Source organism: Bosea sp. (in: a-proteobacteria), from assembly GCF_023953965.1.
GTDB lineage: Bacteria > Pseudomonadota > Alphaproteobacteria > Rhizobiales > Beijerinckiaceae > Allobosea.
The window spans coordinates 2,492,491-2,605,683 of the sequence record NZ_JAMLIX010000001.1 but is presented as its reverse complement, the minus strand read 5'-3'; the positions used below and the strand labels follow the sequence as shown (position 1 = coordinate 2,605,683).

General features: G+C 66.0%; 103 protein-coding genes and 4 pseudogenes (2 of these 107 cut by a window edge). 41 read left to right on the top strand and 66 right to left on the bottom strand.

Going from position 1 to position 113,193, the window contains the following annotated elements:
• Positions 1-114 (bottom strand): annotated as a pseudogene (locus M9917_RS12115) (IS256 family transposase); its annotated part reaches 696 nt to the left of the window's first position; the annotation flags it as partial.
• On the opposite strand from M9917_RS12115, the pseudogene groL reads away from it, so the two are divergent.
• Positions 100-1,392: pseudogene (gene groL / locus M9917_RS12110) on the top strand (chaperonin GroEL); the annotation flags it as partial. The pseudogenes M9917_RS12115 and groL overlap by 15 nt on opposite strands.
• Positions 1,393-1,449: 57 nt before the next feature.
• Positions 1,450-1,680: a hypothetical protein gene (locus M9917_RS12105; protein WP_297253980.1), complete on the top strand. Its 231-nt coding sequence runs from the start codon at positions 1,450-1,452 to the stop codon at positions 1,678-1,680.
• Positions 1,681-1,979: 299 nt separating this feature from the next.
• Here M9917_RS12105 and M9917_RS12100 read toward each other — a convergent pair whose 3' ends face one another.
• Positions 1,980-3,191 carry an IS256 family transposase gene (locus M9917_RS12100; RefSeq protein WP_297254662.1) on the bottom strand — a complete coding sequence of 404 codons (1,212 nt, stop codon included), beginning with the start codon at positions 3,189-3,191 and terminating at the stop codon, positions 1,980-1,982.
• 326 nt (positions 3,192-3,517) lie between these two features.
• On the opposite strand from M9917_RS12100, the gene htpG reads away from it, so the two are divergent.
• Positions 3,518-5,401 (top strand): molecular chaperone HtpG, encoded by a 1,884-nt coding sequence (gene htpG / locus M9917_RS12095; RefSeq protein ID WP_297253978.1) that lies wholly within the window; start codon positions 3,518-3,520, stop codon positions 5,399-5,401.
• Positions 5,402-5,817: 416 nt separating this feature from the next.
• Here the strand turns inward: htpG and M9917_RS12090 are convergent, their stop codons facing one another.
• Complete coding sequence (locus M9917_RS12090) at positions 5,818-6,840, bottom strand: IS110 family RNA-guided transposase (protein WP_297253112.1); 1,023 nt, start codon at positions 6,838-6,840, stop codon at positions 5,818-5,820.
• Between the two features lie 119 nt (positions 6,841-6,959).
• On the opposite strand from M9917_RS12090, the gene M9917_RS12085 reads away from it, so the two are divergent.
• Positions 6,960-7,723 (top strand): IS5 family transposase gene (locus tag M9917_RS12085; RefSeq protein ID WP_297254854.1). Its coding sequence is split into 2 segments (ribosomal slippage): positions 6,960-7,269 and positions 7,269-7,723, totalling 765 coding nucleotides; the frame shifts between segments, so codons are not numbered across the junction.
• Between the two features lie 29 nt (positions 7,724-7,752).
• Here the strand turns inward: M9917_RS12085 and M9917_RS12080 are convergent.
• Positions 7,753-8,667: a LysR substrate-binding domain-containing protein gene (locus M9917_RS12080; protein ID WP_297253976.1), complete on the bottom strand. Its 915-nt coding sequence runs from the start codon at positions 8,665-8,667 to the stop codon at positions 7,753-7,755.
• 119 nt (positions 8,668-8,786) lie between these two features.
• On the opposite strand from M9917_RS12080, the gene M9917_RS12075 reads away from it, so the two are divergent.
• The 10 genes from M9917_RS12075 to M9917_RS12030 are packed head-to-tail and all read left to right on the top strand — an operon-like array spanning position 8,787 to position 18,165.
• Positions 8,787-9,821: an ABC transporter substrate-binding protein gene (locus M9917_RS12075; protein ID WP_297253974.1), complete on the top strand. Its 1,035-nt coding sequence runs from the start codon at positions 8,787-8,789 to the stop codon at positions 9,819-9,821.
• Between the two features lie 27 nt (positions 9,822-9,848).
• Positions 9,849-10,892 carry an ABC transporter ATP-binding protein gene (locus M9917_RS12070; protein ID WP_297253972.1) on the top strand — a complete coding sequence of 348 codons (1,044 nt, stop codon included), beginning with the start codon at positions 9,849-9,851 and terminating at the stop codon, positions 10,890-10,892.
• Complete coding sequence (locus M9917_RS12065; RefSeq protein WP_297253969.1) at positions 10,889-11,755, top strand: ABC transporter permease; 867 nt, start codon at positions 10,889-10,891, stop codon at positions 11,753-11,755. Before M9917_RS12070 ends, M9917_RS12065 begins: the two co-directional genes overlap by 4 nt.
• A complete protein-coding gene (locus M9917_RS12060; RefSeq protein ID WP_297253967.1) occupies positions 11,752-12,552 on the top strand; it encodes an ABC transporter permease in 801 nt (266 codons plus the stop codon). Before M9917_RS12065 ends, M9917_RS12060 begins: the two co-directional genes overlap by 4 nt.
• Before the next feature lie 3 nt (positions 12,553-12,555).
• Positions 12,556-13,689, top strand: coding sequence for an NAD(P)/FAD-dependent oxidoreductase (locus M9917_RS12055; protein WP_297253965.1), 1,134 nt, complete (start codon positions 12,556-12,558; stop codon positions 13,687-13,689).
• Positions 13,670-13,993, top strand: a complete 324-nt coding sequence (locus tag M9917_RS12050; protein ID WP_465246353.1) for a (2Fe-2S)-binding protein — start codon at positions 13,670-13,672, stop codon at positions 13,991-13,993. The genes M9917_RS12055 and M9917_RS12050 overlap by 20 nt, the downstream gene beginning before the upstream one ends.
• On the top strand, positions 13,993-15,453 hold the full coding sequence (locus M9917_RS12045) for an FAD-dependent oxidoreductase (RefSeq protein WP_297253963.1): 1,461 nt from the start codon (positions 13,993-13,995) through the stop codon (positions 15,451-15,453). Before M9917_RS12050 ends, M9917_RS12045 begins: the two co-directional genes overlap by 1 nt.
• Positions 15,450-16,580, top strand: a complete 1,131-nt coding sequence (locus M9917_RS12040) for an NAD(P)/FAD-dependent oxidoreductase (protein WP_297253961.1) — start codon at positions 15,450-15,452, stop codon at positions 16,578-16,580. The genes M9917_RS12045 and M9917_RS12040 overlap by 4 nt, the downstream gene beginning before the upstream one ends.
• A 24-nt stretch (positions 16,581-16,604) precedes the next feature.
• On the top strand, positions 16,605-16,952 hold the full coding sequence (locus M9917_RS12035; RefSeq protein WP_297253959.1) for a Rid family hydrolase: 348 nt from the start codon (positions 16,605-16,607) through the stop codon (positions 16,950-16,952).
• Positions 16,936-18,165, top strand: coding sequence for an HlyD family type I secretion periplasmic adaptor subunit (locus M9917_RS12030; RefSeq protein ID WP_297254851.1), 1,230 nt, complete (start codon positions 16,936-16,938; stop codon positions 18,163-18,165). The genes M9917_RS12035 and M9917_RS12030 overlap by 17 nt, the downstream gene beginning before the upstream one ends.
• A 104-nt stretch (positions 18,166-18,269) precedes the next feature.
• On the opposite strand, the gene M9917_RS12025 is transcribed toward M9917_RS12030, so the two are convergent.
• The 4 genes from M9917_RS12025 to M9917_RS12010 form a co-directional block, all read right to left on the bottom strand.
• The gene (locus M9917_RS12025; protein WP_297253956.1) at positions 18,270-19,826 is read right to left on the bottom strand and encodes a recombinase family protein; all 1,557 of its coding nucleotides are present in this window, start codon (positions 19,824-19,826) and stop codon (positions 18,270-18,272) included.
• On the bottom strand, positions 19,823-20,380 hold the full coding sequence (locus M9917_RS12020) for a DUF2924 domain-containing protein (RefSeq protein ID WP_297253954.1): 558 nt from the start codon (positions 20,378-20,380) through the stop codon (positions 19,823-19,825). The genes M9917_RS12025 and M9917_RS12020 overlap by 4 nt, the downstream gene beginning before the upstream one ends.
• Positions 20,380-20,901, bottom strand: a complete 522-nt coding sequence (locus M9917_RS12015) for a DUF3489 domain-containing protein (RefSeq protein WP_297253952.1) — start codon at positions 20,899-20,901, stop codon at positions 20,380-20,382. The genes M9917_RS12020 and M9917_RS12015 overlap by 1 nt, the downstream gene beginning before the upstream one ends.
• A gap of 157 nt (positions 20,902-21,058) precedes the next feature.
• Complete coding sequence (locus tag M9917_RS12010; RefSeq protein ID WP_297253949.1) at positions 21,059-21,487, bottom strand: hypothetical protein; 429 nt, start codon at positions 21,485-21,487, stop codon at positions 21,059-21,061.
• Positions 21,488-21,594: 107 nt separating this feature from the next.
• Here M9917_RS12010 and M9917_RS12005 point away from each other — a divergent pair, with 107 nt between their 5' ends.
• Positions 21,595-21,867, top strand: a complete 273-nt coding sequence (locus M9917_RS12005) for a helix-turn-helix domain-containing protein (protein ID WP_297253947.1) — start codon at positions 21,595-21,597, stop codon at positions 21,865-21,867.
• A gap of 1 nt (position 21,868) precedes the next feature.
• On the opposite strand, the gene terL is transcribed toward M9917_RS12005, so the two are convergent.
• The 6 genes from terL to M9917_RS11975 all read right to left on the bottom strand — a co-directional run bounded on the left by terL (position 21,869) and on the right by M9917_RS11975 (position 27,424).
• Entirely contained in the window at positions 21,869-23,314 is a 1,446-nt protein-coding gene (terL, locus tag M9917_RS12000) for a phage terminase large subunit (RefSeq protein WP_297253945.1), read from the bottom strand.
• Positions 23,301-23,684, bottom strand: coding sequence for a DUF5681 domain-containing protein (locus M9917_RS11995; protein WP_297253944.1), 384 nt, complete (start codon positions 23,682-23,684; stop codon positions 23,301-23,303). The genes terL and M9917_RS11995 overlap by 14 nt, the downstream gene beginning before the upstream one ends.
• A complete protein-coding gene (locus tag M9917_RS11990) occupies positions 23,681-25,105 on the bottom strand; it encodes a site-specific DNA-methyltransferase (RefSeq protein ID WP_297253942.1) in 1,425 nt (474 codons plus the stop codon). The genes M9917_RS11995 and M9917_RS11990 overlap by 4 nt, the downstream gene beginning before the upstream one ends.
• Positions 25,106-25,136: 31 nt before the next feature.
• The gene (locus M9917_RS11985; protein ID WP_297253940.1) at positions 25,137-25,910 is read right to left on the bottom strand and encodes a hypothetical protein; all 774 of its coding nucleotides are present in this window, start codon (positions 25,908-25,910) and stop codon (positions 25,137-25,139) included.
• A 291-nt stretch (positions 25,911-26,201) separates the two neighbouring features.
• On the bottom strand, positions 26,202-26,432 hold the full coding sequence (locus tag M9917_RS11980; protein WP_297253938.1) for a hypothetical protein: 231 nt from the start codon (positions 26,430-26,432) through the stop codon (positions 26,202-26,204).
• Between the two features lie 113 nt (positions 26,433-26,545).
• Positions 26,546-27,424, bottom strand: a complete 879-nt coding sequence (locus tag M9917_RS11975; RefSeq protein ID WP_297254848.1) for a DUF4424 family protein — start codon at positions 27,422-27,424, stop codon at positions 26,546-26,548.
• Here M9917_RS11975 and M9917_RS11970 point away from each other — a divergent pair.
• On the top strand, positions 27,386-27,643 hold the full coding sequence (locus M9917_RS11970) for a hypothetical protein (RefSeq protein ID WP_297254899.1): 258 nt from the start codon (positions 27,386-27,388) through the stop codon (positions 27,641-27,643). The genes M9917_RS11975 and M9917_RS11970 overlap by 39 nt on opposite strands.
• Before the next feature lie 51 nt (positions 27,644-27,694).
• Here M9917_RS11970 and M9917_RS11965 read toward each other — a convergent pair whose 3' ends face one another.
• The 10 genes from M9917_RS11965 to M9917_RS11920 form a co-directional block, all read right to left on the bottom strand.
• A complete protein-coding gene (locus tag M9917_RS11965) occupies positions 27,695-28,159 on the bottom strand; it encodes a hypothetical protein (protein ID WP_297253936.1) in 465 nt (154 codons plus the stop codon).
• 159 nt (positions 28,160-28,318) lie between these two features.
• Positions 28,319-29,182: an IS21-like element helper ATPase IstB gene (gene istB / locus M9917_RS11960; protein WP_465246306.1), complete on the bottom strand. Its 864-nt coding sequence runs from the start codon at positions 29,180-29,182 to the stop codon at positions 28,319-28,321.
• Entirely contained in the window at positions 29,179-30,678 is a 1,500-nt protein-coding gene (gene istA, locus M9917_RS11955; RefSeq protein ID WP_297250232.1) for an IS21 family transposase, read from the bottom strand. Before istA ends, istB begins: the two co-directional genes overlap by 4 nt.
• 78 nt (positions 30,679-30,756) lie before the next feature.
• Positions 30,757-34,620, bottom strand: coding sequence for an Eco57I restriction-modification methylase domain-containing protein (locus tag M9917_RS11950; RefSeq protein ID WP_297253934.1), 3,864 nt, complete (start codon positions 34,618-34,620; stop codon positions 30,757-30,759).
• Positions 34,621-34,643: 23 nt separating this feature from the next.
• Complete coding sequence (locus tag M9917_RS11945) at positions 34,644-37,190, bottom strand: DEAD/DEAH box helicase (protein ID WP_297254846.1); 2,547 nt, start codon at positions 37,188-37,190, stop codon at positions 34,644-34,646.
• Between the two features lie 237 nt (positions 37,191-37,427).
• Positions 37,428-42,644, bottom strand: coding sequence for a DEAD/DEAH box helicase (locus tag M9917_RS11940; protein ID WP_297253932.1), 5,217 nt, complete (start codon positions 42,642-42,644; stop codon positions 37,428-37,430).
• Positions 42,645-42,665: 21 nt separating this feature from the next.
• Positions 42,666-42,833, bottom strand: coding sequence for a hypothetical protein (locus M9917_RS11935; RefSeq protein WP_297253931.1), 168 nt, complete (start codon positions 42,831-42,833; stop codon positions 42,666-42,668).
• Positions 42,834-42,978: 145 nt separating this feature from the next.
• Positions 42,979-44,058, bottom strand: coding sequence for a CBASS cGAMP-activated phospholipase (locus tag M9917_RS11930; RefSeq protein ID WP_367273920.1), 1,080 nt, complete (start codon positions 44,056-44,058; stop codon positions 42,979-42,981).
• The gene (locus M9917_RS11925; RefSeq protein ID WP_297253929.1) at positions 44,001-44,471 is read right to left on the bottom strand and encodes a type II CBASS E2 protein; all 471 of its coding nucleotides are present in this window, start codon (positions 44,469-44,471) and stop codon (positions 44,001-44,003) included. The genes M9917_RS11930 and M9917_RS11925 overlap by 58 nt, the downstream gene beginning before the upstream one ends.
• Complete coding sequence (locus M9917_RS11920) at positions 44,471-45,733, bottom strand: nucleotidyltransferase domain-containing protein (protein ID WP_297253927.1); 1,263 nt, start codon at positions 45,731-45,733, stop codon at positions 44,471-44,473. Before M9917_RS11920 ends, M9917_RS11925 begins: the two co-directional genes overlap by 1 nt.
• 152 nt (positions 45,734-45,885) lie before the next feature.
• Here M9917_RS11920 and M9917_RS11915 point away from each other — a divergent pair, with 152 nt between their 5' ends.
• The 9 genes from M9917_RS11915 (at position 45,886) to M9917_RS11875 (ending at position 54,922) form a co-directional block, all read left to right on the top strand.
• Positions 45,886-46,503: a hypothetical protein gene (locus M9917_RS11915; protein ID WP_297253925.1), complete on the top strand. Its 618-nt coding sequence runs from the start codon at positions 45,886-45,888 to the stop codon at positions 46,501-46,503.
• Positions 46,500-46,919, top strand: coding sequence for a hypothetical protein (locus tag M9917_RS11910; RefSeq protein WP_297253923.1), 420 nt, complete (start codon positions 46,500-46,502; stop codon positions 46,917-46,919). The genes M9917_RS11915 and M9917_RS11910 overlap by 4 nt, the downstream gene beginning before the upstream one ends.
• A gap of 29 nt (positions 46,920-46,948) precedes the next feature.
• Positions 46,949-47,677 carry an ImmA/IrrE family metallo-endopeptidase gene (locus tag M9917_RS11905; protein ID WP_297253921.1) on the top strand — a complete coding sequence of 243 codons (729 nt, stop codon included), beginning with the start codon at positions 46,949-46,951 and terminating at the stop codon, positions 47,675-47,677.
• Between the two features lie 237 nt (positions 47,678-47,914).
• Complete coding sequence (locus tag M9917_RS11900) at positions 47,915-48,439, top strand: hypothetical protein (RefSeq protein ID WP_297253919.1); 525 nt, start codon at positions 47,915-47,917, stop codon at positions 48,437-48,439.
• Positions 48,440-48,801: 362 nt separating this feature from the next.
• Positions 48,802-50,721 (top strand): AAA family ATPase, encoded by a 1,920-nt coding sequence (locus tag M9917_RS11895; RefSeq protein ID WP_297253917.1) that lies wholly within the window; start codon positions 48,802-48,804, stop codon positions 50,719-50,721.
• Positions 50,714-50,956 carry a hypothetical protein gene (locus M9917_RS11890; protein WP_297253915.1) on the top strand — a complete coding sequence of 81 codons (243 nt, stop codon included), beginning with the start codon at positions 50,714-50,716 and terminating at the stop codon, positions 50,954-50,956. The genes M9917_RS11895 and M9917_RS11890 overlap by 8 nt, the downstream gene beginning before the upstream one ends.
• A 266-nt stretch (positions 50,957-51,222) precedes the next feature.
• Positions 51,223-51,528 carry a hypothetical protein gene (locus tag M9917_RS11885; protein ID WP_297253913.1) on the top strand — a complete coding sequence of 102 codons (306 nt, stop codon included), beginning with the start codon at positions 51,223-51,225 and terminating at the stop codon, positions 51,526-51,528.
• A 120-nt stretch (positions 51,529-51,648) separates the two neighbouring features.
• Entirely contained in the window at positions 51,649-53,355 is a 1,707-nt protein-coding gene (locus tag M9917_RS11880; protein WP_297253911.1) for a tyrosine-type recombinase/integrase, read from the top strand.
• Positions 53,356-53,836: 481 nt separating this feature from the next.
• On the top strand, positions 53,837-54,922 hold the full coding sequence (locus M9917_RS11875; protein ID WP_297253909.1) for an Abi family protein: 1,086 nt from the start codon (positions 53,837-53,839) through the stop codon (positions 54,920-54,922).
• Positions 54,923-55,271: 349 nt separating this feature from the next.
• Here M9917_RS11875 and M9917_RS11870 read toward each other — a convergent pair whose 3' ends face one another.
• The gene (locus M9917_RS11870) at positions 55,272-56,945 is read right to left on the bottom strand and encodes a recombinase family protein (protein ID WP_297254842.1); all 1,674 of its coding nucleotides are present in this window, start codon (positions 56,943-56,945) and stop codon (positions 55,272-55,274) included.
• Positions 56,946-56,996: 51 nt separating this feature from the next.
• Between M9917_RS11870 and M9917_RS11865 the strand changes: the two are divergent.
• The 8 genes and pseudogenes from M9917_RS11865 to M9917_RS11830 form a co-directional block, all read left to right on the top strand.
• Positions 56,997-57,410 (top strand): annotated as a pseudogene (locus tag M9917_RS11865) (thiolase C-terminal domain-containing protein); the annotation flags it as partial.
• Between the two features lie 3 nt (positions 57,411-57,413).
• Positions 57,414-57,815 (top strand): Zn-ribbon domain-containing OB-fold protein, encoded by a 402-nt coding sequence (locus tag M9917_RS11860; protein WP_297253907.1) that lies wholly within the window; start codon positions 57,414-57,416, stop codon positions 57,813-57,815.
• Between the two features lie 8 nt (positions 57,816-57,823).
• Entirely contained in the window at positions 57,824-58,756 is a 933-nt protein-coding gene (locus M9917_RS11855; protein WP_297253905.1) for a LysR family transcriptional regulator, read from the top strand.
• A gap of 97 nt (positions 58,757-58,853) precedes the next feature.
• Entirely contained in the window at positions 58,854-59,837 is a 984-nt protein-coding gene (locus tag M9917_RS11850) for an ABC transporter substrate-binding protein (RefSeq protein ID WP_297253903.1), read from the top strand.
• Positions 59,838-59,880: 43 nt separating this feature from the next.
• Entirely contained in the window at positions 59,881-60,747 is an 867-nt protein-coding gene (locus tag M9917_RS11845) for an ABC transporter permease (RefSeq protein WP_297253902.1), read from the top strand.
• A gap of 56 nt (positions 60,748-60,803) precedes the next feature.
• Positions 60,804-61,697: an ABC transporter permease gene (locus M9917_RS11840; protein WP_297253900.1), complete on the top strand. Its 894-nt coding sequence runs from the start codon at positions 60,804-60,806 to the stop codon at positions 61,695-61,697.
• A complete protein-coding gene (locus tag M9917_RS11835; protein ID WP_297253898.1) occupies positions 61,694-62,770 on the top strand; it encodes an ABC transporter ATP-binding protein in 1,077 nt (358 codons plus the stop codon). Before M9917_RS11840 ends, M9917_RS11835 begins: the two co-directional genes overlap by 4 nt.
• 91 nt (positions 62,771-62,861) lie before the next feature.
• Positions 62,862-63,827, top strand: a complete 966-nt coding sequence (locus M9917_RS11830; RefSeq protein WP_297253896.1) for a dipeptidase — start codon at positions 62,862-62,864, stop codon at positions 63,825-63,827.
• Positions 63,828-63,908: 81 nt separating this feature from the next.
• Here the strand turns inward: M9917_RS11830 and M9917_RS11825 are convergent, their stop codons facing one another.
• From M9917_RS11825 to M9917_RS11790, 8 genes are read right to left on the bottom strand one after another with little or no spacing between them, the layout of a single operon-like run.
• Entirely contained in the window at positions 63,909-64,616 is a 708-nt protein-coding gene (locus tag M9917_RS11825; protein ID WP_297253894.1) for an HpcH/HpaI aldolase family protein, read from the bottom strand.
• A gap of 29 nt (positions 64,617-64,645) precedes the next feature.
• A complete protein-coding gene (locus M9917_RS11820; protein ID WP_297253892.1) occupies positions 64,646-65,311 on the bottom strand; it encodes an aspartate/glutamate racemase family protein in 666 nt (221 codons plus the stop codon).
• On the bottom strand, positions 65,311-66,102 hold the full coding sequence (locus M9917_RS11815) for an SDR family NAD(P)-dependent oxidoreductase (protein ID WP_297253890.1): 792 nt from the start codon (positions 66,100-66,102) through the stop codon (positions 65,311-65,313). Before M9917_RS11815 ends, M9917_RS11820 begins: the two co-directional genes overlap by 1 nt.
• 15 nt (positions 66,103-66,117) lie before the next feature.
• Positions 66,118-67,611: a tripartite tricarboxylate transporter permease gene (locus tag M9917_RS11810; RefSeq protein ID WP_297253888.1), complete on the bottom strand. Its 1,494-nt coding sequence runs from the start codon at positions 67,609-67,611 to the stop codon at positions 66,118-66,120.
• Positions 67,612-67,645: 34 nt separating this feature from the next.
• Complete coding sequence (locus tag M9917_RS11805; protein ID WP_297253886.1) at positions 67,646-68,113, bottom strand: tripartite tricarboxylate transporter TctB family protein; 468 nt, start codon at positions 68,111-68,113, stop codon at positions 67,646-67,648.
• A gap of 50 nt (positions 68,114-68,163) precedes the next feature.
• A complete protein-coding gene (locus M9917_RS11800) occupies positions 68,164-69,132 on the bottom strand; it encodes a Bug family tripartite tricarboxylate transporter substrate binding protein (RefSeq protein ID WP_297253884.1) in 969 nt (322 codons plus the stop codon).
• Positions 69,129-69,314: a hypothetical protein gene (locus M9917_RS11795; RefSeq protein ID WP_297253882.1), complete on the bottom strand. Its 186-nt coding sequence runs from the start codon at positions 69,312-69,314 to the stop codon at positions 69,129-69,131. The genes M9917_RS11800 and M9917_RS11795 overlap by 4 nt, the downstream gene beginning before the upstream one ends.
• A 12-nt stretch (positions 69,315-69,326) precedes the next feature.
• The gene (locus tag M9917_RS11790; RefSeq protein WP_297253880.1) at positions 69,327-70,295 is read right to left on the bottom strand and encodes a peptidyl-alpha-hydroxyglycine alpha-amidating lyase family protein; all 969 of its coding nucleotides are present in this window, start codon (positions 70,293-70,295) and stop codon (positions 69,327-69,329) included.
• Between the two features lie 221 nt (positions 70,296-70,516).
• Between M9917_RS11790 and M9917_RS11785 the strand changes: the two genes are divergently transcribed.
• Entirely contained in the window at positions 70,517-71,263 is a 747-nt protein-coding gene (locus M9917_RS11785) for an IclR family transcriptional regulator (protein WP_297253878.1), read from the top strand.
• A gap of 20 nt (positions 71,264-71,283) precedes the next feature.
• On the opposite strand, the gene M9917_RS11780 is transcribed toward M9917_RS11785, so the two are convergent.
• Positions 71,284-72,441 carry an iron-containing alcohol dehydrogenase gene (locus M9917_RS11780; protein ID WP_297253876.1) on the bottom strand — a complete coding sequence of 386 codons (1,158 nt, stop codon included), beginning with the start codon at positions 72,439-72,441 and terminating at the stop codon, positions 71,284-71,286.
• A gap of 300 nt (positions 72,442-72,741) precedes the next feature.
• Between M9917_RS11780 and M9917_RS11775 the strand changes: the two genes are divergently transcribed.
• Positions 72,742-73,563, top strand: a complete 822-nt coding sequence (locus M9917_RS11775; protein ID WP_297253874.1) for an aldo/keto reductase — start codon at positions 72,742-72,744, stop codon at positions 73,561-73,563.
• Here the strand turns inward: M9917_RS11775 and M9917_RS11770 are convergent.
• From M9917_RS11770 to M9917_RS11720, 11 genes are read right to left on the bottom strand one after another with little or no spacing between them, the layout of a single operon-like run.
• Positions 73,520-74,278 carry an alpha/beta hydrolase gene (locus M9917_RS11770; RefSeq protein WP_297253872.1) on the bottom strand — a complete coding sequence of 253 codons (759 nt, stop codon included), beginning with the start codon at positions 74,276-74,278 and terminating at the stop codon, positions 73,520-73,522. The two genes, M9917_RS11775 and M9917_RS11770, sit on opposite strands and share 44 nt — an antisense overlap.
• 43 nt (positions 74,279-74,321) lie before the next feature.
• Entirely contained in the window at positions 74,322-75,080 is a 759-nt protein-coding gene (locus M9917_RS11765; RefSeq protein ID WP_297253870.1) for an SDR family NAD(P)-dependent oxidoreductase, read from the bottom strand.
• A gap of 24 nt (positions 75,081-75,104) precedes the next feature.
• Entirely contained in the window at positions 75,105-75,815 is a 711-nt protein-coding gene (locus M9917_RS11760; RefSeq protein ID WP_297253868.1) for an ABC transporter ATP-binding protein, read from the bottom strand.
• Positions 75,815-76,564, bottom strand: coding sequence for an ABC transporter ATP-binding protein (locus M9917_RS11755; RefSeq protein ID WP_465246352.1), 750 nt, complete (start codon positions 76,562-76,564; stop codon positions 75,815-75,817). Before M9917_RS11755 ends, M9917_RS11760 begins: the two co-directional genes overlap by 1 nt.
• On the bottom strand, positions 76,561-77,442 hold the full coding sequence (locus M9917_RS11750) for a branched-chain amino acid ABC transporter permease (protein WP_297253866.1): 882 nt from the start codon (positions 77,440-77,442) through the stop codon (positions 76,561-76,563). The genes M9917_RS11755 and M9917_RS11750 overlap by 4 nt, the downstream gene beginning before the upstream one ends.
• Positions 77,439-78,326 (bottom strand): branched-chain amino acid ABC transporter permease, encoded by an 888-nt coding sequence (locus tag M9917_RS11745; protein ID WP_297253864.1) that lies wholly within the window; start codon positions 78,324-78,326, stop codon positions 77,439-77,441. The genes M9917_RS11750 and M9917_RS11745 overlap by 4 nt, the downstream gene beginning before the upstream one ends.
• A gap of 53 nt (positions 78,327-78,379) precedes the next feature.
• Positions 78,380-79,624, bottom strand: coding sequence for an ABC transporter substrate-binding protein (locus M9917_RS11740; protein WP_297253863.1), 1,245 nt, complete (start codon positions 79,622-79,624; stop codon positions 78,380-78,382).
• Between the two features lie 4 nt (positions 79,625-79,628).
• Positions 79,629-80,339 carry a cysteine hydrolase family protein gene (locus tag M9917_RS11735; RefSeq protein WP_297253861.1) on the bottom strand — a complete coding sequence of 237 codons (711 nt, stop codon included), beginning with the start codon at positions 80,337-80,339 and terminating at the stop codon, positions 79,629-79,631.
• Positions 80,336-81,277 carry an allantoinase PuuE gene (locus tag M9917_RS11730; RefSeq protein WP_297253860.1) on the bottom strand — a complete coding sequence of 314 codons (942 nt, stop codon included), beginning with the start codon at positions 81,275-81,277 and terminating at the stop codon, positions 80,336-80,338. Before M9917_RS11730 ends, M9917_RS11735 begins: the two co-directional genes overlap by 4 nt.
• Positions 81,274-82,500: a CaiB/BaiF CoA transferase family protein gene (locus M9917_RS11725; RefSeq protein ID WP_297253858.1), complete on the bottom strand. Its 1,227-nt coding sequence runs from the start codon at positions 82,498-82,500 to the stop codon at positions 81,274-81,276. The genes M9917_RS11730 and M9917_RS11725 overlap by 4 nt, the downstream gene beginning before the upstream one ends.
• The gene (locus M9917_RS11720) at positions 82,493-83,374 is read right to left on the bottom strand and encodes an HpcH/HpaI aldolase/citrate lyase family protein (RefSeq protein WP_297253857.1); all 882 of its coding nucleotides are present in this window, start codon (positions 83,372-83,374) and stop codon (positions 82,493-82,495) included. The genes M9917_RS11725 and M9917_RS11720 overlap by 8 nt, the downstream gene beginning before the upstream one ends.
• A gap of 169 nt (positions 83,375-83,543) precedes the next feature.
• Here M9917_RS11720 and M9917_RS11715 point away from each other — a divergent pair, with 169 nt between their 5' ends.
• On the top strand, positions 83,544-84,509 hold the full coding sequence (locus M9917_RS11715; protein WP_297253855.1) for a LysR family transcriptional regulator: 966 nt from the start codon (positions 83,544-83,546) through the stop codon (positions 84,507-84,509).
• Positions 84,510-84,516: 7 nt separating this feature from the next.
• Here M9917_RS11715 and M9917_RS11710 read toward each other — a convergent pair whose 3' ends face one another.
• From M9917_RS11710 to M9917_RS11690, 5 genes are read right to left on the bottom strand one after another with little or no spacing between them, the layout of a single operon-like run.
• The gene (locus tag M9917_RS11710) at positions 84,517-85,611 is read right to left on the bottom strand and encodes a mandelate racemase/muconate lactonizing enzyme family protein (RefSeq protein WP_297253854.1); all 1,095 of its coding nucleotides are present in this window, start codon (positions 85,609-85,611) and stop codon (positions 84,517-84,519) included.
• A 7-nt stretch (positions 85,612-85,618) separates the two neighbouring features.
• On the bottom strand, positions 85,619-87,055 hold the full coding sequence (locus M9917_RS11705) for an NAD-dependent succinate-semialdehyde dehydrogenase (protein ID WP_297253852.1): 1,437 nt from the start codon (positions 87,053-87,055) through the stop codon (positions 85,619-85,621).
• 53 nt (positions 87,056-87,108) lie between these two features.
• Positions 87,109-88,866, bottom strand: a complete 1,758-nt coding sequence (locus M9917_RS11700; RefSeq protein ID WP_297253850.1) for a GMC family oxidoreductase — start codon at positions 88,864-88,866, stop codon at positions 87,109-87,111.
• Entirely contained in the window at positions 88,863-89,333 is a 471-nt protein-coding gene (locus M9917_RS11695) for a nuclear transport factor 2 family protein (protein ID WP_297253848.1), read from the bottom strand. Before M9917_RS11695 ends, M9917_RS11700 begins: the two co-directional genes overlap by 4 nt.
• Positions 89,334-89,341: 8 nt before the next feature.
• A complete protein-coding gene (locus tag M9917_RS11690; RefSeq protein ID WP_297253846.1) occupies positions 89,342-90,322 on the bottom strand; it encodes a fumarylacetoacetate hydrolase family protein in 981 nt (326 codons plus the stop codon).
• A gap of 52 nt (positions 90,323-90,374) precedes the next feature.
• On the opposite strand from M9917_RS11690, the gene M9917_RS11685 reads away from it, so the two are divergent.
• From M9917_RS11685 to M9917_RS11675, 3 genes are read left to right on the top strand one after another with little or no spacing between them, the layout of a single operon-like run.
• Positions 90,375-90,533 carry a hypothetical protein gene (locus M9917_RS11685; protein WP_297253844.1) on the top strand — a complete coding sequence of 53 codons (159 nt, stop codon included), beginning with the start codon at positions 90,375-90,377 and terminating at the stop codon, positions 90,531-90,533.
• A 35-nt stretch (positions 90,534-90,568) separates the two neighbouring features.
• Complete coding sequence (locus M9917_RS11680; RefSeq protein WP_297253842.1) at positions 90,569-91,654, top strand: mandelate racemase/muconate lactonizing enzyme family protein; 1,086 nt, start codon at positions 90,569-90,571, stop codon at positions 91,652-91,654.
• A 10-nt stretch (positions 91,655-91,664) separates the two neighbouring features.
• Positions 91,665-92,495: an IclR family transcriptional regulator domain-containing protein gene (locus tag M9917_RS11675; protein WP_297253840.1), complete on the top strand. Its 831-nt coding sequence runs from the start codon at positions 91,665-91,667 to the stop codon at positions 92,493-92,495.
• 13 nt (positions 92,496-92,508) lie between these two features.
• Here the strand turns inward: M9917_RS11675 and M9917_RS11670 are convergent, their stop codons facing one another.
• The 15 genes and pseudogenes from M9917_RS11670 to M9917_RS11605 all read right to left on the bottom strand — a co-directional run bounded on the left by M9917_RS11670 (position 92,509) and on the right by M9917_RS11605 (position 110,063).
• Entirely contained in the window at positions 92,509-92,934 is a 426-nt protein-coding gene (locus tag M9917_RS11670; protein ID WP_297253838.1) for a nuclear transport factor 2 family protein, read from the bottom strand.
• Positions 92,935-92,990: 56 nt separating this feature from the next.
• Positions 92,991-93,881: a branched-chain amino acid ABC transporter permease gene (locus M9917_RS21770; protein ID WP_367273923.1), complete on the bottom strand. Its 891-nt coding sequence runs from the start codon at positions 93,879-93,881 to the stop codon at positions 92,991-92,993.
• A 150-nt stretch (positions 93,882-94,031) separates the two neighbouring features.
• Positions 94,032-94,892, bottom strand: a pseudogene (locus M9917_RS21765) (branched-chain amino acid ABC transporter permease); the annotation flags it as partial.
• Positions 94,893-95,167: 275 nt separating this feature from the next.
• Positions 95,168-96,370, bottom strand: coding sequence for an ABC transporter substrate-binding protein (locus M9917_RS11660; protein WP_297253835.1), 1,203 nt, complete (start codon positions 96,368-96,370; stop codon positions 95,168-95,170).
• Positions 96,371-96,446: 76 nt separating this feature from the next.
• A complete protein-coding gene (locus M9917_RS11655) occupies positions 96,447-97,184 on the bottom strand; it encodes an ABC transporter ATP-binding protein (protein WP_297253833.1) in 738 nt (245 codons plus the stop codon).
• A complete protein-coding gene (locus tag M9917_RS11650) occupies positions 97,177-97,932 on the bottom strand; it encodes an ABC transporter ATP-binding protein (protein ID WP_297253831.1) in 756 nt (251 codons plus the stop codon). The genes M9917_RS11655 and M9917_RS11650 overlap by 8 nt, the downstream gene beginning before the upstream one ends.
• Positions 97,933-98,390: 458 nt before the next feature.
• Positions 98,391-100,016, bottom strand: coding sequence for a thiamine pyrophosphate-requiring protein (locus M9917_RS11645; protein ID WP_297253829.1), 1,626 nt, complete (start codon positions 100,014-100,016; stop codon positions 98,391-98,393).
• A gap of 91 nt (positions 100,017-100,107) precedes the next feature.
• Positions 100,108-100,881 carry an IclR family transcriptional regulator gene (locus M9917_RS11640; protein ID WP_297253827.1) on the bottom strand — a complete coding sequence of 258 codons (774 nt, stop codon included), beginning with the start codon at positions 100,879-100,881 and terminating at the stop codon, positions 100,108-100,110.
• Positions 100,882-100,964: 83 nt separating this feature from the next.
• Positions 100,965-101,825 carry an ABC transporter permease gene (locus tag M9917_RS11635; RefSeq protein ID WP_297253825.1) on the bottom strand — a complete coding sequence of 287 codons (861 nt, stop codon included), beginning with the start codon at positions 101,823-101,825 and terminating at the stop codon, positions 100,965-100,967.
• A 4-nt stretch (positions 101,826-101,829) separates the two neighbouring features.
• A complete protein-coding gene (locus M9917_RS11630; protein WP_297253823.1) occupies positions 101,830-102,753 on the bottom strand; it encodes an ABC transporter permease in 924 nt (307 codons plus the stop codon).
• A gap of 45 nt (positions 102,754-102,798) precedes the next feature.
• Complete coding sequence (locus M9917_RS11625) at positions 102,799-104,601, bottom strand: hydantoinase B/oxoprolinase family protein (RefSeq protein ID WP_297253821.1); 1,803 nt, start codon at positions 104,599-104,601, stop codon at positions 102,799-102,801.
• Complete coding sequence (locus M9917_RS11620) at positions 104,585-106,621, bottom strand: hydantoinase/oxoprolinase family protein (RefSeq protein WP_297253819.1); 2,037 nt, start codon at positions 106,619-106,621, stop codon at positions 104,585-104,587. Before M9917_RS11620 ends, M9917_RS11625 begins: the two co-directional genes overlap by 17 nt.
• 37 nt (positions 106,622-106,658) lie before the next feature.
• The gene (locus M9917_RS11615) at positions 106,659-108,221 is read right to left on the bottom strand and encodes an ABC transporter substrate-binding protein (RefSeq protein ID WP_297254838.1); all 1,563 of its coding nucleotides are present in this window, start codon (positions 108,219-108,221) and stop codon (positions 106,659-106,661) included.
• A gap of 295 nt (positions 108,222-108,516) precedes the next feature.
• Positions 108,517-109,125, bottom strand: a complete 609-nt coding sequence (locus M9917_RS11610) for a helix-turn-helix transcriptional regulator (protein WP_297253817.1) — start codon at positions 109,123-109,125, stop codon at positions 108,517-108,519.
• Positions 109,126-109,289: 164 nt separating this feature from the next.
• Positions 109,290-110,063, bottom strand: coding sequence for a GntR family transcriptional regulator (locus tag M9917_RS11605; RefSeq protein WP_297253815.1), 774 nt, complete (start codon positions 110,061-110,063; stop codon positions 109,290-109,292).
• A 59-nt stretch (positions 110,064-110,122) separates the two neighbouring features.
• On the opposite strand from M9917_RS11605, the gene M9917_RS11600 reads away from it, so the two are divergent.
• Complete coding sequence (locus M9917_RS11600) at positions 110,123-111,064, top strand: PfkB family carbohydrate kinase (protein ID WP_297253813.1); 942 nt, start codon at positions 110,123-110,125, stop codon at positions 111,062-111,064.
• Between the two features lie 119 nt (positions 111,065-111,183).
• Complete coding sequence (locus M9917_RS11595) at positions 111,184-112,323, top strand: helix-turn-helix transcriptional regulator (RefSeq protein WP_297253811.1); 1,140 nt, start codon at positions 111,184-111,186, stop codon at positions 112,321-112,323.
• Between the two features lie 85 nt (positions 112,324-112,408).
• Here M9917_RS11595 and M9917_RS11590 read toward each other — a convergent pair whose 3' ends face one another.
• Positions 112,409-113,193, bottom strand: the 3' portion of a protein-coding gene (locus tag M9917_RS11590) for an anhydro-N-acetylmuramic acid kinase (RefSeq protein ID WP_297253809.1). The gene runs 346 nt beyond the window's last position; 785 of the gene's 1,131 nt are visible here — the last part of the coding sequence; its start codon lies beyond the right edge, outside the window; the stop codon is at positions 112,409-112,411.

Below are 113,193 nucleotides of genomic sequence, written 5' to 3'. Positions count from 1 at the left end.
GCGCACCTTCACATAGGTGGCGTCGATCCAGAGATAGGGCCAGTCGCCCTCGATCGGCCGGTCGAGGAAGGCCTGCACCCGCTCGTCGATCTCCTCGCAAACCCGATGGACCTGAAGCGCGGCATCGATCTCGCCGTCGAAGCGGTGACCAAATCGCTGGAGCAGCACTCCAAGAAGGTCACCAATTCCGACGAGATCGCCCAGGTGGGGACCATCTCCGCTAATGGCGACCGCACCATCGGCGCGATGATCGCCGAGGCGATGCAGAAGGTCGGCAACGAGGGCGTGATCACGGTCGAGGAGGCCAAAACCGCCGAGACCGAGCTCGACGTCGTCGAGGGCATGCAGTTCGACCGCGGCTATCTCTCACCCTATTTCGTGACCAACTCCGAGAAGATGATCGCGGAGCTGGAAGATCCTTACATCCTGATCCACGAGAAGAAGCTCTCGGGGTTGCAGACGATGCTTCCACTGCTGGAAGCCGTCGTGCAGACCGGCAAGCCGCTGCTGATTGTCGCGGAAGATGTCGAAGGCGAAGCTCTCGCCACCCTCGTCGTCAACAAACTGCGCGGCGGTCTTAAGGTCGCGGCCGTCAAGGCTCCGGGCTTCGGCGACCGCCGCAAGGCCATGCTCGAGGATATCGCCATCCTCACCGGCGGCACGGCGGTCAGCGAGGATCTCGGCATCAAGGCGGAGAATGTCACGCTCAACATGCTCGGCCGCGCCAAGAAGGTGCGTATCGAGAAGGAGAATACCACGATTGTGGATGGCGCCGGTTCCAAGACCGAGATCGAGGCCCGCGTCGCGCAGATCAAGGCGCAGATCGAGGAGACGACCTCGGACTACGACCGTGAGAAGCTCCAGGAGCGTCTGGCCAAGCTCGCCGGCGGCGTCGCGGTGATCCGCGTCGGCGGCGCGACCGAGGTCGAGGTCAAGGAGAAGAAGGACCGCGTCGACGATGCCCTGAACGCCACCCGCGCCGCGGTGGAAGAAGGCATCCTGCCGGGCGGCGGCATCGCTCTGTTGAGGGCGATCAAGACGCTGGAAGGCTTGACGCCAGCGAATGACGACCAGAAGACCGGCGTCGAGATCGTCCGGAAGGCGATTGCCGCTCCGGCCAAGCAGATCGTCGAGAACGCCGGCGATGACGGCGCCGTGATCGTCGGCAGGCTGCTGGAGGCGAGCGATTACAACCAGGGCTATGACGCCCAGACCGGAACCTATGGCGATCTGGTCAAGGCTGGCATCATCGACCCGACCAAGGTCGTGCGCACGGCGATCCAGGACGCGGCTTCGGTCGCCGGCCTGCTGATCACCACCGAGGCGATGATTGCCGAGTCGCCGAAGAAGGAAGCGGCTCCCGCCATGCCCGCCGGTGGCATGGACTATTGAACTTCGAGGGCGCCGTGGTTTTCGCGGCGCCCTTTCTCGACGCCGCAATCTCCAGGCATGCCGAGGGAAGCCATGCCATTTTCATCGCTGACCGATCCCATCGACCTGGCCCGTGCCGAGGCCGCTCTTGAAAGGGCCTGGGCGGAACTCAAGCCGTCTTCTCCGGAAGGCTCGAACCAGCAGGAGAGAAACAACCTCGCCTATATCATTGCGTCGCTGGTTCCTCTGGCGCTCGACGAGGACGATCTTGCACAGCGAGCGATCGATCGGTTTCGCGAGAAAGCCTAGGCGAGAGAGCTCGGAAAGCTTCTACATTCGTCTCAATCATATTTGGCATCCGACATGACCGATGGCCCACAGGACCCCAAGCAAATCTCCCCTTCCGACCGCTTCAAAGCCATGATTACGAGCGCCGAGAGCGCAACATACGGGCTCAAGGATAATCTCTTGGCCGTCATGACTCGGGATGGATCGGCAACCTGGCAGACCGTCTCCGCTCACATCGAGGCTCAATTGCCTGGCGCGGGCGAGTTCGATAGCGTCCGTCAATGTGGTGTAATTTCGGGTGTGGGACCGGGCCGTCATGATCAGGCGGCCTTTGGTGTAATCTGAAGGGGCCTTTCGTCCTCGATCGCCGGTGTGTTGAGGTCCGCCATGGCCTCGACCTGCATGTATCGATGCTGAAGCTGCCACTCGTCGTTGGCTTCGAGCAGGACGGCTCCGATCAGGCGGACGATGCTGTCCTCGTTCGGGAAGATGCCGACGACATCGGCCCGGCGCTTCACCTCCTTGTTGAGCCGCTCCAGCGGATTCGTGCTGTGCAGCTTCGAGCGGTGCTGGGCGGGGAAGGCCATGTAGGCGAGCACATCGGCTTCCGCATCATCCATGAAGCTTCCCAGCTTCGGCCATCTGGCGCGGAGTTGGTCGGCGACATGCCGCCAGGTCTGCACGGCACTGTCGTGGTCGGGCTGGATGAACGCCTGCCGGATCGCGGCGGCGACCATGGTGTGCTGGCCCTTGGGAACGTAGGCCAGCGCATTGCGCATCGCATGAACCCGGCACCGTTGCCATGTCGCGCCGAGCACGCGGACAAGGGCCGCCTTCAGCCCTTCATGGGCATCCGAGATGACCAGCTTGACCCCGGTCAGTCCCCTGCGCACCAGATCGCGCAGGAACGAGGTCCAGAACGGCTCGGCTTCGGACGGGCCGATGTGAAGGCCGACGATCTCCCTCTTTCCGTCGGTATCGACGGCGACCGCGATTATCGCCGCCACGGAGACAATACGCCCACCCTCGCGCATCTTCAGATAGGTGGCGTCGAGCCACAGATAGGGCCAGTCGCCGGACAACGGGCGCTTGAGGAAGGCGTTCACCCGCTCGTCGATGTCCTTGCACAGCTTCGACACCGACGATTTCGAGATGCCCGTCATCCCCATGGCCTGCACCAGTTCATCGACCTTGCGGGTCGAGACGCCGTTGATCCAGGCTTCCTGGATGACGGCGACCAGCGCCTTCTCCACCGTCTTCCTCGGCTCCAGGAAGCCGGGGAAGTAGGCTCCGCTGCGCATCTTCGGGATTTTCAGGTTCAGCGTGCCCAGCCGGGTGTCGAGCGTCCGGTCACGGTAGCCATTGCGCCAGGTCTGCCGGGCTTCGCCGCGCTCGTATCGCCCAGCCCCGATCAGGCCATCGACATCGGCCTCCATGATCAGTTGCAGCACGCTCTCGGCGATCGCGCGCAGAAAATCAGGGTCGCCGCTCTTCGCGGAAAGCTCGGCAAGCGCTAATCTGTCCTCGGTCATCGGGTTCTCCGTTTCGGTCAGGTCGAAGTCTTGCAACTCCACCTTCTCAAACGGACCCGGTGCCCACACCGGTTTTGGCCAAAAACGCAGCGGATTCTCCACCGCTGTTTCCACCGAAAGCGCTCCCCGAAATTACACCACGTCCTCGGACGCTACCGCGAGTTCGCGACCGCGCGTTTGAACGCCATAATCGCTTTGATCAGAACACTATCCAACGGACGAATGGCGGAGAGTAGATGATCGGCATCGGCAGAGTTCGGCACGCCGCCGCAAGATGCCGCCGTTCGCCCGAAACGCCTTTCTGTCTCATCTAATCGAGAATTCGAATGACAACGACCGCCACAGCCGAGCACCGCAGCTTCGAAGCCGACGTCTCCCGCCTCCTGCACATGATGGTGCACTCGGTCTATTCCGACCGGGACGTCTTCCTGCGCGAGCTGATATCGAACGCCGCCGACGCCTGCGAGAAGCTGCGCTACGAGGCGATCGCCCAGCCTGCGCTGCTCGGGGAGGAGCCGAAGCTCGCGATCACCATCGCGGCGGACGCCGAGGCAGGCCGGCTCGTCATCGCCGATAACGGCATCGGCATGAGCCGCGACGAGATGGTCGAGGCGCTCGGCACCATCGCCCGTTCCGGCACGCGCAGCTTCATGGAGCGGATCACAGCCGCCGAAGGCAAGGACGGCGCACAGCTCATCGGCCAGTTCGGCGTCGGCTTCTACTCCGCCTTCATGGTCGCCGCCGAGGTCGAAGTCGTCAGCCGCCGCGCCGGCAGCGACGAGGCCTGGGCGTGGTCCTCGGACGGCAAGGGCGAATTCACGGTGGCGCCGGTTGCCTTGGCAGACGCGCCCGCACGCGGCACGCGAGTGACGCTGCGCCTGATGGACGACGCCAAGACCTATGCCGAGCGCTGGACGCTGGAGCGCATCGTCAAGGAGCAATCCGGCCATGTGCCGGTGCCGATCGTGCTGGTCGAGAAGCCGGGGGCGGAGCCGGCCACGCTCGCTGACGGCGCTGCGCTCTGGACCAGGCCGAAGAGCGAGATCTCGACGGAGGAATACACCGATTTCTATCGCAGCGTCGCCGGGCAGTATGACGAGCCGGCTGCGACGATCCATTTCCGCGCCGAGGGCCGGCATGAATACACCGCGCTCGCCTTCGTGCCGGGTGCGCGCCCGTTCGACCTTTTCGACGCCGACCGCAAGGGGCGGATCAAGCTCTATGTGAAGCGCGTCTTCATCACCGACGAAGCCGAATTGATGCCGCGCTATCTGCGCTTTGTCCGCGGCATCGTCGACACCGCCGACCTCCCGCTCAACGTCTCCCGCGAGATGATCCAGGACAGCCCGCTGCTCGGCGCGATCAAGAAAGGCCTCACCAACCGGATTCTGTCCGAGCTCCCGAAGCTCGCCCAGCAGGATGCCGGGGCCTTCGCGACGATCTGGGAGAATTTCGGCGCGGTCATCAAGGAAGGGCTCTATGAGGATTTCGAGCGCCGCGCGCAGCTTCTCGATCTCGCCCGCTTCCGGACGACCGCATCCGGCGAAGGCTGGAGGAGCCTGAAGGACTACGCCGCCGCCCTGAAAGAAAACCAGACCGCGATCTATTATATCGTCGGCGACGATGCCGGGCGGATCGCCAACTCGCCGCAACTCGAAGGCTTTCGCGCACGCGGCATCGAGGTGCTGCTGCTGTCCGATCCGGTCGACAGCTTCTGGGTCTCGGCCGCGCCGGATTTCGAGGGCAAGCCTTTCAAGTCGGTGACGCAAGGCGCAGCCGATCTCGGGCTTATCCCGCTCCTCGACGGCGCGGCGTCTCCTTCCGCTGAGACGAGCAAGGAGATCAGCGTTCTGCTCGCATCGATGAAGGAAACCTTGGCGGCCGAGGTCGCGGATGTCAGGGCCTCGGATCGCCTCACCGAGAGCGCTGTATGCCTCGTGGCGTCCGACAAGGGGCCGGATCGCCAGTTCGAGCGCCTGCTCAGTGCTGCCGGACGCATCGACAGCGCGGCCAAGCCGATCCTGGAGGTGAACCCGCGCCATGCGGTGGTCACGGCCCTTGCCGCTGTCGAGGACGGTGCGTTGCGCAGCGACGTCGCACACCTCCTCCTCGACACTGCCCGCGTCCTGGACGGGGAGCGCCCGCCAGATGCGAACGCATTCGCCGAAAGGCTGAATCGGCTGGTGACAAGAAGCTTCGGCGGTGGATGAGAGGCGAAGTAAGGAAACGCGTTGCCCATGCGCTTACCGTGAAGCGTCCAATCCCGTTCGCTGAGCTTTAAATGTCTGGTTCTAGGCCACTTCCGAATGTCCGGTTGTGGCGCGTTTAGCTAGGTCGTGTGGACAAAGCGGATTCCCAAATCGGTTGAGGCGTGATTCATATGTGGACGCCCCCTATGGCAAGGCTTTTTGTCGGGATGTTTTGATCGGTTGCTTTCATATGTCCGGCCTGTTTGTGCGGCGTGATGGTTGCCGCTGGCCCTGATGGAAATCCGCCGACGAGGTCCCTATCAAACTGGCGCGCTGCTGGGGCGCATTGAATCACGCGGGTTGGCCTCGTCATTGGCTCGATCGTCACTCATCATCGACTGCCGTCACCAATTCGGGTTGTCTCTTCGGTCGGCCGCTCAGGCGGCGTGCTGTTGGGGTCTGTAGCTCTCCTTGCGCGTCATCAGGACCCATGCGATCCGGGCGAGCTTGTTGGCGAGCGCGATCGAGACGAGCCTGAAAGGCTTCTTCTCCAAGAGCTTCCTGATCCAGGCGGCCATGGGCGTCGGCTTGTCCTTCGTGTGCCGGATGACGGCGGTGGCGCCGACGACGAGCAATCGACGGAGGTAGCGGTCTCCCTGCTTCGAGATTCCGCCCAGCCTGGTCTTGCCGCCGGTCGACTGCTGCTGTGGCGTCAGGCCCAGCCACGCGGCAAACTGCCGGCCGGAGCGGAACTGATCGGGATCGGTGACGGTGGCGGCGACCGCGGTCGCCGTGATCACACCAAGGCCCGGAATAGCGGCGAGCCTGCGGCTTGCTTCGCTCTCGACATGCCAGGAGGCGATCTGCCGATCGAGTTCCGCGATCTCCTGGCCGAGGGCCACGATCTGGCGAAGCATGATCTCCAGCGCTGCGCGGGCGAAGGAAGGAAGCGCGTCCCTGTCCGAGAGCGCCTGCTCGGCGAGCCTCGCCAAATTGGCGACGCCGGGATTGGCGACAAGCCCCAGCTCGGCCAGATGCGATCGCAAGGCGTTGGCGGCTTGCGTGCGCTGGCGAACAAGCAACGAGCGGGCGCGATGGGTCATGAGGATGCCCTGCTGGTCGACCGTCTTCACCGGTACGAACTGCATTGTCCGCCGCTGGACCGCTTCGCAGATCGCCTCTGCGTCGAGGGCGTCGCTTTTGCCGCGCTTGACGAAGGCCTTGACGTAGGACGGCGGGATCAGGCGAACCTCATGTCCCATCGCCGAGAGCGTTCGCGCCCAATGGTGCGCCGTTCCGCATGCCTCCACGCCGATCAGGCAGGGCGGAAGCTTTGAGAAGAACGGCAGCATCTGCTTGCGATGCAGCTTCCTGACCAATGCCGTCGCGCCGTTCTCATCAATCCCATGCGCCTGAAAGACGCTCTTCGCCAGGTCCAGTCCAATCGTCGTGATCGTCATCGCGCACGCTCCTCTCGCTGCTTCGGCAGCCGGATCGGCACCATAGCGCCGCCGGTGGGCAGGGGCGTCCACATCATCAAAGCTGGTCTTTGGGGAGAGCAGCGGTGCTTCGCGGGCTGATGACGGACGAGGAATGGGCGTTCTTCGCGCCTTTTCTGCTTGAGAGCGGCGCACAGGGCGGCCGCCCTCCCAGCGATCATCGCAGGGTGCTCGACGCGGTCCTTTGGGTCACGCGCACCGGCTCGCCCTGGCGCGATCTGCCCGACGAACTGGGCAAGTGGAATTCGGTCCACCGACAATATCGCCGCTGGACCGAGGCGGGCGTCTGGGACGTGATGTTGAGCGCCTTGGCCGAAAGCGAAGCCTCTGACAACACAATGCAGATGATCGATTCCACCATCGTCCGGGCGCACCAGCACGCTGCCGGAGGAAGGGGGGGATTCAGAGAAACGGTATTGGCCGTTCGCGCGGTGGGCTCACGACCAAAGTTCATACCAGAGCGAATGCGGAGGGTCTTGCGGTCGGCTTCCGCCTGACGCCCGGCCAGGCCTCGGACATGACAGCCTATGGCGACCTCATGGACGAGGACGCACCCGATCCCGTCGCCATGCTCGCCGACAAAGGCTATGACAGCGACGCCATTCGGGACGACCTTGAAGGCCGCGGCATCGAGCCTGTCATCCCGACCAAAACGAACCGTAGGGTCCAGCGCCCCGTCTGCCGGAAGACCTACGCCCACCGCAACCGCATCGAGCGCTTCTTCAACAAGATCAAGCACTCACGCCGCGTTGCGACGCGCTACGACAAGCTCGCGTCCAGCTTCCTCGGCTTCGTCCAACTTGCGACGATCCGCATCTGGATCAGGTTCGTCCACACGACCTAGTTCGAATAAGTACCTTCCTTTCACGACAATCAGATTGAAGGCGCGGATGTGTCGTCTGCTCGCTGTGCGACGGCCGCACGCACTTCATTGGCAAAGTCGAGTGCGAGGGCGGATCGGAACCGGTCGCTCGCCCAGACGACGCCGATCTCGTAGAGGACGGCGGGCCGGAACGGCCGCACGACGACGCCGCGGCCGCTGAACTCGAAAGCGGTGAACGGGTCGACGATCGACACCCCGGCGCCGGCGGCGACGAGACCGCAGGCGATCATCGAGAGCGGCGTCTCCACGCGCGTGTGCCGCGAGATGCCGGCTGTCGCGAAGATCGCATCGATGCGATAGCGCATCGGCGTGGTCTGCTCGAGCGAAACGAAGGGCTCGCCTATGAAATCCTCCGGCTCCAGCACGGATTTTTCCGCCAAGCGATGGCCTTCCGGCAGGACCGCGGCCCCTGCTACGGGCGCCAGCATGTCGACCTCGATATTGGGGAAGTCGAGCGGACCTTGCGCGAAGCCGACATCGCAGAAGCCGCTCGCGACCCACTCCACCACCTGCGAGGAGATGCTGCCGTAGATGGCGGTCTCCAGCCCCGGCCTGTCCAGCATGAACCGGCCGAGGATACGCGGCAGAAAGCCGACATTGAAGGTCGGTAGCGCGGCGATCCTCAGCCGGCCGGACTGTCCCTCCCGCAGGTTTTTCGCAGCCCTTTCGATGCGCTCCAGCCCGACGAACTGCCGTTCGACCTCGCGATAAAGCGACAGGGCCTCATTGGTCGGCACGAGCCGCGTGCCGCGCTTGGCGAAAAGCTTCAGGCCGAGAGCATATTGCAGGTCGTGGATCAGGCGCGTCACCGCCGGCTGGCTGATGTGCAGCGCATGGGCCGCAGCGGTCACGCCGCCAGTCACGATCACGGTGCGAAAAGCCTCGATCTGACGTGGATTCAGCATCGTCCCGGTCTCCGCCAGAATCATAATATTTCGGTATGGATTGCGCGAATCATTCGATTTGACCAGTTCGAAACTTGCCCCGACCTTGGCGCATCATTCGAAAACGAGGAGGGGAAGCCATGAAACCAGCCATCACATTTATGCTCGCCGCCAGCACTGCGCTCGCTGGTTCCGCTGCATTCGCGCAGCAGAAGACGCTTTATGTCGCCGGCTATGGCGGCTCCTACGAGCAGACCATGCGCAAGGAGGTCATCCCGGCCTTCGAGAAGCAGGCGAACGTCAAGATCGAATATGTTGCCGGAAATTCGACCGACACGCTTGCCAAGCTGCAGGCGCAGAAGGGCAATCAGCAGATCGACGTGATCATCGTCGACGACGGCCCGGCTTATCAGGCTGTCTCGCTCGGCTTCTGCGGCACGCTCACCGATGCACCGATCTATGCCGATGTCGCGCCGGTGATGAAGTTCAAGTCGAACAAGGCCGTCGGCCTCGGCATGGTTGCGACCGGGCTGTTCTACAACAAGAAGGCCTTCGACGAGAACAAATGGCCGGCTCCGACCTCATGGGCCGATCTCAAGGATCCGAAATACCGCAAGAAGCTGGTGATCCCGCCGATCAACAACACCTATGGCCTGCACGCGCTGATTGCCTTCGCTCAACTCGGCGGCGGCGGGGAAAGCAAGATCGAGCCCGGTTTCAAGACGATCAAGGACGAGATCAACACGAACGTCCTGGCCTATGAGCCGTCGCCGGCGAAGATGACCGAGCTCTTCCAGAACGGCCAGGCGGTGATCGGCGTCTGGGGTTCGGGCCGCGTCAAGGCCTTCGCCGATACCGGTTTTCCCGCCGAGTTCGTCTATCCGAAGGAGGGCGGCTATGCGCTCGGCATCGCCGGCTGCCCGGTCGAAGGCTCGAAGAATGCCGCAGAGGCCAACGCGTTCCTGCAATACATGCTGACGCCGCCGGTGCAGGTGATCATGGCGGTGGGCGGCGGCTCCGGCCCGGCCAACACCAAGGTCACCCTGACGCCGGAGCAGCAGAAGGGCCTGCCCTATGGCGAGCAGGTCAAGGCGCTGAAGGCGGTCGACTGGGACGTCGCCAACGACAAGCGCGAGGAATGGACGCGGCGCTGGAACCGCGAGATCGAGCGCTGAGCGCCTCGGTCGATCGGATCAGACCCCATGTCGCATCTCGTCCTCGAAGGGCTGGGCAAGTCCTATGGCGCCGTCACGGCGGTGGAGGCGCTCGAACTCGCCGTGGAGCGTGGCGAGTTCGTCTCCCTGCTCGGCCCCTCCGGCTGTGGCAAGACCACGACGCTGCAGATGATCGCCGGTTTCGTGCCGGTCGATCGCGGGCGCATCCTGCTCGACGGTAGCGATCTCGCCGCCGTCGCACCCAACAGGCGCGGCCTCGGCATCGTCTTCCAGAGCTACGCGCTGTTCCCGCACATGACGGTGGCGGAGAACATCGCCTTCGGCCTCGAGATGCGCGGCGTCGCGCGGGCCGAGCGCGAGAAGCGCACGCTGGAGGCCATGGCGCTCGTCGGGCTGAAAGGCTTCGCCGACCGCTATCCGCGCCGCATGTCGGGCGGCCAGCAGCAGCGCGTCGCGCTGGCACGGGCGCTGGTCATCAAGCCGGCACTGCTGCTGCTCGACGAGCCGCTCTCCAATCTCGACGCCAAGCTGCGCGAGGAGATGCAGGGCGAGCTGCGCCAGATCCAGCGCACGATCGGCACGACGACCATCCTCGTGACGCACGACCAGCATGAGGCGATGGCCCTGTCCGACCGCATCGTGCTGATGAACCAGGGGCGGGTCGAGCAGATCGGTGCGCCGGATACTGTCTATGGGAACCCTCGCAGCGCCTTCGTCGCCAACTTCCTCGGCAAGACCAATATGTTGAAGGGCAGGGGCGACGGGTCCGGTCAGGTCACGATCGACCAGTTCACCGTCGCGATCGAGGGCGCTGGCATCGGTCCGGTGACGCTGGCCGTGAGGCCGGAGCGCCTCGTGGTCGCGCCAGCCGCCAGCGCGGGTTTCGGTGGACGCGTCACCGCCCGTGTCTTCCAGGGCTCGTACTGGCTGCTCAACATCGAGAGCACGGCGGGGCCGCTGATCGTGATGCGCGGCAATGACGGCACGGCGGTGCCGGTCGAGGGGGAGGCGGTGAGCCTGTCCTTCGCGCCGGCCGACGCGGCGCTGCTCACGGACGGGGCTTCGTCATGAGCCTCGCCGTCAGCGAACGCAGCGCACCCTATTGGCTGACGGCGCCGGGACTGCTCGTCTTCCTCGGTCTCGTCATCGTCCCGCTCGGCATGACGGCGCTGCTCTCCTTCTACGACTGGGGACAATACAAGGGCATCGTGCCGACGTTCACCCTGAAGAACTGGGTCGAGATCGCGACCGATTCCTATTTCTTCGAAGTCTTCCTGCGCACCTTCCGCATCGCGATCCTGGTAACGCTCGCGACGATCCTGATCGGCGTGCCTGAGGCCTATATCCTGAATCGGATGTCGCCTTCCTGGCGCAGCGTCTGCATGCTCGTGGTCATCGGTCCGCTGCTGGTCTCGGTCGTGGCGCGCACGCTCGGCTGGGCGTTGCTGCTCGGCTCGACCGGCCTCGTCAACCAGGGGCTGATGGCGCTCGGGCTGATCGGTTCACCGCTCGAATTCATGTTCACCGAGACCGGCGTCGTCATCGCGCTGACCCATGTCCTGATCCCGTTCATGATCCTTGCGGTCTGGGCCTCGCTGCAGCGCCTCGATCCGCAGATCGAGAATGCGGCGATGTCGCTCGGCGCCGGCTGGTGGACGATCTGGCGGCGCGTGATCCTGCCGCAGATCGTGCCGGGCATCCTCTCGGGCGCGATCATCGTCTTCGCTCTCGCCGCGAGCGCCTTCGCCTCGCCGGCGATCATCGGCGGGCGCCGGCTCAAGGTCGCGGCGACGCTGGCCTATGACGAGTTCCTCAACACGCTGAACTGGCCGCTCGGCGCCGCAGTGGCGACGCTGCTGCTCATCGCGCTGGTCGCGATCATCGTCGGCTCGAACCGGCTGATCGAGCGCCGCTACGCACAGGTGTTCGAATGAGACGCAACGGCTCCCTCGCCCTCGTCTTCCACCTCCTGTTCGTGGTCTTCATGCTGGCGCCGCTCGCCATCGTCTGCGTCGTCGCCTTCACCCCGGAGGGCTATCTCTCGCTGCCGACACGCGGTCCGAGCCTGCGCTGGTTCAGGGCGATCTTCGACTACCCGGAGTTCCTGCGTGCCTTCTACACCTCGCTCTGGCTCGCGGCGCTGTCCTCGACCGTGGCGATCACCCTCGCAGTGCCGGCGGCACTCGCGATCGCGCGTTACCGCTTCCCCGGCAGGGAGGCCATCACGGCGCTGTTCATGTCGCCGCTGATGGTGCCGCATGTCGTGCTCGGCATCGCTTTCCTGCGCTTCTTCTCGCAGATCGGCCTGTCCGGCACCTTCACCGGCCTGGTGCTGAGCCATGTCATCGTCATCCTGCCCTTCGCGCTGAGGCTCGTGCTCGCCGCCTCCTACGGCATCGACCGCCGGATCGAGCATGCAGCGATCTCGCTCGGCGCCGACAGCATGACCGTGTTCCGGCGGGTGACGCTGCCGCTGATCCTGCCGGGCGTCGTCTCGGGCTGGCTGCTCGCGGCGATCAACTCCTTCGACGAGGTCACGATGACCGTGTTCATCGCCTCGCCGGCCACCACCACGCTTCCCGTGCGGATGTTCCTCTACATCCAGGACAATATCGATCCGCTGATCGCGGCCGTCTCCGCCTGCCTCATCGCGCTGACCGCGGGGCTGCTGTTCGCTCTCGACAGGCTCTACGGGCTCGACCGCCTTTTCGTCGGATCCGGAAAGGGCTGATTCATGACCAGCAATGGCAACCGGAACGAAGGCGACGTCGTCGTCATCGGTGGCGGAGTGGTCGGCGGTGCGATCGCACTCGGCCTTGCCCGCTCCGGTGCGCGGGTCGTCGTGCTCGACGAGGGCGATGTCGCCCTTCGCGCCTCGCGCGGCAATTTCGCGCTGGTCTGGGTGCAGTCCAAGGGGCTCGGCATGCCGGAATACGCCCTCTGGACGCGCCGCTCGGCGCAGGACTGGCACGGTCTGGCGGATGTTCTCCGAGAGGAGGCGGGCATCGATGTCGCCCACAGCCAGCCGGGGGGCTTCGTGCCCTGCCTGTCCGAGGCGGAGATGGAGAAGCGTGTGACGGCGATGCGCCGCCTTCACAATCAGGAGGGTCTGGCCGACTTCCCCTGTGAGGTGCTTGGTCGCGCCGAAACGAAGCGGCGGCTGCCGGATGTCGGCCAGGAGGTCGTCGGTGCGCTCTACAGCCCGCTCGACGGCCATGTGAATTCGCTCAGGCTGTTCCGGGCCCTGCGCGAGGCCAGCGCCCGGCATGATGTCGACTACCGCCCGAACCGGGCGGTCGCGTCGATCGACCACCGGGATGGAGCTTTTCGCGTCCGCGGGCCCTGGGGCGAGATCGCCGCGGCCAAGCTCGTGCTCGCCGCCGGGCTCGGCAATGCCAGGCTGGCGCCGATGGTCGGGCTCGAGGCGCCGGTGAAGCCGAGCAAGGGCCAGATCATCGTCACCGAGAAGACCACATCCTTCCTGCACCATCCGATGGGGACGATCCGCCAGACCGACGAGGGCGGCGTCATGATCGGCGACAGCCAGGAGGATCGCGGTTTCGACACCGTCGTCGGCCAGCCGGTGATCTCGGTCATGGCCGAGCGAGCGGTACGCACCTTTCCGAGGCTCGCCGGCCTCAACGTGGTGCGTACCTGGTCGGCGCTGCGCGTGATGAGTCCGGACGGCTTCCCGATCTACGAGCAGTCGCGGAGCCATCCCGGCGCCTTCCTCGCCACCTGCCATTCCGGCGTGACGCTCGCCGCCAACCATGTCCTGACGCTCGCCCCCGCCATCCTCGCCGGCACATTGCCGGAAGCGGTCGCGAGCTTTTCCGCACGGAGGTTCCATGTTCCGGCCCATGTCTGATGCGGGCAGGAGCCGTAGCGCCGGAAGTGGCGCCCGGCTCAATTTCACCTTCGACGGGCGGCCATTGACCGGCCGCGCGGGTGATACGGTGGCGGCTTCGCTGTTGGCCAACGGCATCGTGGCCTGTCGCGAGACGCCGGTCTCCGATACGCCGCGCGCGCCCTACTGCCTGATGGGCGTCTGCTTCGACTGCCTCGTCGTTATCGACGGCGTCGGCAACCGCCAGGGCTGCCTGGTGCCGCTGCGCGACGGCATGCGCATCGAGACCCAGCACGGGCGTCGCCAGCCAGAGGAATTGCGCTGATGCGGGCCGTGACGGCAATCGATGAACTCGTCGAGCGCTATGATCTCGTCGTGGTCGGCGCCGGTCCGGCCGGGCTTTCCGCCGCCGCGCGAGCCGTGGAACTCGGCATCGACGTGCTGCTCGTCGACGAGAACCCGGCGCCGGGCGGCCAGATCTACCGCGCCATCACCACGACGCCGGTCGATGACCGTGACGTGCTCGGCGCGGACTACTGGCGCGGGGCGGAGATCGTCGCGCGCTTCGAGCGCTCGCAGGCCTGCTACGCCGCCCGCTGCACGCTCTGGTCCCTCGGGCCGGATGAAACGGCTCCGGAGGGCGAAGCCTTCGAGATCGGCCTGTCGCTCGATGGCCGCGCCCGGCTGATCGGCGCGAGGCAGCTCATCCTGGCGACCGGCGCGCAGGAGCGGCCCTTTCCGATCCCCGGCTGGACCTTGCCCGGCGTGATGACGGCGGGCGCGGCGCAGATCGCATTGAAGAGCGCCGCGATCGTTCCGGCCGGACGGACCGTGATCGCCGGTTGCGGACCGCTGCTCTATCTGCTCGCCGGTCAGCTCGCTGCCGCGGGTGCCGAGATCGTCGCGGTTCTGGACACGACGCCGCGCGGGAATTGGCTCAAGGCCGCCGCCCATCTGCCGGATTTCCTGCGCTCGCCCTATCTCGCCAAGGGCCTGAAGCTGCTGGCGAAGGCCCGGCGCTCGCTGCGCTTCGTCGATGGCGTCACCGGGCTCGCTGCCGAGGGTGGAAGTCAGCTGACGGGCATCCGTGTCGAGCGCGGCGGCGCGGCCGAGACCATCGTCTGCGATACGCTGTTGCTGCATCAGGGCGTGATCCCGAGCGTGAACCTGTCCAACGCCGCCGGCTGCGCCCATGATTTCGACGAGGCGCAGCATTGCTGGGTTCCACGCCTCGATACCTGGCTCGGCTCGTCTGTGCCCGGGATTGCCATTGCTGGGGATGGCGCGGGCATCGGCGGAGCCGAAAGCGCGGAGTTGCGCGGCGAGCTTGCGGCGCTCGGCTCGGCCGGACGGCTGGGCCGCATCGACGCCGGCGAATGCGACCGGCAGGCGGGCCCGCTTCGCGCCGAACTGGCGCGCGCCCTGCGCGGCCGTCGCTTCCTCGACCTGCTCTACAGGCCGGCGCCGCAATTTCTCGCCCCGCCGCAGGATGCGACGATCGTCTGCCGCTGCGAGGAAGTCACCGCTGGCCAGGTGCGCGACACTGCAGCACGCCTTGGCGTCACCGGTCCCAACCAGATGAAGGCTTTTCTGCGCTGTGGCATGGGCCCCTGCCAGGGACGCCTGTGCGGGCCGACGGTGGTCGAGCTGATCGCAGAGACGAATGGCACGACACCGGCCGAGGTCGGCTACTATCGCCTGCGCCCACCTGTGAAACCGGTCACGCTCGCCGAGCTCGCGGCCCTGCCGCAGAGCGAAGCTGCGGTGAAGGCGGTGGTTCGGTGAACGCAGCGCCGACCAGCGCCGACGTCATCGTCGTCGGCGGCGGCATCCATGGCTGCTCGACGGCACTGCACTGCACGCTGCGCGGGATGTCGGTCATCCTGCTGGAGAAGGACCATGCCGGCCGGCACGCCTCCGGCGTCAATGCCGGCGGTGTCCGCCAGCTCGCTCGTCACGTCGCCGAGATTCCGCTTTCGAACGTCTCGATGGCGCTCTGGCATCGGATCGCCGATCTGGTGGACGACGATTGCGGCTTCACCTCGGATGGGCAGGTGCTCGTCGCCGAGACCGAGGAGGATCTGGCGAACTGCAAGACCCGTGTCGACGACCTGACGCTGCGCGGCTTCCAGCATGAGGAGCTGATCGACGGCAAGGAGCTGCGCCGGCTTGTGCCAGCCGTGTCCGAGAGCTGCCCCGGCGGCGTGGTCTCCCGCCGCGATGGCGCGGCGATCCCGCTGCGTGCGACGCAGGCTTTCAAGCGCAAGGCGCAGGAGCAGGGCGCTAGCATCCGGGAGGGTGTGCGCGTCGAGGCGGTGTCGCGTCAGGGAGCAGCCTGGCAGGTAAGGACTGATGCCGGCAGTTTCACCGCGCCGCGCCTTGTCAACGCGGCGGGCGCCTGGGCCGACCGCATCGCCGCCGATCTCGGCGAGCCGGTGCCGCTGGAGGTGATCGCGCCGATGCTGATGATCACCGCTCCGATGCCGGCTTTCATCAAGCCGGTGGTGATCATGGTCAGGCGCAAGCTCTCCTTCAAGCAGTTCGGCAACGGCACCGTGCTGATCGGCGGCGGCTATAGCGGCCGGGCGTTGCGCGAGGAGAACCGCACCATCCTCGACTGGCGCAAGCTCGCCACCAATGCCGGGACGGTCTGGGACTTGTTCCCGCTCATGCGCGGCGTTCCGATCGTCAGGGCCTGGGCCGGCATCGAGGCGCGCATGCCGGACGATCTGCCGGTATTCGGGCCGAGCGCGAGGCATGAGGGCCTCTACCACCAGTTCGGCTTCTCGGCCCATGGCTTCCAACTCGGCCCCGGCGCCGGCGCGGTCATGGCCGAGATCATCGCGACCGGCCGTAGCAACGTGCCGATCGACGGGCTCGGCATCACCCGTTTCATGCAACAGGCGCATTAGCCGCCTTCGACCCAGGAGAACATCATGGCCATCAAGCGTTCCATCCGCACGCCGATCCAGAACCGCATCGTCGAGACCGGCAATCTGGTCTTCGTAGGCGGCGTCATCGCCGACGACACGACACAGCCGATGGGTCCGCAGACCCGGAACATCCTCAGCAAGATCGAGGGTTACCTCGGCGAGGTCGGACTCGACCGCAAGGCGATCGTGGCTGCGCAGATCTTCGTCACCGATCTCTCGCAGAAGAAGGAGATGGACGTCGCCTGGACAGGCTTCTTCGGCGACGACATGCCGACGCGCGCTACCGTCGGCGTGGCCGATCTCGGGGGCGGGGCCATGATCGAAGTGGTCGTCACTGCGGCCCGCGCGTAACGTCAGCTTTCCGGCGACGCTGTCCGGCGCGGTCATCGCCAGCGGCCAGTTCGTCGTCGACGGCAATGTCAAGAAGGTCCAGCACTCCACCGGCGGCATCGTCGGCGAGCTCAAGGTTCGCGAGGGCGACAAGGTCGAGCAGGGAGAGGTGCTGATCCGCCTCGACGATACCGTGACCCGCGCCAACCTCCAGGTCGTGGTCAAGCAGCTCGACGAACTCGGCATCCGACGCGGACGGGTGGAGGCCGAGCGCGCCGGCAAGGACGCGGTCAGCTTCGCGGCCGAGCTTACCGCCCGCCGGCACGAGCCGGAGATCGCCGAGCTGATATCGGCCGAGATGAGCCTGTTCGAAGCCAGGCGCGCCGCCCGTGACGGCCAGAAGGCGCAGCTCTCTGCGCGCATCGCGCAGCTTGGCGACGAGATCGTCGGCCTCAAGGCCCAGCAGAAGGCGCGCGATGCTCAAGCCGTGCTGATCGACGAGGAACTGACCGGGATCCGTTGGCTCTACAAGAAGAACCTAGTTGCGCTCAACCGCCGGACGGCGCTTGAGCGCGAGGCTGCCAGTCTCGAGGGCCAGAAGGGCCAGCTCGTCGCCGGCCTGGCTCAAGCCGAGGGCAAGATCGCCGAGACACGCCTGCAGATCATCCAGATCGATGTCGCCTTGCGCGAGGAGGTGATGAAGGAGTTGCGCGAAATCCAGGGCAAGAGCGCCGAGCTGGTCGAGCGCCGCATCGCCGCCGAGGATCAGATGAAGCGCGTCGAGATCCGCAGTCCGAGCTCAGGCTTCGTGCACCAGCTTGCCGTCCATACGGTCGGCGGCGTCATCACTCCGGCGGAACCCGCCATGCTGATCGTGCCGGCCGAAGACTCATTGCAGGTCGAGGCCAGGATCAACCCGCCCGACATTGACCAGATTGCGCTCGGCCAGGAGGCGCGGGTCAAGATCCACGCCTTCAACCAGCGCACCACGCCCGAGCTTGCCGGCAAGGTCACCCGCATCTCGGCCGACACCAGCCGCGACCAGCAGACCGGTGCGACCTTCTATACCATCCGCGTCTCGATGCCGGCCGCCGAATATACCCGCCTCGGTGCCAACCGCGTCAGCGCCGGCATGCAGGCCGAGGTGTTCGTGCGCACCGAGGACCGAACCCCGCTCGAATACATCGTCAAGCCTCTCAAGGACCAGATCGCAAAAGCATTTCGGGAACGGTGAGGCCAAAGTAGCCGGAGAGCCACCGCAATGTCCGGTTCTGGGCGACTATCCAATGTCCGCAGTTGGCGCATTTCGCACGTGCGCGTCTTCATCAGTTCGCAGTGCTACGTCCTGTGGAGATCGGTGTGCCCTCTCGGCCAATCGAGATCGGGCTCGGCAAGCCGCGTCACTGCCTGTCCGCGCGCCAATGTCCCTTCGATCGCTGCCTGAATGATGACCGGGGGCAGGAAGGCGAGAGATAGCGTCATCCTGGCTGAGCGCTCGGAGACCCCCTCCTCTTGGGCAATATTGATGAGCGCTGCCGCTTCGCCGGATACCAGCCGCCACAGCCAGCCACGCGCCTTGACGATGCCACTCAGCAACCGAGCACGCTCAGTCGAACGTATATATTGTGCTCCAGCCTTTTCATGAGGCTCTGCGATCGCCCGGCGCTGGCGGTGGCGCGGCGCGCTCCACGGGATCGAGATAGGCTCGACATCCCCCTCAGTTCTGCGAACATGCAGCTCGATGCCGGCCGTCGACAGGATGACACGGTCGAGCCAGCTGGCGATCAGTTCTTTGTCATCGGCAACATCGTGTCCGTCCCCCAGTGCACCTCTCAGTTCCGCGATGACCTTCGTTTCGATATCGTGCGCCGGCACGCGGGGAACCGAACCGGCATCGCTATGACGGCCCTGCGTCGTTGCATGCGACGCGTAATATCGGTAGCGAACCGGCCCTTTCCGACCGACGACTGGCGTCATTCTGTTGCCTCGGTCGTCGAACAGCTTTCGCAGCAGCAGCGCCTCGGACCGATTGCACGGGCCGCGCTGACCCAGCTGATTTGTCGCCAATCTCGCCTGCACGGCAGCGAACAGCTCGCAGGAGATGATCGCCTGGTGCTCGCCAGGGTGTGCGCTGCCCTTGTGGTTGATCTCGCCGAGATAGACCCGGTTGCGAAGCAGATGGCTGAGCGGTCCGTTCGTGAACGGCGTTCCGCCGATTTCCCGGCCGCTAGATAAGGTGCGGCGCCGGGAAGCGATGCCCTCTGATCGCAACGCGCGTTGAAGCGCGGGCACAGATCCGGCCTCCAGGTACCGCTCGAATATCGAGCGCACCAGCTCCGCCTCCTGCGGCTCGACGACAAGCTTGCGCGCTGCGACGCGATAGCCGAGCGGCACGACACCGCCCATCCAGAGCCCCTTCTTCTTGCTGGCCGCGATCTTGTCGCGAATGCGCTCGCCCGTGACCTCGCGCTCGAATTGCGCAAACGACAGCAGGACATTGAGGGTCAGCCGCCCCATGCTGGTCGTCGTGTTGAACGCCTGCGTCACCGACACGAACGAGACGCCGTGCGCGTCGAACAGCTCGACGAGCTTGGCGAAGTCCGCCAGCGACCTCGTCAGCCGGTCGACCTTGTAGACGACGATGATGTCGAAGCGCCGATCGCGAACATCGGCCAGCAGCCGCTGCAATCCGGGCCGATCGAGCGAGCCGCCCGAGAAGCCGCCATCATCGTAGCGCTCAGGCTGGCAGCGCCAGCCTTCATGTGCCTGGCTCTTGATATAGGCTTCGGCTGCCTCGCGCTGGTTGTCGAGCGAACTGAACTCCTGATCCAAGCCATGATCTGAGGAAACGCGCGTATAGATCGCGCAGCGCAGCGCCCTTAGAGGTGGCTTCATAGCCCGGCCTCCGCGCCGACGGAGCCGCGATCGCCATCGGAAGCCGACGGTACTCGACGAGGGCCTTTGCGGGCTGGGGAGTCTTTGTCGCGCAGCCCGAAGAAGCGCGGGCCATTCCAGTTTGTCCCGGTGATGGCTCGGGCGACTTCGGACAGGCTCTGATAGGTCCTGCCCTGCCAACTGAACCCTGCCTCGATCACCGAGACGCGATGCAATGTTCCGCCGTGTTCGCGCTCGAGTAGCGTTCCTGGTCGCAACCGCCCGCGTCGTGGATCCGGCACCGGTGGAACCGGATTGGGATCTCCCGCCGCCAGTCGCTCGGCGATCCTATCAAGATAGCGCACGCTCTCACGGTCGAGCCCGCCATAGGCGAGCTCCTGGACCTTGTAGGCGAGGATGCGCAGCAGGAGTGAGCGCGTCAGGTGGGCGGGCGCCTCGTTACGCATGAGCTTGCGCCATTGCACGCGAAGCTGATGGAGGTCGCTGCTCGTCAGAGCCGCCAGCTGAGCTGACACGTTGTCCGGCAGCGTGTCGGGAAGGCGCGTCGCAGTCATCAGCGAAGACCGGCGTGATAGGCGGCACGGTTGCCCTCGCCACGGCGCAGCTCGACAACATGGCCGCGCTTGCGCAGCCCGGTCAGCACGGCCCGGATCGTGTGCGGCAGCCACTGCGTCGCCGCGATGATTTCGTCGATCGACGCGCCCTCAGGCCGTTGCAGCAGCTCCAGCACGATTGAGATCTTCGAGCCGGAACGCGGTGCTACCGCCGCGGACGGACTATTCGCTGCGGCCGGCGGCGACTCCGGTTCTGCCGTGCTTACATCTGAGCCCAAACCGATCGCGGCGAGGCCAGCAGCCGAGATCATCAACCCGATCCGCCCCCGCTCGTCGGATTGCTGCCAGATGGGATCGTGCGGGCCGACAGCGCATTCGGTCGCGAGCTGAAGCTCCATCAGCTTGTTGCCAAAGCGATGGAGGGCGGCGCCGCGCAGCCGCTCGGGCGGAACCAACAGGCCATCAGCGTGCTGGGATGCTGCTGAGAGGACCAGCAGCTGGGTATCGTTGAGATGGGTCATGGTGAGGTCTCGTGGCAACGGCACCTGCCGTCACTGCCGCGAGCCCCGACGACGCTGTATCGCCAGAGATCCTGGGCTCGCCCCGAGCCCGCTGTCACCACACATGCTCGCTTCGGCAGCGAAGTCGAGCACAATGTGAGGCGGTTAGCTCAACTGGTCAGCCCTCGTTATCGAGGAGGTCCCAGCGGCTCTTGAATGGGTTCAGGGTCTTGAACGGGATGCGGCCTCTGACCCCGCAGGGGCTGCGATAATAGATCCGGTCGAGTTCGGGCCCGGGGACGACATAGTAGCTGGCCCCCTCGGCATGCAGATCGACGATGATGTAGAAAATGTGCGCTGCGAACTTGGCCTGGGCGAGTGAAGTGTCGCCCTTCGCGCCCTCATGCCGTGTCTTGACCTGAATCTGGATGGTGCGCGCGCCCTTCGAAGCCAGGATATCGATCAGCGGCGAGTTGCCGTTGACCATGGCGGCGAGCCAACCGCGGCGCAAAAGCTCGCCGGTGACAAAGTGCTCGCCGGACATCCCAGTCTGCCCGGTTCCGATCGCCACGGCATTCGCAGGCACAATCTCGACGTCTTCGCTCATTGCGGGCCCCCGCCTGGCGCTGCGTCCGCAGCTCACCCGCAGATAATTCAGAAATAGGAGATTACCAGTCCGTCGATAGACGGACGCCGATAGCGTCTCTGACGGGCATGGATGCCCGCGCGATCCTCGGATGGAATTTGCGCCGATTGAGGGTCGCAAAGGGCCTGTCGCAGGAGCGACTGGCCTTGGCTGCCGGCATCGACCGCGCCTATGTCGGCCGGGTCGAGCGCGGCGAAGAAAACGTCACGATCAATGTCGTCGCAGCCGTGGCCCAGGCTCTGGAGGTCAAGGTCGCCGACCTCTTCGTTGAGCCCCCGGCTGGCGCAGGACTGCCTGCCGCCCTCCCGCCTGGCCGCAAGCCAAAGAACGAGCGCGCTTGAACTATCCGATATTCTCGGCGGTGAGCTGATAGCCGGACGTTCCGTGTTTCAAGGCCTGTGAGATGCTATCCACCTGATCGTCGTGGCGCGAGCCCGGGAAGGCGAAGAGTTCATCCTCGAGCGCGGCAAGCCAGGCGGCCCGCTCCGGCAGGTGGACGAAGCCGTTCTCGAACTTGGTCGAGACTTCCGCCATCCGAAATTGCTTGTCTCGATCGACCTTGATCGCGCGAACCGGCACGCCCGCCTTCTTCAGCTCCTGGTGCAGAGCCGTGCCGGCGCCGATATCCTCGATCAGAATGCGGCTGGGCTTATAGCGGTCGGCGAGTTCGATCGCCTTGCGGCGCAGGTCGGGATAGTCATGTCGGCCACGGTGCACATGCAAGAGATAGTAGTTGGGCCGGGCGAACAGCCAGGTGGTGCAGACACTAAAGTCGTTTCCCGGGCCGCCCTTCGCCGCGGTGTCCCAGCTCTGAATGATCGATTGGCCAGGCTTGCGGCTAGGTGCCACGGCATAGCGGCTGATCCAGGCGCGTTTGATCATGGCGCCGCCTGGCGGCACCGGCTCCTGGAGATATTGGGCGGAGAAGGCATCAGAGCCGAGATTGGCCCTGAGATCGTCGAGGATCTGCTGCGGCTCTCGCTCTGGGTGCAGCAGGTCGCCTTCGGCGAAGAGGTGCGCACGCCCGTACCCGATCGGGATGAGCTGATCGGCGGGCGAGATCGCCGGCAGGTTCAATATGGTCCAGTCGCTGCCGGTCTGCCGCGATACATAGCCGACCAGATCGTCCATGTGCACGCGCTGCATGACGATGACCACGGCACCTTCGACCTTGTTGTCGAGGCGCGACAGCAAGGTGTTTGAGTACCATTTGTTGCAAGCATCGCGCGTGGTCGCTGACATGGCATCATCGGGTTTGATCGGATCATCGATGATGATCAGCGAACCGCCGCGGCCGGTCAGTGTGCCGCCGACCGAGGTGGCGAGGCGCATGCCGCCACCGGTCGTCTGAATCTCGGCTTCAGTATTTTTGCGGGCCGAGGGCTTCGTTCCAGGAAAGAGGCTTCGGTACCAGCCGCTGCCGATAAGGGCCCGAAAGTCGTTGCTGTGCTTGTTCGCTAGGTCCTGCGCATAGCTGACGCAGATGATGCGCTTGCTCGGATCGTGGCCCAGCGCGAACGCAGGAAAGGCGACCGACGCGATCACGGATTTCAGCGACCGCGGCGGCAGGTTGATGATCAGCCGCCGTGTCTTGCCCAGTCGGACCTGCTCAAGAGCGTGACAGATCGCGTCCAGATGCCAATTCCAGGCGAGATCGCCCGGAACGAGCGAGGTCGCTGCCTTGCCGACGAAGCTGGCGAAATCTCGGCGCAGAATGATTTCGAAGACCCGCCTGCGTTCCGCCTCCCTGACAGGCATTGCCAGCCTAGTCATCTCACGCAGCGCCATCGTCCGACCATCCGTTCTTCTCCAGGAATCTCTGGAAGATCAGATCGTCCTCGGCGCTGGAAACCGCCGGCTGCTCTTCGGCGCCCCCCTGCATCTGCTTAAGGCGAAGAACAAGTTCTACGTACTTCAACTCGCCATTAGCGGCCTTCTGGCATATGCGCCTGATCATTACCTCTTCCATGGTCATGCTCCGACGATTTCGGCCCTCGCCGACCGCAACCTTGCGCGACAGGAGTTCATCGAGGATCGTCGCCGAGCTCTTTCGGCCTTTCGGCCGACCGCGCGGATTGCCGCTTTTGCCGGGCGCGAACCGCGAATGCAGCGGTGGGCGGCCGCGCCCGACGAGATAGGCTTCACCTCCGTCGCTCATCGCGCACCTCCGCACAGATCGACCCAGCTGGAATCTTCTTCTGCGAGCGCCGGCTCCGGGCTGAGCTCTGGCGGCGCTGAAGCTGTCGGATGACTTTCGCGGACGGCCTGCCGACGCCGTGCTACCTCAGCATAGGTCTCACCGGTCTCAGCGAGGACTGCGTCAGCCTTGGTGACACTCAGCCAGCGGCGGATGGCAACGTCGACATAAACAGGATCGATTTCGACGCCGAAGGCTCGACGCCCGAGGCGCTCGGCCGCCATCATCGTCGTGCCCGAGCCCATGAAGGTGTCGAGGACGATGTCACCGCGGCGCGAGCAATCGCGAATTGCGTCAGCGACGAGCGCGACCGGCTTCACGGTCGGGTGCATCTTCAGCTCGTCGAGCCGCCCAGCCCGGAAGCTGTTGATGCCGGCATAGTGCCAGACATTGCTGCGGCTACGCCCGCTCTGGCCCAGCCCGAAATTGTTGACATGCGCGTCCTCGCCCTTCTTGAACACGAAAACGAGCTCGTGCTGCGAGCGGTAGAAACTCCCCTGCCCCGCGTTCGACTTCACCCACACGCAGAGATTCTTCAGCTCCGAGAATACGGCGGTTCCGGCTGTCATCAGCTCACCGACATGGCGCCAGTCCATGCAGACGAAATGGATCGAGCCGTCGACCGCATTGCGCTCGCAGACGGCAAGGCTCTCGGTCAGAAAGGTCGTGAAGGCCTCGGCGCTCATCTCCCCCGAGGCGAAGGCGAACTCTCGGTGCTTGATCGCACCGCGGCCCTGGACATGGCCGAGGACGGGCACGTTGTAGGGCGGATCGATAAAGACCATCTGCGCCTGTGCCCCATCCATCAATCGGGCGACAGCAACCTCATCGCGAGCGTCGGCGCAGATCAGCCTATGACGACCGAGCAGCCAGTGATCGCCCTTCTCGACAGCCGGGTCGCCTGCTGCTGGCACCTGATCGTCGGGTTCGGCCTGATCATCGAGATCGGCCGCCAGAGCATCGATCTCAGCCGCATCGAAGCCCGTCAGCGTGATATCCAATCCCTCTGCGTCGAGGAGGCCAGTGAGTTCGCCAAGTTCGACTGCGAGCAAGTCCCGGTCCCAGCCAGCATTCTCGGCAATCTTGTTGTCGGCCAGCATCAGCGCCCGCCGCTGAGCCGCACTGAGCCCGGCAATGCAGAGCGTCGGGATTTCGTCGAGCCGAAGTTCTGCAGCAGCGCGCAGGCGACCATGGCCGGCGAGCACCCCGCCCTTCTCATCGATCAGCACAGGATTGGTGAAGCCGAATTGCTCGATGCTCCGCGCGATCTGGGCGACCTGAGCCTTCGAATGCGTCCTGGCGTTCCGTGCTGACGGACGAAGCGACGCGATCGGGCGAAGTTCGATCTGTCGTGAGATTTGAATGCTATGGTTAGGTTTCAAATCGATACACTCCGCGCTTGCGATCTTGGATTCAGGCCCCGCGTCTGCGACCGCGGCGCGCCGGCTGGGTCTTCGACAACAGGTGATTGAGCTGGATGAATGGGTTCATGAGTTCGACGATGAGCGTGGGACTATTCGAATAGCCATCCAGCTTCACCCGCTTTTCAAGCTCTTCCCATCCTCGGCAGATAATATCGGGCCGGGGTCCATCCTTGCCCGCGATCATGCGTGTAACTTCCCCGACAGCTTCGAGATCCGCATGCACGCAGAAGAAGACCATTTTTCCAGAGTCCTCGACCACATTGCCCTTCGCGATGAGCTTCTCCCTGCTGAGTGCAGTTGCACCTGCGATAACCGTGCCTTCGATATTGAGCAGCGAAGCGATGTCCACCTCACTCATTCGACGATGCTCTTGCTCCAGTGACTCACGGAAGCGGCGGAGCGCGGAGACCGCCCTGCCCTGCGGCAAGCCGCAGTTCATCAGCCGCAACGCAAGAAATAAGGCGAGCACGGAATAGGCGGAGAAGGTGACATCGCGTCCAGAGCCAGCCGCATCGTCGTCATGAAAGGCGAAACTAGAACGCGTGTCGCCACTCGACGGCAGTCTGCTCTTTCGATCAGAATCGAGCAGGCGCTTGATCCGCGTGAGAATGACCTCATCCGGCTGGCTCGAATAGGTCGACCGGATCGCCTTAACCAGGACCTCGTTGATCTGATTCCGCTTGTACATTGAAACCTCTATCGAGGCTCCAATCTGCTCCGACGGAATTGCGGTGTCAAGTTGGGCTTTTATTTTGACGCGCAACGCCCTGCTCCTGGCGGCAACTCCGACTAGCGGTCGCTGATCTGCGGTCGAAGCTTCCCTGTTCTCGCTCTAGGGAAAGCTCGGGCTAACTGACTGACTTGTTTGGGGAAGTGCCGCGGCTTCGCGACTGAGAAACGCAGATTTTCCGCGCTTTCGCTGTTTCTTTCCGTGTTAGCAGGGAAAGCCGCCGCAGAGACGGATGCACCTCGGACTGCCAGCGGCACCAGCCATTTCTCGGATAACCGACGATTTTCCAACGGCGCGGAAGACCCGCGGTTTCGGCGCCACTTATCAACTGCGCGACCGATAGAATGCGGTGATCAGCCGGCGGTCACGCGCCAAATTCTCGGGCAGCCCGGCGCCTGTTGCGATGGCGGATCGCCGCTCCGCATCGTTGGCTTTGAGAGCCGCCGCCAGTTGCTGCAATTCCTGCTCGCTGCTTGCGATCTGCGCCGATGCCGGCCCGGCAACCAGGACGGCGGAAAGGATGAGCGCGACAAAAAACGCCGTCATTCGTATCATGGTGCAGGTCTCCCGCCCATCACGGGCCTCGTGTCGTTTTGCAGCAGGAGCCGCCGTGAAGACGGCCGCGCGCTTGGCGACCTCCCCCGGCCTCGGCGCGAGGAGCGGGCGCCTCATGGTGGTTTCCGCTCGCTGGAGGATGCCGCATCGGGGCGGGCGAAGAACATGACGCCGGTTTCGCCGCCGGGGGTATGGTTCCGCGCCGTCCATTCGAACCTGGTCGGCGAAATCTTTTTCGCATCCTGCGGGCAGAATGCGACCAGATCGGTGGGCGCGCCCTTGTCGACCACCAGCCGGTAGAGCCTCGCCGGCCCGCGCCATCCGTCCGGCGGTGCCAGATGGGTAACGGTGTAGAGTTCATAGCGAGGCTTGCCGGAAAGGAACGCCCGGCGCACGGCACGGTCGATGCAATAGGCCCGCGTCGCCGAGCCGTCGGCCGCCATCTCGGGGAACAGGTCGAGATTGATGTCGCTCCAGTACCTGAAAACCGGAGCATAGCTGACCTCGACACGGGTTTCGCCCAGTGCGAGGACCGTGTCCCACGTGAAATCGGCCTGATAGCTCCATTGCGCCGAGTCGCCGCTCATCAGGCCGTCCGCTTCGAGGCCCGCCTGCTTTTCCGGCGGCAGCTGCCGCCACATCGGCTCGCCGTCCGGTCCGGAGAGCAACGGCACGCCGGCATCTTGCAATCGACGGGTGACGTCCTTTCCTTCCAGCAGGGCCCGGCCTCGGCCTGCGAGCGTCGGCTTCCGGCCGTTCACGCTGACGGAAAGGCGCAGGTAGTTGGCCGGCTGCGTATCGGCGGCAAGCCCCGCGGCCTTCGAGTTTTCGTCGAGCGCGGCAAGGTCCTCGCCGGCATCCACCGGCATTGCGGGCATGGCGAAGCTGAAATGCAAGGTCTGCCGCGTGGCGGATTTGAAGACATAGGCCAGTCGGACGGAATAGATCGCGATATGGACCTCCTGCCGCTCGACGCTGACGCCGGCCGGCAGATGGAAAGCCGGCCCGCTCGCGGCATGGCCGATGCCGGGTTTTTCGCCGGCGGCAACGGCCGGGGCGACCGCGAGGGTGAGCGGGGCGACAAGCGCGGCAACACCTGCGGCAAGCCGGATGCGCATCATGTGCCTACCTCCGGCATCGTCGGGCGCGCGAGACCAGGATGCGCCGGCTGGCCGTCCTGCGTGGCCGGGGTTGCCTCGCCGCCACCGTGAACGCGATCGCGCCGATCCGATGCGCTTCATGCTGGCCCTCGCTTGCGTTCGTCAGCCGCCGATCGGCCGGAAGAAGGTGATGACCGGCCTGAAGTTCCAGCCGGCATGACGGACGATCTCGATGATCGGCTGCTTCAGCTCGCTGAGATCGAAGGTATAGGCGTAGCTGAGATCGAAGCTCGGCTTGCCGTCCTTGAATTGCAGCCCGAAGACCCGCTCGTGCCGGTATTCGTAGAAGGTGATGCCGAGGGAGGCGCTCCAATTCAGCGAGAGGAGATCGGACCCGTGCCCCGCCGACCAGTCGAACGAGGCGTAGCGGTCCTGCGCTCTGACATTGTGCGCGCCCTCGTCGAAACGCAGCACCAGCCGGTAGCCCTTGCTCATGCCGTGCAGGCGCATCAGGTCGAGCCATCTGGCGTCGGCATAGCGCCAGTCGACGACGATCTCGTTGTCGCGCCTGCCGCGTTTGACCGCGAAGGGAATGTTCTGCTCGTTGAGTGCCAGGAGCCGCGCCATCAACACCTCCCGCGCGGCCGGCGGCACGCCGGCGAGTGTCAACGGCGGTCGGATTCCAGGCCAGCGTGGCGGAGTAAAAGCAGGCCACTGGCGTTGAGGGTGGCGGATATGGCAGGGGCCCCGATCGGGGCCCCTGCCATATCGCGCTGTCGGGATTGATCAGGGGATGATCTCGCCGGTTTCTGGATCGGCTTCGTTGGCGGTGGTCTGTTTTTGCCCCGCCGCGGCGGAGGCGCGCCGGCGGCCGGCCGATTGTTTGAGGCGGTAGCTGTCGCCGTTCATGGCGAGGATGCTGACGTGGTGGGTCAGGCGATCGAGCAGCGCGCCGGTGAGGCGCTCCGATCCCAGGACGGACGTCCAGTCCTCGAAGGGCAGGTTCGAGGTGACGATGGTTGAGCCGCGCTCGTAGCGTTGCGAGAAGATCTCGAACAGGAGCTCGGCGCCGGTCGGCGACAGCGGCACATAGCCGAGCTCGTCGACGATCAGCAGCTTGACCGCCTGCAACTCGCGCTGGAGCCTGAGCAGGCGCTTCTCGTCGCGGGCTTCGAGGAGCTGGTTGACCAGCGAAGCCGCCGTCGTGAAGGCGACGGAGAAGCCCTTCTGGCAAGCGGCCAGCCCGAGCGCGAGGGCGACATGGGTCTTGCCGGTGCCGCTGTTGCCGAGCGCGATGATGTTCTCCCGGCGCAGGATGTAGCCGCAGCGCGCCAGCTCCAGCACGAGCATCTTGTTCAGGCTCGGGATCGCCGTGAAGTCGAAGGTGTCGAAGCTCTTCACCGCTGGGAAGCGCGCCGCCCGGATCCGCCGCTCGACCGTGCGCCGCTCCCGGTCGATCAGTTCGAGCTCGACCAACCGTAGCAGGTAGCGGGGATGATCGACGCCGTCGCGGGAGCATTCCCGTGCCACCTTGTCGTACTCGCGCAGGACGGTTGGCAGCTTCAGTTGCTTGAGGTGGTGCGCCAGCAGGACCTGCGGCGTTCCAGCGGTCGTGCCCGCCGGCATCGTCTCTTTCCCCGAGCCCGTCATGCCGCGGCTCCCGGCAGGAGCACGGCGTAATCGGCCGCCGAGGTCGTCTTCACCGTAGTCCTCGGCAGATACGGATAGGCCGCCAGATCCAGACGGGCCGGGCGCCGTTCCAGCCGCGCCAGCGCGATCAGCTTCACCGCATCGAAGCCGATCGCGCCCAGCCGGATCGCCTCGCCGACGGCGAAGCTCACGACCTCGCGCGGCAAGGCCTCCAGCAGCCGCAGCACCTGGATGAACTCGCGCTTGCCGCGATTGCCCATGCGCGCTTCCAGGAGATGGCGCAGGTGCTGGAAGGCCTCGGGCAGGTCCCAGCCCTGCAAGGCCGCGGCCTGGTCGAGGGCGTTCGGCTTCTCCTCGATTAGCGCCAGATAGTGCAGCGGATCGGAGACGAACACGCCCGTCCCGTAATTGCGGGGATGGCGGGCAATCTCCTCGCCCCGGCACAGGATCACGACCTCCTCGACGAAGCCCTTCACCACCACGTCCTGGAAGCCATAGGCCGTCGGGACCGAGTAGTCGTTCGACCGATATCGGACCAGCGCCGTCGACGAGACCCGCGCACCACGCTTCTCGCACGGCTCCAGCGGCACTGCCGGCAAAGGGCGCAAGACCCCGAGATCGGCAACAAGCCGCTCTCCGATCGTCTGGGCATGCCGGCCGGCCCGCTCGTCCTGTCGCCGGCGGCAGCGCTCGGCCAACATCGCGTTCAGTTCGGCGAAGCTCGCCGCCAAAGGGATCGGCGTCATGAAGTTCGAGCGGGCATACTTCACCAGCCCCTCGACCTTGCCCTTGTCATTGCCCTTGCCCGGGCGCCCGAACCGATCCCGGAACAGATAGTGGCTCACCAGCTCCGTGAAGGCCCGCGTCCGCTCGCGCCGGCCATCGCCGCAGATCTTCGCCACCGCAATGCGGGTGTTGTCATAGAGGATCGACAGCGGCACACCGCCGAAGAAGCCAAAAGCCGAGACGTGACCGTCCAGGAACGCTTCCGTCGTCTCGCGCGGATACGCCTTCACGAAGCAGGCATCCGACTGTGGCAGGTCCAGGCAGAAGAAGTGGATCTTCTGCCGCACGCCGCCGATCACCGCCAGCGCCTCGCCAAAATCCACCTGGGCGTGACCGGGCGGATGGGCCAGCGGAACGAAGGTCTCGCGGCCCCGCGCCCGGCAGAGCCGCACATGGTCCTTCACCACCGTGTAGCCGCCGGCAAAGCCGTGCTCGTCCCGCAGCCGCTCGAAGATCCGCTTCGCCGTATGGCGCTGCTTCACCGGAGACGCCCGGTCTCCGTCCAGGATCGCCTCAATCACCGGCAGCAGCGGACCGAGCTTCGGCTTCTCGACCGGCTTCGTGCGCGTGTAGCCCGGAGGGATCGAGAACCGGCACATCTTGGCGATCGTTTCGCGGCTCAGCCCGAACACGCGAGCCGCTTCCCGTCGGCTCTGCTTCTGATTGAAAACGAAATCGCGAACCGCCGCGTAGACCTCCACAGCGAACATCCCCGCCGACCCCGAAAGGGATCAGCCTATCCAGTGGACGACTTTTACGCCGCCCGCGCCCGCACAAACGCAGGCGCTTCACTGGATGGTTTTCTCACCGCCCTGCACAACATAGCGGAGCTCGTCCTTGGACAGCCCATACTTGATGGCGAAGAAGGCATCGAGTTCGGCCCTCATCATGCGCCGCTCGTCTTCCCCAACCCGTCGGACTTGCACGCCGAGGTCCTTCGCCAGCGCTGCCATCGACCCAGACGAGGCTGCGAGTTCCCCCACACGCTCGCAAACGAACTGTTCCTGCGACGGAGGCAAGTCCGGACCAAGCAAGGGCAGTTGGCTCATGTGCATGTAGTTGAGGTGCGTCCCACCAACCTTCTGGCGAGCGACGAAGTCCAACACGAGCGCAGATAGATTTCCCACCAGGCAACTGATCTGGCGGGCAGAAGCCTCCGGCAGCATGATCGGCATGGTGTTGCCCACCCCGACCTTCGGCATGAAGCCGCCAATCACGGTCCTTTCGTCCGTAGCGCGGCAAATATCCCTCCAGCCAACCAGCCATTCGAAGCGCCATCCAGCGGCCGCAAGGCGTCGCTCCACCTCAATCGCCGGGACCCAATATCGGGGCTCCGGCTCGAACAGCAGATCGCTCTTTTCACCCTCGGTGACGTCTCTAGGCTTCAATTCAACGGTTGAATTCCCATCATCGTCAACGACAACCTCCGTTTCGGATGCCCCCTCATACGTTGCCCAGCGGTGGTCGTAATGATGAACCATCTTGGCTTCATATAACGGCACCCGTCGATCCTCGGTTGCATCGCTTCTTACGACGAAATCCACTCCATCTCTTACGAACCCCTCGCTCAAAAGTTGCTGCTTCGTCTTAAAGAACGGGGTCGCGTCGTTCGTCATATCAAAAAAGCGAGCGTATTTGATTTTCCAGGGGTTCCACTTGTTGGAATCATCAACTCTAATTAGAACGTCGACGCGATCATGAATTCGCGCAGTTAAATCAGCATCGGTCCGCGTTCTAAATAATGGTATTGTCTTTGTATTTGGATTGACGCGCTCTATTTGAGACGGGGAGAGTTGGTATTTCCTATCATCGTCAGTCAAATCTGTTGGTGATGTTGCATATGAGATAAATTCGATTGCGCCTTTATTTTTTCCGATCGTAAGCAGGCAAAATTTAAAACTCCGATGAACGCCCTTAAAAAGGGCTTTCCTGTTCTCGAAATCAAATAGGCTCACAATCGATCTATCATCGACGATTTTACCAAAGAATATACTCGTATTCTTTTCGGTTGCTATACCTGTTGGGCAGATCAAGCCAGAGCGACCCACATTGTTCACTATAGAACAGAAGTGCTCAGCAAAAAGCGGATACAGATTGATATCGCCTTGCCCCGTTAGCGGGAACCGGCCCGATTTCCTCGCGAAATTGCTTCCCGCTTCTGCGACGCCCTTCGCCGCGACAAACTTGTCAAACAGCACGCGCTCTGCGGAATCTCGGTCGGAATCGGCCAAGAGCTTGATGAAACGCGCACGGTCGGTTTTGCCAGCTTCTGCGATCTGTGGCGCAAGGGTCGCAAAGAACTCCTTCTCGACCAGCTTAAGTTTCTCCCATGGCGGGTTTCCAACCACGATGTCGAACCCGCCCCGTCCCATGACCGCTGGGAACTGAAGCGGCCAGTGGAAAAAGTTGATCAGCTTGTCCAGCCGCTCGGCCTCACTGATCACGGACGCAGGAACGGTGCCCGCTTCGCCCTTGATCAACTGAAAGACATCAAGGGAAACGGGGACCGACCGGTGCGAACGATCGAACCCTTTCTTCACCTCTGCCTTCGGAGCAAAGAACGCGGCAGAGAAGACGTTGGCTGCCATGGTGAAGCGCATTAGCTCCTCATGGCTGTGCAGCGCCTGATACTCTGCGGCCTTCGCCTCGACGTCCGCGCGCGTCTCCTCAGGCTTGCGGTCAAACAACCGGTCGAGCTCAACGATCGCGCCATATCCCGTGCTGAAGTCGATCTCAAACTGGTTCGGGTTCTTCTTTCGAGCGGCGAAGAACTCGGCGTTGAGGTCGCGATAGTATCGGGCAGCCGTCCTGTCGTCGCCACTCAGCGGCGCATAGGCATCGTCTGGGATGCCGCCCTTCAACAGCGTGAGGTCATGGACACCGAACAGGCTGTTGCCCAACTTGACGCGGTTATCGAGGAAAGTCAGCGGCTTGCCTGGCTCGATAGACTCCAGCCACAGCGCGGCCTTGCACAATTCGATGGCCAGCGGATTGGCATCGACGCCATGGATGCACGACCGAACGACATCACGCATCGCATGACGCCAATCGTTCGGCGTGGGCGCTCCTTCGCATCGGATACGGACCAACCGTTCAGCCAGCCGGCGCGCGGCGCCAAGCAGGAAGTGCCCTGAGCCGCATGCCGGATCGATGATCTTGAGGTCCAGGATCGCCGCCTCGGCATCATCGTTTTCCTTCAACGCCTGATCGACGACCGGGTCGAGCGTAGAATCCAGCAATGCCTGCACGAGGCTATCGGGCGTGTAGTAGCTGCCGGTCGTCTTCCTCTTGTTGCCACCTGCCTTCTTGCCCTTTCCGGGCGGCTTACCGCGAACCTCGTCAGCATCGCCGGGATAGTTCATCGCGTTGTTCTCGGGCGAGATGAGTGGAACAAGCTCCAGCAAACCCTCGTAGACGGAACCGAATTCCTCGGTCTCCATGTCCCGCCAGTTCACCTTGACCACGCCGGTGCCGGTCTGCATCCAGAACAGATGCCGGATGGCCGAGATCAGGCGCCGGTTCGAGACGACGGCATCGTCGAAGCAGAGACGTCCATCGAACAGGCCGCCAAGGGCGGGCAGCCCGATCGCCGCGTCGCCGGTCGACAACTTGGCAAGCGTCAACCTCAGCCCCAGCCAGAGGTCATGGTGCCGGCTATCACCGGCCCGCTTCAGCGCCTTGTCGCGGAGACGGGCCAGGGAATAGCCGGTGCGATAGAGCTCCGATGCCGCGGTCTCCGTGTGAGGCGGATGCAAGACGTCCCGATCCTCGATCGTGATGAGGAAGATCACGCGGTAGGCGAACCGCAGCAGATCGCCCTGGAACTGCATGGCATCCAGCTTGCGCTCCCGCAGCGCCAACCGAAGCTTATCGTTGCGCGGGTTCTCCAGAAGCCCATTGCCGAGATCGAGGAGCATCGCCCGGAAATTGCCCTGGAGCCGATCCCTCGCAACGACGCCGTCGTCCTTCGCTGCCTGCTTCCAACCCTCAATGATGATCTCGTCCAATGCCCCTCGGAATCGGGTCGCATGGCAAAGCAGCCAGAGGATCGAGAACTCGGCGAAGAGCGTCTCGTTGATGATGCGCGCGATGTCGAACTCGACATAGGCCGGCCGTGTCATGCTGGCGTTGTCGCGCATTAGCCGAAGGACATGACCATCGAACGCGAAGCCCCACATGCGGGCCTCGTTCGCATTGAGAAGCTCCTGAAGGGTTCCCGCCGCCGAACGCTTGCGCTTGCCGTCCGCGAACGCTGCCTGAGGGATGTCGAGGCCGGCCTTCTCGGTGTCCTGGCCGGGAGATGTGAGAATGATCGGGACGTGCCCCGACAGGAAGGCCACCTTGAACTCGCGGCCCTCATACAGCACGGGCAGCGTCTGGAATTCGAGATCGAATCCCAGCACCTTCGCGAAGAGGTGCTCCGCCAAGGCGCGGACCTGGAGGGGGCTTTTGGTGGTCTTGTCGAAATCGCTGAAGCGCGCGCTCAGGATCTTGAACGCCCGGTTGATCTCGTCCCGCAGGTCGAGGCCCTTGTCGACGTCGTAGTCCTCCGGCTTCTGCCGGGCCGCTTCCAGCTTCTGGACCTTCTGGATCGTCGCCGCGTGCAGAATTCCGCCTTCAAGGACGGTGGCCTGGAGTTCGAGGTCGTTCACTCTACGGGTCATGTGTCCACTCGCTACTGCAACGCCGGAAGGACAACGAACAACCCGATGATATCGACCGGGTGGATAGGCTCGACGCGTGCCTGGCCGATATCGATCTGCGCGGCGCGGCCGGCGCCCGCGCGGGCGACGCGTCGGTGGTCCTCCGCAAGCGTACCCGCCCGTTGCGCGCTCCAGATCTCGACGCTGTCCTTGCGCCGATCGAGGCGGGCCAGAGCATCGACAACCATGCGCTGCGCGACCCCGGTCGGCACGTCCTGCGCCACGGGTGCCGCCAGGATGTCGAGTGCTCCCTTGTCGAGCAGCGTCTGGCCGTCCGGCCCGACGAGCCGAAAGGCCCCGACCTGCTCGGCGATCCGCATCGTCTCGCCGGATCGCGTCTTCAGGAAGATCCGGAAGCGCGCCCGAGCCAGGACGACCGTCTGGATGTCGGTGGTCTCCGATGTCCGCCAGACCGCCGCTCTCGCCAGGCGCTGGTCGTCAGCCCCCTCCAGCGCTGCTTCGACGATGTGCTCGGCCAGCGTCGCCACCAACGGATGCGAACGGGATGGTGCCCTGACCCCGCGCGTCTCGATCTTGATGCTGTCGGTGAACCCGAGGATATCGAGCCGCTCCCTGATCGAATCGGGTAACGGCTCAAGGGGCACCGTGACGATCGCCTTCTCCACCTGGAACGGCACGCCATAGGCGTTCAACGATGACTGCGCGAACCGCAGGACGTCCTCCGCCGTGCCGAGGATCTCGCTGGCACGCTGCCATTCGTCGACGACGTCCTGCGGCTTCAGCACGGACTGGGCGAAGATGGTCCGGGTTCGCTTTTCCCGGTCCTCGGCATTGCGCCAATAGGTGGCGATCTCCTTGTCGGCATCGGCCAGGAAGTCGAAACTCATCTGGGTTCGCCCGGCGCCTTTCGAGCGCAGCATCGTGGCCTTCATCAAGGCGCGGGAAACGGCGCGCTCGTCCTCGGGAAGCGACACGACGACCCCGAGCTGCTTCTGGATGGCCTGGGCGCCCCGGATGATCACCTCAAGGACGGCGCCATCCACGGGGTTGTCCTCGCCATACATGAGCACGGACCGGACGGTTGCCGAGGGCTGCTGGAAGCGATCGACGCGGCCTTCGCGCTGCTGGTGCTTCGTCGGGTTCCAAGAGAGATCGTAATGCACCACGGCGTCGAATCCGTCCTGCAGGTTGATGCCCTCCGAGAGACAGTCGGTCGCCACGAGGATGCGGTCTTCGTGATCCATGAGGTCCAGCACGGCCTGCTTTCGCTCGGCAGGCGGGAACTCGCCCGTGACGATACCGACCTCGACGCCCTTGAAGACCTTCCGGAGATACTCGCCCACCAACCGGGCCGTGCTGATGTATCGGCAGAAGATCACGGGCATGTGCCCGAAGCCGCGGAGTTCCTCCACGGCCTTGCGCAAGCAGGTGAGCTTGGGGTCCTTGCCGGGCGACGCGGCCAAGCCGATGGCCTGGGCGATCAGCCGCTCAAGCTTGGGATTGATCTCTAGGTGCGACAAGGCGTTCGGCTCGACGTCGCTGCCTTCGACATCCTCGTCGTCGCGATCCAGCACGCCGTCGAAGACGACCTCCGAGTTCTCGAACTCGGAAAGGGCACGCGCCCGCAACGCGCTGACCGCCGCCGCCGGGCTCGACGCCACGCACCGCATCAGCGCGAGGGTGCCCCAGAACGCCAGGCGCTGACGGCGCTCGTCGGAGCCGGCCTTGCTGACGACCGAGTGGCAGTAATCGAGCACGTCCTCAATGAAGGCCCCGTGCTCACGGCCCAGTGAATATTTGCGCTCGTCCTTCCTATGGATGGGGAAGGCATTGCCGTCCGGAAAGACCTTGAGGTCGACACGCCGGCGCTGGATGAAGTGGTCGCCCAGTCGGTCGCGCAGCTCGCGGCGTTCCTGCCCATCAGCTTCGCCGAGCTTGAGGAACTCCGGATCGATCAGGCCGAGCAGCCGGAAGAAGGCATTCTCGATCCCGCTATGGGGCGTCGCCGTTAGCAGCAGGAGATGGCTGTTCGGCCTGGCCGCGATCTTCGAGACCACCTCGAATCGACGATGCCTGCTCTCGTTGCCGGTGACGCAGGAGTGGGCCTCGTCAACGACCACGAGCTCGGGCGCCTCGCGCACGAAATCGTCGATGCGCTTCGCGCCCTTGATGAAGTCCAGGCTGACGACCGTGAAGTTGTAATGCCGGAACAGGCTTTCCGTTTCCGGAAGCCCTCGCTCCAACTTCGCGGCCGTGGCGGTCGTCACCGCAACGGCGTCGATCTCGAACTTGGTCTTGAGTTCGTCCACCCATTGGCTGACCAGATGGGCCGGGCACACGACCGCGAACTTGCGAATGGCCGCCCGGTCGAGCATCTCGCGCACGATCAAGCCGGCCTCGATCGTCTTGCCTATGCCGACGTCGTCGGCGATCAGGAGTCGGACCGGGTCGAGCTTCAGCGCCATCAGGAGCGGCGCGATCTGGTAGGAGCGTGGCGTGAAGGTGATCGAGGCCGCCGACCGGAAGGGGCCAGCGCCGCGTCGGATGGACAGCGACATCGCGTCCTTGAGAAGCAGCGCCTGCTCGCGGTTGCCGAGATCGCTCGGCGATGGCCGCCTGAACTCGGCGGACTGGATCGCATCCGGGCCCTCGACGGCTAGGGAAATGACCTGCACGTCCTCCTCGCTGCCGGCGAGGGGCCGCAACGAGACCGATTGATCCTCGACACCGGTGACCACCCACTCGCGGTCACGCGCCTTCACGATGTCGCCCGGGCGATGTTGGAACGTCATGGCTTACCCGATCAGCGACTTGAGTTCGGAGAAGGCTGCCGGCCATTCCGCGGCGTCCGCTGCGAACGGCACGATGACCACGCCGTTGTTCGCAACCTTGCTGGCTTCGGCGGTTTCACCGTCGCGTAACGCGATGACGCCGGCATGCCGCCAGGAGGCTGGGAAGGTAACGCCGCCGAGCGAGATCAGGTTGTCGGGCGCCACCACGATGCCTCTGGCGGCAGCAGCCGCTTCCCAGCTTTGCCCTTCCGCCGAGACGGGCTCACGAGATCCACCGAAGTCGCGAGCTGAGGGCCGCGGGGGGCCATCATGCGTCAGGGACAGCGACGAGCGTGCCAGCGAGACCAGGAATGCCAGCGCCTCCGGGTTCTGGCGGTCGATGTGCTCGTGCTCCGGCTGATTGAAGTAGGACAGGAGGCACCGATAGCAGCCGGCCACGCAGGTCGGATCGTCGTTCTCCAGGCCGTCGACCGTCAGCTGCGAAAGCTCTGCGTCCGTCGCATCCGCGAGCGCCTTGCCGTTGAACTTCCAATGCATGATGTCGAGCGCCCGGCGTGCCACCCGCGCGAACGCGTCAGATTCTCGCGACAGGCGCGATAGGACGCCGGCACCGCCCTCGACGGCCTCGTAGATCAGGAATGCGCGGCGATCGTCACGGGACGGCATGTTCTCCGTGAGGACCTCGCCTTCCTCGATCGTGAACTCGGCCTCGATCCCGCGGACTAGCGCGTAAAGGATGGTTGATGCTGTGGCATAACCGCCCGCCGCCATCACCGACCGCTGTGGAATGAACAACATGACGTTCTTGGTGTCGCTGACCAGCGGGACGACGAAGGCATAGCGCTGGTTGGGATCGCCGCTGTCGTCGTCCCGCTTCCAGAGACCGTTCGCCACGTTGATCGAGAACCCGGCGCCCCCAGTTGCGGCGCGCTTTAGACCCTTGTTGACGCGGGTGATCGTAGCGCCCGTAGCGAACTGGACCCTGGCCAAGGTCGAGCCGTCCGCTTCTATCTCGGCATTCCTGAACTGCGGGCCCTGATCGCGCGTCGGCCAGTTGAAGGTCGTCTGGATATCGAAGCCCTGGCGGCGGCGCTCCTCGTCGTTGGCGGTGATCCTCTGCGTGGGGCGCGCGTCGACGGCCTCGATCGGCAGGATGTTCGTGATGAGATCCGAATTGCCGGTCAACTCGGTGCCGCACGCATGGCATCGGTTGAGGCTATCGTCGCTGTGAGACGCGCCGCACGACTTGCAGATCCGAATCCGGCGCAGCCGAAGGTGGCCATCCTCGGACGAGTTGACAGGCAGCTTGGCGCGATGGACGCGGAATGTGCGCCCCTCGTGGTAGATGATGCTGTTGGGGCCGAACTCGGAGATGGCCAGGAAGCGAGCCCTCTGGACGAACGTGCGGCGTGATCCCACCGCCGGGATAAACGCGCGGAGCGGTAGGCGCGGGAAATTGTAGCCGGGCAGGAAACCTTCCGTGGCCAAGTATCGATAGAGGTAGAAGTCGCCTGATGCGCCGGAATTTCCATCCGCCTTAAGTGCTTCGATCTGGCTCCCGGCGACGGAGTAATCACGCATCGCCTGCTTGCGCTTGTCGCTCGGCTGGCTCAGGTCCTGATTGATCACATGCGCTCGCTCACGGAGCTGCTCGGCATCCGCGAGTAGGTTGCGCCACCGGTCGAAGGCGTGATCCAGCATCGTCGGCGCATCGCGGACCAGTTCGTCGACGAAGGCGGGACGGTCGCTGATCCACGGAGCGTCCGCAGGGGTAAGGTGCTGCATGAGGTCGGTATCGAGGACGCGCTCGATCCGACGCTTGGCCTCGATCGCCACGGCCGGGCTCGTGATCGCATCAGCGATCTCGGTCCGGATCGGACGCTTCGCCATCTCGATGTCCAGCACGTGCGGAATCGAGGGATTGAACTCTTGCTTGACGCAAGACAGCCACGTGGAATGTAGGTGGCTCTCGATCAGCTCGCGATTGACCAAATCCAGGCTCGGCGGCTCGACTACGCCGTAGACGAGCTCTTCCTTGTTCCGGAAGTAATAATTGTCGTGCGGGCTCATCGCCGAGCAATAGGTCAGCACGAGCGCCGCCTGGCCTGACCGGCCGGCGCGACCGCTGCGCTGGGCGTAGTTCGCCGGCGTCGGCGGCGCGTTCCTAAGGTAAACGACGTTCAGGTCCGCGATGTCGACGCCGAGTTCCATCGTCGGCGAGCAGAACAGGGTCGGCAGGAAGCGCACCGGCTCCGGTGGCGTATCGAACTCCTGGTCGGCCATCACCTGGCGGATGGCTTCCTGGTCGGCAGTCCGGAAGCGCGCTTCCCTCACCTGGCGCAGTTCGTTGGTGACCTGCGCGGTGTGTTCGCGACCCTCGAACCCAAAGATGGCCGATGATCCAGAGAGCGCGGCGGCCGTCATGCGGTAGAGATTGGCGAAGAACGTATTCTTTGGCGTCGCATTGGGGACGGCCTTGAACAACACCCGTCCGACATCGATCTGGAAACCGTTGCCGGAAGGCCGAAGCATGTGGGTATCGACCGCTGCCTGGAAGACGGCCTCGATGACCTCTTGAGTCTGCGGCTCCGTCAGGCGCTTAGGCCAGTGAAACTCTGTCTTGGACCTCAGCCGCCGGCCCAAGAGACTCTTCGCGCCGCTACGGATTTCGATGTCGTCGTCCGGGCTCTTGCCGCTTGGGCGCTGGCCGATAATCGCCGCGCGAGAGGTGGTGATCCTCTCGCTGTCACCCAATCCCCAAGGCGCCCGCAAGCGCGAAGCGGATTGCTGCCGAAGCTCGTCGATCTTCGAGCTTCTCAGGACGATAGAGTTGACCGCTACAACCCGGCGCACGTGATCAAGCACCGCCCGGACCACTTCCTCACGCTTCTTATCCGACAGGGCAGCCAGGAGGTGGTGCCTGGCAACGGCCTCATGCTCCACGACCTCCTGAAGGCCGCGATAATCCACCTCGATCAGCTTGAGGTCTTCCAGGTTGGGATTGGTGTAGCGCCACCCCCTCTGCTGGTCGATCCATCCCCTGAGGGCGAGCATCTCGCCCATCGTCTCCTCGGCATCCTCGATCGCGGTAAGCGACAGCTTTTTCCCCTGGCCAGCATCCAGTATCCAATCGTCGAAGCGGTCCGGATCGGTCTGGGTGAAGCGGAGCGCATCCTGGATCGCCTTGCCGAGCTTGTCCCCGCGAAGCCCCGATGAGCCGGCCGATGTCACCGCGCTGAGGAATCCCGCACGCAGTATCGTGACGAAGACGCTGTCGTTGAAATGGCCCGCCTGGAGGGCGGCGTCCTGCCGATTGTCCGTGAAGGCCAGAACCTTGCGCCGCGACTGTTCGAGACCGCTATGTTCGTTCAGCCATTCCAGCAGTGAGGTCACCAAAACGGTCGTTGCCGAGGACCGGCCTTCGGACGTGATGCCAGCGAGATGGGTCATGTCTCGACCCTGGCCGTTGTTTGCCGTCCCGCAGCATGCGCAGAAGCGGTGCTTGCCTGGAAAGAACCAAAGCGAGGTGCCGCTGGCAGACTGCGAACCGAGTGGGGTCAGCGAGACGGCTTCGCCGGCCCGCTTCCGGTAGGTAGGGATGAGCTTGCTCCCCTTGTCGTTCTGCCAGTTCTCCGGGTAGTCGGCGACCTCGCCCTTGAAGGTCCATTCCTCTTCCGCCGGCGGCACTGGGACGAGAAAGCCAGCGACCTGCGCAGCCTCGGGATCGAATGCCTCGTCCTCATCGGGCATGTCGTCGATCTCGCGCGCGCGAAAAACCGCCTCGTCGCCGCGGATCTTATAGACCGGATGATGTTCGTGACCGCATCGCCGGCAAAAATAGGTTCCGAAAAGGCGCGCCTCGTCTCCTTCGTCTCGCTCTGGCGCGAACACCTGCCCGTCGAAGAAGAACTGGCGACGACCACGGGGCTCCAGCGTCGCATGCAGGACGCCGGCGCCGGAAAGGAAACGATGTAGTCGGAACGGGAAAAACGGGGCCTCGCCTGTCGAGGCTCCGCCACGTTCCTTTTCGCCCTTGCTCGCCAACAACAGGAAATCGCTGAGTGCCGCGCGACAGCGATCAAGCGGCTCGCCGCAATCCTCGTGCAAGCGAGCGGCAGCAACCTGGAGATCAACCGGCTTCTGCCGTTCTGGGTCACCGGTGTCGAGCTTGTTCAACCCCAGGCGCGTCTCGATCCAGACCGCCATCGGGTCCAGTGCCATCGCGGCGTCGGTCATCACCGCCGGTGTTTCGCGTGTCACCATCTCGACGAGCGTCGATCGTGAGATCGTCGACGGCAATTGTGTTCGGCGTTCCAGCGCCTCGACCAGGACGTTCTCGGGTGGGATTTTGGTAGCGAACAAGGTGGAGGCGACGTTGGCCACGGTCTGCCGGCGCTCCATAGAGTCGCCCTTGCTCGACATCGTTGCCGAAGTGCCGATGCAGATGAGGTTGTCGTCCGTGACGAGCCGCTCGCGCACGCGGCGCACGAGCATTGCCACGTCGGCGCCTTGCCGACCGCGATAGGTGTGGAGCTCGTCGAGGACCAGGAATCGGAGGCCCTCGCAGTTGCTGATGACCTGCTCGTCCTGGCTCGCGCGTCGGGTGAGCAGGTATTCGAGCATCATGAAGTTGGTCAGGAGGACGTCTGGCGGATTGCGGGCGATCTCGGCGCGGTCTTCGGTCTTTTCCTGTCCTGTGAAGCGTTTGACGCGAGGCTTGTTGGGTCCGTCGAACTGACGGAGGAACTTCTCCGCCTCCTCGATCTGGCTGTTGGCCAAGGCATTCATCGGATAGATGACGATCGCGCAGGTGCTCTTCTTCGCGCCCTCCGACTTTGTCCGGAGAATGTGGTCTACGATCGGCACCAGATAGCAGAGTGACTTGCCCGAGCCCGTGCCGGTCGTAACGACAAAGCTCTGGCTGTTACGGGCCCTAGAGATAGCCTGCTTCTGGTGAAGGTGAAGCCGGAGGGGCTTTCCTTCCTTCCGGAAGATGTGCCCGGCATCGGGGTGGAGGAGCCCGTCGTTGACGATGTCCGAGATCAGGCCGCCAGACTTGAACTGCGGATTGATCTGGATGAGCGGCTCGGGCCAGAAGCGCCCGCTGTCATACTCGGCGTCGACGTAGGAGCGAACGTCCGGGGAGCGGATTGGTGTGAACGAGCGCGAGAAGGCGCTGTAGTCCTCGACGATTTGATCGCTTAGCGCAAAGACGTCCATAAGAGCGACCCGCTTCCCTAACTAAGACTTCTTGCGCTTGGCCAACCAGCTCTGGATGGCTTCCTCGACGATCTCGTAGCTATGCCGCTCTTCATCGAGGGCGGCCTTCTTCAGCGCCTTGATCACCTCGGGGTCGAGGTAAACGAGGAGCTGACGTCGACCATCGGCCCTGGCTCGCGGCTCGCTCATGACATCTCTCAATCCCAACGATGGGATAGATAGTTAGATAGCTAGAACGTTTCCCGTCAAGTTCCCATGCGAATCGCCCGACTGCAACAGGCGTCAGATCACCGGGGTCTTTGTGATGTTCGAACCGCCGCGTCGGGGTCCATCCTTACATCGGCACTGGTCGGAATTCGTCTGCCTCGCTCGCGAAGAAGGTCCGGGCGATCTCCCGACCAGCCCCCTCGACCAGGGAGCGCGCCATTGCCGGCAATTCCTCGCGGGCCCGCTTGTGATCGTCCAGCGCGATCGGGGTCGGGCTCTCCGGTGCGTCGATCCGCATCACCTTGTCTTTGCCGACCAGAAGGTAGGCCTGGCCCAGCGCGTTCAGGGATTGGGCCCGCATCGCTGCGCTGATGACGCCGCGCCACTGGAACAAGCCGCCGCCGGCCTTGCGTTCGTCGACCCGGAAGGCGGTCTCGCCGCAGCCCAGGCTCAGGATCTCGATCTGCGCTCGGTCGAGCTCGTAGCAGGCCAGCGCGTCGACGAGGGCGTTCATGACGGGATTGTTCGCCCACAGCCCGCCGTCGACCATGACGTAGCCGTTGTTCGGCAGCGCCTCGAAGTAGGTCGGCGCAGCGGCGGTCGAGAGGCCAACCTTCACCATGCGCTCGACCCGGTCGCGCTTGTAGTCGGGATGGTGCGGCGTCTTGAAGATCCACGGCTCGCCGTGTCGGCCCTCGAAGGCGGGGATGCAGAGCCGGGTCGTCGCCTCGCCCAGGGGCGCGTCACCGAAGATGCGCAGCAGTTCGTTCTCAAGGGGCTCGCGCTTGTAGACGTAGCGATGGCTTCGCCGCAGCAGGCGCACGAACCGTCCGATGCGCGACGGCGGCGGGAAGATCCGATCGCCGCGCTCGACGTAGATGTCCCGGATCTCGGCGGCCGTGCGACCATGCGCCAGGCCGAGCGCGATGATGCCGCCCGTGGAGGTGCCGGCGATCATGTCGAAATGGCGGGCGATCGACTGGCCGCCGAGGAATCGAAGCTCAAGCTCGGCAAGCACGGACGCGGGCAGGATGCCGCAGATGCCGCCGCCGTCGATCGAGAGGATGCGGAAGGGCCGGTCGGCGGGCCAGGGCTGACGAACCCGGCGGGTCTGGATGGTGCCGTCCGAACGGCGCGGTGGCACGTAGGTCATGGGGTCGCTCCTTCGCTCGCGGGAGGGGAAGGATGCCGCCCGCCGCCGGTCCATTCCCCGGTGGCGCGCCAACCCTCGTAGCAAGTCAGCCAATCGATGGTGAAGAGCACGGTGGTGTCGGCCAGGAGATCGGCGGGCGACCATTCGCGCGTGTCGGGGTCGAACAGGCAGAGCGAGGCCGAGCCGTCGTCGCCCCAGTAGACGTGCGGCAGCTTGCCCTCGGCGCTGCGGGCCATCGGCTTCAGGCGCGGCGAGAGCACGGTGACGTCCGGCTGCATCCGCATCGCGTCGATGCGCTCGAAGATCAGCGGTGCGCGGTAGACGATGCGGACCTCGTAGGTCCGCATCAAGGGGCGCAGGGGGCCGCGCCAAGCCGCAGTGCGGTCGTCGAGGCGGCGGGCCGCGAATGCCGGCCACCTCGATGCCATGGCGGCGAGCTGGTCCTTGATCGTCGGCAGGCCGATCATCACTTGCGCCCACCCATGAACGTATGCGGGCGCGCCAGGGCCGGCGCGGAGGCCGCAGCCGCGGCGCCCACGCCGGCGAGGCGCGGCGCGCTCGGCACGTAGAGGCCGCCCTTGGGCGTATAGGACTGCGACGCCGCCTGGATCGCCCGACCCCGACGGTCGTTGAGCTTGCGCATCGAGCGCTCGACGACGCGCTGGCCGAAGCGATCGCGCAGCCACTCGGCCAGATCCTCCTGATCGATCTCGGCGGTCTTGAGCCAAGTCAGGTCGTTGGCGAGCCGCGTCAGCATGCCCGCGTATTCGCGCTGTTGCGCAAGGTTCTCGGGCCAGCGATCCGTGAAACACTCGGTGTGCAGGGCCGGGTTCGTGACCCTCACGCGCTCGCCGCGGTCATCGGCGCGGCGGATCTCCTCGGCGGTCATGCGCGCCTGGCGGATTACCATGTCCGACAGCGTCGACGCGCCGCCGGCGGAGTGCCCGGCGAAGCACGACAGCATGATGGAGGGCGGGATGCGCCCCGTCGCGTTCGCGTAGGCGACGTTACGATGCCGCTTCAGCAGCTGGAGCGCGACGGTGGCCGTGTTCTTGACGACCAGCGGCGTCTGCTCCGGAACCTCGTCGAACTCGGCGTCGGCCCGCATCGAGAGCCCGTGGGCGTCATAGAACCTGCGGCTGAACTCCTCGGCGAACCGAAGCTCGATCGGGGTGCGGCCGCGATACCATTCCGCGAAGCCGTAGGCGTTCATGCGAACGTGATAATGCTCGCTCGCCGGCTTGTCCGGGTTGGCGTGGAAGATCTGGCTCTCGCGATCCGGCGTGCTAGCGAACCTGACGGACGGCGTGACGTCGAGGTGCATGCCGTCCTTGTAGCGGATGGTGACGCAGCGGGTCTGCCGCTCCACCTTCTGGCTGACGGGGTAATCCTTCAGCGCTTCGTAGAGCAGGTCGAGGACGGCGTCCGGATCGGCCCATGCGTCGAGGTCGAGCTCGGCGACGATGTCGAGGTCATATTCCTCGTCCGTCCCACGCATCGAGATGGTGGCGTCGATCGCCATCGACCCCTGGGGATAGAAGCGCACGATCCGTCCGTGCAGGGGGCTGCCCTCGCGCTCGGCGTAGCGGCGAACGGCTTCGTAGCGATCGCCGACCTGCGAATGCAGACCGGGCGGAAGCTGGAGATTGACCGCGACCTCAGCCAACGCGGCGTCGATCGGGGAATGGAAGGGGTCTTCGTCCCCCGGCAGGCGCAGCATGCGGTTCATGACCGGCTCCGTGGAAGGCCAGCCTCGCATTGGAGAATCGTCCTGCGAGTGGCATCCTACAACCTTGCCGGGCGGTCGGAGCTTTCGGACAAACTTTCAGAAAATTGTCCGGAACGCTTGCGACGCCGGCATACAGGGAGGGGCAACGACGAATGAAGCTGGTCGATGATGGAACCGCCGAAGCGTCGCTTGATCCACCCGTCGGCCTCTATGAGCCAGACGAGATATTCCGGCTGCTCACGACTTTATCGGACGACGACCTCGCCGTGGTCCTGGGCATGGAGCGCAGGTTCCTTCACGGGACGAGCTTCGAGCCAGGCGAGCTTTTTCGAGAAGCCCTGGTCAGGGCCGCCGGAGGCGATCGGCGCTGCCCGCGGGACGTCACGCCTCGGCAGTTCGTCGTCGGGACGATGAGGAGCATCGCTTCTCACGATCGGCCAAAACGGGCCGCCGTTCGCGAGTTCGACGAGGCGGCTCTCGATCCGGCGAACCCGACGGCGCAGGAGGTGTTGCCGACCGCACCGGTCGATCCGGAGGCCGCGCTGCTGGCCAAGGAGGACGTCGACGACGATGATGTGGTCGTCGCCGAGATCAAGGCGGCAGTGGCGGGCGACGCCGAATGCGAACTTTTGCTGCTCGGCTGGTCGATGGGCGATCGAGGCAAGGAACTGCGGGACGCGATCGGCTGCGATCAGGAGCGTCTCAGCTATCTGGCCAAGAAAATCCGGCGTGCAGCCGATAAACTATACCCTGGAAGGCGGATCCTATGAGCACGGTCAAGAAGGATCGATCCGAGCACGAACTCCGCAGGATCGACGACGCTCTCGTCGACAGCGCATTATCCGTCCCGTCGAGCGAATACCGCGCCGAGCTGGAGGACAACGGTGAGGATACCGCGGCTTACGTCGCGCTTGGACGCGCCATGATCGCGGACGCGCAACGGATCGCGGGCCGCGAGCGCATGGCCGCAGCCAAGGCCCAGGTCGTCGCGTTGAAGTCTCGTCCCGCGCCTAGATCTCAAGGATCGGACGCCGCAGCCCGTCTGGCCGCGTTCAAGGCGCGGCCCGAGTCGCCCTTCATGATGGCGGCCAGAAAAGGCACCAAGCTTTCGGCGAGTGACGAGGATGCCGTGGCGGATGCGCTCGCCGAGTTGGAGCGGCTCGAACGCGAGAACGGCGAAGGATGAAACCGCCTTCGCCCGCGGAGCGAACGCTCATGGAGCTCGGGATCGCCGAGCCTGCCGACATCGACTTGGAGGCGATCGCCTACTGCCAGCGAGCTGTCGTTCGGTTTCGGCCGCTCTGCGGGTGCGAGGCCATGATCGTCGGTCGCGGAAAGAACGCGGTCATCACCGTCAACAGCGACGCAGGGCCCGAACGGCAACGGTTCTCGATCGCCCATGAACTGGGACATTGGCACCACCACCGAGGGCGACAGCTGTTCTGTTCCGCCGGCGACATCGGAGACCGCCGCCGGGACGCCCTGGACCCCGAGCGGCAGGCCGACGATTTCGCCTCGGACCTCATCCTCCCCGACTTCATGGTGCGGCCCAGAGCCATGAAGATCCGGAAGGTGACGATCGCGGCGGCGGAGGAGCTTGCCGGGGAGTTCACGGCGAGCAGGACCGCGACGTTGATCAAGCTGGCGCAGCTCGATCGCTTTCCCATCATGCTCGTTTGCCACGATAGGAACGGCCTGCGGTGGTGGTCGCCTCACAACCGGTTTGCGAGCTGGTGGCGGCCCTCGCGGCAGCTCGACGCCCAGACCTATGCCTACGAGATGCTTTTCAACGACGCCGGCGACCCCCATCCACACAAGATGCCCGGCGACGCTTGGTTCGACTTCAAGGGCGCCGATCGGGACGAGGTTATCGAGCAGTCGTTCAGGCTTCCCGGCGACCAGATCCTGACGATCCTGACACTTCCCGAGCGCGCAGTCCCCTAATAGCGGCAAACCTTGACCAGCTCTGCCTAGTGTCCAACGTTCAGTGACGATGATCCGAGCCGCCCACACGATCTTCGACGACCGCTGGCCCAAGGCCGGCGTCGGACTTGCGCGCGCCATCGCTCGGTTGCGCCGAATAGCGGGCTGAACCTCGCGCCGCCGGCGCACCCTCACACATCCCCGCATTCCCGATCGCCGCGCGACGTTGCACGCGATCCCGTTTCTATGGAGGCGCCCATGTCGCGCCCGAAGACGCCTGCCGACTGGCAGGCCCAGATCTATGCCCGGCATTCCGACTGGATCGCCGGTTCCCATATCCATATGGCCGTTGGAGATGGCTGGTCGGATGTCGTCGCCCGCCTGTTCGACCGTATCGCCGAAGCCTTGGCCGGCGAGCCCGTCCCGACCAAGGCCGCGATCATTGATATCAAGGAGAAGTATGCGGAACTTCGCGCGGATCTCATCTGCCCGGTCGGACCCGACACCCAAGCCGCCATCGACCACGCGATCCTGCTCGCCGAGATGAGGTCCGAATGCACCTGCGATGAGTGCGGGCGAGAGGGCCGCCTGAGGTCCACGCTCGGCGAATCCGGTTGGCTTGCCGTCAAGTGCGATGACCATCGCTCGGGCTATCCCCGCACGGTCGCGAAGGGGCTGCCGAGGCGACGCGTCCGGGATCGCCGCGGGACGTTCGAGGTCGTCTACGACCGGGCGACAGACACGGTGGTCGAGACCCCGGTCGACGATGTGGATTCCCGTTAACCATGATCCAAGACGTGTCAGGAGTAGCATTAGGCCTCCTTGACCGGCGCGGCGTTTGTTCCCTATCTGTTTCGCGATGAGCATGACGCTATCCATATCCGACCGGCCCGCGACGAAATCGCGCCCGTGTCTCCCGGCTTCCTCCGCCAGCGACTGATCTCGCCGGCGAGCGGGAGGCCATTCCCTAGCCGAGGCCTCCCGAGATGATCCTTCCAACACGATCCATATCCACCGCCGCGCCGACCAAACGCCCGTTACAGGGCGGCGTCGACGCGCGGCCCGAGGAGATCTCCATGCACTTCCATTCCATTTGGAGGACGGACGACCGCTAACCCGGCGACGGCCTCCTGTGAGAGGCCATCATGCCCACCGAAATCACCCCCGATTGTTCTGAAATTGAGGGCGACGAGCCCACCACCGCCCCCGCCCACCAGACCCTGGCCGAGTGCGCCCTCTATGCGGCGATCCCTCCCGACATCATGGAGCGTATCGACGACGAAAGCAGCCTTGCAATGGTCGTCTCGGTGCCGTCCGCCGACTGGGTCGAGCCCGTCATTGACGCCCTGGGGTCGCTCCGCGAATGGAATGACGTCGTCGCGCCGATCCCGGGCAGCAAGAAGCGCCCGTCGTCGGCTCTCTGCGCCGCGAAGCTTGCCAACGGCCTGTCGGTCGTGGGCGTCGCGGTCGCGCCGGAGCGGCAGCTTCCCACCGCGCTGGTCACGGCTGCCGACGTCCGCATCGCTATCGGGACGCCCGACAACTCCGTGATCGCGCGCGTCATCGCGACGGCCACGGGTGATCGGACTATGACGATGCCTCCGCGTGTGGCAACGGGGCTCGACTATTACGACATCGTCTCGGCGATCCGCACGGGTTCCACCGCGCAAGAGTGCGTCGGTCGCCTGGAGGCCGCCGCCGCGAGCCAGACCGTCGTCGACGCGACGGTGGCGGACGTGCCCCGACTTGAGGAGATGCACGGCTACGGAGCGGCGGGAGAGTGGGGCCTGCGCCTGGTCAACGACCTGTGCGCGTGGCGGAGGGGGGACCTGCCGTTCGAGGCGATCGACCGTCATGTCGTATTGGCGAGCGATCCCGGGTTGGGAAAGAGCACCTACGTCCGCGCCCTCGCCAAGAGTGTCGGCCTGCCCCTATTCGTGACCAGCGTAGCGAGCTGGTTCTCGTCAACGGACGGATATCTCAACAGCGTGATCAAGGAGGTCGACAGGGTGTTCGGCGCCGCAGCGGCCTGCGCGCCGGCGATCCTTTTCCTCGATGAGCTCGATGCGTTGCCGGACCGCGGAACGGTCGGGGAGCGGAATCGGGACTATTGGGTCCCAGTGATCACGAACGTTCTCATGTCGCTGGATAGCGCTACCTCCGGCGTGGCGAGCAAGCTCATCGTGATCGGGGCAACTAACCACGCCGGCAGGGTCGATCCCGCGTTGGTTCGGCCCGGGCGGCTGAACAAGATCATCCACATTCATCCCCCGGGTCCCGCGGACATGGCTGCGATCCTTCGCCAGCACCTCGGCGGTGACCTGCCCGGTGAGGACTTGCTGCCGATCGCCGAGCTCGCTGGCACCGCCACCGGCGCCATGGCGATGGGCTGGGTGAAGCAGGCCAGGTCGGCAGCGCGCGTCGCCGGCAGGAGCCTGGTCATCGACGACCTCGTAGACGCGGTCGCACCGCCGGACCGAAGCCCGCCCGAGGAGCAGCGCCGGCTCGCGATCCACGAAGCCGGGCATGCCGTGCTTTCCCATCGCATCGCGCCCGGCTCCGTCCGTGCGGTCTCGATCGTCAGCCAGGGAGACGCCGCTGCTCACACGATGACCCTGCGGCGGCTCGGGCGATCGCCGACGCGCGCTGAGATCGAACTCGACGTCGTCGGCACCCTCGCCGGCCGCGCCGCGGAGGTCGAGATCCTGGGCGAAGCGAGCGTCGGCTCCGGCGGCGCGCTCGACAGCGACCTGGGGATCGCGACCATCCAGATCGCGTCGATGCTCACTTCCTACGGGCTGGGGCCGAACCTCATTTACTCGGGCGCCCCCGGCGACGCGCTGGAGATGATGCAGCTCGACCACGGGCTGAGGGCGACCGTGTCGCGCACGCTGGCCACGCTGCATGAGCGTGCCATCCTCGCCGTTCGCCAGAACCGCCGTGCCATCGAGGCGGTCGCTGACGGGCTCCTGCGTCGCCGTCATCTTGGGGGCGAGGTCTTCGCCGCGATCGTCGAGGCCGCGGACGCCGCGCCCCGACGGCGGAAGGGGGTGCGCCATGGATAGCATGGTCGTTTCCCTCGTCGCGCGTCTGATCTCGGTCCAGGCCGAACTCGGGCCCGGCGCCTATCGGCGAGCGGTCTCAGCCGCGTATCAGGCCGTCGCCCGCGTCGCGATGGAGGAAGCCGAGAGCCAGGCCGGTGTCGTCCGGCTGGGTTCGTCGCCGGCGAAGGTCGTGACGTTCCCGTTGGCAGTGGCCTGCGATCCGGCCCGTCGCAGGCCATCGGGGGATGGGCGATGACCAGTAAGGAGCAGAAGACGCGATGTGGCGCGAGAGCCACGGTGCCCGACTGCCTTTCGATGACGACGGACGCGATCCTCGAAGTTTGTCCCCCCAGCTATGGCCCGGCCGCTTGTGGGGGGACAAACGGGCGGCCCGGCTCCGTTAACCCTATGGGTTATTTGCTATTCCCCCCTCTGGACCCCGTTGACTCGCGGCCGCGGGTCAGCTCGGATCCGCATCAAGCGGTTCGCGTCGGGCCGCCTCGCGTCGCCGAGAGGCCTCGCGTGGAGGATTGGAAGGAGGACGAGCTACTCACGCTGACGGAGGCCGTCGCGCTGTTCTGGCCCCGAGGTCCGTTGACGGTGACGTCGCTTCGGACAGCGGGACACGAAGGCACCCTTGAGATCACCGTCGTTGCCGGCAAGCACTTCGTGACGCCTGCCGCGATCCGATCGATGGGGAGGAAGGCCGTCCCGAGGACGGAGATCGAGATGGTGCCACCCGGCATCGACCCGGCTGCGGCCCTGCTGCGCAGGATCGCGGAAGAGCGTTCGCCTGTCCGGCGCCCGCGAAACAAGACGTCCCGCTAGGGGCGTCGACATCCTGAGAAGACCCCGGGGAGGGGCGGTCACTTTCTTGGCGGAAACATCCGCCGCCTCCCCGGTCACCCGGCGCGCGAATCCTCGCGCGCCAAAGGAGAACTGCATCCTATGACCGGTAAGCGAACCACGCAACCCACCCCGCCCGACGTCTCGTTCCAGGCATTGCACGTGGCGATGATGAGGGCCGCAGTCGCGCAGCCCGAACCGGAGCGCAAGCGCGGTAGTCGCAAGAAGCCGCCACGTCTGATCATCGAGAAGCCGAAGACGAAGGGCGGCCAGTGGATCTACTACATCCGCGACGGCAAGCATGAGGAGACGACGCGCTGCGTAGTGGGCCGCGACGACGAGGAGGCGAAGACCCGCCTCGCCTTTTACAAGCTCCGGCAGGAGGGCAAGGCGCGGGCCATGATCGAGCCCCGCAAGGCCTCCGTGGCGCTCGCGCTCGAACTGCTTTACGACGAGGAGAAGCCGGCGAACGATGCCACCAAGAAGCGGCGGGACGCCTATCAGGAGCTTGGATCGCGCCTGTCGACCCTGGTGACCTTCTTCGGCGCCCTGACGTTCGGAGACGTCGACAAGGCCGCGACCACGCCCTTCATCGAGTGGCGCAGTTGTCAGCCCGACGCGCGCTTCCGTTCGGACGACCCGGATCGTCCGCCGCCGACCGTGTCGCCCGCCACCGCTCGGTTCGAACTCAAGACCTTGCGGAAGGCTATCAAGCTCTACGCCGAGCGCAACGAGCTGTCTTGGTATCCAGAGGTCGAACTGCCCAAGGAGGGCGAGGGCCGGAAGCGGTTCCTGACGCGGGACGAGCTCGGCCGCCTGCTTTGGGCAGCGCGCGGTCGCGTCTGGGACGCCGCCAAGGGCGGCTGGGCGACGGAGACGGTCGTGGACGAGAACGGGCGCATGGTGGAGCGCCGCATCCTGCGTCCGATCGAGACCCGGCAGGCGAGGCGGGCCATCTACCGCTTCGTCGTGATCGGCTACCACACCGGCACGCGGCACAAGGCGCTGCGGGAGCTCTCCTGGTCGGCGCGCGGCGAAGGCGGTTGCATCGACGTCGACGGCTGCGTGATCCATCGGCAGGGCTTCGGGCAGGATCCCGCCAAGGGCAAGCCCCAGCATTCGTCGACGATCTCGCCGAAGCTGGCGGCGATGCTGCGGCGTTGGCGCGACGCGGACTTGGCGGCGGGGATCGAGCACGTGATCCATCAGCCGGAAGGCACGCCGTATAAGGGACGCCTGAAGACGATCTGGGCAAGCGTCGTCGCCGATGCCGGGCTCGACGAGGAGGTGGTGCCGCACACGCTCCGGCACACCGCCGCGACGCACCTGCGGATCATGAAGGTCGATGTCAGGGCCTGCGCCGACCTGCTCGGCATGAGCGTCCAGACCGCGCAGCGCTACTATGCCCACTGGACCCTGGAGGGCAACGCGGGCGCCGCGAACGCGCTCGCCTACGGGCTCGGCCTCAAGGGCAATGTGCTGCTGGAGGGACCGCGGAAGAGCAAGCCGCAAGCGCCCCAGCCGGTGAAGACACCGGAGCCCGACGTGGACGGCTTCCAGCTCGAACTGCCTTTCGACATGCCGGCGATCGTCGTGCCGGTCGAGCGAGCGCCGTTGCCGATCCCGCTCGGGTCATTCCGTCCCGAGACGCTGATCGGGCCGCCACCGCCCAGGCAGCATCCCACCGAGACGAAGCGGGAGCAGCGCGAACGCCGACAGCGACTGGGCACGGCCATCAGGGGTGTGATCGGGCGTCCCGCGGTTCGCGCCATGCCGGCGCGCGAGATGATGGCGCCCGCGGCCGGGTGACCTCGATCCGGCCATGGGCCGTCTCCTCCCATGGTGGGCGGCCTCATCGGGCGCTCCGCCATGGGAGCTTCCGCTGACGCTTGGCTCCTAGGCGCCGCCTTCATCAAGCCGCCGCCCGCGCGCTCACGTCGCGGGCGGCCTGCCTTTGGCGATCGCCCGGTCTCAACGACCACTGATCTGGCCGCTGCTCCGGCCCAGGCTTGCTTGGAACCCCTTTCTGTCGAATCTTGGGGAAAGCGCCGGCTTGTCGGGCGCGGCGACCCTTGCGGACCGCCATGCGATGGCCAAGGGTCGATCGCAGGTTGTGCCGAGTGCCCGCGCGTGGCCCAGGCGAAGGGCTCGGGGGCGAGGCTGATGCAAGGTCCGGAAATTAGGAAGCCCCGGGAGAGGCGTTACCTGTCCCAGGGCTTCAAGATGTCGGGGGCGCGTGGCGAACCAGAGGGACCGCACCGACTGCTCTGTCGGGATTTGTGATCGCGACATGGCCGAAAGTCAAGTTCCATTCGCCTATACCGCCGCCGATTTGGCGGCGCTGAGGGCCGGCCTTTCGGAGGACCGGTTCGCGACGTACCTGACATTGGCGAAGGGCAACCAAGCCCACGCCTTCGACCTGTATCTTTACAACGCGCGCCTCGCCAAGGCGTTCCTCTATCCCCTCAGCGTCGCCGAGATCACGCTCCGGAATGCGATCGACGAACTCCTGGTCGGTCAGTATGGCGCGACCTGGCATACCGACCCCGGCTTGCGCGCTGTCCTCACGGTCGAGAGCGAGCGTTCGCTCGACAAGGCCATAGACCGCACCCGCATCGCCCACCCCACCATCCCACGGGGCCAAGTGGTGGCGACGTTGAGCTTCGACTTCTGGTCGAACCTGTTCCGCGACGAATACGATCGCCCTCTCTGGCAGCGTCATCTCCACGCGGTCCTGCCGCATTGCCCGCCAGGGCATACGCGTCCCAACGTCCAAACGCTGGTTCGCGATATCAACCGCCTGCGTAACAGGATCGCGCACCACGAACCGATCCTGAAGCTCGACGTCTCGGCGCTATACGCCGACATCCGCCGGCTCGTCGGTTACCGCTGTCCCGTGGCGGCGAGCTGGGTCCGGCACTATTCCACCATCGGCGCGGTGATGCGGACCAGGCCGAGGGCGGGCGCGGGCCACCGGTTCGTGGATCGTTGCGACGCCCGCTTCCAGCCCGTCTGGGCGGAGCAGAGCCTGCACGACGTCATGCAGGCCTATCGCGCCGCCGTCCCGGCCATCGTCTGCCTCGACCCCGCGGGCGGCGCGAGCGCCCTGTTCTGCGCCTCCGACATCGTGGCCTTCGCGGCGGCGCGGGCGGCGGAGGTCGAGGGGCTCGTCTCGTTCGCCGACCACACCGTCGCCGACCTGCTCAGGTCGGGGCTGGTCGGGCGCTGGGAGGCCATGGACGGCGACGAGCCGGTCGCGCGCATTGTCGATCGCTTCACGGACGCGCTCGACCTGAGGGGGATCGTGGCCACCCAGACCGTCGCCGGCGCCGTCGTGGTCCGGGGCGCCGTCCTCAGGGCCCACCGCCGCTATTGAGGTCCGGTCTTACCCCAGCGGGTAACGCTACCCGTTGCCCGCTACCGCGCGGCGGGTGCGGAGGCCGCCGGCGACGGCGGGAAGCGCGCGGGAAGTCGCGTGACGCGGAGCCGCGAATCGGCGAGTCTTCCTCAAGCGTCGGGCCGCGCGGGATCGCCGGCGGCGGTCGGCGAGGGGCATTGCTGGCGAACGGGAGCCCCATCCCTCGGGAAGACGTCGGGAGCGACGGCGTTTCCAAGGCGCGTCCTCCTTCCGACTAGGAAGGGGAGTGATCGTTTCCCCTGCGGAGCGGTCTCAACTGATGCTGTTTCGTGGCGTCTTAAACGGCCTTTTTCGGTCTGATTTCGCGCTAACTTCGGGAGTTCCTCGGGAGTGATTTCGGCTTCCAACGCTGGGGAATGGCGCTCTCGGTAGCCCGCCTTTCTTCTACCGCCTCCGCGTGAAGCTCCATCTCCCGAATATGGTCCGGGCTGTCATTGAAGACCTCGACCGAGCGTGACGGCGCCCTCCTGCCGCCAAGGACCTTCGGGGTGCGCCGCGTCATCGTGATCGAATGAAGACCGAGATGCACCACCTCGACGATGCCTCGGACCTCCGCGGCGAGGCGCGTGCGAAGTTCGCGGCTCTCCTCGCCTGTCTCGTCCAATGCGGCCATGATGGCAGCGAAGGCCGCCTGTCGCTGAGCCCAGGTGGGCTCAGAAGCACTCCGCCGATCATCACGCCTCAGTTCGGAGATTTGCTGGCGAAGTTCCTTGATCCGTTCGCCGCGCTGGCGATAGCGGGCCTTCGCTTCCTCGTCCTCCTCCTCGACCAGATCCAGCAAGTTCTTGCGAGCCGCCGTCTCGCGAGCGATCTGGGCCTCCAGATCTTGCTCGGTCGGACCTTCAGCGACCGGTTCCGGCTCCACCACCTTCGCGAGTTCACCGCTGCCGATCGCCTTCAGTGCAAGCTCCTCGACGCTCTCCAGATCCCAGTTTCGGTCGTTGAGGCATTCGAGCCCGCGCCTGCGGTCCGAGCAGGAGAGATACCGCCCGCCTCTCGGGCTCGGCCCTTTGTTGACGTGCAGCATCCGAGCGCCGCACACTTTGCAGCGAACCAACCCGCGCAGGATGGGCACGCGGGTATCTCCGTGACGTCCACCGCTGAATGAACGCCTCTCCCTGGCCGTGTTCGCGCGCTGCCACGTCAGCTCGTCCACCACGGCCGGATAGTAGCCGGGAACGGCATCGCCGATCGGCCGGCGCTTACCGTCCTGGCCGAACGACCAAGCCTGTAGCTCGCCGACCACCGCGCGGTTCGAGATGACTTTCGAGACGTAGGAAGGCTGCCACTTCTTGGCTCGGAACGCCGGGACCTTTTCCTGGTTGAGATCGCGGCAAATCGCGTACTTCCCCTGTCCGGCGATGCTCTTCGCGAAGATCCTCCGGATGATCTCAACCCGCTCCGGGATAATGACGATGCGCTTGCCGTCCTTGTCGGATACGACCTTCAACCATGCCGGGACGCGGCTCGTCACCACCGCCCGCGTGGCAGCCGCCTGGGCGCGCTTGTTTGTCCATGCCTCCGCAAGCCGCTTTGCTTTCGTTCGGCTTTCTTCGTGCGCGCGCGTCATGATGACGAGCGAGATGAATAGCGGGCTCGTGTCCTCGGTGAGGCGCTTGGCGGAATACTCCTGTCCATCCATCAGCGTGACGACGACGATGCCGCTCTTGATCAGCGCGAGGAAGCGGGGAAGGACATCGATAACCGCTTCGCGGCTGAGGCGATCGAGGCTCTCGACGAGCAAAAACGACCCCTTCGACACTCTTCCGCTCTCAACGAGTGCCAGGAAGCCGGCCAGAGCCCCCTCGGTGCGGTTTTGGCCGCGGTAGGCGCTGATGCCAAGGTCTCTCAGGCTGTCGTCGAGCACGACCCCGCGTTTCTCCGCCCAGTCGCGGGCATTCTTCAGTTGTCGACGAAGGCTATCGCCACGAAGCTGCTCGGGTCGGGAAAATCGGATGTAGGAATACGCGGTGGCCTGCATGGTCACGACTTTCAACCGCCGCTGAGCCTACGTCAATGAATAGGGCACAACCTGCTGGAGACGGGTGTCCGCGCCGCCGGGAAGACCGCGTTCGACGAAGCCGGCATCACCGCGAAGGATGTGCGCTACGCCTCGATCTATGACAGCTTCACCATCACCGTCCTGCTGCAGCTCGAGGCGCTCGGCTTCTGCGCCAGGGGGCGGGGGGGCGGCTTCGTGGAAGGGGGCGCGCTGGCGGCCGGGAGCGGGGTCATCACCGTCAATACCGACGGCGGCGGGTTGTGCAGCAATCACCCGGCGTTCCGCGGCGGCATGATCAAGCTGATCGAGGCCGTCCGCCAGATCCGCGGCGAGGCGCACCCCGAGCTGCAGGTGCCCGATTGCGACATCGCCATCGCGACCGGCATCGGCGGGATGCTGGGCTCGCGCCATTCTGGTGCCGTCGTCGTGCTGGAAAGAGGCTAGGCCATGAGCGGCAGGAGCCGGAATCCGGCGGACAGGGCACCGGAAAACGCCCCTTTCCGGAAGGCGGCCGCGGAGGGCCGACTGGTGCTGCCCTATTGCGGGACGTGCCGGCGCTTTCACTGGCTGCCGCGCGGTGAATGCCCGCATTGCGGCGATCTGCACTGGGAATGGCGCGCCGCCAGCGGGCGCGGGACCGTGCATAGTCTCGCCACGATGCATCGCGAAACGCCCCCGGTCACGCACGCGATCGTGGAGCTGGAGGAGGGCGTCGCGATGATGAGCCATCTGCTCGCCGACGATCCCGCCGCCCTGCGGATCGGCATGGCGGTGACCTGCCGCTTCCAGCCCCTGAACGGCATCGAGCACGCGGTGCTGTTCGAAGCCGCCCCGCGAGCAGGAGGCTGACATCGCCAATGGACGTGACGATCCGGCAGCTGAAGGCATTCCTGGAGATCGCGAACGTGCGGAACTTCCGCATCGCCTCGACCAATCTTGGCATGTCGCAGCCGTCGCTCTCCGCCCTGCTGAAGGATCTCGAAAGGAAGCTGGGCACGGCCTTGTTCACGCGCACCACCCGTCATGTCAGCCTGACCAACGAGGGCGCGCATTTCGTCCCGATCGCAGAAGGGCTCGTCAGGAACTTCGATCTGGTGATCAAGAACGCCTGGCGCGACATCAAGGACCGCGGAAACCGCGTCTCGATCGCGATCTCGGTGACGTCGATCATTCCGCTGATCTTTCCGAAGCTGCTGAAGGAATTGTCGCAGACCCACCCGGACATCAAGCTGCGCCTCGTCTCCGGGTTGACGCGCGATATGCTCGAAAGGGTCACGCTGGGCGATGCGCATCTCGGCATCATCAGCGCGATGCCCACCCCGAAGCTGTTCACCTCGCGAAAGCTGCTGAGCGACCGGCTGGTCGTGATCGGCCGGCGCGACGATCCGGTGATGCAGGATGGCTCTCCCATGGATTGGGAGCTGCTGCGTCGGCAGAGCTTCGTCGCCTGGAATTCCGGCGGCGGCATGCGCAACGTCATCGATATGACGCCGCAACTGGCCGAGCTGATGGAGCGTTCGCATTACGAGGCGTCGAACTGGGAGGCGCTCAAGGGCATGGTCGCCGTGGGGCTGGGCCTGACGGTCGTTCCCTGGATCATCGCGCATCAGGAGCGCGGCGGAAACCTGATCTATCGCGAGATCGCGGAGCTGCCCGGGGGCGCCGTCTCCGGCCGCGAGGTTTTCATGGCCGAGCGGCGGGATGCGCCCCGCTCCGCCGTGACCCAGATCGTGGTCGATCTGATCGACCGGCATATCAAGGAAAGCACCGCCTACGCCGAGAAAACATAATGGGGAGAAAGAGAGGACCTACGCAGACAAGCTTAGCCGCCGCTCCGTCCTGAAAAGCCTGACCGCCACCGCGACCGGCCTGGCGCTGCCGGCCGCCATGACAGGGCACGCCTTCGGCCAGGCGAGCAAACTTCTCTACGTCAACACCTGGGGCGGCCCCTGGACCGAGACCGAGCAGCGCGCCTTCTTCACCCCCTTCACCGCGCGCACGGGCGTCACCATCCGTACGGTCTCGCCGGTTTCCTTCGCCGCTCTGAAGGCGCAGGCGCAGTCCGGCCGCTACGAATGGGACATCACCGCGATCAACGAGCCGGCCTGGATCCGCGCTGCCACCGACAAGCTGGTCGAGCCGCTCGACTGGTCGATCATCGACCGCACCCGCCTGCCGCAGGACGCGATCACGCATGACGGCGTCGCGGTTTGCGTGCTCAGCACCAACCTCTGCTACCGCACCGACAAGTTCCGGGACAATGCGCCGCGGACCTGGGCCGATTTCTGGGACGTGAAGCGCTTTCCCGGCGCACGCGCCCTGTATCAGGACGGCCGCACCTGCATCCGCCAGGCCCTGCTGGCCGACGGCGTGCCGCGCGACAAGCTCTATCCGATGGACATCAACCGCGGGCTCGCCAAGCTTTCCGAGATCAAGCCGCATGTAAAGGTCTGGTGGCGTCAATCCGCGCAGGCCCAGCAACTGATCCGCGACGGCGAGGTCGACATTCAGCCAATCTGGAATTCCGGCGCGACGGCGCTGAAACGGCAAAACGTCCCGGTCGAGGTCTCGTGGGACGAGGCGATGCCGGTCCGCACCATCCTCGGCGTGGTCAAGGGCGCGCCCAATCGCGAAAACGCCTTCCGCTACATCCAGCTCTGCCTGGAGGCCGATCGCCAGGCGGAATTCGCGCAAGGCGTCGGCTACGGCCCCGCGAACGTCGCGGCCTTCGACCATATTCCGGCGAGTGTCGCGCGCGACATGCCCACGCATCCGGACAATGCCTCCCGGGCAGCGGTCATCGACGCGGCCTGGGAAGCCGAACACTCCAGCGAGATCGAGGAGCGCTTCCTGCAATGGCTGGTCAAATAATCCTTGGCCGGCTCCACGCGCCCGTCTGAAGGAGAGGATGACGATGTCGTCAGGAACGATGATGCGGCGAGCCTACGGCAAGCCGGCATGGCGGCGCAATCTGGCCGGCTATGGCCTGGTGGCGCCGATCGCCGTCTTCCTGCTGCTCGCCTTCCTGCTTCCGCTCGGGTTCGTCTTCGGCCTGAGCATAACCGAACCCACGGTCTCGCTCGGCCATTTCCGGCGCATCGTCGATGTGCCGGCCTATCTGATGGTGATGTGGAACACCTTCCGCACCGCGCTGACGGTGACGCTGACATGTCTCGTCCTGGGCTATCCGATCGCCTATGTCGTCTCCCGGCGCAGCGATGCCGTGGCGGTGGTGATGCTGGGCATCGTCGCCATGTCGTTCTGGACCAGCTTCCTGGTGCGCACCTATGCCTGGCTGGTCATTCTCGGCAATAGCGGGCCGGTGGCGGCGCTCTACGGCACGCTGGGGCTCGGGCCGATGCCGAAGCTCCTGTTCACCTCGTTCAGCTCGACCATGGGGCTGGTCCACATCCTGCTGCCCTATATGGTCCTGGCGCTCTACAGCGTGATGAAGCGGATCGATCCGTCCCATATCCGGGCGGCCCACAGCCTGGGGGCGACACCCTGGGTCGCGTTCACCAACGTCTACCTGCCGCTGAGCCTGCCCGGCATCGTCAGCGGGTCGATCGTGGTCTTCACCGTCTGCCTCGGCTTCTACGTCACCCCGATTCTGCTCGGCGGATCCAGCGACATGATGATCTCGCAGCTCATCCACCAGCAGATCGACCAGCTGCTGAACTGGGGCTTCGCCGCCGCGCTTTCGGTCGTCCTGCTGGCTGCTACGGCGTTGATCTACTCGCTCTACAACCACTTCTTCGGACTGGACACGCTGTGGAAGTAGCCGTTGCCACCAGCACCCGGAAGGCCGCGCCGGAGGCCCGGAGAGAAGACGTTCGCATGGAACCGCGCTTCTCCGAACGGCTCGAAAAAACGATGGGCCGGCTTCCTCTCGTCGCGGCGGTCCTGGCCTGCCTGTTCCTGATCGTGCCGCTGATCATCGTGATGATCATGTCGTTCTCGTCGGCGACCTCCTTCAAGTTTCCGCCCCCGGGCTACTCGCTGCACTATTACCGGGTCTATTTCAGCAGCTTCAAATGGACCTCGGCGACCTTCGTCAGCCTCTATGTCGCCCTCGCCACGGCGGTGCTGACCCTGGCGCTGGTGCTGCCGGCGGGCTTTGGCTACATGAACTACCGGTTCCGCGGCAGGGCGCTGCTCAACCTCGTTATCATGCTGCCGCTGATGGTGCCGCATGTCGTCTCGGCGCTGGGATATTATGGCTATTTCGGCCCGCTCGGGCTGGTCGGAACCCCGCTCGGGATGGTGCTGGCCCATACCGCGCTGGCGATCCCCGTCACCTTCCTGGTGGTCTGCGCCGGCATCAAGGGCTTCGATCGCAACCTGATCCGCGCGGCGATGATCTCCGGCGCCGGGCCGCTGCGGACCTTCTTCTACGTCTCGGCGCCGGTGCTGCGCCCGACGATCCTGGTCGCCGCGCTGTTCGCCTTCCTGGCCTCGTTCAACGAGGCGGTGGTCTCGATCTTCATCGGCGGCCGCGATGCCTCGACCCTGCCCAAGACCATGTTCGAGAGCATCCAGATCGACAGCGATCCGGTCATCGCCGTGGTTTCGGCGCTGCTGACCATGGCCGTCGCCGTCAGCGTCGTGGTCTCGACCGTGTTCTCCGAACGCAGGAAGCGCAAGCTGCGGCGCCAGCAGGTGCAAGCCGAGGCGCAGCAGCCTGCCGCCTTTGTTTTCCGCCGCCTCGCCCAGCCAGGAGATACGGCATGACGCGCACCTCGTATTTGACGCTCGACAACATCTACAAATCTTATGACGGGCTGACGAATGCTGTCGAGGACGTTTCGATCGACATCCGCAAGGGCGAGTTCATCTCGTTTCTCGGACCGTCCGGCTCGGGCAAGACCACCACGCTGATGATGATCGCCGGCTTCGAGGAGCCGAGCCATGGCGGCATCATGCTGGCCGGCAACGACCTGACCCGGACGAAGCCGTGGCGGCGCAATATCGGGATGGTCTTCCAGAACTATGCGCTGTTCCCGCACCTGAACGTCATCGCCAATGTCGGCTTCCCGCTCAAGATGCGCAAACGCCCGCCGGCGGAGATCGCCGAGCGCGTGAAGCGGACGCTCGACATGGTCGGCCTGTCGAGCTTCGCCCATCGCTTGCCGCGCGAGCTCTCGGGCGGGCAGCAGCAGCGCGTGGCCCTGGCGCGCGGGCTCGTCTTCGATCCCGACGTGCTGCTGCTGGACGAGCCGCTGGGCGCGCTGGACAAGAACCTGCGCGAGCACATGCAGTTCGAGATCAAGCGTATCCACCAGGAGTTGGGCGTGACGATGATCTACGTCACGCACGACCAGACCGAGGCGATGTCGATGTCGGACCGCGTCGCGGTGTTCAACAAGGGCCGCATCGAGCATCTCGCCGATCCGCTGGAGATCTACCGCTATCCCTCGACCAAATTCGTCGGCGAGTTCCTGGGTGATTCAAACTTCTTCACCGGCGGGCTCGCCGCCGACGGCACCTTTTCGGCCGATACGATCGGCACGGTCAGGATCACGCCGGCGGAGCGGGCGCGCGTCATCGCGTCCCGCATCGAATTGCTCGTCCGCCCCGAACAGTTGCAACTGATCGAGCCCGGACAAAAGGACGAGTTCAACAGCTTCGACGCCACGGTCCGCTCGACGGTCAACTACGGCGACAGCCTGCTGATCATGGCCGGGCTCGCCGGCCAGGCCTTGCGGCTGCGCGTCCGGGGCGAAAGCCAGGTGCCGGCCGTGGGCAGCACCATCCGCATCGGCTTCCGTCCCGAGGCGGGCCGGATCGTCCCGGCCCATCCCTGAGCGATCGTTCCGCTCCGGGCAGGCCCGCAAGCCCGCTTCACCCGATGGGTTCCCCGCCCGTCACCCATGAACTCATCCCCGGAGGGACACCATGCTGATCGATGCCTTGCAGTGCGGAGAATTTTCCCGCGACGTGTTCGAGCGCCTTCTGAAGGGCCGTTACACCTGCGTCACACCGACCCTCGGCTTCTGGGAAGGCACGCTCGAATCGATGGATTCGCTCGGCCGCTGGCGCGACATGGAGCGCGACAATGCCGATCTCATCCGCATCGTCCGACGGGCCGAGGACATCCGCCGATGCGAGCGCGACGGCAAGCTCGGCATCCTGCTCGGTTACCAGAACAGCAACCTGTTCGAGGGCCGCATCCGCTTTCCCGAGCTCTTCGCGGATATGGGCGTTCGGGTGGTGCAGCTCACCTACAACAACCAGAACGACGTCTGCGGCTCCTGCTACGAGGATGAGGACAGCGGCCTGACCCGCTTCGGCCGCGAATTGCTCGGCGAGATGGCGCGGGTGGGCATCATGGTGGATTGCTCGCATGTCGGCGACCGCAGCACGCTCGAGGCGATCGAGCATTCGCCCAAGCCGATCGCGGTGACCCATGCCAATGCCGCCTCCATCTTCCCGCACAAGCGCAACCGTTCCGATGATGTGCTCAAGGCGCTGCGGCAGAGCGGCGGCGTGATCGGCGCCGCCGCCTATCGCAACATCACGCCTGAACGCGCCTGCGCCGATCTCGTCGCCTTCTGCGAGATGATCGCCCGCATGGTCGAGATCGCCGGCATCGACCATGTCGGCCTGGGAACGGATTACAGCTACAAGAACGATGACCGGTTTCGCGAGTGGATGCGCAAGGGCCGCTGGACACGCAGCGTGCAGTATGGCGCCGGCTCCGCCGCCGTCCCCGGTGCCGTGGCGAAGCCCGACTGGCTGAAGGGCCCGGAAAGCCTGATCGACATCGAAGGCGGTTTGCGCCAGATCGGCTTCCAGCCCGCCGAGATCGCCAAGATCATGGGCGGCAACTGGCTGCGCCTTTACGAGACCGTCTTCGGCTGAGCAGCCGAGGCCGGCCTGATCGCCGTGTCCGCTAAGCCGTCGGGAGTATCTGAGCGCCCAGCGGCGCTTCAGGGACCGCGCTCAAGGCAGGAGCTGGCGCGCGCCCTCCACCACGAGATCGTTGATCCAGGCGAAGGCGATGAAATCCTCGCGGACCGGCTTGCCCGCGGCGCGGGCCGCCGCCGAGGCTTTCTCGACCGCGGCGGTGACCCGGGGGTGTCTCGGCTCGCCGGGATGGCCGAGCGACTGGCACAGATCCATCATGCCGTAGCTGAGGTAGTCGACGCCAGGCACGGCGGCGATGGCGGCGATATTCTCCAGCCCCTTGCCCGTCTCGATCATCACGCTCAGCGACACGCCTTCATTCGCCATCGCGAGCAGCGAGGGCAGGTCCCTGTTGCCGATATGGGCGTAGGGCCGGCCGCCCCCGAAGGAGCGCTGCCCGAGCGGCGCGTAATAGGTGGCCTCGACCGCGATCCGGGCCTGTTCCACGGTCTCGACATGCGGAACGACGATTCCCCTGACACCGCGGTCGAGAAACTGCGTGATCACCGGCGCGGTGCCGTCGGGCACGCGGGCGATCGGCGTCACGCCGTGGCGCTCGGCCGCGATGCAGGCAGCCTCGATGTCGGAGATGGTGAACGCGCCGTGCTCACCGTCGATGTAGATGTAGTCTATCCCGCCGGCGGCGAGGATCTCCATCGCGGCCAGGGCCGGATAGGTGAAGTGGACGCCTTTGATACGGCGATTGTCCGCGATCGCCTGCTTGAGGCTGTTATGATTGAACATGGATGTCCTCCGGTTCTTTCGCGCGCTCTTCAAATCGCCGGCAAAACGAGGCTCCTGAGCTTCGCAACCGCGCTGTGCGGGCTCGTCAGGGCCGGCTGCCCGATGACGGCGGAGACCGCCGCCTTCGCCCGGGCCGTGGAGAATTGCGCCAGAAGCACGACGTCGAAGCCTGAGAAGCGCCCCGCGGCTTCGGCGAGGCGCCGATCGTGGCTCTCGCCGTCCCCGGCCCGCAGCGCCGCCATCGCCTCGGGAACGCAGTGGCTTTCGAGGCGGGCCCCGGCGCGGCCGAGGCTCGCCGCCAGCGCCTCGAATTCCTCCGTCATCGACGCGATCGAGGGGGCGAAGGTCGCGAGCATGCCGATGCGGTCGCCCGCCGCCAGCGCCGCCTCGAACATCGCCTCGTTGGGCTTGAGCACCGGCACCGGCGCGCGCTCCGCGAAACCCGCGATCGCCGCCCCGAAGGCGGAGCAGGTATACAGAACCCCGTCGGCCCGCCTCCGCAGGGCGTAGTCGCCGAGATCGGCGATGCGGCCATGCATCTCGGGCGTAAGCTCCTCCTGCCCGGCGCGGTCGGTGCTGAGGCTGTCGTCGAGCAGGTTCATCACGAAGGCATCCGGCCAGAGCTCGCGCATCGCCGCGCCGACCGGGTCGATCGCCACCGTGACCGCGTGGATCAGGGCGATGCGCGGGGCCATCAGGCCACCGCGCAGGTGCCGCCGTCGATATTGACGGCGATTCCGGTGAGATAGCTCGCCCGCTCGGAGGCGAGGAAAGCGATGACGTCGCCGGCTTCCGCGCTCTCGCCGACCCGCCCGAGCGGCACGGCGCGCCGGCGCGCATCCTCGGCATAGCGCGCTTCCACCGCCTCGGGCGCGACGCCCTCGCGGGCGTAGCGGCGCTCATGCTGCCCGCTCTTGATGAAGCCGATGCAGACGGTGGTGACGAGGATATTGTCCGCGGCGAGATCGCGCGACAGCACCTTGGTCATGGCGATTCCGGCGGCGCGCGCCACGCTGGTCGGCATGGAGCCGGCGCGCGGCGCGCGGCCGTCGATGCTGGTGACGTTGATGATGCGGCCTCCGCCCTGCCGGCGCATCGGCGGGATCGCGGCGCGGATCAGCGCCATCGCCGCCCAGAGCTTCAGGTCGAAATCCGTGTTCCAGTCCTCCGGGCTCGCCTGCTCGAAGGGCTTGGCCAGGGACGCGCCGGCATTGTTGACGAGAATGTCGAGGCGCCCGAAGGCGGAGAGCGCCGCCTCCACGATGGTGCCGGCCGCGCCGGGCGCCGTGATGTCGGCGGCGAGCACGATGACACGACCGCCGCCGGACGCGGGAATCGCCTCGGCCGCTGCTTCGAGGACATTCGCGCGCCGGCCGACGATCAGCACGTTCGCGCCCTCGCGGGCCATGCTCGCGGCAGCCGCGCGGCCCACCCCCTCGCCGCCGCCGGTGACGATGGCGGTCTTGCCCTGCAGCCCGAGTTCCATGACGCCTTCTCCTTATCAGACTTCGCTGTCGGCCTTGACCGTGCGGAAGATCCGCAGCGACGAGGACAATAGCACCACCGCCGCGACGCTCAGCAGGCCAAGCGTCAGCGGCCGCTCCAGGAAGATGCCGAAAGCGCCGCCCGACATCTCCAGCGACTGGCGCAGGCCGCGCTCCATCAGCGGGCCGAGGATCAGCGTCAGCACCAGCGGCGCGGCCGGGATGTCGAGCTTCTTGAACAGGTAGCCGACGATGCCGAAGGCCAGCATCACGCCGATGTCGAAGGCGTTGTTGTTCACGCTGTAGACGCCGATCACGCAGAAGCACAGGATGATCGTCACCAGGATCGGATAGGGGATGCGCAGCATCCGCACCCAGAACGGGATCAGCGGCAGGTTGAGGATCAGCAGGATCACGTTGCCGACGAGCAGGCTCGCGATCACCGCCCAGACGAAGGCGGCATGGTCGACGAAGAGGCTGGGGCCCGGGACGAGGCCGTTGACCATGAACGCCCCCATCAGCACGGCCGTGGTCGGCGAGGCGGGGATGCCGAGCGTGAAGAGCGGGATCAGGGCCGCGTTGGCATAGGCGTTGTTCGCCGTTTCGGGGCCGGCCACCCCCTCGATCGCGCCCTTGCCGAAACGTTCGGGCGTCTTCGAGACGCGGCGCTCGACCGCATAGGACAGAAAGGTCGGGATCATCGAGCCGAGCCCCGGGACGAGCCCGAGCACGAAGCCGATGACCGTGCCGCGCGCGATCGGCATCGCCGAAGCCCTGGCATCCTCCTTGCGCAGGTAGAGCGAGCCGACGCTGGGAGCGAAGATCGCGCCGGCCTTGCGCTCGGCGTTCGTGAGGATCTCGGTGATGCCGAAGAGCCCCATCACCACGGGAATGATGTTGAAGCCGTCGAGCAGCTCCAGGCGGCCGAAGGTGAAGCGGTCCATACCCATGACCGGATCGACGCCGACCTGCGCCAGGAGCAGGCCGATCAGCGCCGCGATCATGGCGCGCACGACGGAGCGGCTGGCGAGCGCGGTGACCATCGACAGGCCGACGACGAGCAGCGCGAAGATCTCCGGCGGCCCGAAGGTCAAGGCCAGCCGCGTCAGCGGCAGGGCGAGCAGGACGAGGCCGAGCGTGGAGACGATGCCGCCGATGAAGGAGCCGATGGCCGCCACCGCGAGCGCAGGTCCCGCCCGGCCCTGCTTCGCCATCTCGTAGCCGTCGAGGCAGGTGACGGCGGAGGCGGCCTCGCCCGGCGTGTTGATCAGCACCGAGGTGATGGTGCCGCCGTACATGGCGCCGTAATAGATCGCCGCCAGCATGATGATCGAGCCGGTCGGGTCCAGCGCCGAGGTGACCGGGATCAGGATGGCCGTGCCGGCGGCCGGCCCGATTCCGGGCAGCACGCCGATCAGCGTGCCGAGCGCACAGCCGATGAAGGCATAGAGAAGATAGCTCGGCTGGGCGACGTGCACGAGCCCGCCCAAGAGCAGTTCGAGGCTTTCCACGACGAGGTTCCCCCGGCGGTGGCGAAAGGGCGGGTTACGATGCGAGCAGGCCCGCCGGCAGCTGGACGCCGAGCCATCGCGTGAAGACGAAATAGGCGCCGAAGCCGGCGATGGCCGCGGCGAGAAGCGTTTGGAGCATGGAACCTTGCCCGAGCAGGCGCAGCGCGAGCAGGCTCATGGCGAACACCGTGACGGCAAAGCCGGCGCTCTCCAGGAACCAGGCCACGCCGGCGAGCGCGACGACAAGGCCCAGAACCCTGATCGCCCCGCCGCGATCCGGCCAGAAATCATCCGGCATGGCTTCGGCTGCGCCGAAGCTCGCCTGGGCGATCATCGCGACCGCCAGCACCGCGAGGCACCCCGCCAGCCAGAGCGGGAAGAAGCCGGGTCCGGGACCCAGCGAGGAATAGTACTGCATCGCGGAGGCGCCGTGGATCAGGGCGCCGGCGGCGGCCAGGATCACGAGCCCGGTCACCTGGTAGACCCTTCGCATATCCGCCATGGCTGCCTCCCTGCCCCGCGGCGCGTCCGCGCCGCGGGCCGCCTCGCCGGTCACTGGCCCTGCTTGCGCGCGGCCTCGATCAGCGGCTTGAAGCGGGCGTCGACATTGTCCCAGAACTTCGTATAGGCCGCCGGGTCGAGATAGGTCACGGTGTTGCCGATCTCGAGCATCTTGGCCTTGAGCTCGCCATCGGCCATCGCCGTCTTCATCGCCGCGGCGAGCTGCTGGACGATGGCGTCCGGGGTGCCGGCCGGCGCCGAGAGGCCGATGTCGGAGCCGATGGGAGAGACCTCGAAGCCGGCTTCGCGGGTCGTCGGCACTTCGGGCAGCAGCGGGCTGCGCTGCTCGTCCATCACGGCGAGGATGCGCAGCGCGCCGCTCTTCTGCTGCGAGACCAGCTCGCCGATCGAGTTGAAGCCCACGTCGATATGCCCGCCGAGCAGCGCCGTGACCTGCGGACCGCCGCCCTGGAAGTTCACCGTCGCCATCTGCGTGCCGGTTCCCTGCTGGAAGGCGATGTTGGCGAAATGGCCGGTCGACATGAAGCCGGTCGTGCCGCTGCGCAGCTTGCCGGGGCTCGCCTTGGCCGCGTCGACGAGATCCTTCAGCGTCTTGTGCGGGCTCGAGGCCTGGACCGCGATGCCGAAGGGCGCGCCGTAATACATCACGATCGGCTTGAGGCTGTCGCGCTTGAAGGGCGACTTGCGCTCCTCGTCGAGATAGATGCTGGCGAAGGTCGGCAGCACCGACCAGATCAGCGTGTAGCCGTCGGGCTTGGCGCGCGCCGCCTCGCCCATGCCGATCTGCATCGATGCGCCGGGCTTGTTGACGACCTCGACGGTCGTTCCGAGCAGCTTCTCCAGAAGCGGCGCGATCAGCCGGGCCGCCGTATCGGTGCCGCCGCCGGCCGTCGAGGGCACGATCGTCGTGATCGTCTTGCCCTTGACCGGGTAGGTCTGGGCTGCGGCGGGACCGGCGAGCACCAGTGCCGCCGTCAGGGCGAATGCCAGTTTCCTCATGTCTTTCCTCTCCCTTTTTGCGTTGCCTCGAGGCTGCCCGGCGGGCCTTCCTCAATCCCGTTCCCGCAGCCGACGAGGCCGTCATAGCCGCTCGCCGCGATCCGCTGATCGAGCGGCAATTCGGTGAAAAGATCGCCGATATGGGCACTGAACCACGCCGCCCGGCTGCCGGAGAGCGACATCCGCCAGTCTCCTCACGCGCTGTCGGGAATGCGCCGGAACTTCTTGAGCGAGTTGAGCACGGCGGGCTTGGGCTGCCCGGGGAACAGTGACGGCCAGGCCGAGGCCGTGACCTCGCCGACATAGAGATCGCCCCGCGAATCGAGCGCCAGGCCGTGCGGCGAAGTGAACTGCGCCGCGCCGGTGCCGGGCCCGCCCTGGCTGTCGAGGCGCCCGACCACCTCCCCCTTGTCGAGGATGCTGATGCGCGGGCCGAGATTGGGCGTGTCGCGGTTGACCGCCAGATAGGGCCCGATTTCGCCGACGAAGCAGATCGGGCACGGCCCCGGCGTCATGAACAGCGCGCTCGGGCGGTGCAGGTTGTTCCACTGCCCCTCGTAGCGGCCGTTGCCGTCGAAGATCTGGATGCGGTGGTTCTCGCGATCGGCGACATAGACCCAGCCATCCGCATCGCAGACGATGTTGTGGGGCAGGTTGAACTGCCCGCGGTCGGTGCCCGGCATGCCCCAGGACAGAAGCCAGGTCCCGTCAGGCGCGTATTTGTGCACGGAGGCGTTGCCGTAGCCGTCGGTCACATAGATCTCGCCACTGGGCGAGAGCGCGGTATGGGTGCAGCGGTTGAAGGGCTTGCCGCTCATTCGTGGCGCGGACTGCCCGGGCGTCCCGATGCGCAGCTGAAGCTTTCCGTCGAGCGAGCACTTGCAGACCGTGTGGCTGCCCTCGTCCGTGCAGTAGATCGACTGGTCGGGGCCGATATGGAGCCCATGCGGCCATTTGAAGAGATCCGCCCCCCAGGTCGAGAGAAAGTTGCCGTCCCGGTCGAAGACCATCATCGGCCGTTCGCTGCGGTTGAAGACATAGACGCGATCCCGGTCGTCCACCGCCACGGCGGCGACCTCGCCGAGCGCCCAGCCCTCCGGCAGCTTGGCCCAGTTCTCCTGCGGCTCGTAGCGATATGAGCCCGATCCCAAAACAGTCGCCATCGACGATGATCCTCGTGCGTCCACCCGGCGCCGAAGCGCTAAATATCTCATTGAATGAGATATCAATTTCATTTAATGGAAGGTTATGGCATTGGGCGAGCTTGTCAAACGCTTTGTGGCGGCTCCCTTTCGGCCGGTCCGCGACGAGGGACGGGCCAGGAACACCCGATCCGATCGGAGCGTATTGCCATCCGATCGGCACATGCTTTAGCGGAGCGGACATGGAAAACGGCGCCATCAATCGCGTGCTGCGGCTGTTGAGCCTGCTGTCGGATCACGCCTCGCTGACGGTCAGGCAGGCGGCCGAGGAGCTGGGCCTGCCGGTCAGCACCGTCCACCGCCTGCTCCGGCGTCTGGCGGAAAGCGGCTTCGCCGCGCAACCCGAAAGGGGCCTGTTCAACGCGGGGACCGAGCTGTTCCGGATGGCCGGCAAGCTCAGCGCCCGCATGCCTTATGTCAGCGTGGCGGAGCCGCTGCTCGGCAAGCTCACGGCGCAATTCCAGGAAACCTCGATGCTCGGCATCCTGGAGCGCAAGCAGTTGCGGATGCATTTCGCGGCGAGCGCCGCCCCCGCCGACCCGATGCGATACGTCGTCGAGCTCAACAAGCCGGCCCCGCTCGTCTGGGGCGCCGTCGGCCGCAGCATGCTGGCTCATCTGAGCCCGCCCGAGATCGAGCGCGCCATCGAGACGAACACGGCGACGGACGTTCACGGCACAGCGCTCGACCCCGACGAGCTGCGCGCGCATCTTTCCCGCATCCGCGCCGAGGGCTATGCGCTGACGCAATCCCACCGCACGCTCAACTCCGTCGGGCTCGCGGCGCCGTTTTTCGACCCGAATGGCCAGGTGCTGGGCTGCATCGCCTTCCAGCTCCCCGCCTTCCGCCTGACCTCGGCCGCACTGCCGCGTCTCGCCAGCGCGCTCAAGGACTCGGCGGCGGTGGTCTCGCAGCGCATGGGCGGCTGAGGCCGTAGCCAGCCGGGGCCTCAGGCGGCCAGCGCCAGGATCCGGCGCGCTTCGTCAAGCCCGATGTCGTTCCGCTCGCCGAGCGCGGTCTGCCCGACCTCCGCGAGATGCCGCACGATCAGCTCGGGATCGACGGCCACCGGGGCGAGCTCTGCAAGCCGGGCCGGGCAGCCCATCTGACGGAAGAACGCTTCGGTGCGCGCGATCGCGTCCTCGATGGCGGCATCGGCGTCCGGCTCGGCGATGTCCCAGACCTTGCGGGCATAGCGCAGCAGCATCCCCCGCTTTTCGGCGCGCTTGAAGCGCAGCAGGGACGGCATCACCGCCGTCAGCGTGCGGGCGTGGTCGACGCCGTAGGCGGCCGTCATCGCGTGCCCGATCATATGCGTCGACCAATCCTGCGGCACGCCTGCGCCGATCAGGCCGTTCAACGCCTGGTTCGCAGCCCACATCACCGTCGCACGGGCCTCGTCGCTGTTCTCGCTCACGAGCTTCGGCCCCCATTCGATCAGGACGCGCATCAGGGTCTCGCTGAAGCCATGCTGCACCGGCGCGGTGACGTCGTAGGTGAGATACTGCTCGACGACATGGGTGAAGGCGTCGACGACGCCGTTCTCGCGCTGGCGCCGATCGAGGCTCGCCATCGTCGACGGGTCGAGAACGGCGAATTGCGGCCGCGTCGCCTCACTGGCAAAGGGCAATTTGAGGCCGCGCGCCCGGTGCGAGATCACCGAGACCGGGTTGCTCTCGGAGCCCGTCGCCGGCAGCGTCAGCACGACACCGACCGGCAGCACCTGCGCCGGCGGGCCGTTCTCGATCCAGTGATCCCAGGGATCCAGCGCCGGATCGAGCGGCGTGACCGCAGCCAGGAACTTGCCGGCATCGGCGACGGAGCCGCCGCCGACCGCCAGGATCAGATCGACGCGCTCGCTGCGGGCGAGCGCCGCCGCCCGCATGATCGTCTCATAGACCGGGTTCGGCTCGATGCCTCCGAACTCGACGACGTGGCGCCCTTCAAGCGCCGCGCGAACCTCGGCGTGCACGCCATTGCGCTTGATGCTGCCCCCGCCGAACAGCAGCAAGACGCGCGCTTCCGGCGGGACGGCCTCCGCGAGCCTGGCGATCGACCCCTGGCCGAAATGAACGACGGTTGGGTTGTGGAATCGAAAACCGAGCATGCGTTCACACTCCTGGAGCCTGCGCTATTTTTTCACTAAGTGAGATGAATGCTTTACCAGATGATTTCGGCAGAGCCTACCGCCTGCGCGGCGGCCCGGGCGATGCAAGGCTTCCACGCCGGAACGCGGAAATCCGGGATCGGCGGCGGCGCGGGCGTCAAGCACGGGCTCTACGAATACATCCAGACCCACATCGTCCATCTGCAGAGTTGAGACGATCGCCCCGACATGTTTTGTAGGCGCGCCCGGCTGCGGGTGCACCTTTTTTGAAGACGACGCGACGCTCCGGGGGGCAGATCGATGTCCAGCATCTATTTCAGGAAGAGCTTCCAGCGCTCCTTCGGAACCTATCCCCTGAAGGGCGAAGCGCTGAAGGACGCGCTGAGGCACGCGCTTGCGGCCGGCTACCGCGCCATCGACACGGCCCAGAGCTATGAGAACGAGGCCGAGGTCGGGCAAGTCATCGCGGAATCGGGCATCCCGCGCGACGATTTCTGCATCACGACGAAGGTGAGGGCCGCGAATTTCGGCCCGGACGAATTCCTGCCCAGCGTCGAGACGAGCCTCAGGGCGCTTGGGCTGTCCTTCGTCGATGTTCTCCTGCTGCACTGGCCGCCGATCGGGGGAGAGGTCCGGCCCTCGCTCGAATGGCTTCAGAAAGCCAAGGAGCGCGGCTACGCCAGGCATATCGGCGTCAGCAACTACACCATCGGCATGATGAAGATCGCCAAGGATCACATCGAGGGGCCGATCGTCACCAACCAGGTCGAGTTCCACCCCTTGCTCGATCAGGGCAAATTGCTGTCGGCCGCAAGCGAGCTCGCGATTCCGCTGGCGTCCTATTGCTCGGTCGCGCGCGGCGCCATCTTCAAGCACGACCTGTTCGCGCAGCTCGGCGAAGCTTACGGCAAGGAAGCCGGGCAGATCGCGCTTCGCTGGATTCTGCAGAAGGGCGTATCGATCAACACCATGTCGACCAAGCCCGATCATATCCGCCACAATTTCGAGATCATGGATTTCACGCTGTCGAGCGTGGACATGGCCCGGATCGATGCGCTGACAGCCACGAATCTGCGGCTCACCACCAGGGACAGGACGCCGTTCGCGCCGGACTGGGATTGAGCTGCGCAACTTGAAGCGACGATGCGCCCGCGATCCGCGCGGCCAGCAATGCGATGCGCGTTGAATCCTGAGCGATCCAGTCGTGGATCTGGTGCGGCGCATCCGGGAAATCGAGAAGGTCGAGCGTGGTCTGCCGCAAGGCACGGCGATAGGTATCGATCACCGGGCGCGGAATGACGCGATCCTGTCCCGCCGTGACGAGCAGCGCATTGCCGCGAAAGGCGCGCAGGAGGGGCAAAGGGCGCGCGCCGTCGAATGTCCGGCTTTGCCGTAGAATCGCGGTGAAGCGCTGGTCGAACGGCACGTCGAAGGCCTCGGCGACATAAAGCGCGGGGCAGGACAGCACGAGCAGGCGCGGCTGAAGGCATGCGAGCAGCTCGGCGGCGACATAGCCGCCCATGCTGTTGCCCATGACGATATCGGGCCCGCTGCCGCCCATGGTTTCCACGGCGGCGCAGGCCTGCTCGAGCCGCAGTCGCAGGCTCGATCGGGACATGAGGCCCGAGCTGTCGCCGTGGCCCGAGAAGTCGAAGGCGAAGGTCGCGATGCCGCGCGCGGCGAGCGCGCGGGCCAGGTCGTCGATACGCCGGCGATTGCCGGACCCGCCGCCGTGCAGATAGAGCATGCTCCCGGCCGAAGCGTCCCGCGGCAACGTCCAGCTGTAGCGAAGCGTCTCGCCGCCTGTCGTGAAGCTTCCGTCCCGGCGCTCGATCACGCGAGCTCTCCATGGCCCTGCCGGCGGCGATGGCGCGGCATTCTCAGTGCGAGAAGCGACGCGCTCCGCCGTCGACATGGATGACCTGTCCGGTGATGTACCGGGCCAGCGGCGAAGCCAGGAAAGCGACGAGGACGGCCAGGTCCTGCGGTTCGCCGATATAGCCGGCGGGGCAATTGTCATCGACCCATTTGCGCTGCGCCTCCGCCGTCGGCAGGAGCCGCTGGTCGATCTGTTCGGAATGCAGGCGCCCCGGCGGGATCGAGTTCACCGTGATGCCGTCCTTGCCGACGACGCGGGACAGGGCCTTCGCCCAGATATGGGTGGCGCCGTTGGGCGGCACGCCGCCATTCAGCGCCACCGGCTCGTCGCCGCCGGTGAGGTTGATGATGCGGCCGAACCGCTGCGCCTGCATCGCCGGCACGAAGGCATGGGCGAGCTCCCGGCCCGCATGGAAGTTCAGCGCCATCGCCTCGTCCCATTGCTCGCGCGTGCCGAAGCCGTCGAAGGGGCGCGAGCCGCCGGCATTGTTGACCAGGATGTCGAGCCGGCCGAATGCGGCCAGGACCCGGGTCCGGATCGTCTCGGCCGAATCGCGCGCCGTGATGTCGGCGACGATCACCAGCGGCCTCTCATGTCCCGTGGCGGCGATCTCGTCGGCGGCCTTCCGCAGCCGCTCCTCTCCCCGCGCGACGATCGCCAGCCGGCAGCCCTCGTCCGCGAGGAGCTGGGCGATCGCCCGGCCGAGCCCGACGCTGGCACCGGTCACGAGTGCTACCTTGCCGGCAAGCTGCAAATCCATGGCACGCTCCCTCGCATGGCCCGGTCAAAGACCGAGATAGGCCTTCCTGACACGGTCGTCGTTCTGGAGTTCGGCCGCCGGGCCCTGGATGGTGATTTCCGAATGCTCCAGCACATAGGCGTATTGCGCCTGCTTCAGCGCCAGGGCGACGTTCTGCTCGACCAGCAGGATACCGATGCCCTGCGCCGCGATCTGGCCGATCACCGACATGACCTGCTTGACCACGATCGGCGCGAGGCCGAGCGAGGGCTCGTCCAGCAGCAGGAAGCGCGGCTTCGACATCAGCCCGCGCGCGATGGCGCACATCTGCTGCTCGCCGCCGGAGAGCGAGCCCGCCTGCTGCGCAAGCCGCTCCTTGAGCCGCGGAAAGATGCCGAAGACCCAGTCGAGCACCTCCTTCTCGTGCCCGCGCGCCCGCGGCGCATAGCTGCCGAGCTCGAGGTTCTCGCGCACGCTCATGAAGGGGAAGAGCTGGCGCCCCTGCGGCACATGGGCAATGCCGGCCTCGACGCGCTCATGCGCCGGCATGCGGGTGATATCGGCGCCTTCCAGCCGGATCGCGCCGCTGTCCACGGAGACCTGGAGCCCGGAAATGGCGTTGAGCGTCGTCGTCTTGCCGGCGCCGTTGGCGCCGAGCAGCGCGACGACGCCCTGCGCCGGCACGGTGCAGGAGACGCCGCGCAGGACCGTGATGTCGCCATAGCCGGCGACGAGATCGGAGATTTCGAGCGCCATCAGTCGTCGCTCCCGAGATAGGCCGCGACGACGGCGGGATCGCGGACCACATCCTGCGGCTGGCCCTCGGCGATCTTGCGGCCGTAGTCGAGCACCACGACCTTGTCGGCGAGCGACATCACGGCGTGCAGATTGTGCTCGATCATGATCACGGCGAGCCCGTCCTCGCGGGAGAAGCTGCGGATGAGGTGAATGCTCTCGTTGACCTCGGAGGGGTTGAGGCCGGCCAGGATCTCGTCGAGCAGCAGGAGCTTCGGCTCGATCGAGAGCGCGCGCGCGAGCTCGAGCCGCTTGCGCGCCTCGAGCGTCAGGCTGCCGGCCTGCTGGTCGAGCACCGCTGCCATGCCGACGCGGCGCACGATCTGAGCCGCCTTCTCGCGCGCGGCCGCCAGCGGGTGATGCAGCAGCGCGCCGACCGTGACGTTCTCGTGCACGGTGAGGCTGGTGAGCGGCTTGACGATCTGGAAGGTACGGCCGAGGCCGGCGCGCGCGCAGGTCGCGGCCGAGGCGCCGGTGATGTCCTTGCCGGCGAAATGCACGCTGCCGGCATCCGGCTTGAGCTGGCCGCTCAGGATGTTGAACAGCGTGGTCTTGCCCGCGCCGTTGGGCCCGATCAGGCCGACGATCTCGCGATCGCCGACGCTCAGCGACACCTCGTTGACGGCGGTAAGCCCGCCGAAACGCAGCACGAGCCCGCTCGCGCGCATCAGCTCCGCGCCGGGGGCGCCCGGTTGCGACGTCCCGCTCATTTGCGCCGCCATGCCTTCACCGTCCCGACGATGCCCTTCGGGGCGAGCAGCACCGCGCCGAGCAGCGCGATGCCGTAGATCAGGAGGCGCGGCCCGCCGCCGAAGAACTGGCTGAGCGCACCGTCCAGCGGCGTCATCACCAGCGAGCCGACGATCGGGCCGAGCGGCGTGCCGAGCCCGCCGATGATGCTGAGCAGGGCGATCTGCACGGAGATATTGATCGAGAACACGCTCGGCGGGTCGAGGAACAGGATGTACTGCGCGTAGAAGAAGCCGCCGACCGCCGTCAGCGCCGCGCTCATCATGGTGACGATCAGCTTCACCTTGACCGTGTTGATGCCCATGCTCTGCGCCGTGGCCTCGTCGTCGCGCACGGCGATCAGGTAGAGCCCGAGCTTGCCGCGATGCATCCAGCGGGTGATGCCGTAGACGATCATCATCAGGGCGAAGGCGGCGATGAGATAGGCCCAGCGCGACGCGAAGATGAAGGTGTCGAGGCCCGGCCGGAACGGAATGGCGATGCCGCTCGGCCCGCGCGTGAATTCGCTCCAGTTGTTGGCGACGATCTCCATCGCGATCGGGAAGACGAGCGTCGCCAGCGAGAAGAAGGCGCCGCGCAGCCGAAAGCAGGGCCAGCTGATCACGACCGCGAGCCCGGTCGTGACGATCACGCCGGCGATCAGCCCGAACCAGGGCGAGATCCCGTACTTCGTGTAGACGATCGCCGTGACATAGGCGCCGATGCCGAAGAAGGCGGACTGCCCGAGCGAGACCAGGCCGCCATAGCCGGCCATCAGGTTCCAGGCGCCCGACAGCGCCGCCCACAGGCAGGTCATCACCAGGATGTTGAGGTAGTAGTCGTTGAACAGCATGCTCATTTGGTGCCGACCTCTTCCATGCCGGCGCGGCCGAACAGCCCTTGTGGACGAATGAGCAGGATCAGGATGAAGAGGATGAGCGCGATCACGTCCTTGAGCTCGACCGAGATGAAGAAGCCGGTCAGCGTCTGGGTGATGCCGATGATCAGCCCGCCGACCATGGCGCCGGCGACGCTGCCGAGCCCGCCGAGCACGACGACGACGAAGGCCGTGATGATCAGGTCCACGCCGGCGGTCGGGAACGTGTAGTACATCGGCGTCAGGACGCAGCCTGCGACCGCCGCGCAGGCGACGCCGGCGCCGAAGGCGATCCGGTTCAGCCGCTCCGTGTTCACCCCCATCAGCGAGGCGGCATACCGGTTCTGGACCAGGGCGCGCAGCGCCTTGCCGTCCCGCGAGAACTGCAGAAAGGCGATCAGCACGCCCGCCATCAGAAAGGCGATCAGGAAGGCGTAGAGCGAGGTCGCGGAAATCGCGACGTTGCCGACGATGAAGGATTGCGCGGCATATTCGGTCTGCACCGAGCGGTAATCCGGCCCCCAGAAGGTCAGCGCGATGTTCTGCAGCACCACCGACAGGCCGAAGGTCGCGAAGATCTGCATCGCGTGCGGCGCGTGCAGGATCGGCTTGATCACCACACGCTCGGTCAGCAGCCCGAGGCCGAAGACCACCGGCGTCACGATGAAGATCGACAGATAGGGGTCGATCCCCCACAGCGCATGCAGCCAGAAGGCCCCGAACATGGCGAGCATGATGAACTCGCCCTGCGCGAAGTTGACGATGCGCAGGACGCCGAAGATCAGGGTCAGGCCGATCGACAGCAAGCCGTAGACGCCGCCGATGAGCAGGCCCGAGACCAGCAATTGGGGAAGGATGTCGAGCATCTCTTGTCCGCTTGAGGGCGGCAGCCGGCTTGACCGGCCGCCGCGGCTTTATGTCAGCGCTTGTCCCAGGCCGGCAGCGGCACCAGGATCGGCTCGGCCGTCTTGACGTTCGCCGGCGCGACGACGACGAGCTTGCCGTTCTGCCATTGCTGCGCGACCGGGAAGGCGCGCTCGTTCTGGCCCTGCATCGCGTTGCCCGGCCCGGCGAACTTGACGCCCCAGCCGAGCGCGGTGCCGCCATAGGGGATGTCGAGCGCCAGCGCGGCGGCCTTCAGCTTCGCCGGGTCGGCGGCTCCGGCGGCACGCAGCACCTTGTCGAGCAGGACGTAGGTGCCGACGAAGCCCTGGGTGCCGACATAGGAGGGCGCCTTGCCCTGGCTCGCCTGGAAGCGCTTCTGGAATTCGGCGAGCAGCCCGCGGGCCTCCTCCGAGAGCGCGGCCGGGTTGATCGCCGCCGAGCCCTCGGTATCGAAGATGCCGTTGACGGCCGAGCCCAGGCCCTCGCCGAAGCTCGCCAGGCCGTAGATGCCGCCGGTGCCGATGAAGGCGCCGACATTGACGCCGAGCTGCTTCATCTGGCGCTGGATCAGCAGCGCGTCGTTGGCGTAGGACGAGGCGATGACGATGTCGGCGCCGCTCGCCTTCATGCGCAGCACGAGCGAGGAGAGATCGGTGGTCACCGCCTTGTAGGGCAGGCGGCCGGCCACCTTGAAGCCGAGCTCCTTCGCCTTGTTCTCGGCCGCCGTCGCGACGGAGGTGCCGTAGTCGGAATCCTCGTGCACGACGAGCACGGTGAGATCGGCCGGCTTCTTGCCGAGCTTCGGCGCGATCAGGTCGGAGGCGATGGTCGCGGCGAGCTGGCCGTTCGAGCTCGCGGTGAAGACGATGCGGAAATAGCCGCTGAAGCCGCGCTGGGTCAGGCCGTCGGCGATGCCGCCGGTCTCCCAGTAGAGTCCGCCGCGCCGCTCCACCACCTGGCTTGCCGCATAGGACAGGCCGCTCGAATAGGTGCCGGTGATGATCTGGAGGTTTTCCAGCGAGGCGAGGCGCTCGGCTTCCGACTGCGCCTTGTCCGGCGTCGAGGCGTCGCCCTGGACGAGCTCGACCTTCTTGCCGTCGATCCCGCCCTTCTCGTTGATCATCTCGACGGCGATGCGGGCGCCGTTGAGGTTCTCGTTGCCGAGCAGCGCGAGGCTGCCGGTCAGCGGGAAGAGCGCGCCGATGCGCCAGGTCTCCTGGGCCTGCGCGGTGAATGTCGAGGCGGCGAGCGCGAGCGCCGTCAAAGTCAGATGTCTCATCGGATTACCCCCTTTGGCTGTTGTTCTGCAGCTCGGCGATGACCGAGGCTGCATCCGTCACGTCGGCGAATTGCCGGTCCATGTCGAAGAGGCTGATGGCGTGGGAGACCGGCAGCCGGTCGAAGACCGCGTCCGCCGGCACGATCGCCCGGTAATTGTAGGATGCGGCGTCGAACACCGTGGCGCGCACGCAGTTGCTGGTGGCGCCGCCGAGCACGATCACGGTGTCGACGTTGCGCTCGATCAGATAGCCGAGGAGCGGCGTGCCGTGGAAGCCGCTCGGCTTCTTCTTGACGAAGACGATGTCGCCCCGCTTCGGGCCGACCTCGGGCAGGAGCTCGGCGCCCTCGGTCCCGTCGATGCACCAGTCGTCGCGCTCCTTCATGAAGGCGCGCTTGCGGCCATAGACCCCGATGTCGTCGCCGCTGGCATCGAGCGCGAAGCGGGTCAGGAAGATCGGCACGCCGGCCGCGCGGCCCGCGTCGAGGATCGCCGCGATGCGGTCGACCGCCGCCCAGCCGATCTCGCCGCAGGAGGACGGATAGCGCTCGTCGCGGATGCCGCGCTCGCCGACCATGTAGCGCTGCGCGTCGATCACCACGATGGCGGGCTTGGCGCCGAAGCCCATGCGCTGCGCGAAGCGGCCGCGCGCGAGCACGGCACGGTCGGCCTCGGTCAGGAAAGCGTCCCAGGGTCTCATGACGGTCGCATTCATCGGTCGGTTTCCGAGGGCGCGTGCTGCGCATGCCAGTGCCGCGCGATGTCGAGGCGCCCGCAGACCCAGACACGGTCGTGCTTCATGATGTGGTCGAGGACATTGGCGAGCGCCCGCGCGCGCGCCGGGCGGCCGGTGATGCGCGGATGCAGGCCGATCGACATCAGGCCGGGCTGCTCCGCCCCCTCCGCATAGAGCTGGTCGAAGGCCGCCTTGAGATAGCTCTCGAAATGGTCCGGCGACGAGAAACCGGCCGGAGCGGCGAATTTCCCGTCATTGGCATCCATCGTATAGGGCACGATGAGATGGTTCTTACCCGAGACCTCGACCCAATAGGGCAATTCGTCGTTATACGCGTCGGAATCGTAGAGGAAGCCGCCCTCCTCCACGACGAGCCTGCGGGTGTTCTCGCTCGGCCCGAAGCGGCAGTACCAGCCGAGCGGACGTTCGCCGGTGGTGCGCTTGAGCGAGGCGATGGCGAGCGCGATGCGTTCGCGCTCCTCTTCCTCGCTCAGCCGGAAATGCTCCTCCCAGCGCCAGCCATGGCAGCAGAGATCGAAGTTGGAGGCGACGAAGGCTTCCGCGACATCGGGGTTGCGTTCGAGCGCGACCGCGCAGCCGAACAGCGTCGCCGGCAGGCCGCGCTCCTGAAAGAGCTGGAAAAGCCGCCAGATGCCGACGCGGCTGCCGTATTCGTACATGGTCTCGAAGGCGAGGTCGCGCTGGCCGGCGGGCACCCGCCCGCCCGGCGCCTCGGCGAGGCCGAGCTCGGTGCGCCCGCTGCCGTCCGGCACGCTGTATTCCGAGCCTTCCTCGTAGTTGATCGCGAAATTGACCGCGACGCGGGCCTTGCCGGGCCAGCGCGGGTCCGGCCGCCTGCGGCCATAGCCGACGAAATCGCGGGGGTTCTCCGGGCTCGGCCGCCAGACGCGCGTCATGAGGAAGATCCCTCCTGGGTGGTGGGCGCGGGCAACCGCCCACGCAGGCGCAGTTCCGACAGGATCTCGTCGCGATCCTGGTCGATGTTGCCACCGGTGCGCCTGATCGCGCCAGGCGTGCGTGACATCACCGGGAAGACATTCTGCATCCTGACCGGCCCGAGGTCCTGATCCGGCACCGAGACGACGGAGTTGCGCGCGACGAATTGCGGATCGCGGAAGATCTGCTCGATATCATAGATCGGCGCGATCGCGGCTTCGACCCGTTCGAAGGTCTCGAGCACCTCGTCGAGATCGTGCCGCGCGATCCAGCCGCCGACGATCGCGTCGATCTCCTCCACATGCTTGATGCGGTCGAGATTGGTCTGGAAGCGCGGATCGTCCGCCGTCCCGGGGCCGCCGGTCAGATCGAGCACGCGCCGGACGATGCTCGGCGCGGCCGCCGAGAGCGCCACCCAGCGGCCGTCCCGGGTGCGATAGGCGTTGCGCGGCGCGTTGTTGACCGAGCGGTTGCCGGTGCGGTTCTGGATGATGCCGAGCTGGTCGAAGATGATCGGCTGCGGTCCGAGCAGCGCGAAGATCGGCTCGTAGATCGCCAGATCGATGTACTGCCCCTTGCCGCTGCCGCGGACATCGCGCTCGTAGATCGCGAACATCGCGGAAAAACAGCCGTAATAGGCGGCGATGCCGTCGGCGAGGCCGAAGGGCGGCAGCGTCGGCGGGCCGTCCGGCTGCCCGGTGATGTGGGCGAAGCCGGACATCGCCTCGGCCAGCGTGCCGAAGCCGGCGCGGCGGCTATAGGGGCCGGTCTGGCCGAAGCCCGTGACGCGCACCATGACCAGGCGCGGGTTGATCTTCGACAGCACGTCCCAGCCCAGGCCCCAGCTTTCGAGGGTGCCGGTGCGGAAATTCTCGACGAGGATATCCGCGTCGGCGACGAGCGCCTTGAAGATCCCGGCGTCGGCCGGCGCCTTGAGGTCGAGCGCGATGCAGCGCTTGTTGCGCGCCGTGGTTTTCCACCACAGGCCCTGGCCGTCCTTCTTGGCGCCCATGTTGCGCAGCGGATCGCCGGCGGGGTGCTCGATCTTGATCACGTCGGCGCCGAAATCGCCCATCAGGGTCGAGATGATCGGGCCGGCGAAGAGGGTGGCGCAGTCGATCACGCGCAGGCCTTCGAGAGGCCCCTTCGCGCTCGCCTGTTCGCGTTCGGTGGTCTCAGACATCCTGCCCTGCCGATCGCGCGAGTTCGAGGATGGCGCGGGCGCGGGCGATGAAGGGGCCGTCCGCCATCACGCCGTCCACGGTGAAGGCGCCGACGCCGCGCGCCAGCATCTCGTCGGCGGTGGCGACGATGCGCCGGGCGTTCTCGATCTCGGCCGGGCGCGGGAAGAACACCGCGTTCGCGATCGCGATCTGGCTCGGATGGACGCAGCTCTTGCCGGCAAGGCCGACCGCGCGCCCCCCCTCGGCATCGGCGCGATAGGCCCCGTCGTCCGCGACCGCGACGAAGGCGCCGTCGAAGGCGTCGATGCCGGCTTCCGCCGCGGCGAAGCGCACCGCGAGCCGCACCGGCAGCAGCGCAGCCGGACTGCGCTCGATCGCCAGCGGCTCGAACAGGTCGCCGAAGCCGAGCTGCAGCCCGATCACCCGCTCGTGGGAGAGCGCGATCTCCGCCGCCATCCGCAACCCGCGCGGCGTCTCGATATTGGCGAGGATGCCGATGCGGCGCCCGATCCCGCGCTCGCTCTCCAGCCGGTCGAGCAGGCGCGCGGTCGCCAGGATCGGCTCGGGGCTCTCGATCTTCGGCAGGTTGACGATATCGAGGCCGGGCCGGACGACGGCGTCCATATCGTCGTCGAACAGCTCCTCGCCCCAGGGATTGACCCGCACGATCGCGATCTTGGCGTGCCCGGCATATTGCGCGAGCGAGGCGGCGACATGGTCGCGGGCCTCCGCCTTCCGGTCGGCGGCGACAGCGTCCTCCAGGTCGAAGGAGATCGCATCGGCCGCCGAGTTCCAGGCCTTGTCGAAGAGCTCCGGACGCGAGCCCGGCACGAACAGCTTGCTTCGCATCGCGGGAGAACGGGTGACCGGCATCACGAAAGCGCCCATGCGAGAAGGTTATGACCGAGCCCTTCCCCATGCTGGTTTCGAACCGCGCATCCCAGGAAACGACAACGGCAGTTCACCCTTGAATTGGACAGTCGGCAAATATCATGTTGTTTTGGGGGCATTCCCGTGAGGAATGGCTCTGGCACGACCGACGATGGATCTCCGAAAGCTTCGCTATTTCAGCCATGTCGTCGAGGCGCGCAGCATCAGCAAGGCGGCGGAGACCCTGCACGTCGCCCAGCCGGCCCTCAGCAAGAGCATTCAGGCGCTGGAGGACGCGTTCGGAACGCCGCTTCTGCAGCGTTCGGCCAAGGGCGTCGCGACGACGGAGGCCGGGGCGCGGCTCTACGAGCATTGCCAGATCGTCTTCAAGCAGCTGGACCGGGCGCGGCTCGACGTCCGCAAATCGATCGAGCGGCCGTCCGGCGTGGTCACCGTCGGGCTGCCCCACAGCCTGATGACGGTGCTCGCGCTGCCGATGCTGCAGCGGACCCGGGCCCGCTATCCGGATGTCCGTATCGAGCTCAAGCAGGAGCATACCCATGTGCTCGGCAACAACCTGCGTGGCGGCAAGCTCGACTTCACGATCATGGCGACGCCCCACTCCGCGTCGGGGCTCGTCTGCAGGCCGCTCGTCGAGGAGGAGCTGCTGTTCGTCGAGCCGATCCCGGACGGCGACGGCGAAAGGGGCATTCATATCTCCTTCCTCGAGGCCTCCAGTCGCGAATTCGTCCTGCCTTCCGTCGGAAACGGCCTGCGTGCCTCGGCCGAAGGGCATTTTCGCGCCCGATTGCTGCCCCTGAACGTTCAGTACGAGGTCGATGCGATCGCGTTGATCGTCCAGTGCGTCGAAGCCGGGCTCGGCGTGTCGCTGCTGCCGGGCGGGTGCCTGAGCATGGACATCGATCAGGGCCGCGTCAGCGCCAAGCCTTTCGCCGAAGGCGGGTGCCATCGTCGCATCGTGCTCTGCCATGCCGACGAGGCGACCTTGTCGCCCGCGGCGGCGACCGTGATGGCCCTGGTCGAGGAAGTCGCGCGCGAGCTCGTCATCAGCGGCCAGTGGCTGGGCGCGCGGCTTTCGCCCAAGATCGCCGCCGTCGACCTGCAGGCAACCGGATAGCCCCGGCCTATGACAGCTGGAAGCGGGCGATGGCCGCCCGGTCGGGCTCGAGGCCGAGCCCCGGCGCCTCGCCGAGCTCCAGATAGCCTGCCTTCGGCCATGGCACATCCTTGAACATGGCATAGGACCACGGCATGTATTCGACCGTGTAGCCGTTGGGGATCGCCGCGATCAGATGCAGCTGGATCTCCGGGGCGAGATGGCTGACCACGGGCTTGCCCAGCGCCTCGGCGAGCCTGGCGATCTTAAGCCAGGGCGTGATGCCTCCGGCGCGGAACGGATCGATCATCACGAAATCCGGCGGAGCGAGATCCAGCAGAAGCCGGAAGCCGCTGAGGCCGTAGATGTATTCGCCGGCCGCGACCGGCATCGGCAGCGCGGCGTTGGCGCGCGCCTGGCCGGGAAAATCATCGGCCGGCGCCGGATCCTCGATCCAGGTGAGATCGAACTCAGCCAGCGCCTCGCCCATCTCGATCGCCCGCTGCACGCTCCAGCGCTGGTTGATGTCGCACATCAACGCGACATCGGGGCCGAGCGCCTCGCGGATCCTGCGGATGCGGTCGATCTCCACATCGGGGCGATGCTCCCCCGGCAAGGCGAGCTGCATCTTGACCTGCCTATGGCCCGCCGCGACGAGGCGCCCGCAGGAGCGCTGGATCGCGTCGAGGTCGAGCTCGCGCATCAGCGCGCCGCTGGCATAGGTCGGCACGCGCGAGCCGTCGGCCCCAAGCAACTGCCAGAGCGGCTGGCCTGCGACCTTGGCGCGGATGTCCCAGAGCGCGATGTCGATCGCCGCGAGCGCGAGCGTGAAGATGCCGGCAGGCCCCGAGCCGCCGGCCGCCGCGACGATCCTGGCGATGATCGCATCGTGCTGCGCGGGATCGAAGCCGATGCAGAGCGTGGCCATGTCCTCGACCGCGACCTTGAGCGCGCGCGACAGCCCCGCGCCGAGGAAGGTGAAGCCCACCCCCTCGACGCCCGCATCGGTCTGGAGCAGCAACAGGACGTTCGGCCGCTTGCCGTTCGGATTCGCCGGCTCGAGACCGAGCGGCTCGTCGGCGGGCAGGCCCAGCAGGAAGACTTCGAAGCCCGTTATGCGCATCGTAAGATCAGTCCACCGTCGAATGCGTGACGAATTTGGAGACGAGATAGGCTTCCATCGCCTCGCTGCCGCCTTCCGATCCGTAGCCGCTGTCCTTCACCCCGCCGAACGGCGTCTCCGGCAGGCCGAGCCCGTGATGGTTGATCGAGACCATGCCGGATTCGACGGCTTCGCTCACCTTCGCCGCCGTGCTGGCCGAGCGGGTATAGGCATAGGCCGCCAGCCCGTAGGGAAGCCGGTTCGCCTCGGCGATCATGGCATCGAAATCGGCGAAGGGCTGCATCATCATGATCGGGCCGAAGGGCTCGTCGTTCATGATCCTGGCGGAACGCGGCACGTTCTCGAGGATGGTCGGCTCGAAGAAATTGCCCTGGTTGCCGATGCGGCGCCCGCCGGTCGCGACGGCGCCGCCAACGTCGACGGCATCCTGCGTCAGGCTTTCCATGGCCTGGACGCGGCGCGGATTCGCCAGCGGCCCCATGTCGACATCGGCCTCGAAGCCGCTGCCGACCTTCAGGGCGCGCGCATGCGCGACGAGATTGTCCTTGAACGCGCCATAGACCTTTTCATGGACGAGGATGCGCGTCGGCGAGGTGCAGACCTGCCCGGCATTGCGGAATTTGAAGCCGGTCAGGAGCTTCGCGGCAAGCTCGAGATTGGCGTCCTCGAACACGATCGTCGGGGAATGGCCGCCGAGCTCCATCGTCACGCGCTTCATATGGGCGCCGGCCAGGCTCGCCAGCTCCTTGCCGACGGCGGTCGAGCCGGTGAACGAGACCTTGCGGATCACCGGATGCGGAATGAGGAAGCCGGAGATCTGGCTCGGCACCCCGTAGACGAGGTTCACGACACCGGCGGGAATGCCGGCATCGCCCAGCGCCGCCACGATCCGGGCGAGCGCGGCGGGCGTCTCCTCGGGCCCTTTCAGGATGATCGAGCAGCCGCTCCCGATCGCCGCCCCGATCTTCCGGGCCGCCTGCGCCAGCGGGAAATTCCACGGGCTGAAGGCGGCGACCGGCCCCACCGGCTCGCGCCGGACCGTGAGCGTCACGTCGGGCACGCGCGAGGGGATGATGCGGCCATAGACCCGCCGGCCTTCCTCGGCGAACCAGTCGAGGATATCGGCCGAGGATTCGACCTCCTGGCGGGCCTGCGCCATCGGCTTGCCCTGCTCGCGCGTCAAGAGCGGCGCGATATCCTCGAGCCGCTCGCGGATCAGCGCCGCGGCCTTGCGCATCAGCTTGCAGCGCTCATAGGCCGAGGTCGCGCGCCATTGGCGGAAGCCTTTCGCCGCGGCGGCGCAGGCATCCTCCAGATCCTCGATCCCCGCGACGGCGACCGCGCCATGCTTCTGGCCCGTCGCCGGGTCGACGACATCGAGCGTCCGGTTGCCATGGCCGTCGCGCCAGGCGCCGTCGATATAGAGTTGCACGGTTGCGGTCATCGTTCGTTCCGATCGTGGACAGGGGTGGCGGCAGGCGCGGCCTCGGTGTCGTCTCAGGCCGCGGAAGCCACGGCGCCGGACGCGGCGGCGGCCCGCTCCTGCTTGATCAGGTCGCTGATGCGCTCGGCGACCATGATCGTCGGCAGGTTGGTGTTGGCGCAGGGGATCGACGGCATCACCGACGCGTCGCAGACGCGAAGCCCGTCGACGCCGTGAACGCGCCCGCTGCTGTCGGTGACGGCCAGCGGATCGCCCGCCTCGCCCATCCGGCAGGTGCCGACGGGGTGCCACACGCCCGTGACGCTCCTGGTGATGTAGGCATCGAGAACCGTGTCGTCGCGCAGGATCTCGGACATCGAGGCCCCTTCGGTGACGAATTTCCGGATCAGCCAGGGCCGCATCGCCGGCAGCGCGTCGAGCATCGACGCGAAGAGCTGCATCACGACCTGGTTGCGCAACCCCGGCGAGGAATAGCGCCTGACGCGGTCGGAGTAATTGGCCGGGAACGCCGTGCTGGAGATCTTCGCCACGCTCTCCGAGCGCGCCAGCCCCGCAACGAAGCGGAAGGCCTCGCGCAGCCTGCGCATGTCGCGCTCGTCCGACAGCATCCGGAAATCGACGACCGGCTCCGCGCCCGCGCCAGCCAGCCGCACGCTGCCGCGCGAATAGGCCTTGTCGACCCAGACATAGAACGTGCCGATCCGGCGCCCCATGGCGTGCCAGCCGGATCTGGCGATGACCGCCAGGCGCATATCGCCTTGCGGGCAGTCCTCCAGTCGCGACGAATAGCGGAAATGCGCCTGGGTGTGGTGGCGCTCCGCCTGCCTCATCCGGGCCGCGGGCGCGAGCAGGCAGGAGACCGAGATGACCGGGTGCTCGATCAGGTTGCGCCCGACGCCGCGCCGGTCGGCGACGACCGCGATGCCGAGCTCGGCCAGATCCGGGGCCGGGCCGATGCCGCTGCGCATCAGCATGGCGGGGCTGTGGATCGTGCCGCAGCTCAGGATCGTCTCACGCGCCTTCACCGTCCGGCGCGCGCCGCTGCCGGTGGCGACGACCGCGCCGATGGCCTGCCTGCCCTCGAAGACGATCCGCTCGACCTCGGTCTCGGTCAGCACGGTCAGATTGGGCCGCGCCCGCGCGCCCGGGTCGAGATAGGCATAGGCGCAGGAAACCCGCTGGCCGTTCTCGTCGACCGAGGTCGCGACCGGCATGACGCCGTCCCGCCAGTCGCCGTTCTGATCCTCGATGAAGGGATAGCCCTGGCGGCCAAGCTCGCCGGCCACGGCCTGGACGAAGCCCGACCAGTCGGCCCTCGGGAAGCGGCTGATGGCGATCGGGCCGTCGCAGCCGTGCAGCGGGCCCGAGAAATTCAGGTCGCGCTCGAGCTTGCGGAAATAGGGAAGCACCGTTTCCCAGCTCCAGCCCTCGGCACCCATGCCCTCCCACTCGTCATAGTCGGTTGGCGCGCCGCGATTGGCGCAGAGCCCGTTGATGCTCGATCCGCCGCCGAGCAGCCGCGCCTGCTCGTAGCGCGCGATCCGCCCCGCCTCGGGGTCGTTGCCGCGCCCGCCGCCCAGGCGCGCCTGCAGGCCGCGCCACGTATAGTCCGGGTTGAAATAGGCCTTGCCGGGGTAGTTGGACAGAACGTCGGCTGTGGCCGTCGCCTTGGTGATGTCCTTGCCGGCCTCGACCACGAGCACGCTCACGCCGGGGTCTTCCGAAAGGCGGGCCGCCAGGGTGCAGCCCGCCGAACCGCCCCCGATGATCAGGTAGTCATAGGTTTCGGCGCCGGGATCGAGCTCGCTCAACGCTTCGTCTCCTGGGCGCCGAGCGCGAGCGGGGACGAGGCGCCTTCCCGCGCGAAGATCCAGGTGATCAGGCGCTGCTTGAAACGCCAGCGCCCATCCGCGCCGCGCTCATAGACATCGTCGTAATCGGCGACGACCAGGGGCTCGGCCGGATGCGGCGGATAGCCGTCCCTGGCGAAGAGGGTGAGGATGCAGGAGCCGCCGACGAGACCGTCGGCGAGCGGGGTCAGCCTGAGATTGCTGAAGATGTGCCGGGCCGTGCGCGGTCCGTGGTCCTTGCGGCGCTGGTAGCTGTCGCGGATGGCCTCGCGCCCGACGCTGCGCTGGCCGGTCGAGCGGCCATAGACGCCGTCCTCGGTGAAGAGATCGGGCACGCGCTCGGACTGGTCGTGATCGATCAGATAGGCGAATTCCGCGTTCAGCGCGTCGATCTCGAGCCGCAGCAGGATGAGGTCGTGAGGAGTCATGTCCATGGTCAGCCTAGCGAAGTGACCGGGCTCGACAAGGTGCCGATGCCCTCGATTGAAACCGAGACCGGGCCTCCCAGCACGTGCAGATCGACATTCTGCACCGCCTTGCCGGTTCCGCCGACCCGCTTCAGCGCCGTGCCCATGGAGACGATGTCGCCTGGCAGCAGGGTCATGTAGCTGGAAATGAAGGCGATGACCTCCGGAACCTTATGCGTCAGGTTCTGCGTGTTGTCCTCGGTCACGAGCTCGCCCTTATGGGCGCACTGGATGTCGAGCGCGTGCGGATCGGGCACGTCCTGGCGCAGCGCAATCCACGGGCCCATCGGGGAGAAGGTGTCGCTGCCCTTGTAGCGCCCGGAATAGGACACGTATGAATCGACGTATTCGATGGCGTTGGTGCCGTCGTTCTTGGGATGGATCGCGCGATAATGGAAGGTGTCCTCGCGGCGCATCGTCGGCGAGGTGATGTCGTTGTGGACCGTATAGCCGAAGACGTGGTCCAGGGCCTCGGCGGGCGTGATGTCCTTGGCCATCTTGCCGATGATCACCGCGAGCTCCGGCTCGGGATGCACGCGCCCATAATGCTTCTTCACGACGATCGCCTCGCCATGCCCGATCAGGGCATTGGCGGCCTTCACGAACACCGCCGGATGGCTGGGGCCGGACATGATCCGGTCGGCATTGGCGCTGTTGTTCAAGGCGAGGCAGCAGATCTTCGAGGGCTTGCGCACCGGCGGATGCCATTGCACCCGCGCCGGATCGATGGCGGGAACCGCCGCCGCATTGGCGCAGAGCGCCGCATGGATCCGCGCCAGCGCCTCGATCGCGGCCGGGCCCGCCCCGATCAACTCGACCATGTCATAAGCCCAGGGCGCGATCGCTCCATCGAGAATCCGCTGCGCTTCGGGAACGCTCACGATCTGGCCGTTCGGGCCCTCGATCGCCAGCGCATCCTGCTCGTCCACTCTCACGCTCGCGATCTTCAAGGGATGATACCTTTCTGCAGCCGCCGGAACGCTCCGACCGGAACCGGCTGCGATGGCCGCCCGTCTCAAGGAGAAACAGCGTCCGGGCAAGGGCTGCCACCAGCCGTCCGGACACCTTCAGCAAAGCCGTTCGGGAGCGCAAACGGCTTGTCCGGAAATTTCAATGGCTGAAATCCGTGCGCATCGGCAAAGCCCGGCGACGCTGCTGTGATAGGGCCCGATATCCAGACGGGAGGGAGAACGCCTGTGAAGATAACTTCAGCCGAAACCTATCTTCTGTCCCTGCCGTATCGCACGACAGGCGGGTTCCACTACATCGCCGGCCGGCCTTCCAGCGCCTTGTCCATGCTTCTCGTGCGTATCGGCACCGAGGACGGGCTGACCGGCTGGGGCGAGGCGTTCGCGCATGCGGCCGGTGCCGCCACCAAGGCGATGCTCGACAGCCTGGTGGCGCCTCTCCTGCTCGGCGAGGACGCGCGCGACATCGCCGCCCTGATGGAGGCAATCAGGCGCAAGATCCACCTCTTCGGGCTGAGCGGCCCGGCGATCTATGCCGTCTCGGGGATCGATCTCGCGCTGTGGGACCTGCGCGGCAAGCGCGAGGGCAAGCCGGTCTGCGAGCTGCTGGGCGGGCGCGCCCGCGAATTGGAGGTCTATGCCAGCTTCCTGCGCTGCTCCTCCGACGAGGCGCTGCGGAAGACCTGCGAGGACGCGCTCGCGCAAGGCTACCGCACCGTGAAGCTGCACGAGATCACCATCGAGCGGATGAGCCTCGCGCGGCTGAGCCTGGGCGCCGATGTGGCGCTCGCGGTCGACACCAACTGCCCCTGGAGCGTCGACGAGGCCGGTCTCATCCTCGAACAGGCCCGCGCGCTCGACCTGCACTGGATCGAGGAGCCGCTCTGGCCGCCGGACGACTATGCCGGGCTCGCCGGGCTTCGCGGCCGCGGCACGCCGATATCGGCGGGCGAGAACACCTCCTCGCTCGAGGATTTCCGCAGGCTTCTCGCGGCCGGCGCGCTCGACGTGCTGCAGCCGAGCGTCTGCAAGGTCGGCGGCATCACCGAAATGATCCGGATACTGGATCTGGCGAAGGCCGCCGGCGTCGAGGCCGTTCCGCATTGCGGCTATATGGGGCCGGGCTATCTGGCGAATCTGCATCTCGTCGCGGCGCTGCGGCCGGACGCTCCGGCCGAACGGCTTTTCATCGAGCTGGAAGCCTCGCCCTTCGCCATGCCGGCCGTGGCCGACGGGCGAACCACCGTGCCCTCCGGGCCGGGCCTCGGCTGCGATCCCGACATGGACGTTGTCAGGAAATGGCTCGTCGCCTAGCCTTTCTCCCATGCCCGACGGAACAGTGCAGACGCGCGACATCGGCTCGGAACCCGCCCGGATTTCCGAGCAGCGCAGCTATGCCGACGTCAATCTGGTGCGGCGCACGCTGGCGATCCTGGAATGCGCCAACCGGCTGAAGCTGATCACGGTGGGCGCCATCAGCGAGGATTGCGGCATCCCGCCGAGCAGCGTCGTGCGCATCCTGGAAACGCTCTGCGCCGAGGGCTACCTCACCCGCATCTCCCGGCGTGGCGGCTATTCGCTGACCTCCAAGGTCAAATCGCTCAGCGCCGGCTTCCACAGCAAGTCGCTGATCATGGAGGTGCTTCAACCCGTCGTCGACGGGCTGACCCGGGAATATCTCTGGCCCTTCGCGGTCGCGACCCTCGATACCGATGCGATGGTGGTCCAGTACTCGTCCATCCCGCTGAGCCCCTTCGCCCATGTCAGGAGCACGCTGCACAAGCGCGGCTCGCTGATCAGCAGGGCCCATGGCCTGGCCTATATGGCCTTCTGCGACAGGCGCGAACGAAACCTGCTGATGAAGCTCGCCCTGGAGCGCGACTTCGCCGAGGACCGCATCGTCACCAGCAACTATCAGTGGCGCAAGGCGCTCAGGCAGACGCGCAAGGCCGGCTATGCGACGCGCCTGTCGAACGCCGACCCGTTCACGAACTCGCTCGCGGTGCCGATCGCCATCGCGCCCGGCACCGTCGTCGCGACGATCGGCGTCACCTATTTCCGCAAGGTCGCGAAGCCGTCGCAGATCGCGCGCATGCTGGTCTCGCTCAAAAGTGAAGCCGCCGTCGCGGCCGAGACCATCCGGCAGCGGATGTGACGCAAGCCTTTCGTCAGCGGTTGTTCTTCAGGGCCATGTTGCCGGCGATGTCGTGCACCAGCTCCTTCTTCCTGAACCGCCAGGTCCCGCCTTCCCGGGTCCACTCGTCCTTGTAGGTCCCGCCCATGACCGGGATCAGATCAGGCCCCGATTCACGCACGACGAGATAGTCCGAGACCGATCTGGCGCTGTCGCCATCGACCTTGATGATGATGTTGGTGATGTAGTGCTTGCGCTGCGGCCCCTCGCCTTTCAGCGGCACGACGCTGCGCAGCATCGCCTCGATCGCGGCCCGGCCGCGCGCCTCGCCATAGTCGGTGGTCCACAGGCCGTCCTCGGCGAACAGGCCCGCGACATCGGCGAAGCGGCCGGCATCGAGCGCGTGGCAATAGGCGGCCATCGCTTCGCGGATCGTATCCTTGTCTTCCAGGACGGACATCTCGGTCTTCTCCTATCCACACGCGTGGAATTTCAAACAGTGTCGGGCTTCGCCTCTCAGGCGACGTTGGCGATCCGGGAATCCGGCAAGGGCTTGGCCCGGACCCGCCGGCGATAGGCATCCCGCACCGAACCGACCACGCCGACGATCCCCTCGCGGAAGCTCATGACGCAGACGACGAAGACCACGCCCTGGATGACCGTCACCCAGGCGCCGAACGGCGCGAGGTAATACTCCATGGTCGTGACGATGGCCGCGCCGATGACCGGCCCGAACATCGTGCCGATGCCGCCCACGAGTGTCATCATGACGACTTCGGCCGAGGTGCCGCCGGCCACGTCGACCAGGGACGCGACCTGGAAGACGATGGCCTTGAGCGCGCCGGCAAGGCCGGCGAGCGCGGCGGCGAGCGTGAACAGCACCACCTTGAAATGATTGACGCGATAACCGAGCGAAACCGCGCGATCCTCGTTTTCGCGAATGGCCTTGATGATCTGGCCAAAGGGAGAATGAACGATCCTGTAGATGAACACGATCGCCGCTGAGATCACGATCAGCAATATGAAATAGAGAACATAGTTGTTCTCCAGCGAGAACAGGCCGAAGAGCTTGTTGCGCGGCACCGACTGCAGCCCATCCTCCCCGCCCGTCGCCTTGAGCTGGACGGATGTGAAATAGACGAGCTGGCCGAGCGCCAGGGTGATCATGGCGAAATAGACGCCTTGCCGCTTGATCGCGATCATGCCGAAGAGCAGGCCGAGCAGCCCCGAGCAGAGGACGGCGAAGAGCACCGCCAACTCCGGCGTGAAGCCCCAGAATTTCAGCGCGTATCCGGCGACATAGGCGGCCACGCCGAAATAGGCGGCATGCCCGAAGGACAATAACCCGCCATAGCCCAGCAGCAGATTGAAGGCGCAGGCGAACAGGGCGAAGCACAGGATCCGCATCGCGAAGACGGGATAGACGAAGAACGGTGCCGCGATCGCGGCGAGGATCAGCAGGGCCCAGCCGATCTTTTTCGCCCTGGCCGGCAGCTCGCGCCACCAGCGCTCGCCATCGGGGCGCGCCAGCAGCGCGTTCGCCTTCGACCCGCCCATCTTCCCGAACAGGCCCTCGGGCCGGGCGATCAGCACGCCGATCATGACGATGAAGATGATGATGCTCGCCGCCGGCGGATAGAGGAATTTCGTCAGCCCCTCGATGACGCCGAGCGCAAGACCGGTGATGACCGCCCCGCCGATCGAGCCCATCCCGCCGATGACGACGACGGCGAAGACGACGTTGAGGATATCGACGCCCATATTCGGGCTGACCGAGAAGATCGGCGCCGCGAGCACGCCGGCGAGCGCGGCGAGCGCGACGCCGGCGCCATAGGTCAAGGTGATCAGCAACGGCACGTTGATGCCGAAGGAGCCGACCAGAACCGGGTTTTCCGTGGCGGCGCGCAGATAGGATCCGAGCTTCGTCTTCTCGATGATCGCCCATGCGGCCAGGCACGCCAACAGGGAAAACAGAATAACCCAGCCACGATAGATCGGCAGGATCATGAAGCCGAAATCCCAGATTCCGGTGAGCTCGTCGGGGATGCTGTAGCGCAGGCCGGCGCTGCCGTACTGGATCCTCGCCAGGCCCTGGATCACCAGCGCCAGGCCGAAGGTCATCAGCAGCCCGTAGAGATGGTCCTTGTCGTAGAGGCGCCGGATCAGGAGGCGCTCGAGCACCACGCCGATGACGCCGGTCAGGATCGGCGCCAGCAGCAGCGCCCACCAATAGCCGAGCCCGGCATAGGTCAGCAGCATCCACGAAATATAGGCGCCCAGCATGTACTGCGCGCCATGCGCGAAGTTGACGATGTTGAGCATGCCGAAAATGACCGCGAGCCCGAGGCTCAGCAGCGCATAGAAGGATCCGTTGATCAACCCGACGGTCAGCTGGCCGAATAGAGCGTCTAGATTCATGTCCGTGTCTGCCTACTGGCAAAGGGCAACCGAGGTGAAGGGCTCGGTTGCCGTGATTGCGACCATCGCTGGAGGTTTCGAGCCCAGCAGATCGCATGGGCTCGAAAATACACTGAAACAAGGAGCCGGGAGCCATTCCGCGCGGCCGGCCGGGGCATGCTGCGATTGCCTGGAAACGAGGTTCAGACATCGATCCCGGGCCGAGCCCGGGATGACGCCGTGGTTTCCTGAAAAATCAGCACGCTTCCGGCGCGGAACGGCCGCGGGCCCGGATCCTACTGGAGCGTGCAGCCGGCCTCGGCCGGCGTCCGGAACGCCTTCTCGGCCGGGATGCGGGACACGATCTTCAGGAAGTCCCAGGGAAACTTCGATTCCTCGGGCGTCTTGATCTGGACCAGGAAGCGATCGAACGAGACCCGGCCGTTCTCCATGATGCGGCCGCCCTTGGAGACCAGACCGTTGACCGGGGTCTCGCGCATCTTCTTCAGCACGGCCTGGGTCTCCAGCGTGCCGGCAGCCTTCACCGCGTCGAGGTAGTGGGTCATGCCCGCGTAAAGCGTCGCATGGCTTTCATTGGGCATCTTCTTCATGCGCTCGAAGTAGCGCTTGGCCCAGGAGCGGCTGGCGTCGTCCTGATCCCAGTACCAGGACTGCAGGAACTGCAGGCCGCCCAGCGTCTTCAGCCCGACGGTGTTGATCTCCGTCAGGAACAGGATCGGCGCCGCGATCTTCTGCTTCGCCATGATCCCGAATTCGGAGGCCTGCTTCATCGCCGTCACGAGATCCGCGCCGGAGAGCGCGAGCACGATCACCTTGGCGCCGGAGGCTTTCGCCGCGAGCAGATAAGACGACATGTCCAGCGTGTTCAGCGGGAAGGTGACCCTGCCGAGGACCTTGCCGCCGCTCGCCTCGATCGCCTTGCGCGACACGTCCTCGAGCTGGTGGCCGAAGGTGTAGTCGACCGTGATGAAGAAGAACGTCGAACCCGGCTCCGAGGCGAGCGCGGTCATCAGAGGGGCGCTGTTCGACCAGTTCTCCGCGCCCCATTGCTGGCCGTTGGGCGAGCAGGCCTTGCCGATCAGGTCGGACGAGCTCGCCGTGGTGTAGATCGCGATCTTGTCGAGCTTGCGGGCGATATCCTGCACGCCCAGCGCGATGGCGGAGGAGGCGAAATCGCTGATGACGCTGACGCCCTTGGTCTCGTACCATTCCCGCGCGATGCCGATGCCGGTATCGACCTTGTTCTGGTGGTCGGCGACCAGCACCTCGATCGGCCGGCCGAGAACGGAGCCGCCGAAATCCTCGACCGCCATCTGCGTGGCCAGAACGGAGCCGGGTCCGCCGCTGTCGGCGAAGTTGCTCGACTGGTCGCCCAGCACGCCGATGCGAACCGGATCGGCAGCCATCGCATGAGGAGCGAGCATGGCGCTCCCCATGGCGACCGACGCGGCAACCAATGCTGTCATTGCAAATTTCATCTGGATCTCCCCACTTCTGCTGATTTTCTTTCGTTGGACTTCTATCGCGGCGGCCGTTTAAAAACCAAAGGATAGACTAAACTCCAAGATAACCCTGAAGCTTGTTCAAGTTGCTATCAATCTCGTCATTCATGAACGTATCGACGATACGCCCTTCCTGAACGATGTAGTGCCTGTCGGCGACCGTTTGGGTGAACCTGAAGTTCTGCTCGACCAGTAGGATGGTAAAACCCTCCTTCTTCAGACGTTCGATCGTCTTTCCGATCTGCTGCACGATCACGGGAGCGAGGCCCTCGGTCGGCTCGTCGAGAAGCAGGAGCTTCGCGCCCGTGCGAAGAATGCGCCCCACCGCGAGCATCTGCTGCTCGCCTCCGGAAAGCTTGGTCCCGGGGCTTCTCCAGCGTTCCTTCAGGTTCGGAAACAGCTCGTAGACGACCTCGACCGACATGCCGCCCGGCTTGACCTGCGGCGGAAGCATCAGGTTTTCCAGGACGGTCAGGCTCGAGAAGATCCCCCGCTCCTCGGGAACGTAGCCCAGGCCCAGGCGAGCGATCTTGCGCGCCGGCAGCTCGATCGTCTCGACGCCGTCGAACCTGATCGAGCCCGATCGGCGGGCCAGGATCCCCATGATCGCCTTCATGGTCGTCGTCTTGCCCGCGCCATTGCGGCCGAGCAGGGTGACGACCTCTCCGGCGGGGACATCGAAGGAGACGCCGTGCAGGACGCGGCCTTCTCCATAGCCGCCGCGCAGCTCCTTCACCTGGAGGAGCGCCGCTGGCTCGGAAGCTGGGTTCATGGCGACGGCGTCAGGCATGGCCCGATCCGATATAGGCCTCGATGACACGCGGATCCTTGGAGACGGTCGCATAATCGCCCTGCGACAGAACGTTGCCCCGGGCGAGGACAGTGATGTAGTCCGAAAGCGAAGCGACCACCGAGAGGTTGTGCTCGACCATCAGGACGGTGCGGCTCGTGGCGACTTTCCGGATCAGCGATTCGATCAGGGTGATCTCTTCATGGCCGACCCCTGCCATCGGCTCGTCCATCAGCATGAGTTCGGGATCGAGAGCGAGCGTCGTGGCTATTTCCAAGGCCCGCTTGCGCCCATAAGGGAGCTCGATCGCGGACTTGTCCTTGACATCGGCGAGATTGACCGATTCCAGCAGCTCGATTGCTTTGTCGTTCAGCACGTTGAGCGTGTCCTGCGACCGCCAGAAATCGAAATTCTCACCGCGCTTTCTCTGAAGCGCGATCCGGACGTTCTCGAGCACGCTCATGTGGCTGAAGACGGCGGAGATCTGGAAGGAGCGAACGAGGCCCAGCCGCGCGACATCGGCCGGACGCATCTGCGTGATGTCACGCCCGTTGTAGGAAATCGCGCCGCGCGACGGCTGCAGGAATTTCGTCAACAGATTGAACAGCGTCGTCTTGCCGGCCCCGTTCGGGCCGATGAGGGCATGAATAGCGCCGCGGCGTACGTTGAGATCCACATTGTCGACGGCGCGAAAGCCCAGGAAATCCTTCCCAAGCCCCCGAGCCGCCAGGATGATGTCGTTCTGCATGCGCTACCCACGTCGATGAGAAGGACCGTTACCAGCCGTGTCCCATGGGGCAGAAACGTCGATCAGGGCTCACGATGCCGCGCCCGCGGCAGGAGTTGTGTTCGAAGTTCGGACTTGCCTGGACATGGGACGACAGCAGGCCGTTGCGGACCATGCGGGCATCCTCAGCAAAGCCGTCAGACAGCGCAAACGGCTTATCGGCTAATTTCAGTGAATGAAACGTGAGGCACGCGACCGGATAGCTGTCGGCCGGCCGTGGCGCTGCCGGGAGCAGCGGCGCAGCATCCTCGAAACGGAGCGCAAGGCGCGAAGGGTCGGGCGGGCTTTGCCGCATTCCTGTCCCGAGACCTTTTTCGCCCTCCGACCGGGAGGCGAAGGGTCTCGGCTGATTGTCGCGCGGGCCTCGTCCCCGAGGCCCGGCATCCGGCGGCCCGGCCGGCCGGCCGGGACGGTTCGTCCTATTTCGAAACGAGCGTCTCCTGTTTCGTGATGAACTCCAGAAGAACCGGCTTCCCCTGCTTGGTTTGTGCGATACCCCGCCGGATTGCCGGTATGATCTCCGCCGGATCGACGATCCTTTCGGCATAGGCGCCGAGCGACCTGGCCATATCCGCATAATTGCCGGTTATGACGTTGGCGCCGTACAGCTTGACCGCATTGGGGATGTTCTTGATCTCGGTCGCCATGCCGCCATTGTTGAGCAGGATCGACAGGACCGGAATCTTCTCGCGCGCGGCCGTTTCGAAATCCGTTCCGGTGAAGCCGATCGCCGCATCGCCCCAGACATTGATGCACAGCTTGTCCGGGCAGGCGAGCTTGGCGCCCATCGCCAGACCGAGCCCGTAGCCGAGCTGCGTGGTCTTGCCCCAGCCGATGAAGCTCAGCGGCTCGCGGCTCACCCAGAAGGGCGTCAGCTGATCGCGGGGACGGCCCGCATCGTTGGTGATGACCGTGTTTTCGTCCTGCGTCGCCGTCATCAGGTCCCAGATGACGCGATAGGGCGAGATCGGGGTTTCGTCCGACGTCAGATGCGGCAGCCATTTCGCCAGCCAGCGCTCGCGCGCATCCGCGATCCGCTTCTCCAGCTCCGCCCTGCCGGCGGGCTGGTGCCCCTTTTCCCGCAACAGGTCGATGATGGCGCGGATGGTGAGCGCCGCATCGCCGACGAGGCCGAGCTCGATGGCGATGTCCTTGTTCAGGTGATCGCTCTCGTTGGTCAGATGGATGATGCGCGGATCACGCGGCATGGGCACTGCGAAAAGAGTTTCCGTGAAGCTGCAGCCCAGGCCGATGACGAGGTCGGCGTCGTCCAGGAAATCCTTGACCGGCTCGGGAAAGCTGAAACCGCCCGAGCCCAGCGAGAGCACGTGGTCCTCGGGGAAAGCGCTCTTGCCGGGAAGGGTCGTCGCGACGGGCGCCGGGATCAGCTCCGCGAGTTCGCGCAGCTCCGGCCACGCCTTCGCATAATGGATGCCCTGCCCCGCATAGATGACGGGGTTCTTCGCACTCATGATCAGTTCGACCGCGCGCGCGACATCCTTGCCGTCCGCCGTCGAGCGATGCCGGGCGATCGGCCTGTGGCGGGGCGGCTCGTCGACATCGGTCGCCCACAGATCGGCCGGCACCTCGATCAGCACCGGCCCGCCGCGCCCGTTCTTCAGCTTGCTGACGGAGCGGCGCAGCACGTCCGCGATCGCCGCCGGGTCGTGCAGCGCCTCGGCGGATTTGGTGACGTCGCGCATGCTGACCGCGGAGCTGAAATTCGGATCGACACCCGCCATCTTCCGCGAATAGCCCATCGGCACCACCAGCACCGGCACCGATTCCGCATAGGCCTGGGCCACTGCGCCATAGGCGTTCTCGGCGCCCGGCCCGTATTGCATGGCGAAGACCCCGAAGCGGTCCCCCGAGCTCATCCGGGAATAGGCATCCGCCATGTGCAGGCCGGTCCGCTCCTGCCTGACGACGATCGGCCGGATGCCCAGAAGAGCGGCCTCGTCGATCAGCTTGTTGGTCGGATAGCAGAAAATATACTCGACGCCCTCGCGCTTGAGCGTGGCTGCGATGACCTGCCCGACATTCATGTTCCTCTCCTCTCAAGGCCTGCTGTTTCTCGATTTCGGACGCTCCCCTCCGCGCGCGACGGCCGGTGCGCCCTTCTGCGGTTCGGTTCGCTCATAGGTTCGACAGCGAATGCGCGACGCCGCGCAGCAACGGAACGAAATCGTTGACGACGTCCTCGGGCTTGCGCCGCAATGTCGAGCAACCGATACTGACGGCGCCGATCGCGCGATTATGCGAGACGATCGGACAGGCCACCGACATGTCGTTCGGAAAAATTTCTTCGACCGTCAGCGCATAGCTTTCTTTTCCAACGCGATCGATCCGCTTCATGATGCCCGGGACGGTGTAGTTTTCGTCGAGCCGAACGCTCTCCAGAATGGCCAGGACCTCCGGCTGCGGCATCTGCGACATGATCGAAAGGCCGGGCGCCGTCCGGTAGGACGGCAGGCGGGAGCCGACCATGATGTCGGTATTGAGGATGTGGGACCCCACGATCCGCGAGACATAGACGGTATCGGCACCGTCGAGGACGCAGAGATTGACCGTCTCATCCGTTTTCTGCCGCAGGTGGACGAGGTAGGGGAAAGCCTTGCTCACGAGTTGATGCGTGCGCAGATACGCGTGCGAGAGCTCGAGAACCTTCAGGGAGATCCCGCATTTTCTGGTTTCGGGGTCCCTTTCGAGATATCCGATACGTTCGAGCGTATGCACGAACCTTTGCACCGTGCTCTTGTCATAGCCGGTGATCTCGCACAGCTGCGCAAGCCCGAGATTGCCGCCCGGCTGCTTGAACGCCTCGAGGATATGAAACGCCTTGGCAAGCGAGCGCACGAAGAGGGGATCGTCATCCCCCGATGCGTCGGCTTCGGCACGCGCTTTCTTCATGTCCTTGCTCAATTTTCTCGATCCCGGCTTCTTAATCTTGCGATTGCAAAGAATATTCGATGTATAATTTTGAATTAAACCGCTTATCCGCTCCTCTTCGCATCGATCCAGTCCCTCACCCCGTCGCCGAGCAGGCCGAAGCCGAGGCCGGTCAGGAACAGGAGCGCGCCCGGATAGAACAGGAGCTCCGGCTTCATGTATGAAAACTCCTTGGCGTCGGCGATCATCAGGCCCCATTCGGCCGTCGGTGGCTGGACGCCGAGGCCGAGGAAATTCAGGGCGGCGCCGGTCAGGATGTTCGCGCCGATCCTCAAGGTGCCGATCGTCACGATGAGCGGAAGTATGTTCGGGAGGATATAGCGCCAGGTCAGTCTTCCGATCCTGACGCCGATCGCGGCAGCCGCCTCGAAATAGACCTGTGTCTGGATCTGACGCACGGCGTTGTAGGATGATCTTGCGAAGATCGGAATGCTGTAGCACCCCAGCGCGATGATCAGGGCCGTCAGGCTCTGGCCTAGGATCGTGACGAAGATCACCGCCTGGACGATACCGGGAATGGCCAGCAAGGCATCCACCAGCCGCAGGAACGCGCTGCGGAGTGCGCCTTTCGACAGCGCCGCGGCAATGCCGAACGCGCATCCGACGACGAGCCCCACCAGCATGCTCGCGATCCCGATGACGAGCGACAGCCGCCCTCCCGCGATCAGGCGGGCGAGAATGTCGCGCCCTTGCTGATCGGCCCCGAGCGGATGCTGCCAGGAACTGCCGGCCAGGGAATCGATCAGCGATTGCTCGAGCGGATCGACCCTCCACAGCAAGGGGCCCAGCAAGGGGAAGGCGAGAAGCAGCAGCACGATCAGCGAGCCGATCACCAGGGTCGGCGGTGGGCTGGCGGAACGCCTCGCAGCGCCCGGGCGTGCCAGCCAGGGTGGGAGGTATCTCATGCCTTCACCGGCCCTCGCCGCTCTTCAGCCGCGGGTCGATCACCGAAACCAGCAGGTCGATCAGCAGGTTCAAGATGGTGATGCCGACGCCGAAGGTCAGCACCAGGAACTGGATCACCGGATAATCCCTGAGCAGCAGCGAGCGGATCATCAGCCGCCCGAGCCCCGGCCAGTTGAAGATGGTCTCGGTCACGACCGCGCCGCCGAGCAGCAGCCCGAACTGGAGGCCGACGATCGTCACGACGGGGACCGCCGCATTGCGCATGACATGGATCGTCATCACCCGCCACGGCCGCGCGCCTTTCGCGCGCGCGGTGCGGATGTAGTCGGAGGCGAGCTCGTCGACCACGCTCGTGCGGACGAGGCGCGCGATGATGCCGAACTGGGATGTCGCGAGCACGATCGCGGGCAGGATCGCATGCCGCCAGGAGGAGGCCCCGGAAGACGGCAGCAGCCCGAGGCGCACCGACAGGTAATCGATCAGGACCAGCGCCAGCCAGAACGCCGGTATCGACGCAATCCCCACCGAGCCGGCGGTGACGAGCGCATCGACGAAGGTTCCGCGATGGATCGCGGCGGCGAAGCCGGCGGGAACCGCGAAGACCAGCGCCAGGAGAAGGCTGATCGCCACCAGCGACACCGTATAGGGCAGCGCATCCGCGACCTCCAGCACCACCGGCCGGCCGGAAACGATCGAGTTACCGGAATCCAGATGCAGGACATTAGACAGGTAGACGAAATACTGGCGCCAGACCGGAAGATCGAAGCCGAGCTGCCTGCGCACCTCCTCGACCTGCTCCTGCGATCCGGAAACGCCCACGAGGAGCCTCACAGGATCGCCCGGCGCGAGCCGGATCATGAAGAAGACCAGCGTGAAGAGGATGAGAAGGCTCAGAATGCTGTCGCGCGTCAGGGCAAGTTTATGCATCGCCCCTCCTCCGCCCCAGATCGCCTCCGCGCCTCCCCGCCTGCATCATGCGCCTTCGCCGCGGGCTTCGTAGCGCCTGCGCTCCTCGCCGAAGTCGAAGTGCTCCGCCTTGGGCCGCACGGCCGACGAACGCAGCCTCTGCGTCGCGGCGGGATCGACCCGTCCGTCGACGATCACGACCCCGTAGCTCTCGGCGGCCTTCTGCGCGCTCACCAGGCCGTTCTCGAATTCGCCGAGCACCTTGTCCGCAGGGCGCGCGAACGGGTCGCCGAGCCCGCCCCCGCCGGGAGAGACGACCGACAGCGTGTCGCCCGGCGCGAATTTCAGAACGGAAACGGCATCCAGCCGCACCTCCCTGTTGGTGCCCTCGTTGACGATGACCTGGCCGAGCGCGCCGGCCTCGCCGCCCTCGACGCCCCACGCGCGGAACTGGAAGCGCTGCAAGCCCCGGATCGTGACGGTCGCGTCGCTCAGGAACTCCACCGCGACCTTGGTTCCGTGCCCGCCGCGATGGCGGCCGGCGCCCCCCGTATCGACGGCGTAGGCATATTCGCGAAACAGCACGGACAGCTCGTGCTCGAGCAGCTCGACGGGGATGTTGCGCAGATACCAGGACACCATCTCGTTGCTGTCGTAGCCGTCGGAGCCGGGGCGGGCGCCGCAGCCGCCGAACAGGGCCTGGCCGACATTGATCGCGTTGTCGCCGGTGATCGGATCGGCCGTGGCGATCAGCATCACCCCGGTCGATCCGGGCCCGGAGCTGGGCAGGATGCCCTGCAAGGCCCGCCCGAGCGCGCCGAATATCATGTAATAGACCCGGAAGAAGGTCGCGACCCGCGCGCCGCAGGCCGCGTTCGGCTTCGGATTGACGATGCTGCCCTTCGGCGCCTTGACCTTGACCGGCCGGACGAGCCCGCTGTTCCAGGCGATGGCGGGGTCGGTGGTCTGGAAGAAGTCCATGAAGGCGCGGGTCAACCCCCAGTCGCCGGTCTGGGAATGGCTGTAGACGTTGTAGGCGGCCGCGACCTCCGGCGGGAACCGGCCGAAATCGAGGGTGACTTCCTCGTCCTCGACCACCACGTCGAGCGACAGCTTGATCGGATCGCCCTGGACGAGGCCGTCGATGTAATCGTCGAAGCGGTAGGTCCCGTTGGGGATGGTACGGATGATCGACCTGGCGCGCGCTTCGGAGATCGACAGGAGCTTTTCCGTCACGACCTTGAATTCGTCGATGCTGTACGCGCTGATGAAGTCCAGGAGCTTGCTCTCGAAGATCGACAGCGAGCCGAGAAGCGCCGTGGCGTCGCCCCAGATCTGCTTGGGGACACGCGAATTGGCGATGATGATCTCGCGGATGCTGTCGTTGAACACGCCCTCCGAGACGATCTTCACCGGCGGGATCTTCACGCCCTCCTGGAACAGGTCGGTCGATGTCGGGGTGATGCTGCCGGGAACCGCCCCGCCGACATCGCTGACATGCACGAAGCCCAGCGCATAGCAGGCCACCTCGCCGTCGAGAAAGACCGGTTTCCAGAAGAACAGGTCGTTCAGATGGGTGGCCATGTACGACGTGTTCGGGTCGTTGCTGATGAAGATATCGCCGGGCTTGACCGAGGGTTTGGTCTCGAGCCACTTCCGCAGCGACATGCCCAGGCGCTTGGCCCCGATCTCCCTGGGCGAGGACACGATCTCTCCCTCGCTCGTCATCAGCAGCGCCGCGATGTCCCAGGTTTCCTTGACGAAGGTCGAATGGGCGGCCCTCAGGATGTTTTCGGCGAATTCCGAGGTCAGGGCGAGCAGCCTGCTGTTCAGAATCTGGAGATGAACCGCGTCAGACCAGTTTTTCATGACGATCCCCCACGACGTTCAGATAGGAATCGACGGTGATGTCGAAGCCGGCGGTGACGAATATCGTCGTGTCTTCCTGGTCGATCAGCAGCGGCCCGCGCATCTCGTGCCCGGCCCTGAGGTTCGCGCGGTCGACGTAAGGGATCTCCGTCCACTGGCCGTCCGTGTAGACGGCGCGGACGCCGTCGGGAGAAAAGGGGCGCGGCTGCACCGGCCCCTTGAGCTCCACCTTCCGCCTGACGCCGATCGAGCGCACCACGATGGAGATCAGCTCGATCGACACGGCCGGGTCGGCATAGCCGTAGCGGGCGGCATGGGCGGCGTGGAAGAGCTCCTTCAGCCGCTCCCGGCCGACCCTGCCGGGCGGCAGGACGATCTCCAGCTCGAAGGACTGCCCGTGATAGCGCATCAGCGCGAGGCGCTCGATCGCGGTGGATTCGACGGCGATGTTCTGGCCGGCGATCCTGTCGGTCGCCGCCGTCGCCATGGTGCGCAGCATGTCGTCGAAGTCCTGCTCGTCGATCCCGTCGACCAGGCTGTCGATCCGCCTCGGAACGTCGAAGCGCAGATCGGCTACCAGCGTCCCCAGCGCGCAGAGCAGGCCCGGATAGCGCGGCACCACCACGCGGCGGATCCCGGCCGAGCGTGCGTAGAGGAAGCACTGCGTCGGGCCGGCGCCGCCATAGGCGAGCAGCGCGTATTCGTCCGGATCGATCCCGTATCGCGCCAGGAAAGGCATGCATTTGGCCTGGATCTGGGCCGTCGCCACCTCCAGCACCGCCTCGGCCGTCGTCAGCGGATCGAGCGAAAGCCGCTCGCCGAGGGCGGAGAGCGCGCTCAGCGATTTCTCGCGGTCGAGCGTGATCGCCTTGTCGGCGAATCTGCCGGCATCGATGATGCCGAGCGCCAGATAGGCATCGGTCAGGGTCGGCTCGGTTCCGCCGCGGCCGTAGCAGGCCGGCCCGGGAAGCGCGCCGGCGCTGCGCGGCCCGACATGCAGCATCCCGACCGCGTCGACCGAGGCGATCGATCCGCCGCCCGCCCCGACCGAGAAGACGTCCACGCTGGGCAGGAACAGCGGGTGCGCGCCGACTTGCGCCTCTTCCGTATAGGGTATGCGCCCGCCGATCACCGAGACGTCGAGGCTCGTCCCGCCCATGTCCCAGGTCAGGATCTTGTCGAAGCCCGCCTGCTTTGCGTAGTGATGCGCCGCGACGACCCCCGCCGCCGGGCCCGACAGCATCGTCTGCACCGGATAATCGGCCGCCGTCTCGATGTTGAAGACGCCGCCATCCGATTTGGTGAGAAGGATTTGCGCGCCGACGCCGGCCGCCTTGGCCTTCGTCCGCAGCGCCATGAGATAGTCGCGCATCCTCTCGCCCACATAGCTGTTCATCACAGCCGCCGTGAAACGCTCGAACTCGCGCGGGCGCGGCGAGATATCCGAGGAGATCGTGACGAGCAGGCCAGGCAGCGCGGCGCCCAGCGCCTCCTTGATCCGGCGCTCGTGCACCGGGTTCTTGTAAGCATGCAGGAGGCAGACCGCGATCGCCTTGACGCCGTGCTCGCGCACGAGCGCGTGCGCCGCCTCGACGGCGCCATCGAGGTCGAGGGCGCGCACCACCTCGCCCTTGACGTTGAGGCGCTCGTCGATCTCGCGCACGTTGCGCCGCTGCACCAGCGGCCGCGGCAGGGGCCCGTTGAGGTTGGTCGGATTGGGAAACCGGGCCCGGCCGATGAACAGGGAATCGCGAAATCCCCTGGTCACCAGGACGCCGACATCCGCGCCGTTCTCCTCGATCACGGTATTGGTGGCGATCGTGGTGCCGTGGCCGAAATGGACGATCTCGCAGTCCTCATCCACGACGCGCTCCCGCAACTGGGAGAACCCGTCGAGAACCGCGATGTCAGGCGAATCGGACCTGGTCGCGACCTTCTTCAGAAGAACATCACCGTTATCGAGCACCATCACGCAGTCGGTAAAGGTTCCTCCGACATCCACGCCAAAGACCGCTTTCATCGAAATTGCGCCTCCATCTCACCCGGTATCGATCCAGTTACTTTTTCTCGATATTATTCAGCGAGTGATATTCGGCAGGCGAATACTCAACCCCGGAGAGGCCTTTCTTATATCCGACGATATAATTCGGTATCACCATATAGATCGCCGGAACGTCCGCATAGATTTTCCCGACCGCTTCCGCAATGAGGGCCTTGCGCTTGGTCACGTCGAATTCGTTTTGAATATCCTTGCAATACTTCGCCATCTCCGGATTGTCGTACTTGCCGAAGTTGAAGCTGTTTCCCGGAGCGTAGACGCCGCAGATCATCCATCCGCCATCCCCGGTCGGAGAGCTCCAGGCCATCTGGACCAGGCCCGTGCCGGTCTTGGAAGCCTCCTGAGCGGCCGGGAAGAAGACGGCGAACTCCTCGAGCTGCAGCGTGGCGGGAACCCCGATCCGCTTGAGATAGGCCAGCACGACCTCGGCGAGTTGGCTGTCCTTCTGATAGCGGCCGCGGCTCGCGAGCAGGCGCAGCGTCGGGAAGGGCTGGCCGTCCTTCTCGAGGACGCCCGCCGCGTTCAGCTTCCAGCCCGCCTCCTCGAGCAGCTTCTTGGCGAGCGCGGGATCGTATGTGTAGGCGCTGCCCGGCGCATAGCCGAACATGCCGGGCGTGATCGCGGCATCGACCACCGTGGCGGCGCCGAGATAGACCGACTTGACGATCTGCTCCCGGTCGATCGCGTGGTTCAGCGCCTTGCGCACGCGGATGTCCTGGAAGGCGGGGTGCGCCATCGGCAGCGCGACCATGAAGAAGCGGTCGCCCTCGATCATCGCGACGTCGTGGCCGTCGCTCGCCTTGACCCGGCCCTGCCCCTCGGGCGAGACGTAGAAATCGAGGTCGACCTCGTCGCTCAATAGCGAGGCGAGGCGCGTCTGGGCGTCGGCACGCGCGAGGATCTCCATCGCCCCGACCCGCGCCTTCGGACCCCAATAGCCGTCGAACCTTTCGAGCTTCAGCTCATCGGGAAGCCGGAAGCTCGCGATCTTGAAAGGGCCGGTCCCGGCGCCGGGATGGCGGCCGAGCTCGCTGCCCCATTGCTCCAGCGTCCGGGGGCTGACGATGCTCGCCACCTGATGGGTCAGCCCGCCGAGCAGCCCGTTGAACGGCGCCTTGGTCTCGATGGTGACGGTGAAGGGGTCGACGGCCTTGACGGCCTTGATCGGCCCGAGATTCTGCCGCAGCGGGATCACCGCATTGGGGTCCAGAACACGGGCGAAGGTGCGCTCGACGGCGGCGGCATTGAAGGGCTCGCCGTCGTGGAACCTGACATCCCGCCGCAGATTGAAGGTCCAGACGGTCTTGCTCTCGTCGACCGACCAGGACGTCGCCAGAAGCCCTTCGAAGCTGCCGTCCGCATTGCGCTTCACCAGCTGCTCGAAAACCGTCCTCAGGACGGCGCCCGACAGATTGGCGGTGATCTTGGCGGGATCGAGCGTATCGATCGTCGAGGCGATCGCGACCCGCGCCGTTGTTGCCTTGCTCTCCTGCGCCGCTACCCCGCCCGCCTGCATTTGCAGCAAGGACAGCGCGACCGCCGTCACGATTCCAATGCGCATCACGATGGCCCTCCCGGTTTTGATTTTACGTATTTTATTACAATACTTAGAATTATTTTCAGAGTTTCAGATATCGAATTTTCTGTCAACATCATTCGGCGCAGCCCTCCGCGCGGGGGCAGCCGGCGGGCCCTTGTCTCGAAACCGGGATTTTTCAAGCGAGCCGGAAGGCGCGCGCGGCGTGTCGCCGGCGGATGCGCGGCGATGGCTGTTTCGGCGCGGTATTGCGGCGACGCGCCGCGAGCCTCAGCCTGCCAATATGCGACGTGTGGGGGCGCTGGCGGGGCGCGCTGCCTCAGCGCGCTTGCGCGACATAGATCGCGACGAAGCGGACGAGCTCGCTCTGCCGGGCCGTGCCGGTCTTGGCGAAGAGGCGCTGCAGATGCGTCCGGGCCGTGGTCGTCGCGATGCCCAGCCGCCGGGCGGCGGTGATGGTATCGAGCCCTTCGGCCATCAGGGCGAGCATCCGCTCCTCCGTCGGCGTCAGGCCGCAGGCCTCGCCGACCCGGGCGATGTTGCGGTCGATGGCGCTTTCCGGATCGTCCACCGTCAGCACGAACAATCCGATGCTCGCCAGATGGACGGCATCCACCGCGATCTGCCGCCCGCTGCCGAGCGACAGCGGCAGCCGCGTCTCGCCGGCGGCAGCCCCGTTGCGGCAGCGCTTCAGCCAGAGCGTGAGCCGCGCCATGAACTCCTTGTCGCGCGCCGTGAAGCGTTCGCCGCCGCCGAGCCCGTCGCGGGCGAGCGCCGCAGCGCCGCAATTGCCGAAGTGCAGGTTCAGCGCGGCATCGATGACGAAGACCGGCCTGGAACCGCGCCCGAAGGCGTCCGGCGCGATGTCGGGGCGCGGGAGGAAGGGGGTGAAGCTGGCCCCGCCGGGGATCGAAACCTGAAAAGACATCGCAATATCCATCCCTGCACCTGCAATCCACGGATCGCTGCGCCGTCTCGCCGGAGAAACAGGATGCCGGCCGGATGCAGCCCCGTTGCCTTTTGGTCGCGCCGGGCCGCGGGCGGGTTCAAGGCACGCGTCGTTTTTGGACTGCTATTGGAACTTCGCCGGCTTCAGGCCCGCAGCGTCAGCCGGTAGCTGTAGCTGTCGCCGCGGAACAGGCCCTCGACATATTCGAGCATGTCGCCGTCGGCACCGTAGCTGCGCCGCTTGATCAGGAGGCAGGGCACGGGCGTCTCGAAACCGAAGATGGGGCGTTCCGCCTCCGTCGGCGCCGCCGCCTCGATGGTCTGGTCGCAGCGCATCAGCGGCAGGCCGAGCGCGGCGAGCCGGGCATAGACAGAGCCCGAGAGATCGCCCTCGGCGAGCGCCGGCGCGCGCTCCAGATTGTACCACGCCACCTCACGCGACATCGGGATGCCGTCGCCGGAGCGGATGCGGACGAGCTTGAGGAAGCGCACATGCGCGGGGCGGCCGAAGATCGCGGCGATCGCGGGGTCGGCGGCCACCACCCGCTCGACGATCTGCGACGACGGCACGCGGCCGAGCTCGCGCATCTCCTCGGTGAAGCCCTTGAGCCTGTCCATGCCGGGATGCAGGCGCGGGCCGGCGCCCTGGACGATCGAGCCCAGGCGCCCCTGCGCGCTGAGCAGCTTGCGTTCGCGCAAGGCGTTGTAGGAGCGCTGCACGGTGGCGCGGCTGAGGCCGAGGCGCTCGGCGAGCTGGCGTTCGGCCGGCAGGGTGGTGCCCGGCGGCAGCGTCCCGTCGCCGATCAGCTGCAGGAGCTGGTCCTCGAGCTGCTGGTAGAGCGGCTTGGCGGTGTCGCTGCGCAGTTCCAGCAGATTCTGGAAAGGCGGCTTTGGAAGAGGCTGCTTAGGCACTGTCATCGTTGGCATGAGCGTGACACAACCTGCTTAGCAATTCGAGACCGGGACGATCAAACCCCATGACCGGCAAGCCCATTTTCGTGCTCGGCAGCTTCGTCGTCTCCTGCTCGGCGAAGGTCGCCCGTTTCCCGCAGCCCGGCGAATCGCTTTCCGCCGAGATCGTGACGATCGAGGCCGGCGGCAAGGGGCTGAACCACGCGATCATGGCACGCCGCCTCGACGCCACCGTCGATGGCCTCATCGCCGTCGGCGACGACCTCGCCGCCGCCTTCGCCCAGCCTGCGCTCGAACGGATCGGGCTGCCGGCGTCGATGCTGGTGCGGCTTGCGGGGCGCACGGGCGCCGGCGTCGGCTTCACCGATGCGGGCGGCGAAACCTGCCTCGCCGTCGCCTCCGGCGCCAATCTTGCCCTCTCGGCCGGGCATGTCCGCGAACGGGCCCCGGCCATCGCCGCCGCCGCGCTGGTGACGGCCCAGTTCGAGATCGGAGACGGCGCGATCGCGGCGGCCTTCGCGCTCGCCCGGCGGGCCGGCGTCGAGACCCTGCTCAACCCCTCGCCCTTCCGGGCGATCGCGCCCGCCATCCTGGCGGCGACCTCGATCCTGATCGTCAACGAGACCGAGGCGGAAAGCCTCGCCGCCGCGCTCGGCCTCGCCCCGGAGAAGGCGGCGACTCCGCAGGGCTTCGTCGCGAAGCTCGGCCCGGCGCTGCTGGAGCGGGGCCCGCGGCTCGTCGTCCTGACGCGCGGTGCGGCCGGCGCGATCGCCGCCAGTGCGCAGGCAGCGCCCGTCATGCAGCCGGGATTTGCCGTCGAGGCGGTCGATTCGCTCGGCGCGGGCGATGCCTTCGCGGCGACGCTCGGCGTCGGGCTGGCGGCGGGACACCCCCTGCCCGAAGCCCTGCGCGCCGCCGCGGCGGCAGGCGCCCTGACGACGACGCGGCACGGCGTCCTCGACGCACTGCCCGATGCCGCCGCCGTCGCCGCCCTGGTCCGGCGCTGAGGCTGCGCCGGCCGGTCGGCGGCCATTGGATTGTTTTTGGACTTTTCGGAATCTTCGCATCCTGCTAATTTCGAGCAAGCGCACGCCCGTGCGCCTGCCTTGGCCTGACGGGATTCCTCATGCCGCGCCCCGATGTCGACACCGTCATGTCCGCGATCGACCAGTTGCTTGCCGGCGTGATGGACGACGGGCAGATGCAGGCCGCCGCCGAAACGATGCGGCAGCTCTTCAACGGCTCGAAAGCCTGCTTCGCCGGCTTCGGTCCCAGCCGCGACGACTGGGCGGCCTATGCGACCGACCCCGACGCTGCGCTGCAGGAGCGCTGCTTCGGCGAACTCTCCGCCGACTTCATCGAGATGGGCAATGCGGTGCGCGGCATCCCGCTCGGCGTGATCTACCGCGACCACGACGTGCTCGGCGCGGAAACCCTGCGCAATTCGCGTGTCTGGCAGGAATGGATGCGCCCGCAGGACATGTATGGCGGCCTCGCCTGCCGCCTCGCCGAGAACGGCGCCGCCTTCTGGTTCTTCGACGTGCAGCGCGGCCGACGGCAGGAGGGCTTCGATGCCGAGGACGCCGCCCTGCTGGAGAAGCTCTATCCGGTGCTGCGGCGGGTCGTCGAACTGCGCCGCCATATCGGCCGGGTGACGATCCAGCGCGACGAGGCGCGCAGCGCGTTGGACCGGATCGCGATGGGGATCGCGATCCTCGATCCGGACATGCGGATCATCTATGCCAACGAAGGCGCCGACGAGATCCTGTCCGATCCCGACAGCGCCGCCGGCCTGCATCAGGGGCGGCTCTTCGCGCGCCGTCCGGCCGACCAGCGCCAGCTCAGGCGGCTGGTCGACGTGACCTTGCGCAGCGCGCAGGACCCGTTTGGAACCCATCAGGCCAGCATGATCCTGCATGGCGAGGACGGCGCTCATTCACTCTCGGCCTGCGCCATGCCGGCGCCGCGCTCAGCTGTCCAGGCGCACGCCGCCGGCAAGGTGCTGATCGCGCTCAGGCGGCTGGAGACCGCGACCAACCTCGTCGCCTGCGCGCGCCAGCTCTTCGACCTGACCGATACCGAAGCCAAATTCGCCTCCGCGCTGGCGAGCGGATCTTCGCTGACGGAGGCCGCCGAAGCGCAAGGTGTCCGGATCTCGACCGCGCGCACACATCTGGCGCGCATCTTCCAGAAGACGAACACCCGTCAGCAAAGCCAGCTCGTTTCACTGCTGCGCAGCGCGGCGCTTCCCCTTCGACCGCGCTGAAGCCTGCGACGGGCTCCCGCCCGGAATCCCTTCGATCCGTCGCCCGAAGATAGTCTGTAACGGGGCGGCGCGCGCTTTTCGTCCTTCAGATGACGGAGGCGCGACCCGCGGGCAGGCTGAGCCGCCCGCCGGTCATCGGCCGCGACACGCCGGTCGTCGCGGGCAGGCTGAGCGGCAGCCCCTTCACCGAGCGTATGGCGAAATAGGCGAAGATCTGCGCCTCCAGCGCATCGCCGTCCCAGCCGGCCGCCTCCACCGGCTCGACCGGCACGCGAAGCCGCGCGGCCAGCCGCGCCATGAAATGCCGGTTGAGCCGGCCGCCGCCGCCGACGAGCCAGCGCTTCGGCTGGCTGGGCACATGGCGCAGCGCCGCGACGAGGCTCTCGACGGTGAAGGCGGCCAGCGTCGCCGCGCCATCGGCATCCGACAAGGGCTCGACGACCTGGGCGCGGCGGTGGAAATCGTTGCGGTCGAGCGATTTCGGCGCCGGCCGGTCGAAGAAGGGATTGGCCATGAAGCCGGCGACGAGATCCTCGTGCACCCGCCCGCTCGCCGCCAGCGCCCCGTCGGCGTCGTAAGCGCGGCCGAGGCGGCGCAGCATGAAATCGTCGAGGATCGCGCTCGCCGGGCCGGTATCGAAGGCGATCACGCTGTCGCCGTCGATATAGCTGACATTGCCGACGCCGCCGAGATTGAGGACCATCAGAGGCTGCTCGAGGCCCTGCGCCAGCGCCCGGTGATAGAGCGGCGCGAAGGGCGCCCCCTCCCCGCCGGCCGCGACATCGGCATCGCGGAAACGGTCGACCACGGGCAGCCCGAGCGCGTCCGCCACCGCCGGCCCGTCGATGAGCTGGCGGGTGAAGCGCTGCT

What these genes read in the sequence shown, in the direction of transcription:
- M9917_RS11635 (WP_297253825.1), bottom strand. Translation starts at nt 101,825, where the DNA reads ATGAGATACCTCCCACCCTGGCTGGCACGCCCGGGCGCTGCGAGGCGT.
- M9917_RS11685 (WP_297253844.1), top strand. Translation starts at nt 90,375, where the DNA reads ATGGCCGCCCGTCTCAAGGAGAAACAGCGTCCGGGCAAGGGCTGCCAC.
- M9917_RS21770 (WP_367273923.1), bottom strand. Translation starts at nt 93,881, where the DNA reads ATGCGGATCCTGTGCTTCGCCCTGTTCGCCTGCGCCTTCAATCTGCTG.
- M9917_RS11855 (WP_297253905.1), top strand. Translation starts at nt 57,824, where the DNA reads ATGGACGTGACGATCCGGCAGCTGAAGGCATTCCTGGAGATCGCGAAC.
- M9917_RS11850 (WP_297253903.1), top strand. Translation starts at nt 58,854, where the DNA reads ATGACAGGGCACGCCTTCGGCCAGGCGAGCAAACTTCTCTACGTCAAC.
- M9917_RS11930 (WP_367273920.1), bottom strand. Translation starts at nt 44,058, where the DNA reads ATGGACCGGCGGCGGGCGGCATCCTTCCCCTCCCGCGAGCGAAGGAGC.
- istA (WP_297250232.1), bottom strand. Translation starts at nt 30,678, where the DNA reads ATGTTCGCTGTGGAGGTCTACGCGGCGGTTCGCGATTTCGTTTTCAAT.
- M9917_RS11765 (WP_297253870.1), bottom strand. Translation starts at nt 75,080, where the DNA reads ATGGATTTGCAGCTTGCCGGCAAGGTAGCACTCGTGACCGGTGCCAGC.
- M9917_RS11845 (WP_297253902.1), top strand. Translation starts at nt 59,881, where the DNA reads ATGTCGTCAGGAACGATGATGCGGCGAGCCTACGGCAAGCCGGCATGG.
- M9917_RS11910 (WP_297253923.1), top strand. Translation starts at nt 46,500, where the DNA reads ATGAGCACGGTCAAGAAGGATCGATCCGAGCACGAACTCCGCAGGATC.
- M9917_RS11785 (WP_297253878.1), top strand. Translation starts at nt 70,517, where the DNA reads ATGGAAAACGGCGCCATCAATCGCGTGCTGCGGCTGTTGAGCCTGCTG.
- M9917_RS12020 (WP_297253954.1), bottom strand. Translation starts at nt 20,380, where the DNA reads ATGACTGCGACGCGCCTTCCCGACACGCTGCCGGACAACGTGTCAGCT.
- M9917_RS11820 (WP_297253892.1), bottom strand. Translation starts at nt 65,311, where the DNA reads ATGGCCCCGCGCATCGCCCTGATCCACGCGGTCACGGTGGCGATCGAC.
- M9917_RS11880 (WP_297253911.1), top strand. Translation starts at nt 51,649, where the DNA reads ATGACCGGTAAGCGAACCACGCAACCCACCCCGCCCGACGTCTCGTTC.
- M9917_RS11905 (WP_297253921.1), top strand. Translation starts at nt 46,949, where the DNA reads ATGGAGCTCGGGATCGCCGAGCCTGCCGACATCGACTTGGAGGCGATC.
- M9917_RS11760 (WP_297253868.1), bottom strand. Translation starts at nt 75,815, where the DNA reads ATGGCGCTCGAAATCTCCGATCTCGTCGCCGGCTATGGCGACATCACG.
- M9917_RS12055 (WP_297253965.1), top strand. Translation starts at nt 12,556, where the DNA reads ATGACCAGCAATGGCAACCGGAACGAAGGCGACGTCGTCGTCATCGGT.
- M9917_RS11640 (WP_297253827.1), bottom strand. Translation starts at nt 100,881, where the DNA reads ATGAAGAAAGCGCGTGCCGAAGCCGACGCATCGGGGGATGACGATCCC.
- M9917_RS11750 (WP_297253866.1), bottom strand. Translation starts at nt 77,442, where the DNA reads ATGAGCATGCTGTTCAACGACTACTACCTCAACATCCTGGTGATGACC.
- M9917_RS11600 (WP_297253813.1), top strand. Translation starts at nt 110,123, where the DNA reads ATGACCGGCAAGCCCATTTTCGTGCTCGGCAGCTTCGTCGTCTCCTGC.
- M9917_RS11940 (WP_297253932.1), bottom strand. Translation starts at nt 42,644, where the DNA reads ATGGACGTCTTTGCGCTAAGCGATCAAATCGTCGAGGACTACAGCGCC.
- M9917_RS11660 (WP_297253835.1), bottom strand. Translation starts at nt 96,370, where the DNA reads ATGAAATTTGCAATGACAGCATTGGTTGCCGCGTCGGTCGCCATGGGG.
- M9917_RS11625 (WP_297253821.1), bottom strand. Translation starts at nt 104,601, where the DNA reads ATGAAAAACTGGTCTGACGCGGTTCATCTCCAGATTCTGAACAGCAGG.
- M9917_RS12015 (WP_297253952.1), bottom strand. Translation starts at nt 20,901, where the DNA reads ATGACCCATCTCAACGATACCCAGCTGCTGGTCCTCTCAGCAGCATCC.
- M9917_RS11805 (WP_297253886.1), bottom strand. Translation starts at nt 68,113, where the DNA reads ATGGCGGATATGCGAAGGGTCTACCAGGTGACCGGGCTCGTGATCCTG.
- M9917_RS11670 (WP_297253838.1), bottom strand. Translation starts at nt 92,934, where the DNA reads ATGTCCGTCCTGGAAGACAAGGATACGATCCGCGAAGCGATGGCCGCC.
- M9917_RS11705 (WP_297253852.1), bottom strand. Translation starts at nt 87,055, where the DNA reads ATGACCGCAACCGTGCAACTCTATATCGACGGCGCCTGGCGCGACGGC.
- M9917_RS11935 (WP_297253931.1), bottom strand. Translation starts at nt 42,833, where the DNA reads ATGAGCGAGCCGCGAGCCAGGGCCGATGGTCGACGTCAGCTCCTCGTT.
- M9917_RS11895 (WP_297253917.1), top strand. Translation starts at nt 48,802, where the DNA reads ATGCCCACCGAAATCACCCCCGATTGTTCTGAAATTGAGGGCGACGAG.
- M9917_RS11795 (WP_297253882.1), bottom strand. Translation starts at nt 69,314, where the DNA reads ATGTCGCTCTCCGGCAGCCGGGCGGCGTGGTTCAGTGCCCATATCGGC.
- M9917_RS12045 (WP_297253963.1), top strand. Translation starts at nt 13,993, where the DNA reads ATGCGGGCCGTGACGGCAATCGATGAACTCGTCGAGCGCTATGATCTC.
- M9917_RS11890 (WP_297253915.1), top strand. Translation starts at nt 50,714, where the DNA reads ATGGATAGCATGGTCGTTTCCCTCGTCGCGCGTCTGATCTCGGTCCAG.
- M9917_RS11835 (WP_297253898.1), top strand. Translation starts at nt 61,694, where the DNA reads ATGACGCGCACCTCGTATTTGACGCTCGACAACATCTACAAATCTTAT.
- M9917_RS12070 (WP_297253972.1), top strand. Translation starts at nt 9,849, where the DNA reads ATGTCGCATCTCGTCCTCGAAGGGCTGGGCAAGTCCTATGGCGCCGTC.
- M9917_RS12065 (WP_297253969.1), top strand. Translation starts at nt 10,889, where the DNA reads ATGAGCCTCGCCGTCAGCGAACGCAGCGCACCCTATTGGCTGACGGCG.
- M9917_RS11715 (WP_297253855.1), top strand. Translation starts at nt 83,544, where the DNA reads ATGGATCTCCGAAAGCTTCGCTATTTCAGCCATGTCGTCGAGGCGCGC.
- M9917_RS11980 (WP_297253938.1), bottom strand. Translation starts at nt 26,432, where the DNA reads ATGATACGAATGACGGCGTTTTTTGTCGCGCTCATCCTTTCCGCCGTC.
- M9917_RS11610 (WP_297253817.1), bottom strand. Translation starts at nt 109,125, where the DNA reads ATGTCTTTTCAGGTTTCGATCCCCGGCGGGGCCAGCTTCACCCCCTTC.
- M9917_RS11830 (WP_297253896.1), top strand. Translation starts at nt 62,862, where the DNA reads ATGCTGATCGATGCCTTGCAGTGCGGAGAATTTTCCCGCGACGTGTTC.
- M9917_RS11920 (WP_297253927.1), bottom strand. Translation starts at nt 45,733, where the DNA reads ATGAACCGCATGCTGCGCCTGCCGGGGGACGAAGACCCCTTCCATTCC.
- M9917_RS11755 (WP_465246352.1), bottom strand. Translation starts at nt 76,564, where the DNA reads ATGAGCGGGACGTCGCAACCGGGCGCCCCCGGCGCGGAGCTGATGCGC.
- M9917_RS12080 (WP_297253976.1), bottom strand. Translation starts at nt 8,667, where the DNA reads ATGCTGAATCCACGTCAGATCGAGGCTTTTCGCACCGTGATCGTGACT.
- M9917_RS12100 (WP_297254662.1), bottom strand. Translation starts at nt 3,191, where the DNA reads ATGACCGAGGACAGATTAGCGCTTGCCGAGCTTTCCGCGAAGAGCGGC.
- M9917_RS11605 (WP_297253815.1), bottom strand. Translation starts at nt 110,063, where the DNA reads ATGACAGTGCCTAAGCAGCCTCTTCCAAAGCCGCCTTTCCAGAATCTG.
- M9917_RS11825 (WP_297253894.1), bottom strand. Translation starts at nt 64,616, where the DNA reads ATGTTCAATCATAACAGCCTCAAGCAGGCGATCGCGGACAATCGCCGT.
- htpG (WP_297253978.1), top strand. Translation starts at nt 3,518, where the DNA reads ATGACAACGACCGCCACAGCCGAGCACCGCAGCTTCGAAGCCGACGTC.
- M9917_RS11815 (WP_297253890.1), bottom strand. Translation starts at nt 66,102, where the DNA reads ATGGAACTCGGGCTGCAGGGCAAGACCGCCATCGTCACCGGCGGCGGC.
- M9917_RS11965 (WP_297253936.1), bottom strand. Translation starts at nt 28,159, where the DNA reads ATGGCGCGGCTCCTGGCACTCAACGAGCAGAACATTCCCTTCGCGGTC.
- M9917_RS12060 (WP_297253967.1), top strand. Translation starts at nt 11,752, where the DNA reads ATGAGACGCAACGGCTCCCTCGCCCTCGTCTTCCACCTCCTGTTCGTG.
- M9917_RS11945 (WP_297254846.1), bottom strand. Translation starts at nt 37,190, where the DNA reads ATGTCGCTGTCCATCCGACGCGGCGCTGGCCCCTTCCGGTCGGCGGCC.
- M9917_RS12010 (WP_297253949.1), bottom strand. Translation starts at nt 21,487, where the DNA reads ATGAGCGAAGACGTCGAGATTGTGCCTGCGAATGCCGTGGCGATCGGA.
- M9917_RS11775 (WP_297253874.1), top strand. Translation starts at nt 72,742, where the DNA reads ATGTCCAGCATCTATTTCAGGAAGAGCTTCCAGCGCTCCTTCGGAACC.
- M9917_RS11745 (WP_297253864.1), bottom strand. Translation starts at nt 78,326, where the DNA reads ATGCTCGACATCCTTCCCCAATTGCTGGTCTCGGGCCTGCTCATCGGC.
- M9917_RS11675 (WP_297253840.1), top strand. Translation starts at nt 91,665, where the DNA reads ATGCCCGACGGAACAGTGCAGACGCGCGACATCGGCTCGGAACCCGCC.
- M9917_RS11780 (WP_297253876.1), bottom strand. Translation starts at nt 72,441, where the DNA reads ATGCTCGGTTTTCGATTCCACAACCCAACCGTCGTTCATTTCGGCCAG.
- M9917_RS11650 (WP_297253831.1), bottom strand. Translation starts at nt 97,932, where the DNA reads ATGCAGAACGACATCATCCTGGCGGCTCGGGGGCTTGGGAAGGATTTC.
- M9917_RS12005 (WP_297253947.1), top strand. Translation starts at nt 21,595, where the DNA reads ATGGATGCCCGCGCGATCCTCGGATGGAATTTGCGCCGATTGAGGGTC.
- M9917_RS12050 (WP_465246353.1), top strand. Translation starts at nt 13,670, where the DNA reads ATGTTCCGGCCCATGTCTGATGCGGGCAGGAGCCGTAGCGCCGGAAGT.
- istB (WP_465246306.1), bottom strand. Translation starts at nt 29,182, where the DNA reads ATGACGGGCTCGGGGAAAGAGACGATGCCGGCGGGCACGACCGCTGGA.
- M9917_RS11790 (WP_297253880.1), bottom strand. Translation starts at nt 70,295, where the DNA reads ATGGCGACTGTTTTGGGATCGGGCTCATATCGCTACGAGCCGCAGGAG.
- M9917_RS12075 (WP_297253974.1), top strand. Translation starts at nt 8,787, where the DNA reads ATGAAACCAGCCATCACATTTATGCTCGCCGCCAGCACTGCGCTCGCT.
- M9917_RS11925 (WP_297253929.1), bottom strand. Translation starts at nt 44,471, where the DNA reads ATGATCGGCCTGCCGACGATCAAGGACCAGCTCGCCGCCATGGCATCG.
- M9917_RS11720 (WP_297253857.1), bottom strand. Translation starts at nt 83,374, where the DNA reads ATGCCGGTCACCCGTTCTCCCGCGATGCGAAGCAAGCTGTTCGTGCCG.
- M9917_RS11630 (WP_297253823.1), bottom strand. Translation starts at nt 102,753, where the DNA reads ATGCATAAACTTGCCCTGACGCGCGACAGCATTCTGAGCCTTCTCATC.
- M9917_RS12025 (WP_297253956.1), bottom strand. Translation starts at nt 19,826, where the DNA reads ATGAAGCCACCTCTAAGGGCGCTGCGCTGCGCGATCTATACGCGCGTT.
- M9917_RS11860 (WP_297253907.1), top strand. Translation starts at nt 57,414, where the DNA reads ATGAGCGGCAGGAGCCGGAATCCGGCGGACAGGGCACCGGAAAACGCC.
- M9917_RS11730 (WP_297253860.1), bottom strand. Translation starts at nt 81,277, where the DNA reads ATGACGCGCGTCTGGCGGCCGAGCCCGGAGAACCCCCGCGATTTCGTC.
- M9917_RS11995 (WP_297253944.1), bottom strand. Translation starts at nt 23,684, where the DNA reads ATGAGCGACGGAGGTGAAGCCTATCTCGTCGGGCGCGGCCGCCCACCG.
- M9917_RS11735 (WP_297253861.1), bottom strand. Translation starts at nt 80,339, where the DNA reads ATGAATGCGACCGTCATGAGACCCTGGGACGCTTTCCTGACCGAGGCC.
- M9917_RS12035 (WP_297253959.1), top strand. Translation starts at nt 16,605, where the DNA reads ATGGCCATCAAGCGTTCCATCCGCACGCCGATCCAGAACCGCATCGTC.
- M9917_RS11915 (WP_297253925.1), top strand. Translation starts at nt 45,886, where the DNA reads ATGAAGCTGGTCGATGATGGAACCGCCGAAGCGTCGCTTGATCCACCC.
- M9917_RS11840 (WP_297253900.1), top strand. Translation starts at nt 60,804, where the DNA reads ATGGAACCGCGCTTCTCCGAACGGCTCGAAAAAACGATGGGCCGGCTT.
- M9917_RS11655 (WP_297253833.1), bottom strand. Translation starts at nt 97,184, where the DNA reads ATGCCTGACGCCGTCGCCATGAACCCAGCTTCCGAGCCAGCGGCGCTC.
- terL (WP_297253945.1), bottom strand. Translation starts at nt 23,314, where the DNA reads ATGGCGCTGCGTGAGATGACTAGGCTGGCAATGCCTGTCAGGGAGGCG.
- M9917_RS11645 (WP_297253829.1), bottom strand. Translation starts at nt 100,016, where the DNA reads ATGAATGTCGGGCAGGTCATCGCAGCCACGCTCAAGCGCGAGGGCGTC.
- M9917_RS11615 (WP_297254838.1), bottom strand. Translation starts at nt 108,221, where the DNA reads ATGCGCATTGGAATCGTGACGGCGGTCGCGCTGTCCTTGCTGCAAATG.
- M9917_RS11740 (WP_297253863.1), bottom strand. Translation starts at nt 79,624, where the DNA reads ATGAGACATCTGACTTTGACGGCGCTCGCGCTCGCCGCCTCGACATTC.
- M9917_RS11725 (WP_297253858.1), bottom strand. Translation starts at nt 82,500, where the DNA reads ATGTCTGAGACCACCGAACGCGAACAGGCGAGCGCGAAGGGGCCTCTC.
- M9917_RS12105 (WP_297253980.1), top strand. Translation starts at nt 1,450, where the DNA reads ATGCCGAGGGAAGCCATGCCATTTTCATCGCTGACCGATCCCATCGAC.
- M9917_RS11695 (WP_297253848.1), bottom strand. Translation starts at nt 89,333, where the DNA reads ATGACTCCTCACGACCTCATCCTGCTGCGGCTCGAGATCGACGCGCTG.
- M9917_RS11710 (WP_297253854.1), bottom strand. Translation starts at nt 85,611, where the DNA reads ATGCGCATAACGGGCTTCGAAGTCTTCCTGCTGGGCCTGCCCGCCGAC.
- M9917_RS11595 (WP_297253811.1), top strand. Translation starts at nt 111,184, where the DNA reads ATGCCGCGCCCCGATGTCGACACCGTCATGTCCGCGATCGACCAGTTG.
- M9917_RS11800 (WP_297253884.1), bottom strand. Translation starts at nt 69,132, where the DNA reads ATGAGGAAACTGGCATTCGCCCTGACGGCGGCACTGGTGCTCGCCGGT.
- M9917_RS12090 (WP_297253112.1), bottom strand. Translation starts at nt 6,840, where the DNA reads ATGACGATCACGACGATTGGACTGGACCTGGCGAAGAGCGTCTTTCAG.
- M9917_RS11875 (WP_297253909.1), top strand. Translation starts at nt 53,837, where the DNA reads ATGGCCGAAAGTCAAGTTCCATTCGCCTATACCGCCGCCGATTTGGCG.
- M9917_RS11900 (WP_297253919.1), top strand. Translation starts at nt 47,915, where the DNA reads ATGTCGCGCCCGAAGACGCCTGCCGACTGGCAGGCCCAGATCTATGCC.
- M9917_RS11970 (WP_297254899.1), top strand. Translation starts at nt 27,386, where the DNA reads ATGGACCTCCTGCCGCTCGACGCTGACGCCGGCCGGCAGATGGAAAGC.
- M9917_RS11870 (WP_297254842.1), bottom strand. Translation starts at nt 56,945, where the DNA reads ATGCAGGCCACCGCGTATTCCTACATCCGATTTTCCCGACCCGAGCAG.
- M9917_RS11620 (WP_297253819.1), bottom strand. Translation starts at nt 106,621, where the DNA reads ATGAAAGCGGTCTTTGGCGTGGATGTCGGAGGAACCTTTACCGACTGC.